The following is a 111018-nucleotide window of genomic DNA, read 5'->3' as shown; positions in this document are numbered from 1 at the left end:
CCGACGGCCCGCCGCTGGTCCTGCTGCACGGCGGCGGCACCACGGCGGCGATGTGGTTCGCCAACGTCGCCGCGTTCGCCCGCCGTCATCGCGTGTACGCCGTCGACCGCATCGGCGAGCCGGGACGGAGCATCCGCGGCGAACGCCCCCCGCGCGGCGCCGGCGACCTGCTCGGCTGGCTGGACGGCGTGCTCGACGGGCTCGGGATCGACAGCGCCGCGGTGTGCGGACACTCCTACGGCGGGTGGATCGCCCTGACGTACGCACTCCACGCATCCCGGCGGGTCGAGCGGCTCGTCCTGCTCGACCCGACGCAGTGCTTCGGCGGGTTCCGGGCCGGATACCTGGCCCGCGCGCTGCCCACCCTGCTGCGGCCGACGGCCTCGCGCGCGCGGGCCTTCCTGGAGTGGGAGACCGGCGGCGCGCCCGCCGACCCCGCCTGGCTGCGGCTCTACGGCCTGGCCGCGGAGTTCCCGGACACGAAGGTCGTCACCGGGAAACGGCCCGAGCCCGGATCGCTGCGCGCGCTCACCACGCCCGCCCTCGTGCTCGTCGCCGGCCGCGGCAAGGCGCACTCCCCGCACCGCGTCGCGTCGGCCGCCGCCCGCCTGCTGCCGGGCGCGCGGACCGCGGTGCTGCCGCGCCTGTCCCATCACGCGATGCCGTGGCACGAGCCCGCCGACCTCAACGCCCGCGTCGTCGACTTCCTCGACGGACGAGCCACCTGACCCGACGCCCCTCGAAGGCGCGCCAGGACGCCCGTCTCGCCGCCCCGGAACCTAGACTCCTGGGCATTCCGCGACGCAGCAGGCCGTGAGGAGACTCCCATGCCATCCGCGCCCGAACAGGAATCACTCGCCGCCCTCGCGACCCGGCACGGGCTGCGGCGGTCCATGGCCCGCCCGGACATGCACGTCTACCTGCGCCGATTATGGGAACGCCGGCACTTCATCCTGGTGTACGCGACCTCGCGCACCGCCTCGAAGTACTCCGCCTCCGCGCTCGGTCAACTGTGGCAAGTGGTGACGCCGCTGCTGAACGCCGGCATCTACTGGGTCATGTTCGGCCTCGTCCTGGGCGGACACGAGCACATCGAGAACTATGCGGCCTTCCTCGTCACGGGGATGTTCGTCTTCACCTACAGCCAGCGGTCGGCCTCGGCGGGGGCCAAGTCCGTCTCGGGGAACCTCTCGCTCATCCGCGCCCTGCACTTCCCCCGCGCCGCGCTGCCCCTGGCCTACACCCTTCAGGAGCTGCGGCAGGCGGCCGTCTCCATGGGTGTGCTGCTCGTCCTCGTGGTCGTCATGGGGGAGTTCCCCACCTGGTTCTGGCTGCTGGTCCCGGTCGCCCTGCTCCTGCAGACGATGTTCAACATCGGGCTGAGCCTGGTCCTGGCGCGGCTGGGGGCCTCGCTGCGCGACGTGAACCAGCTCCTGCCGTTCGTCCTGCGGACCTGGCTGTACGCCTCCGGGGTCTTCTTCTCGATCCAGTACAAGATCGTGGGATATCCGGACCCGGTCACCGGCGAGCCGGTCGGCGGGGTCGGGCTGCCGCAGTGGGTGGCCGACGTCATGTATCTCAACCCCGCCGCCTCCACCATCGAGTTCATGCGCGACATCCTGATCCACGCCTCCAGCCCTCGCCCGCTCGTCTGGCTGAGCTGCGCGTTCTGGGCGGTCGCCGGACTGACCCTCGGGCTCTGGTACTTCTGGCGGGCCGAGGACACGTACGGGCGCGGGTGAGGACACGTACGGGCGCGGGTGAGGGCCGGAAAAGGGTTCGCGCGCGGGGGGCGTGCTCTGGTTTGCTCCCCATCATGACGTCTGCGTGGGTCGGCGAGCGCGTGCGCCTGAGGGCCATCGAACCGGAGGACTGGGCGGCGCTCTTCGCCTTCGAGGAGGACACCGACGCGGCCAGGAACGGCTGGCGGCTGCCGCCGCCCCGCTCGGCCGCCCAGGCCCAGAAGTGGGCCAGGGAGCTGGCCGAGCAGGAGTCCGACATGGACGAGCTGCGCCTGGTGATCGCCGACGCGGCCGACGGCCGCCCGGTCGGCATGCTCAACACGCACGAGGTCGAGCGCATGCACGGCACGTTCTGCTACGGCATCTCCATCGGCACGCCCCACCATCGCAAGGGCTACGCCAGCGAGGCGATCGTCCTGCTGCTGCGCTACATGTTCGCCGAGCGCCGCTTCCAGAAGGCCGAGGCGTGGGTCTACAGCTCCAACGAACCGTCGCAGGCCCTGCACCGGCGGCTCGGCTTCGTCGAGGAGGGCCGCCGGCGCAGGAGCCGCTTCGCCGCCGGGCGTTACGACGACGGGATCCTGTTCGGGATGACGGTCGAGGAGTTCACCGAGCGCTACGGCTGAAGCTCGGCCCGCAGCCGCCCGGTGGCCTCGACGACGTGCGCCAGCGAGGCTTCCACCTGCTCGTACGTGCGCGTCTTCAGCCCGCAGTCGGGGTTGACCCAGACCCGCTCGGCCGGCAGCGCCGCCAGCGTCCTGCGCAGCAGGTCCTCGACCTCGTCCGCGCCGGGCACGCGCGGGGAGTGGATGTCGTACACGCCGGGGCCGAGGCCGCGGCCGAACGCGCGCACCGCGCCCAGGATGCGCGCCCCCGAGCGGGCCGACTCGATCGTGGTGACGTCGGCGTCCAGGCCGTCGATGGCGGCCAGGATCTGGTCGGCGTCCGAATAGCACAGGTGGGTGTGGATCTGGGTGCGGTCGGCCGCGCCCGAGGTGGCCCGCCGGTACGCCGCCACCGCCCACTCCAGGTAGTCGGCCTGCGCGGCCCGCCGCAGCGGCAGCAGCTCGCGCAGGGCGGGCTCGTCCACCTGGATGATCGACACCCCGGCCGCCTCCAGGTCGCGCACCTCCTCGCGCACCGCGTCGGCCACCTGGAAGACCACGTCCCGCAGCGGCAGGTCGTCGCGGACGAACGACCAGGCCACGATCGTCACCGGCCCGGTGAGCATGCCCTTGACCGGCTTGGCGGTGAGCGACTGCGCATAAGAGGCCCAGCGCACGGTGATGGGCCCGGGACGGCCGACGTCGCCGTGCAGGATCGGCGGCCGGGTGCAGCGCGACCCGTACGACTGGACCCAGCCGTTGCTGGTGACCGCGAACCCGTCCAGGTGCTTGGCGAAGTACTGCACCATGTCGTTGCGCTCGGGCTCGCCGTGCACGAGCACGTCCAGGCCGAGGCGTTCCTGCAGCCTGACGACGTGCTCGATCTCGGCCTCGACGCGCCGCTCGTAGTCCTCCTCCGGCAGCGTCCCGGCTGCCACGGCCGCCCGCGCCGCGCGCAGCTCGCCGGTCTGCGGGAACGAGCCGATGGTGGTGATCGGCAGCACGGGCAGGCCCAGGTGGGCGGCCTGGGCGGCGGCCCGCACCGGGTACGGCGCCCGCTCCTGCGGCGCGGCCGGCGCGGTCAGCGGCACCGAGGGCGCGGCCGGGACCGGCCCCCGGAAGTCCGGCCCCTCGGCGACGGTGAGGGCCAGCGCCACCACCTCGGCCACCTTCTGCTCGGCGAAGGCCAGCCGTTCCCGCAGCGCCGGATCGAGGTCGGGCTCGGCGTCCACGTCGTAGGGCACGTGCAGCAGCGAGCAGGACGTGCTCACCGTCACCCGGTCCGCGCGCACGCCGCCGAGGGCGGCCAGGGCGCGTGCCGGCGAGGTGCGCCACACGTCGCGGCCCGACACCACGCCCGCGACCACGGTCTTGCCCGGCAGGTCGGGCACGGCGCCGCCGCGCACCAGGTCCACGCCGATCGCCTCGACAGGCGTGCCGGCCAGCACCGGCAGCGCGGGCCCGAGGTCGCCGAAGTAGGAGGCCACGAACAGCCCCGGCCGGACGGCCGCCGACCCCAGCCGGTCGTAGGCCAGCCGCACGGCCGCCAGCTCCTCGGGCGTGCGGTCGCCGACCAGCGCCGGCTCGTCGAGCTGCACCCACTCGACGCCCTCGGCGGCCAGCGCCGCGAGCAGCTCCTCGTAGCAGCCGAGCACGTCCTCCAGCCGCTCGGGCGCCCCGGCCAGCAGCAGGAACGTCACCGGCCCGACCACGACGGGCCGCGTCTCGTAGCCGAGCGCGCGGGCCTCGCGCACCTCGGCGAGCGGCTTGGCGGCGTCCAGCTTGAAGACGGTCTCCGGGCCGATCTCCGGCACGATGTAGTGGTAGTTGGTGTCGAACCACTTCGTCATCCGCAGCGGCGCCAGCCCCTCGGTGCCCCTGGCCATCGCGAAGTAGGGGTCCTCGGCCGCGCGGTAACGCTCGGGCACCGCGCCCAGCAGCACCGCCGTGTCCAGCACGTGGTCGTACAGGGAGAAGGTGTTGGACGGCAGCCCGTCCAGGCCCAGCTCGGCCAGCCGCCGCCAGGTCCGCTCCCTGATCTCCGCGCCCGTCCGCTCCAGCTCCGCGCGGCCGGACCGCCCGTCCCAGTAGGACTCCAGGGCCCGCTTCAGCTCCCGTCGCGGCCCGATCCTCGGGTACCCGAGCACCGTGGACGTGGGGAATGGCGACATCTCAGCTCCTCGATCACGTCGGTCAGATGCGGGAATCGTGTCCGGCGGGACCGAGGTGGTGCATCATTGATAAGTGCTGCTTATGCTCAAGGAGATCCACTGCTTCCTCCTGGTCGCCGAGCGGCTCGGCTTCTCGGCTGCCGCCGCCGACCTGGGCATGTCGCAGCCCGCCGTGAGCCAGGCCATCACCCGGCTCGAACGCGCCGCCGGGGTCAGGCTCTTCGAGCGCAACGCCCGCGAGGTGCGGTTGACCGCCGAGGGAAAGGGGCTGCTGCCGTACGCCCGGCAGGTGCTCGACTCGGCCCAGGCGTTCACCGCGGAAGCCGCCAGACTGGCCCGGCCGACCATTCACCTGGCTTATCCACCGCTGGCGGGCACGCTCGCCGCGCGCATCGCCAGACGGCTGGCCGGCCGCGCCCCGGCGATCGGCGTGGAACTCGTCGTGGCCGGACGGGGCGCCGCGGCCCGGGCGCTGGGCGGCGGGGAGGTCTCGGCCGCGATCCTGGCCACGCCGGCGCCCGCGCAGTTCGTCACGGCGGCCCGCTTCCACGTGTCCGTGGACCATCTGGCCGTCCCGCTCGGGCACCGGCTGGCCGGGCACGGCAGGGTCACGCCGGACGACCTGGGCGGCCAGGTGCTGCTGACGCCGGGGAACCGGCCGTGGGCGGGGCTGCCGGGGCGTGCGCGGATGGTGGCCGACGACGACTTCGCCGCCGCGCTCGACCTGGTGGCCGCCGGGGCGGGGGTGCTGCCGATCCCGCAGCTCCTGGTCAGGTCCGTCAGACGGGACGACGTGCGGTTCGTGCCGCTGGAGGCGGGGGAGCTGCGCATCACCTACGCGCTGGCCTGGGCGCGGGAGCGGGTGACGCCGGAGCTGATGGCGCTGGTGCAGGCGGTGCAGGACGCGCTCTGGACCAGATGAGGACGGCTAACTCACAGGCAGGTTCTTCAGGGCCTCACGGCGGCTCAGGCCGGAGATGCCCTTGGCGCGGACGTACCGGATGACTTCGTCGGGGTTGGTCTTGGCGTACTCGCGTAAGGACCAGCCGATGGCCTTGCGGGCGAAGAAGTCGGTGTCGGACAGGCTGGGCTCGATGCAGGCGTATAAAAGGGCCGTGTCGGTGCGGGACTTGAAGCGGTTCTGGCACAGGATCGCCGTGCGGCGCTTCCACAGGTCGGCGTCGGCCGCCCATTCCAGCATGAGCGGGCGCATGGTGTCGGGAAAGGCCGCCAGCAGGTCGCCGACGCGATGGGTGGCCAGCTCGTCGACCAGGTCCCACCAGGCGCCGGTGACGATCATCTCCTCGTACATCGGCACGGTGTAGAGGGTCTGGAAGTCGCGGTAGTAGCGGTGGCCGGTCAGCTCGACGGCGGCGTAACGCTCCTCGCGGTATTCGGCCTCCCGCCACAGCGAGAGCACCGCGCGCCGCCACTCGGGCGCGGAGTCGATGCGGTGGCGGGCGAACACCCGCCGCAGCGCCGCCCGCCTCGGCGTGGCCTGCACGCCGAGGAAGGGCATCTCCGACTTCATGTACGCGCGCATCGGCTCGGCCTTGTCCGGCTCGGCGACCTCCTCAAGGGCCAGCCGCACCGCCTTGCCGAGGCTCATCCCTGACGCTGGGTCGTGCGCTCGCCGGTGGCGAGCCCGTCGAACAGCACCGTGATGTAGTGCTCGGCCAGCGCGGTGGTGTTGAGCCTGCCGCCGGGACGGAACCAGCGCACGGCCACCCAGATGGTGTCGCGGATCATCCGGTAGGTCAGCTTGGGGTCGACGTCGGCCCTGAACAGCCCGGCCGCCTGACCCGCCTTGATCTGGGTCACCCAGATCTGCTCGACCTCGTCCTCGGCCTTGACCAGGTAGTTGAAGCGCTCGAACTGGCGCAGGTAGTTCCAGTCGTTCTGCATGACGGTGATCGCGGCGCGGTGGGGCTCCAGCGTGCCGAAGCCGATGCGGACCATCTCCGACAGGACCGTGCGGGCGTCGGAGCTGGTGTCGACGGCGGCGCGGTAGCGGGCGATGAGGTCGTCGAGGAAGGTGGACAGCACCTCGTCGACGATCGTCTCCTTGGAGTCGAAGTGGTGGTAGAGGCTGCCGGACAGGATGCCCGCCTCGTCGGCGATCTCGCGTACGGTCGTGGCCTGGAAGCCCTTGCGCGCGAAGAGCTCCGCGGCGAGTTTGACGAGGTGGTCGCGCCGCTCTGAGGCCGCCCCAGTGGAGGAGGCGCGCTGGCGCTTCGCCGGTGACGTGGTGGTGCCGGAGTTCTTTCGCGTGGTCACGTTTCCCATTATGAGCCCTCAGACAATCGCTTGTTCACACGTCAGGCCCAGCTCGTAGGGCATTATCTTGCTTACCAAGCGCTTGTTAGGATGCGGGGATGAACGAGGCTTACATCGTCGCCGCCGTCCGTACCCCCGTCGGGCGCAGGAACGGCGGGCTGGCCGCGGCCCACCCCGCCGACCTCGGCGCGCACGTGCTCCGCGAGCTGATGGACCGCGCGGACGCCGACCCCGCCGCCGTCGAGGACGTGATCTTCGGCTGCGTGGACACGATCGGGCCGCAGGCCGGGGACGTCGCGCGTACCTGCTGGCTGGCCGCCGGGCTGCCCGAGGAGGTCCCGGGCGTCACCGTCGACCGCCAGTGCGGCTCCTCGCAGCAGGCCCTGCACTTCGCCGCCCAGGCCGTGCTGTCGGGCACCAGCGACCTGGTGGTGGCGGGCGGCGTGCAGAACATGAGCATGATCCCGATCTCCTCGGCCATGCTGGCGGGCCGGCCGCTCGGGCACGAGACCCCGTACGCCGGGTCCAAGGGCTGGTCCGCCCGCTACGGCGCGGCGGAGGTCTCCCAGTTCGCCGGAGCCGAGCAGATGGCGGTGGCCTGGGACCTGTCGCGCGAGGACATGGAGCTCTACGCCTACGAGTCCCACCGCCGCGCGCTGCGGGCCGTGGACGAGGGGCGCTTCCGGCGCGAGATCGTCCCTTATGAGGACGTCGCCGACGACGAGGCCCCCCGCAGGGACACCACGCCGGAGAAGATGGCCGCGCTCCGGCCGCTGACCGAAGGGGGGCGGCTCACGGCGGCGCTGGCGTCCCAGATCTCCGACGGCGCGGCGGCGCTGCTGGTCGCCTCGCCCCGGGCCGTCCGCGACCACGGGCTGACCCCGCGCGCCCGCGTGCACCACCTCTCGGCGCGCGGCGCGGACCCGATCATGATGCTCTCCGCGCCCATCCCCGCCACGGCCCACGCCCTGGGCCGGACCGGCCTGGCCATCGACGACTTCGACGCGATCGAGATCAACGAGGCGTTCGCCTCCGTCGTGCTGGCCTGGATCAAGGAGACCGGCGCCGACCCGGCCCGGGTGAACCCCAACGGCGGCGCCATCGCGCTCGGCCATCCGCTCGGCGCGACCGGCGCGGTCCTGACCGTGAAGCTGCTGCACGAACTCGAACGCACCGGCGGCCGGTACGGCCTGCAGACGATGTGCGAAGGCGGGGGACAGGCGAACGTCACCGTCATCGAACGCCTCGGCTGAAAGGCCGCGCCGCGCAACTGAAGTGAGCATTTGCGGCAATGGTTGAATAAGACACGGAAGGAACCGGGCTGACATCAGAAAATGCCTCTAGCAAATAGGAAACTTTCCTATTAGATTTCGGGTCATGCCCCTCAGCGGTGACCTTCTTCGCCTCGCCGACGCCGTCCTCCTCCCTGGTTTCGCGGGACAGACGCCTCCGGACTGGATCCGCCGCCGACTCGGCGAGGGACTGGCCGGCGTGGTGCTGTTCTCCCGCAACATCGCCGACCCCGCGCAGGTCGCCCGGCTCACCGCCGCGCTGCGCGCGGAGAACCCCGCGGTGCTCGTCGGCACCGACGAGGAGTCCGGCGAGGTCACCCGGCTGGAGGTGAGCACCGGCAGCAGCCGTCCCGGCGGGTACGCGCTCGGCGTCGTGGACGACGTCGGCCTCACCGAGGCGCTGGCCAGGGACATGGGCGGCGAACTGGCGGCCGCGGGCATCACGATCGACTTCGCCCCGTCCGCCGACGTCAACTCCAACCCCGACAACCCGGTCATCGGCCTGCGGTCCTTCGGGGCCGACCCCGCGCTCGTCGCCCGGCACACCAGGGCGTTCGTCCGCGGCATGCAGTCGGCCGGGGTGGCCGCCTGTGCCAAGCACTTCCCCGGCCACGGGGACACCACCGTCGACTCCCACCACGGCGTGCCCGTGGTGGCCGACGCCGGCATCGAGGAGGCGCTCTTCCCGTTCCGGGAGGCGATCAAGGAGGGGGTCAGGTCGATCATGACCGGCCACCTGCTCGTGCCCTCCTACGACGCCGAACTGCCCGCCACGCTCAGCCCCAAGGTCCTCACGGGCCTGCTGCGCGAGGAGCTGGGCTTCCAGGGAATGATCATCACGGACGGCATAGAGATGGCCGCGGTGTCGGGGGCGTACGGGATCGGGGGCGCCTCCGCCCGCGCCATAGCCGCGGGGGCCGACGCGATCTGCGTGGGCGGCGAGCGGGCCGACGAGGCCACCGCCGTCGAGGTCCGCGACGCCATCGCCGCCGCCGTGACCGAAGGACTGCTGCCCGAGGAGCGACTGGCCGACGCCGCACGCAGGGTCCGCGAGCTGGCCGCCTGGACCACCTCCTCGGGCAGCCCCGTACCGGAGGACGGCTACCTCGGGCTCTCCGCGGCCCGCCGGGCCGTCCGCGTCACCCGCAGGTCCACGGCCCCCGTGCTGCCGCTCACCGGGGCGGCGCACGTGGTCGAGCTGACGCCCGAGATGAACCTGGCCATCGACAAGGGCACCCCGTGGGGCGTCGGCGAGCCGCTCGGACGGCTGCTGCCCGGCACCGCCGTCACCCGGCTGGCGGCCGGGGACACCACCGGGGCCAGGCTGGAGCGGCTGATCGGCGAGGCGGCGCAGCGCCCCCTGGTGATCGTGGTCCGCGACGCCCACCGCTACGCCTGGCAGGGCGAGGCGCTGCGGCACCTGCTCAGCGCCCGGCCGGACGCCGTCGTCGTGGAGATGGGCCTGCCCGCCCGCTCCGACCTCGGCGCCGTGCACATCGCCACGTACGGGTCGGCGCGGGTCTGCGGCCAGGCGGCGGCGGAGGTGCTCACCGGTACGCTGTGACACCGTGATCCTCGACGGCGAAGACCTCTCCCACAGCCGCCCCGCCCTCCCCGACGACGGCCCGCACGTCTTCCGCGGCTGCGACCTCACCGAGGCCGACCTGTCCGGAGCCGCGCTGGCCGGCGCCCGCTTCGAGTCCTGCGTGCTCGACGGCGCCGACCTGCGCAAGGCCGACCTCGACGGCGCGGTCTTCGCGGGCGGCGGCGGCATGCGCCCGAGGTTCAACGACGCCGACCTGATCGACGCCACGTTCACCGACGTCGACCTGTCCTCGGCCCAGTTCGGCGGCGCCCTGCTCACCGACGCCTCCTTCCAGGGCTGCCGCATGATCGGCGCCGCGCTCACGGCCTCGCGCGGCACCGGCTTCAAGGTCGCGCGGTGCAACCTGACGCTGGCCAACCTCGGCGGCTGCTCGCTGCGCGGCGAGTTCATCGAGGGCGTGCGCTTCGACGACGCCGACCTGTCGGGCTGCGACTTCACCGAGGCCACCTTCAGCGACTGCCGGCTCATCGGCACGCGGCTGCTCAACACCACGTTCGCCAAGGCCGACCTGCGCGGCGCCGACCTCGGGCAGCCCGACGACGCCAAGCTGCGCGCCTTCGCCGGCGCGATCATCAACCAGACCCAGGCGAACGCCATCCTGCTGGCCCGCGGCATCACCGTCCTGTGAGCCAGGCTCTGCGTGGGGTCAGGCGTCGTGCGGGTCAGGCGTCGTGCGGGTCAGGCGTCGTGCGGGTCAGGCTCCGCGTGGGATTAGGCCAGGCGTTTGCGTGCCTCCTCGGCCTCGGCCATCACCCGCCCGATCAGCTCGGCGCACGACGGCAGGTCCTCGATCACGCCCACCACCTGACCCGAGGCCATCACCCCGAGATCGGCCCGGCCGTCCACCATCGCCGCGCGCAGCAGCACCGGCGTGTTGGCCGCCTGGAGCACCTGCGCCCAGGTCAGCTCCCGGCCGCGGCGCATCCGGCGTCCCTCGCGGACCAGCGAGCCCCACGACAGGCCGGACAGCCGCCGGAACCGGGCCCCGTTCAGCACCGCGCGCAGCAGCCGCGACCGTTCCAGCGAGGCCACGAACGGGGTGCTGAGCACGCGGTGCGGCACGCCGTCCACCCTGGTCGTCACGACGGTCTCGCGGGCGGCCAGGTAGACGTCCTTGACCGCGCCGGGCACCGGGGACTCGCGGGTGAGCAGGAACCGGGTGCCCATGGCGATCCCGCACGCGCCGTAGGCCAGCGCGGCGACCAGGCCCCGGCCGTCGAAGAAGCCGCCCGCCGCGATCACCGGGATGTCCACCGCGTCCACGACCTGCGGCAGCAGCAGCGTGGTGGCCAGCGGGCCGGTGTGCCCGCCGCCCTCGCCGCCCTGCACGATCACCGCGTCCACCCCCCACGCGGCCACCTTCTCGGCGTGCCGGCGCGCCCCCACCGACGGGATCGTGACGACCCCCGCGTCCTTGAGCCGGGCGATCAGCTCGCGCCGGGGCGCCTGGGCGAACGACGCCACCCGCACGCCCTCCCTGATCATCACCGCCACCCGCTCGGCCGCGTCGTCGGCGTCGGAGCGGATGTTCACCCCGAAGGGGGCGTCGGTCCGCTCCTTGACCCGCCTGACCGCCGCCGTCATCTCGGGCACCGACATGGTGGCGGCGCCGATCACGCCCAGCCCGCCCGCCGCCGAGACGGCCGCGGCCAGCCGGGCGCCCGCGACGTACCCCATGCCGGTCTGGACGACGGGATGGCGGCAGCCGGTGAGCTCGGTCAGCGCCGTCCTCACCGGGCCACCTCGCGGTCGCGCGCCCGGCCGGGATCCAGCCGGTCCAGGACGGCCAGCTCGGCCGCGTCCGGCTCCCGCGTCGTGGGCACCTCCGGGGGGACGACCAGGTCGAAGCCGGTGGCGGCCAGCACGTCGGCCACGCTCACCCCCGGATGCGTGGACACCAGGCGCATCGAGCCGTCGGGCGTGCCGAAGTCGAGCACCGCCAGGTCCGTCACCACCCGCCGCAGCTCGTACGCCCCCCGGTCGGTGCCCAGCCCGCTCACCATGTCCACCTCGGGCACGAACACCCGCCGCGAGTGCCGCGGGATCCAGTAGCTCGTCGGGTCGCACCGCGTGTTCCCCGGCGCCCCGCGCACCCCGAGGAGCTGCGCCTTGGGACGGGCCCAGTCGCCGATGCAGGAGATGTTGCTGTTCCCGTGCCGGTCGATCTGGCTCGCGCCGAGCATCACGTGCCGGCGGCCGTTCAGCACCAGCCACAGGTGCTCCCGGAACGGCAGCCAGCCCTCCACCACCCCGGGCGCCGCCCCCAGCGCGGGCACGTCGCCGGTGAGCAGGCAGACGCCGTCGGAGGTGAGCAGATCGGGCTCGAACGTCAGCCGGGCGAGCCGCGCGGCCAGCACCGTGATGGCCCCGCCGATCCCGGCCGCCAGGATCTCCCCGTCGCCCCTGAACGCCTCCGCGCAGGCCAGCACGCACACGTCAGCCCTGCTCACCTCAGTCCTGCTCACCTCAGTCCTGCTCACCTCAGTCCTGCTCGCCTCAGTCCTGGTCATCGACGCCGCCCTCCACGTACCGCCGCTGCCGCTCCTCGTCGCGCCCGTAGTCCGGCTCGCACGAGGTGAACCCGGCCCCGCCCGGCGCCTCGACCACGCCGGTCACCATCGACCGGCTGATCAGCAACGACTGCACCGGCCCCTCCTTCAGCAGGTCGGCGGTGTCCACCAGCCGCTCGCAGGACACGTAGCAGCGCCCGGCCGCCTTGGCGTACAGGTCGTCGAAGTACGGGTCGGGGCCCAGGTACTGGGCGTTCCCGCGGGCGTCGGCCCGGTTCAGGTGCACCAGCGCCACGTCCATGGTCAGGGCGGGCACCGCGACCAGCTCCTCCCCGTCCCCGTACGGCGAGCGCACCGTCCGCAGCTCCGGGTTGACCCGCAGCACGCCGGACCCAAGGCCCGCCCGCGTCGGCAGGAACGGCAGCCGGTGCGCCGCCGCCAGCAGCCCGAACATGAACATGCCCTCGTCGTACTCGGTGAACTCGACCGTGCCGGCCTGCCTGGCCGCCCGGAAGTGCGGTTCGAGGGGGATGGAGTCGAGCGTGACGAACGGCGCCACCACCCGGCGCACCTTGCCCGCCGCGCACAACATGCCGACGTCCGGGCCGCCGTAGGAGACGACCGTCAGATCCCGGACGGACGTCCGCAGCAGGCCGCCCACCAGGGCCATGGGCTTGCGCCGCGAGCCCCAGCCGCCGATCCCGACCGTCATCCCGCTCTCCACCGAGGCCGCGACCTCCTCGACGGACATCACCTTGCTCATCGGAACCGCTCCCTGTGCTCGTCGCCCATGCCCATGAGGTTCAGCTCGAAGGTGAAGCCCTGCTCGAAGCGGTAACTGCGCCGCACGTCCACCGGGTCGATGCCGTTCAGCGACTCCTTGGCGCGGCGGATGACGTACGGGTCCTTGGCCGCGATCAGCCCGGCCACCTCCATCGCCGCCGCGCGCAGCTTGTCGCGCGGCACCACCTCCAGCACCGACCCGAACGCGTGCAGCTCGGCCGCCGTGACGTTCCGGCACGTGTAGACCATGGCCCGCATGAGGTGCTGGGGCACCAGCCGGGCCAGGTGCGTGGCCGCCCCGAGCGCGCCGCGGTCCACCTCGGGCAGCCCGAAGTAGGCGTCCTCGCTGGCCACCACCACGTCCGCGTTGCCGGCCAGGCCGACGCCGCCGCCCAGGCAGTGCCCGTGCACGGCGGCGACCACCGGCACCTCGCACTCGTAGACGGCCGCGAACGCCTCGAAACACTGCCGGTTCGCGCCGACGAGCGCCGTGTGCCCGGGATCGGCTTGCATCTCCTTGATGTCCACGCCGGCGTTGAAGCCGCGGCCCTCGGCCCGCAGCACCACCACCCTGGTCGCCGGGTCACGCCCGGCCGCGCGCACCGCCGCCGCCAGGTCGGCCCAGCCCTGGACGGTCAACGCGTTCACCGGCGGCACGTCCACCACGACCTCGGCGACCGGCCCGTCCCGCAGTGTGATCCCCATCGCGCTCCCTGGTCGCACCTAACGCTTGCTTGGTACGGTAGCACCCGTGACGGTCACTTACGACTACACGGGCAGGTCCGTGCTGGTGACGGGCGGCACCCAGGGCATCGGCGCGGGCATCGCCAGGGCCTTCCGCGCGGCCGGCGCCGACGTGACGGTCTGCGCCAGGAAGGACCCCGGCCCCCTGGACGGCCTGCGCTTCGTCCAGGCCGACGTGCGCGTCCCGGCGGACGTCGAACGGCTGGTCGCCGGGTTCGACCGGCTGGACGTGCTGGTCAACAACGCCGGCGGCTCGCCGCCCGCCCCCGTGTCGGGCACCTCGCCGCGCCTGCACGCCCGCGTCATCGAGCTCAACCTGACCGCCCCCCTGCTGGTCTCCCAGCGGGCCCACCCGCTGCTGGCCGCCGCCCGCGGGGCGATCGTGATGATCGGCAGCGTCAGCGGCGCCCGTCCCTCGCCCGGCACCGCCGCGTACGGCGCCGCCAAGGCGGGCCTGCACCACCTGGCCCGCTGCCTGGCCGCCGAATGGGCCCCCGAGGTCAGGGTCAACTCGGTCGTGGTCGGCCTGGCCGACACCACGGCGGCCGAGCGGTACACCGGCCAGGGCCGGGCGGACGCCGCCATCCCCGCGGGCCGCCCCGCCACGCCCGCCGACGTGGCCGCGGCCTGCCTGTGGCTGGCCGCCCCCGGCTACGTGACCGGCGCCGAGGTACGGGTGGACGGCGGCGGCGAGATCCCCGCCTGGCAACACCTAGCTTCTGACGATATTTCTTGATATCTGTGCATGATCCCCTTGGGAGGTCTTGTGGGCATTTGCGCTGGCCGCGTGGTGATCGTGACAGGCGCCGGACGCGGCATCGGCAGGCAGCACGCCCTGGAGTTCGCCCGGCAGGGCGCCCGCGTCGTGGTGAACGACCTCGGCACCGCCCGCGACGGCGGCGGCGCATCGTCCGGCCCGGCCCACGAGGTCGTCGCCGAGATCGAGGCCCTCGGCGGCCGGGCGGTGGCCAACTGCGACGACGTGTCCGACTGGGCCGGCGCCGCCCGCCTGGTGAAGACCGCCGTCAGCGCGTACGGCCGGCTGGACGTCCTGGTCAACAACGCCGGCTTCCTGCGCGACCGCATGCTGGTCTCGATGACCGAGCAGGACTGGGACGACGTCGTCCGCGTGCACCTCAAAGGCCACTTCCTGCCGCTGCGGCACGCGGCCGCGTACTGGCGGGAGCGGTCGAAGGCGGGCGAGGAGGTGTCCGGCAGGGTGGTCAACACCTCCTCGGGCGCGGGCCTGATGGGCAGCGTCGGCCAGGCCGGCTATTCGGCGGCCAAGGCCGGGATCGCCGCGCTCACCCAGGTCGCCGCCGCCGAGCTGGCCCGCTACGGCGTCACCGTCAACGCCATCGCGCCGGCCGCCCGCACCCGGATGACCGAGGAGGTGTTCGCGGCGACCATGGCCAGGCCGCGGGCCGGGTTCGACCCCATGGACCCGGCGAACGTCGCCCCGCTCGTGGTCTGGCTCGGCTCGGCGGCCTCCGCGCACGTGACGGGCCGGGTCTTCGAGGTCGAGGGCGGCACGATCGCGCTGGCCACCGGCTGGCGCCACGGCCCCGCCGCGGACCGGGGCGCCCGCTGGTCGCCGGAGGAGGTGGGCGAGGCCGTCGCCACGCTCCTGGAGGCCGCGCCCGCCCCCGAGCCCGTCTACGGCGCGGCCCCCTGATCCCCGCCGGCTAGCGGACCAGCCCGGGCACGGACGTCTGGCCGTCCCCCCGCAGCGCGAACAGCTCGGTGGCGCGCCCCGAGTCCACGTCCACCGCGTAGACCACGGCGACGGCGCGGGGGTCGTCGTCCGGATAGGCCAGCAACGTCACCTCGCGGGGGGACGTCCAGCCGCCCAGCTTGGCCGGCCGCAGCCCCTCGGCGAGCCCGGACGGCCTGACCCGGCGCTCCGCGCCTCCCTTGACGTCGAAGACGACGATCGTGCCGTCACGCCGCACCATGGGCTCGCGGTTCCGGTCGAGGGTCGTGCCGACGCGGGCGATCGTGCGACCGTCCGGGGCCAGGGCGCTGAAGTCGTAGGTGTGCTCCGGGACCGTCACCGGGTCGCGGCCGAGCACCCACAGCGCCGTGGTGTCCCCCTTGGCCCTGGCCAGCACCACCGGGCCCGTCCCGTCGGCCACGCTCACCGGCCACGAGCCCTTCGGCAGGGAGGCCGACGTGCCGCCCAGCACGTCCACGAGCCGGGGCGCGCCCGTCGCCGACACCACGAACCGCAGGCCGCCGGGGGAGAGCCGCAGCGCGTACTCGGCGGCGAAGTCCTGGTCGTCCTGCTGCAGCGGCGACGTCCACAGCTGGCCGCCGGCCAGGTCCCGGACGACGATCGCGCGCCTGCCGGGGCTGTAGTAGGCGATCCGGCGCCCGTCGGCCGTCGCCTCGACCGGCCCGTTCCGCGGCCCGTCGGTCAGCTCGTACGTGGCGCCGTCCCGGGTCACCAGCCGCCACGGGCACGCCGGGCCGCCGGTGCGGCACATCGGCCGGTAGAACTGCTCGACCGGCGCGACCCCCTTGGCGGGCAGCGGAAGGGCGGTGGCCGCCGGCGGGGTGAGCACGATCGGCGGCGCCGGACGCGCCTGCTGCAGGAGCACGGCGCCGCCGCCCCCGATCACGCAGACCGCCGCCGCGACGCTCACGGCCAGGCGGGTCGCGCGCCTGCGCCGGGCGCGCAGGACGGCCCGCGCCCCCAGGTCGACGACCGGCGCCTGCTCGGCCAGCGCGTGCAGGTCCTCGCGCAGCGTCTTCATCGGTACACCTCCGCGGGGGTGAGGGCGCGCAGCTTGGACAGCGCGTAGTGCGTCTGGCTCTTGACCGTGCCGAGCGAGACGCCCATGAGCCGGGCGGTCTCGTGCTCGGTGCGGTCCTCGTAGAAGCGCAGCACGATCACCGCGCGCTGTTTCGGGGTGAGCCGGGCCAGCGCCTTGAGCAGGGTCAGGCGGCGCACGGTCGCCTCGTCGTGCGCGTGCCCGCCGGTCTCCGGCAGCTCGGCGGCGGGCACCTCGGGGCGCCTGCGCCGGCGCCAGGAGATGGTCTGGTTCACCAGGGCCCGGCGCGCGTACGCCTCGGGGTTGCCGTCCTCGGCGAGCTTGCCCCAATGCGAGGCGACACGGGTGAGGACCGTCTGCAACAGGTCCTCGGCGAGATGGGGGTCTCCGGTGAGCAGGTACGCGGTCCGCATCAGCGACTGCTGACGGGCGCGTACGAACTCGTGGAACCCCTCGTAGCGGTCCATGTAGGACATCAACTCCGCCGAGGGCCCGAAAGTTGGAAGAAGTCGTCAGCGCATCGACGACCGGGCGGTGGGACGCAGGCGCAGCCGCACCGGCGGCGCGGTCAGGCGGGGGTCCAGCATGGACAGGTCCGCCGGGCGCTCGTCCTCGGGCCGGGCGAACCGGGTGAACCACACGAACACGTTCTCCCCGGTCCGGACCGGCAGGCGGGGGAAGGTGTTCTCGGCGTGCTCGCTCTCCAGGCAGCCGACCGGCGGCGTCCCGGCCTCGGCCAGCGCGGGCGCGACCTGACCTGCGAAGAACTCGGCGAAGCCCTCCCCGACGTGGCAGATCGTCGCGACGTACAGGGCGGCGGGCGGCTCGGCGGCGCCCGCGGGCGGCCGTTCCCAGGAGGGCAGCTCCGGACCGGACGGACGGAGCAGCAGCACGTCGTCGGAGTCGATCATCGTGGCGTTGGCGGCGTCGCGGTGCGCCCGCCAGACGGGGCCGTCGTAGAAGCCCTCCAGCGCCGTCCGGCGCGCTTCCATGTCGGGGAAGGCGCGCAGCCAGGTGAAGGTGTCGGGCGCGTCGGGATCGCGGAAGGTGCCCGCGACGCGCATGCCGAGCGCCTCCTGCGGCTCGACGAACTCGCGCTCGAACAGCGTGATCAGGGTGTCGCGCCGTCCGGGGTGAAGGGTGTACCGCCGTAGTTCGTAGATCATGGCCGGACGTTAGGTCTGGATCACTGCCACCTCATGTCAGCGTCGGCGGCGAACAATGTTCTGATAACTCTGTGCTACCGAATGGCAACGCAGAGTTATATAGTCGCATTGACCTTGATCCCAATGGGTCACAGAAGGTCAAAAAGGGGGCGGCGGCTGCCCAGGGCCCTGGCGTCCGCCGCCTCGCAGGGGTCCACACCGGTGAAGGAGCAGAAGTGATCAAAAGGCTGTGCGCCGCAGGTGCCGTGCTGGCCGCGGCCGCCGGCGTCGCCATGGCGGCGGTTCCCGCCCACGCTGACACCTGGTCCGACAACTGGAGCAGCAACAGCGACTCGTCGCAGTCGGGCAACAACTTCGGCGACGTCTCCGCGGCCAACCGTGGTGGCTGGGACTCGACCAACGTCAACAACATCAACGGCGTCGCGACCACCGCCACCGACGGCGGCATCGCGGTGACCTACATCTTCTACTGACCTCCGTACAGCTCCGAGGAAGGGACATCGACATGATGAAGAAGCTCTGCGTGACCACCGGCGCCGTCGCCGCGGCCGCCGCCCTGACGCTCCTGTCCGCCCCGGCCCACGCCGACGTCACCGCGGGCAACTCCAGCTCCAACCACGACACCTCCCAGTCGGGCAACAACTTCGGCAACGTCGTGAACGTCAACGTGAGCGGCACCGACGCCACCAGCGTCAACAACGTCAACGGCAACGCCACGACCGCCACCGACGACAGCCACGCCGGCACCAGCGTCGACTCCTAGCCAGGCCCGGGGGCGCCCTCCGGCGCGGAGAGGGCGTCCCCGTGCGGGCCGGGTCGAGGCGGCCCGGCCCGCCCCCACTACCATCCCTGGATGACGAACTGTGCATATGTCACCTTTGATGACCCAACCGGCCAGGACGACGAGCGTGACCTCGCGCTCTCCCACTGGCACGCCAACGGCATCGAGGGCCGCGCCGAACGCTGGGACGACCCCGCGGCCGACTGGAGCGCCTACGACGCCGTCGTGGTGCGATCGGCCTGGGACTACATCGACCGGCGCGCGGAGTTCCTGGCCTGGGCCCGCCGCGTCGAGTCCGTCACCAAGCTGCTCAACCCGGCCGTCGTCCTGGAGGGCAACACCGACAAGACGTACCTGAGAGACCTGGGCGTGCCGACCGTGCCGACCCATTGGTCCGCCCACGACCTGCCCGACTGGCCCGAGTACGTCGTCAAGCCCGCGATCTCCGCCGGAGCCCGCGACACGACCAGGACCACCGACCGCGACAAGGCGGCGGAACTGGCCGCCGCGCTCCAGGCCGCGGGACGGCAGCCGATGGTCCAGCCCTACCTCGACATGGTGGAGTCGGAGGGCGAGACCTCCCTGCTGTACTTCAACGGCCGCCTCAGCCACGCCGTCCGCCGTCATCCGATGCTGGCGGCGGGGGCCACCCTCGACTACAACGCGCGGGCCGAGCTCCGCACCCCGGCCCCGGACCAGGTCGACCTGGCCGAGAAGGTGCTAGCAGCCATTCCCCACGCCCTTCTCTACGCCAGGATCGACCTGGTCCGGCTGTCCGACGGCACGCCGGTGGTCATCGAGCTGGAGCTGACCGAGCCGTACCTGTTCCTGCGGTACGCGCCGGACGCCCCGGCGAACTTCGCCAGGGCTCTGGGGGAGCTGGTCTGATCAGCAGGAGATCCCGCCGTCCACCGGGATGACCGTGCCCGTCAGGTACGACCCCGCCCGCGAGGACAGGAAGACGGCCGCGCCCGCCATGTCGTCGGGCCGGCCGATCCGTCCCAGGGGCACGGTCGAGGCGATGGCGGCGCGGGTGGAGGGGTCGTCCAGGGCGAAGGCCATCATCTTGGAGTCGAACGGGCCGGGGGCGATGGCGTTGACCGTGATGTGCTCCTTGGCCAGCTGCCTGGCCAGATGGCGGGTCAGCATGTGCACGGCCGCCTTGGTGGAGGAGTAGGCGTAGCTCTCCAGGGCGGGCACCCGGATGCCGTCGATCGAGCCCACGTTGATCACCCGGGCCGGGTCGTCCGGGCCGGCCGCCTGGCGCAGGTTCGGCAGGAACTTCTGGGTCAGGTAGAAGACGCCCTTGACGTTGATGTCCCAGAGCTTGTCGAAGGCGTGCTCCGGATACTCCTCCAGAGGCGCGCCCCAGGTGGCGCCGGCGTTGTTGACCAGCACGTGCAGCGGGCCGCCCACCGCCGTGACCAGCGTGTCCACCCCCTCGGGCGTGGACAGGTCGGCCTGGACGGCCGTGCAGCCCAGCTCGGCGGCGGTCTTGTCGACCTCCGCCGCCTTGCGTGCCGATATGACGACGGTCGCGCCGGCCGCCACGAACCCGGCGGCGATCATGCGGCCGATGCCGCGCGAACCGCCGGTGACGACGACCGTCTTGCCTTCCACCGAGAACAGACTCATGTTCCGGAAGCATGCCATACCGACTGGTCGGTTACTAGCTGCCCTCGTCCTTCACCCAGAGTCGCAGCAGGCCCCGGAAGTGCTCGGTGAACCGCTCGCGCTCGGCCGCCGGGTACGTGGCCGCCACCGTGTCGACCAGTAACCGGTCGAACTCCGGCCCGGCCACCCAGTCCAGCACGATCTCGTCGATGTGCCCCAGATGCGTACGGCAGAACTCCTCGTACCGGTCCACCTCGAAGTACCGGTCGGCCAGCTTCCGGTACTGGGCCAGCCGTTCCCCGTAGTCGCCGGTGACCTCGAAGTAGTCGTGCGTCTCCAGGTCGATGCGCGGCCGGCGGCGGGTGGCCACGCAGAACACGCTCCACTTCACCAGCGCCTTGATCGCCCAGGGGAAGTAGTAGTGCAGGCTGGTCAGGGCCACGTCGGGGCAGGCGTTGGCGTAGTCGATGGGGTGCACGTCGGCGCCCTTGACCAGCGTCTCGCAGGAGTTGAACTCCCAGCGGAAGAACGCGTTCACCAGCCGCCCGACGGTGACGACCTCCTCGCCCACGGACGGCGAGAGGAACTCGTGGTCCACGGCGTACCGGGCGTGCATCGGCTCGTCGGGGCGGAAGCGCATGACCATGGTCTCCGCGCCGATCGACAACGACCTGGCGAAGGCGTCGTACCCCTCGACGGACTGCTGGAGGTGCATGAGCATCTCGCCGCTCTGGTCGTAGGCGCGGTGCAGCTCGTCGCGGTCGCGGACGCGGGAGACGCCCCGCCAGGCGCCGCCGTCGTACGGCTTCATGAACAGCGGATAGCCGATGCGCTCGGCGACCGCGTCGAGGTCGAAGGCCCGGTTGTAGCGCTCGGCGGTGTAGGCGTAGCGGGAGTTGTCCAGCGGGTTCTTGTACGGCACCAGCACCGTCTCCGGCACCTTGAGCCCGAGCCGCATCATCGCGCAGTAGGCCGCGTGCTTCTCCATCGACTGGAACGTGAACGGGCTGTTCAGCAGATAGACGTCGTCCATCATGGCGATCTTCTTCAGCCACTCGCGGGGGTGGTAGTACCAGTACGCCAGCCGGTCGATCACCAGCTCGTGACGTGGCTTGGCGCGCAGGTCGAACGGCTCGATCGTGATGCGCTCGACGTCGAACTCGCCCACCCCCTTGATCGGCCCCAACCGGCGTAACACGGTCTCGAACGCCGCCGGCCAGTCCTCCTCGGTCCCCAGCAGCAGCCCAATGAGATGACGCACGATGCTCCTCCGCGGCCGCCGCGAGGGCTCACAGGCCGGGCAGGCGACCGTTCCTGAACAGGTCGACGAACCGTTGATGGTCTTCACGAGCCTGTGCCCCATATCGGTGGGCGAAATCCACCAACATGCCGATGAATCCGGATTGATCGCCGTTGATGACCGCGACGATCGCCTCCTCCGTCGAGAAGTCCACCAGGTCGTGGCTGGACTCGTCGTCGGCCACCGAGTGCATGCGCGCCACCGCCCGTCCCAGGTCGCGCATGATGGAACGCAGCTCGTCGGGCTCGTTGACGTCGTCCCAGTCGAGGTCGGCCGAGTACGGCGACACCTCGGCCACGAGCTGGCCCACCCCGTCGAGCGAGGCGTACCCGAGCCAGGGGTCGGCGTAGGCCTGCAGCGCCCGCTGCGACTCGGCCGTGCGGTGGCCCTGGTGCAGGAAGTAGGAGGCCGCCTTCTCGTTGTCGACGTACCGGGCCACGGCCGGCGCCTGGGCCTGCTTCATGTAGAGGATGACGTCGTTCTCCAGCGCCTGCGAACGCCCCTCCAGCAGCAGGTTGTACGACGGCAGCCCCGCCGACCCGATGCCCACGCCCTTGCGCAGCGCCACGTCCTTGACGACGTGCTCGACCGGGCTGGACGGCGTGGGCAGCGTCCCCAGGTAGCCCTCGAACGCCGCCAGCACCCGCTCCCGGGTCGCCGCGTCGACCTCCTCCCGGCCGTCCATGAGGGCGAAGCGCCGGTCGTAGTCCTCGATCACGGTCTCCACGTCGAGCATCGCCACCCGCGTGCTGAGCCGCGCCGTCTGCAGCACCCGGTGCAGCACGCCGCCGGTGGTCTCCAGGGTGAGCGAGCCGATGGCGTCGTCGCCGCCGGTCGCGATGCCGTGCAGCTCGGCCAGGTACGCCCGCGCGAACTCGGTCACCAGCGCGCTGATCGTCTCGTCCGACAGCGCCTTGGCGTAGCCGATCAGCGCCACGCTGGCGGCGAAGCGCTTGAGGTCCCAGACGTACGGGCCGACGTAGGCCTCGTCGAAGTCGTTGACGTTGAAGACCAGCACCCCTGAGGCGTTCATGTACGTGCCGAAGTTCTCGGCGTGCAGGTCGCCGTGGATCCACACCCGGCTTGTGGGCTCGTCGAGGTAGGAGCCGTCGGCGAAGTCGCCGGTCAGGTCGGCGTAGAACAGGCCGGCGCTGCCCCGGTAGAAGGCGAAGGGGGAGGCCGCCATCTTGCGGAACTTGCGCCGGAAGGCGGCCGGGTCCCGTTTGATCGACTCGCCGAACTCGCTGATCAGGACGTCGAGCAGGAAGGAGGAGCGTGTGCCCATGCAACGGACGGTAGCCCGCCCGATGCCCGCCGCCTACCCCGAATTCTCCCTGACAGGGCCAGGTCAGGGATGTTGCGAGGACACCGAGACGGTCTCGCCCGTCATGTACGACGAGTAGTCGCTGGCCAGGAAGACGATCACGTTGGCCACCTCCCACGGCTCGGCCGACCGCCCGAACGCCTCCTTGGCGGCCAGCTCCGCCAGCAGCTCCTCGCTCGTCACCTTCGCCAGGAAGGGATGCACGGCCAGTGACGGCGCCACCGCGTTCACCCGGACGCCGTGCTCGGCGACCTCCAGCGCGACGCACCTCGTCAGCGCCATCACCCCGGCCTTGGCCGCCGCGTAGTGCGCCTGCCCGCGCTGCGCCCGCCAGCCGGCCACCGAGGCGTTGTTCACGATCACGCCGGAGCCCTGGCCGATCATGTGCCGGACCGCCGCCCTGGTACAGCGCATGGTGCCGTTGAGGGTGACGTCGAGCACCGCGTGCCACTGCTCGTCGGTCATCTCGGCCAGCGGGGCCGTACCGCCGAGGCCGGCGTTGTTGATCACCACGTCGAGCCGGCCGTGCGCCTCCACCACCGCGTCGAACAGCGCCAGCACCTGCGGCTCCGACGTCACGTCGCAGGGGACCGCCAGCGGCTTGACGCCGGTCAGCTCGGTCAGCGCCTCGGCGGCGGCGGCCAGGCGGCGCTCGTGCCGGTCGGACAGGACGATCGTCGCCCCCTCCTCCGCGCAGCGCCTGGCGGTGGCGTAGCCGATGCCCGCGCCCGCGGCGGCGGTCACCAGCGTGACCTTGCCGTCGAGCAGACCGTGCGACTTCGGATAGGGCGGTGCCATCCGTGCTCCAATCAGCGGGGGAGACCAAGAGTGCGCTCGGCGATGATGTTCCGCTGGATCTCACTCGACCCGGCATAGATCGTGTCCGCCCGGCTGAACAAATACAAGCGCTGCAGGTCGTTCAGGCCGTCCGCCGCCACGAGCCCGGCCTTGCCCTGCACCTCCTGCGCCAGCTCGCCCAGCCGGCGATGCCACTCCGACCAGTAGAGCTTGGCGATCGACACCTCCGGGCCCGGGTCCGGGCCCAGCATCCGCAGGGCGTTCAGTCGCATGATCTCCAGCTCCAGCCACGACCGGACGAGCCGGTCGCGCAGCACCGGGTCCTCGGCCGCCCCGGTCCGCCGGGCGGTCGCGATCACCTCGGCCAGCTCCCGCCGGAACCCGATCTGCTGCCCCAGCGTGGACGCGCCGCGCTCGTGGCCCAGCGTGGCCATGGCCACCCGCCAGCCCTCGCCCGGCGCCCCGAGCAGGTTCCCCGCCGCCGTGCGCGCGCCGTCGAAGAACACCTCGTTGAACTCGGAGGTGCCGGTGAGCTGCCTGATCGGGCGTACGGTGACGCCCGGCCCGCCCATCGGCACCAGCAGGTACGACAGCCCGCGATGCCGCTGCGAGCCCTCCTCGGTACGGCACAGGACGAAACACCAGTCGGCGACGTGGGCCAGCGACGTCCACACCTTCTGCCCGGTGATCACCCACTCGTCGCCTTCGAGTCGCGCCCTGGTCTGGACGTTCGCCAGGTCGGACCCGGCCTCGGGCTCGGAGTAGCCCTGGCACCACAGCTCCTCGCCGCGCTGGATCGGCGGGAGGAACCGGTCCTTCTGCTCGTCGGTGCCGAACTCCAGGATGGTCGGGCCGATCAGCCCCTCGCCGATCAGGCCGACCCGGGCGGGGGCGTCGGCCCTGGCGTACTCCTCGTAGAAGGCGACCTGGTCGTCGAGGGAGGCGGCCCGGCCGCCGTACCGCTCGGGCCAGCTCAGGCAGGTCCAGCCCGCCTGGCCGAGCCGGCGTTCCCAGGCCAGGCGCAGGTCGTGCCCCTCGTGCTCCCTGCCGGGGCCGCCGAGACCGCGGACGTGCGCGAACTCGCCGGACAGGCTCTCCTCCAGCCAGGCGCGGGCCTGCTCACGAAGGCTCAACAAATCCCCCGTAGCCGCCCTGGAAGAAGACCAGGGGGCCGCCGTCGGCGTGCGTGTCGAGCTGCAGCACCCGGGCCACCACGATCATGTGGTCGCCGGCCGGGTGCTCGGCCTCGATCACGCAGTCGAGCCAGGCCAGCGCGCCTTCGAGCACCGGGTTGCCGCCGGGGGAGCCGGTCCAGGCCAGGCCGGCGAACTTGTCGCCGCCCTTGGCCGCCATCTGCGCGCAGACCGGCTGCTGGTGCTCGGCCAGCACGTTCACGGTGACGACCTTCGCGCCGCGCACCCGGGGCCAGCTCGTGCTGGTGTGGGCCACGCAGAAGGCCACCAGCGGCGGGTCGAGCGAGACGGAGGTGAAGGAGTTGGCCGCCAGGCCGCACGGCTGGTCGTTCGCCGGGTCGAGGGCGGTGATCGCCACCACGCCGGTCGCGAACCTGCCGAGGACCTGACGGAACCGGCGGCCGTCGATGCGGCCGTTGCCGTTGTGCTGTGTAGGGCCGGGCGGCATGGCGGCTCCGTTACGAGTCCTGCTGCGCTGGTAGGGCGTCGGAAGGCCGCGACAGCCGTCCGGCGCGATGAGCCGGGCAGCGTGTGTGCTCATGGGGTCCGCCTCCTCGTCACCGACTGCGCCCATCATACATACCAAGCGCTTGCTTGGACACTAGGCTCGTTCCGGAGACCCTGTCAACCCGCCCGGAGCCCGCCCCGGTTGCCGCTCGCGGTCCGGTGGCCGGGTCGCCGGTTGACATGGCGAAAAAGGTCGGCATAGCGTGCTCTGTGTGCCCAAGCGCTTGCTTGATTTCCGGGATGTGACCGCCATAGCGGGGATCGGCTACACCCCCTTCACCAAGAACTCGGGCGTCAGCACCCTCACCCTGGCCTGCCGCGCCGTCCTGGCCGCCCTCGACGACGCCGGCCTCCCCCCGGACGCCGTGGACGGCCTGGCCACCCACCGCGTCGGCGACTCGGCCGCGCCCTCCCTGGTGGCCCCCGCCCTCGGCCTGCCCGACCTCGCCTGGCACCTCGACCAGTTCGGCGGCGGCAGCGTCTCGCACGCCGTCGTCGGCCAGGCCGCCCTGGCCGTGGCGACGGGGATGGCCGAGACCGTCGTCTGCTACCGCGCGATCAACGCCCGTTCCGAGTTCCGCATGGGCGGCACCGGGCGCGGCGTGCCGGTCAGCCCCGAGGTCCAGTACCAGGCCCCGTACGGCTACTTCGCCCCGCCGCAGCAGTACGCCATGTACGCCCGCGCCCACATGCTCCGGTACGGCACCAGGCCCGAGCACTTCGGCCGCGTCGCCGTCACCCAGCGCGCCAACGCGGTCAAGAACCCGCGGGCCCTCATGCGCACCCCGATCACGCTGGAGGACTACCTGGCCGGCAGGTGGATCGCCGAGCCGTTCCGCCTGCTGGACTGCTGCCTGGAGACCGACGGCGCCTGCGCCCTCGTCGTCACCACCGCGGAACGAGCCCGCGACCTGCGCCGCCACCCCGTCCTGATCTCGGCGGCGGCCTGGGGCGGCGGCACGTCCCACCTGTCGGGCACGGGTCCGGCCGATCCCACGGTGACCGCGGCCGCCGCCCTGGCCCCGCGCCTGTACACGCAGGCCGGCCTCGGCCCCGGCGACGTGGACGTGGCCGAGATCTACGACTGCTTCACGTACTCGGTGATCGTGCAGCTGGAGGACTACGGCTTCTGCGCCAAGGGCGAGGGCGGCCCGTACGTGGAGTCGGGCGCCACGGCTCCGGACGGCGCGCTGCCCGTGAACACCCACGGCGGTTTCCTGTCGGAGGGGTACGTGCACGGCCTCAACCACGTCGCCGAGGCGGTCGCCCAGCTCCGGGGCGAGGCCGGCGACCGCCAGATCCCCGGCGCCGAGGTGGCGCTCTCGACGGCCCAGCCCGGCTACATCCTGCCCGCCACCTCCGCGCTGATCCTCAGGAGGTCGTGACCCATGACCCACGGTCCCCGTCCCGAGCCCGACCGCGACTCCGCCGAGTGGTGGGAGCGCCTGGCGCGGGAGGGGTTCGCGGTGCAGCGCTGCGACGGCTGCGGCACCGCGCGCTTCCCTGCGCGGGCCTTCTGCCCGTCCTGCCGGGGCGAGGCGTGGCGGTGGCTCCCGGTGCCGGCCGAGGGCGTGGTCGAGAGCTGGATCGTCAACCGCCGGCCCTTCCTGCCGGGCTCGGAGGAGCCGTACGTCGTGGTGATGGTCCGGCTGGACGCCGTCCCCGGCTGCCTGGTGCACGGGAACTGGCGCGGCGCCGCTCCCGAGCCGCTGCCCGGCCAGCGCGTACGAGGGGTGCGCACGCGCATCGACGACCGGCTGACCCTGCTCGACTGGGAGCCCCTGGACGGGGACGCGGATGCCCATTCGCCCGAGCGCACATCCTCCCGCTGATCGGTCCAGAACCGGACATTCGATTCGTACCGGAAATTCCCACCAGTCCCACCATTGCGAAGGTGCCTACAGGTTGGCCCGTGAGGGTTGATGATGAAGCTGAGGCGTCAACCATGGAGGCGACCCGGACGTGGCGGCGTACGTGTGCGGTAGCGACTCGGCGACAGACGTGACACCGAGGTCACGACCGCTGACTCCTGCCGCCGGCCCGGGCCTGGCTCGGACGGCGCGCAGCCCTCCGGGCACGGGGGCGGTACGGCGGCGCAAGAGGGTCCCTCGGAGGAAGGCGCGTCCTGGCGGGCGTGGGGGACCCGCCAGGACGCGCTTCCTGCCCCGTGCGCGGCGACGCCAGGACTCCGGCGAGGGATGGAGTCCTAGGCCGCGAGTTCGCGCACGGAGTCGGTGGGGGTGTGCGAAGGCACGTGCCGCCGGTGACGAACGGTGCTGCGTCGAGCCGCGCCGACAGGGTCATCGATGGGGTGCGTGACGGGGGCGCCACCCTCCTCGTTCCAGACAAAGGATCCGTCTATGCACCACACGGTCGGTTCGGTCGACACCGAGAGCACGGACATCGCCTTTTCCTTGCTCTGGTGCTTGTGGGAGAACCCGTCGCGCCGCAACGCGTAACGCAGTAAACGAGTTGCTTCGCGGGGGTCCTGCCAGGGCAGGAACGGCGTGTCCGAGAGAACCGGCAACACTTGGCCTCCACCCCCTCACCGGCCTTTAGATGGATTTGTACCAACGAATGGATGATGGGCCGGTCGAGGGGCTTCGGTCAAGGGGTTGTGGCCTGCTAGAACCAGATCGTCTAAATTGTTGGAACAAAAGGGGTGAAAGTGGCAAGGTCGGTGCTGTATCAGCAGGTGGCGGCGGAATTGCGTCGAGCCATCTACTCGGGTGTCCTCGGCCCCGGGGCGCAGCTGCCGACCGAGGCACAGCTCATGGAAGACCACGGGGTGAGCAGGAACACCGTCAGGCTGGCTCTCGGGGAGCTCGTCAACGAGGGGCTGGTCACGCGCACGCCGAGGCGCGGCACGGTGGTCCGCGACCGCAGGCCGCTGCTCATCTACCCGCAGCGCGAGCTGGAGCCGCAGCCCACCGGAGAACTGAAGGAGGCCTTCGCCTACGCCGTTGCGCAGGAAGGCCGGGCCCCGAGCCAGTACATTGAAGTGCTGACGGTTTCTCCCGTCGAGGAGATCGCCAGCAGGCTGGAACTGGCCGACGGAGAGCTGGCGGTCGTGCGTCGCCGCCTGCGGTTCGTCGACGGCCAGCCGTACAACACCAACGACTCCTACTTCCCCCGTGATCTGGTCGCCGACTCCGAGATCGCCAGGCCCGGAGACATCGCGCGCGGGGCGAACAGGGTTCTGGAAGAACTCGGGCACGCGCAGATACGCGTCGTCGACGACATCTGGGCCCGTATGCCCAACCAGGAGGAGGCCGAGCGCCTCCAACTCGAACTCGGCACGCCAGTCATGGTCTACGTCCGAGTCGGATACGACGGGGCCGACATGCCAGTGCGTGTCGCTGTGTCGGTGCTGCCCGCCGACAAACATCTGATCAGATACGAGCTCGATCGTCGCCGCTGACGGGCTCGGTTGAAGGGGTGATCCCGCCGGCCGGGCGCAGCGAGAAAGCCGCCTCGCTGGCCTAGGGGAGTCGTGCATACTCCCCTAAATCGCCATTTATCCATATATATCGGGTTGAGGACCCATATCGCCCCTGCGCGACATTGCGTCATCACGCTGTGTGTCGGCATGGGCACCCAACGCATCGAAGGGCTGTATTATGCACACAAACACCCTCCTTCACCCGCTCGCACTCCGGCGCGCGGAGCCCGCGGACCTTCCCGGCGTGCTCAGGCTTCTCGCGGACACCGCCGAGTGGCTGCACACCCAGGGAGTGCGGCAGTGGCCGCGGCAGGGATTCGGCCCCGAGCGGATCGAGCCGCTCATCGAGGAGCGGGTCCTGTACCTGCTCGACGACGAGCTGCGCTATCTCGACCCCGACGTCCAGGCCCCGCCCGTGGCGACCATCGCCCTCGACGGCAACGCCGACCCGGAGTTCTGGACCCCGGCCGACGACCCGGGGGCCGCGCTGTACGTCCACAAGCTGGCCGTGGCCAGGCCGTGGTCCGGCAGCGGGCTCGGCGACGCGCTCCTCGACTGGGCCTGCTCCGCGGCCCGCTCCGCCGGGCTGCCCTGGCTCCGGCTCGACTGCGCCAAGGCCAACCCGCGGCTGCAGGAGTACTACCGCATGCGCGGCTTCCGGCACGTCCGTACCGTGGACCTGCCGCACCGCTCGTCCGGGGCGCTGTTCCAGCGGCCGTCGCGCGACCTGTCCACGACGGCCTTCCGTGACCTGACGGTCGCGGAGCTGATCAGCGCCTAGCGAACCCCTCTGGCCGGACCCGGTCCGGAAGGGGGCCGGGCCCGGCCGGTGGTCGCGCGCCACCTCACGTCAGGCGGCAGGTCACCTCGTCGGCATGTACCGCAGCGGCCCCGATGGGCACGTGCGTTTCCGGCGCAAGTGGACAGAGCGCCATATAACCTCTTTGCCATGACCGGATCCCTCCTTGAGGTGATCGCGCTCAATGTGCGCGACGCCGTGGCCGCCGAGCAGGGCGGCGCCGACCGCCTGGAGGTCGTCGCCGACATGGCGGCCGACGGGCTCACCCCTGCACCGGAGACGGTCGCCGCGATCGCCGCGGAGTGCCCCCTTCCCCAGATGGTGATGCTGCGCTGCGAGGCCAACTTCACCGCCGACCCCGACGTCCTGGACCGGCTGCGCCGCGACGCCAAGGCGCTCGCGCAGGCCGGCGCGGCCGGGTTCGTGTTCGGCTTCCTCGACGACGCGGGCGCGGTCGACCTGGCGGCCACCGAGGCCCTCATCCACGCCGTCTCGCCGCTCCCGTGGACCTTCCACCGCGCGGTCGACCACGCCGCCGACGTGCAGGCGTCCTGGCGGGCCGTGCGGCTGCTGCCCAACCTGGCCACCGTGCTCACCTCCGGCTCCCCCCAGGGCGTCGGCGCGGGGCTGTCCACGCTCAGGTCCAGGGCCGAGGCCGGCGACGGGTCGATCATCCTGGCCGGTGGCGGGCTCAAGCCCGCTCACGTGCCCGACCTGCTGGACTACGGCATCCGCGCCTTCCACGTGGGCTCGGCCGTACGGGCGAGCTGGACGGACCCCGTCGAGTGGCGGCTGGTCCGGCAGTGGCGCTCCCTGGTCGAACGCGACTGAGCCCCCAGGCCCCCGTGGCGCGGCTCAGGGGAAGAGGACCGCGTCGGCGCGGCGGAGGGCGGCGGCCAGCGTCCTGACGGTGGCCGGCTCGTCCATGACGCCGCCCCCGGCCGCCCGCCGCTCCTCCCAGGCCCGTACGCGCTCCCGGTAGGAGTCGTAGTGGGCGAGGTGGAAGGCGTAGACGGTGGCGAACCTGCTGACGAGCTGCGCCGGATGCATGTCCCAGCCCTGGTGGAAGCCGTGGGCCAGGGAATGGCCCACCAGCTGTGCATGCCTGCCCCACAGGGCGTGGACGTCGTCCGCCCGGTCGGAGGCGGGCCCGGCGGCCAGCGAGCCGTCGGACAGCTCGACGCCCGTGCCCGCGAACGCCGTCTGCATCACGTGCCTGGCGTGGTCGCAGGCCGGATGGTCGAGCCGCTGCTCGTGCGGCGGCAGGCCGATGGCGGCGGTGTAGTCGAACACGCCGAAGTGCGCCGCGGCCAGCCGCCCGCCGAGCGTCAAGGGCAGCTCGGCCCGCAGGAAGGGCAGCGTCTGGGGAGCCTCCACCTGCATCTCGAAGCGCAGCCCGGACAGGCCGAGCCGCGCCTCCAGCCGTTCCAGCACGCCCGCGAACTGCCCGAGGTACGCCTCCATCAGCACCTTCGGGAACGTCACCGTGAACCCCGCCGGCAGCTCGCCCGCCCGCTCCAGCACCCCGGTCAGGAAGGCGCCGAGCGTGCGCACCGACCTCGCCGGGTCGCCGTCGGCGAACGACTTCACCCGCAGGCCCCACCGCCGCGGCAGGGTCCCGGCGGCGTGCAGGCCGGCCACGGCCCGCGCGGCCTGTTCGGCGTGCCCGTCCTCCTCCTCGTGCGGGCGCACGCCGTAGCCGTCCTCGAAGTCGATCCGCAGGTCCTCGACCGGCTCGCGGGCCAGCTTGCCGAGCACCCGGTCACGCACGCCGGGCGCGAACGCCTCCAGATGCGCCTCGGCCAGCGACAGCGCCCGCCCTCCCCACTCGGCGACGGTCGAGGCGGAGAAACGGTCGGCCGGCACGTAGACGGTGTGGACCGGCTGCCGGCCCGGCTCGGCCATGGGGTAGCGGGCCTGCTGCGCCGCGTGGACCTCGGCGAAGCCGGGCACGGGCTCGTCGTGCACGTACGGGCTCATTCCGGGTGGGCGCAGGCGCGGAGCATGGTGTCGACGCCGACCAGCTTGACGCGTTCGCCCCGGCCGAGCGACCTGGCCAGCTCGCCCTCGGCCCGTTCGATGGCCAGCCAGTCGTCGTAGGTCACCGGCCGCACGCCCCGCTCGGCCAGCAGCGACTCGACCGTCGGCCGCGACGCCCGCGCGCCGCCCTCCAGGGACTCGCCCTCCAGATCGGCCAGCAGCGTGCGGACCGTCTCGGCGGCGTCGGACTTGTTGGTGCCGATGACGCCGGTCGGCCCGCGTTTGAGCCAGCCCGCCACGTACTCGCGCGGACGCACCCGGCCCGCCTCGTTGGGCACGGTCATGGTCCGCTCGGAGAACGGCACGCCGGGCAGCGGGACGCTCTGGTAGCCGACCGAGCGCAGCACCATGCCGACGGGCAGCGTCTCGTACTCGCCGGTGCCGACGACGCGGCCCTCCTCCGACAGGCGGGTGCGTTCGAGCCGGAGGCCCTCGACCCGGTCGGCGCCCAGGATCTCCACCGGCCGCAGCCAGAAGCGCACGTCGAGGCGGCGCGGCCGGCCCACGGGCTCGCGGCCGGCCCACGACTGCAGGACCTTGATGTTGCCCTGGACCTGGCGCGGGAAGTCGGCGCCGAGGACGGCCGCCTCGTCGGGGCGCACGCAGACGTCGGCGTTGGCCAGCTCGCCGAGCTCGCGCAGCTCCTTCAGGGTGAACTTGGCGTGCTCGGGCCCCCGCCTGCCGACCATGTGGATCGCCTTGACCTGGCTCTGGCTCAGCCGGTCGAGGACGTCGTGGGGCACGTCGGTGTGCCGCAGCTCCTCGGCGGTCTTGGCCAGCACGCGGACGACGTCGACGGCCACGTTGCCGACCCCGATCACCGCGACCTCGGAGCTGTCCAGCGTGAAGCGGCCGGGATCGACGTCGGGGTGGCCGCAGTACCAGTTGACGAAGTCGGTGGCCGCCACGCTGCCCGGCAGGTCCTCGCCGGGGATGCCGAGCCGCCGGTCGACCATCGCGCCCGTGCAGTAGACGACCGCGTCGTAGACGCGAAGCAGGTCCGCGACCGAGACATGGGCGCCCAGCGTGACGCCGCCGAGGAAGCGCACCTGGGGCAGTTCGAGGACCCTGCGCAGGTAGTTCGCGATCGACTTGATCGAGGTGTGGTCGGGCGCCACGCCGTACCTGACCAGCCCGTACGGCGTGGGCAGCCGTTCCAGGACGTCGACCAGCACAGGCTCGGCCGACTGCTTGACCAGCGCCTCGGCCGTGTAGATCCCGGCCGGGCCGGACCCGATGACCGCCACGTGCAACGCCACGCTGCCTCCTCATGCCGGTGAAGGTGCGACGCGGAGGACGCGTCCCAAGAGGTGCAACCGGCCCGTGTGCTCGATGTATCCCCGGTCGCCCGCAGGTGAACCCGTCTCCGGTGAATAACCCGTCCAACCGGATTCTCGCTCACGGGCCCCCTCATGGCAGCCCCTGAAACGCCGCTATCCGGGGACGGCCCGCGAGCGCAGGGCGAGCTTGTCGACCTTGCCGTTGACGTTGACGGGCAGCGCGTCCACCACCTCGACGCGCTTGGGCACCTTGTAGTTGGACATGTTGGCCTTCGCCCAGGCCAGCAGCGCGTCGGCGGTGACGCGGGCGTCCGGCCGGGGCACCACGTACGCCACGCCGGCCTCGCCGGAGACCGGGTCGGGCACGCCGACCACGGCGGCCTGGGCCAGCGAGCCCTCGCGCAGCAGAAGCGACTCGACCTCGGCGGGGGAGACATTGAACCCGTTGACGATGTAGAGCTCCTTCTTCCTGTCCACGATGGCGAGGTTGCCCGCCTCGTCCAGCACGCCGACGTCGCCGGTGTGCAGCCAGCCGTCGGCGTCGATCACCTCGGCCGTCCTGGCGGGCTCGTCCCAGTAGCCGCGCATGACGCCGTAGCCGCGTTGCAGGATCTCGCCGCGCCGGCCGGGCGCGACCTCCTTGCCGTCGTCGTCCACGATCTTGATTTCGATGCCCGGGACGGCCCTGCCGGTGGTGTTCGCGATCACGTCGATGGGGTCGCCGGCCCGGGTCATGGACACGACCGTGCCCTCCATCAGCCCGTACGCGTTGATCATCCGTTCCAGGCCGACCCGCTCGGCCAGCCGGGTGATCAGCGTGGCGGGCACGGAGGCGGCCCCGCAGATGGCCACCCGCAGCGAGGAGACGTCCCAGTCGGCGCGGTCCAGCTCGTCCAGGATCCGGGCGAACAGAGTGGGCGGCCCGGCCAGGATCGTCACCTTCTCGGAGGAGATCAGCGACATCAGGGCGTCCGGCGAGAACACCGGGATCGGCAACATCGTGGCCCGCCGCAGCACGCACGCGACGAGCCCGGCGTTCAGCCCGAACCCGTGGTTGAACGGCGCGATCACCGGATAGCGGTCGTGCTCGTCCAGCGTGACGATCTCCGCCCAGTCCCAGTAGCCGCGCAGGACCTGGGCGTGGTCGAGCATCACGCCCTTCGGCGTGCCCGTGGTGCCGGACGTGGCCATGATCTCGCACAGGTCGCCGGGCCCGACCGCCAGCGCCCGTTCCTCGACCGCCCGTGCGCTCACCCCGCCCGCCTCCAGGTCGCCGGCCGCGCGCACGGCCACCCGGGCGTCCATGGGCGGCAGCAGGCCGGCGAGCGGCGGATCTCCGACGATGACGACCTTCACCCCGGTCCGGCCGATCAGCCCGGCCGCCTCGATGCCCTTGTACCGCGACGACAACGGCACGAGGACGGCCCCCGCGTCCCAGACGCCGAACGCGTGCCGCACCCACGACGCCGAGTTCGGGCCCCAGATCGCCACCCGGTCGCCGGGCTCCACGCCGAGGGCGATCAGCCCGCGGGCCACCTCGGCGGCTCCCGTCCTGAGCTCCGACAGCGTGACGCGCGCGCCGCCCTCGACGACCGCGACGGTGTCCGGATGGCGTGCGGCCTGGTCGCGCAGCATGCGGGGGAGCGTCCCCCAGTCGGGCATCGATGCCATCGGCTACTCCGTCGCGCTAGCTGACGAGGGCCCTGTCCCGGCCGAGATGGTGGCCGCGCCGGTCGTCCACCGTGCCGGGCACGGGGGTCTCCAGGACGTCCTGGGCGATGCGGACGTCGATCGAGATCGGGGTCAGGGCGCGCACGGCCTGCTCGATCCTCGACCGCCACATCGGGTTCCTGACCAGGCTCTCCCGGCCGAAGGAGACGGTCAGGGCGGCGGCGTCCAGGGTGCCCTGGCGTTCGACCGACAGCTCCCAGCCGGTCACGCCGTCGATCTTGGACAGCGCCTTCTCGACCCGCGGCAACGCCAGCCACACGCCCCTGACCAGCACGTGGTCGCCGACGGTGTGCGCGGGCGCGGGCAGCCCGGCGCCGCCGGAGCCGTCGGCCCTGGCCACCAGGCCGGTCCTGAGCACGGCGTCGCCCAGCGTGGAGTGCCCGGACGGCGTGAGGACCAGCTCGGCGAGCGCGTCCTGCGGGCCGGCCAGGTCGTCCTTGGTCAGCGAGGCGAGGCCCAGCACGCCGTCCGCGAGCGGGGTGAGCGGCGCGTCCTCGGCGGCCCTGAACGCGAGCGCGGCCCCGCCGAACGGGCTGGCCAGCACGTCGGTGACCGCGCAGCCGAACTCGCCGGCCAGATGTCCCATCGTCCGCCTGGAGGCGATCTCGCCGGTCAGGACGATGTGTTCGAGCCCGAGGTCGAGCGGGTCGAGCAGGAACTCCAGGTGCAGGCGGGCCAGCAGGTCCATCGCGCCCGTCGGGGTGCTGACCAGCGTGGTCGCGCCGAGCGCGGTCAGCGCGTGGTGCAGGCGCAGGCGGCCGCGCGGCCCGACGGCGGCGGCGGCCCGCGCGACCTGCGCGGCGGCGGCGGTCCACAGCGCGCCCGCGGGCTCGGCGAGCGCCACCACGACCCGGTCGCGCCCGCCGACGCCGGCCGCGCGCAGCGCCGCCGCGGTGAGCCCGGTCGCGGCGGCGGCGTCCTCGGGGCCGAGCGGGAACACGCTGGACAGGTCGGGCGCCACGAGCAGCAGCCCTTCGGCGGTGCGTCCGGACGAGGCGAGGTCGTCGCGGGTCAGCCAGCGGGCGGCGGTCAACGGGCCACCTCGTTCATGAACAGCGTCATCGACTCGCACACCTTCTCGTGGGCCAGCCCGCCGACCTGCGCCTGGATGATCAGGTCCGTGGCCCCGGCCTCGGCGATCCTGGCCAGGGCCTTGCGCGAGCCCTCGACGTCGTCCACCACGACCATGAGGTGCTCGCGCAGGGTGGCCATCGCCTCCTCCGGCGGCATCCCGGCGGCGAGCTGGCCCAGCACGCGGTGGGTGGCGTGCCGGGCGTCGTAGTAGTCGGGCGGGGTGACCAGGTTGACCTGGCGGCGGATGTACCACAGGACGGCGTCGGCGGCGGTGGCGGTGGCCTCGTCCCGGGTGGGGGCGGCGAACCAGGGGATCATCAGCGCCACGCGCCGGGAGGCGGGGTCGAAACCGCTCTCGGCCAGGCACTCCCGGTATTTTGCGATGTCGGCGGCGACGTCGTCGATGCCCTTGAGCATCGTCATGCCCAGCAGGTTGTAGCCGTGCCGGGCGGCGGCCAGGTAGCCCTCCAGCGAGGTGGAGGCCACCCACACGGGCGGGTGCGGCTCCTGCACCGGACGGGGGTAGACGGCCACGTCGGGGATCTCGAAGAACTCGTTCGACCTGCTGATCGGCTCGCCGTCGGCGCGCCAGATGGCGAGGGTGGCCTCCAGCGAGTCCTCCCAGATCTGCCGCGACTTCTCGAACGGCCGCTGGAAGGCCTGGTACTCCAGGGGGGAGGCGCCGCGTCCGGTGCCGAACTCGACCCGGCCGCCGCTGAGCACGTCGAGGGTGGCGACCCGCTCGGCGGTGCGGATGGGCGACTGGAACGGCAGCAGGACCACGCCGAGCCCGAGGTGGATGCGCTCGGTGCGCTGCGAGATGGCCGCGAGGACCAGGTCGGGGGCGGAGGAGTGGGAGAAGCCCCTGGTGAAGTGGTGCTCGACGAACCAGGCCGTGTCGAACCCCAGCCGATCGCCGAGGACGACCTGCTCGATCACGTTCTGGAACGCCTGTCGTTCGACCCCGCGGGTGCGGCCGCGGACCTCCAGTTCGTACCCCAGGCTGATCCGTAGGGACGTCATCGCGCCTCCGGCGAAAGTAGTGAACCAAGCGCTCGCTTGGTAGAGCGTATCAGGGCCGAACACTTGCGGGAAGGGCGCGCCGCCGATCAGAGTGGTTGCTCGTGAGGCGAAAGCACGCGCTGCGGCGGTCGAAGGACGGCACGTTCCACGACCATGGCGACGACGATCCCTCGCTCCCCGACGCGCGCGGTTACGAGGCTTTCGGCCGGGTCATGGCCGCCCTCGCGACCGAGGCCGACGTCATCGAGTCGTGCCGCGACCTGACGTGGTGGCGCGGCGCCGACCGGAGCTGGCACATCGAGTGGCGCGACGGGCCGTACGCCTCGGAGGTGGCCGCGCTGCTCGCCGGCCAGGTCGGCGACGCCGGCGGCGCGCCGCTCACGGCCGCCGGCCCCGCGGGCGCGGGCTCGGCGGTGCTGGAGGTGCTGGGGGTGCGCTTCGAGCTGCGCGCGATCGACCCCATGGGCCGGGCACGGGTGCGCGCGCGGCCGGGGTTGTGGCGTCTGGCCGAGGCGCTCGACACCACCCGCCGCACCAACACCCGCCATCCGTGGGAGGAGCTGCTCGGCGGCTGAGCCGCCTCACGCCTCGCCGAAGACGTGCGCGGCCAGGCGGGCGCGGTGCGTCCGCGGCGGGCACAGGAGCTGGGCGTCGGACGTGGCCCGCTTGAGATACCGGTGCGCCGGATGCTCCCAGGTCACCCCGATCCCGCCGTGCACCTGGATGTTCTCGCCCGCCGCCGTCAGGTAGGCCTCGGCGCAGTACGACCCCGCGACGGCCGCGAAGACCTCCGCCTCTGCTTCCGCCGCCGCCTCCGCCGCCGCCCGTGCCGCCGAGCGGGCGGACTCCACGAGCAGCAGGACGTCGGCCAGCTTGTGCTTGATCGCCTGGAAGGAGCCGATCGGCCGGCCGAACTGCCGGCGCGAGCGCGCGTACTCGGTGGCCATCTCCAGGCAGCGCGCCGCGCCGCCGGTCTGCTCGGCCGCCAGGGCCGCGATCCCGAGGTCGCGTACGCGGGCCCACGACGTCCCCGGGCCCAGCCTTCGTACGGGTGCGCGGTCGAAGGTCAGGGAGACCAGGGGGCGGGTCTCGTCCATGGTCGGGTACGCCGTCCGCCGCGTCGGCTCGGCCTCGACCAGGTGCCCGCCGGTGTAGACGAGCACGATCTCGCCGTCCAGCGCGTACGGCGCCGAGCCGGAGAGCCGGTCGTCCGCCAGCGCCAGGTCCCCGTCGCCCGGCAGCACGACGGTCGCCGTCGCCGCCCCCGAGGCCAGCTCCGGCAGCAGCCGGGCCCGCGCGTCCTCGTCCCCGTCGGCCATGAGCGCGCCGACGGCCAGCACGGCCGACTGGAGGAACGGGTGGGGTGACAGCGCGCGTCCCAGCTCCTCGGCCACGGCCGCCGCCTCGGCCGGGCCGCAGCCCGCGCCGCCGTACCGCTCGGGCACGAGCAGCCCCGCCGCGCCCACGTCCCGCGCGAACGCCTGCCACGTCGCGTCCGGCCGGTCGGCGAGGTAGGCACGGACGACGGCGCCGAGCTCATCGGAGAGGGTCACCCGAGCATGGTAAACCAAGCGATTGCTTGCCTTAATACGGATGACCGAAATTTGCCTTTTTTGGATGGATACATAATCTGGATGCGGTCATCCCTAGACATTTCCGGGGGAGGGATTGACCAGGGAATGAAGATGAACCACACCGCAATCGAGTACGCCGACTTCGCCGAATGCGACCGGCGGCTGCGCCGCATGGAACGCCATGTGCTGGCGGCCTTCCTGGCAGGACTGGCCGTCGGCCTCATCGGCATGCTCACCGCAGGCAAGGGCCCGGAATGGTTCGGCCAGCTCTACGACCCGTACGCCTACCTGGCCCTCGCGATGGTCGTGGGCGCCACCGCGTCGGGGTTCGGCTGGGCGCTGCTGACCACGTTCCTCGCGGCCGTGTCCACCGTGGTCGCGGCCATGGGCGCGGGCGCGCTGCGCGGTGTGGACGGCTTCGACGTCATCGGCGGCGGCGTCGCCGGGCTGAACTGGACGGTCGGCCTGCTGGTCGGCCTCGGCCTGCTCGCCTACGTCACCCGCAGGCGGGACCGCTGGGGCGACCTGGCCGCGGGCGCGATCGGCGCGCTGCTGATCGCCGACGTCGTCGACCGGGCGACCCCCGGCTTCATCGACAGCGAGCAGTCGTTCTGGCCCGGACCCGCCACGGTGGTCGCGCTGCTGGCCGTGGCCCTGGTCGTGGTGCTGCGCAGGAACCGGCGGGCCCGCGTGCGCGCCCTGGCGGTCTCGGCCGTCTTCGCCGGACTGCTCACCGTCTGCCTGGGCGTCTTCGTGGGCGGCTGGCTGCCCCTCTCGGCCTGAGCGGGCGTACCGGCCCCTCTCGCCTGAGCGGCGTACCGACCCCTCTTGGCCTGAGCGGCGTACCGGCCGCGAATCCGGCGATCCGGGCCGATCCGGGCCCGCGCCCGATTAACGCCGCGCGGCGCGGCTCCCCGAGTCGATAGCCTGTAATCCTTCAGATCCAGGCCCGAGCAAGGAGTAGCCGTGTTGCTGCGCATGTCGTCGTTGTTTCTTCGCACCCTGCGGGACGACCCGGCAGACGCGGAAGTGCCGAGCCACAAGCTCCTCGTCCGCGCCGGCTACGTCCGCCGCGTGGCCCCCGGCATCTACTCGTGGCTGCCCCTCGGCAAGCTGGTGCTGGAGAACGTCACCAGGATCGTCCGCGAGGAGATGAACCGGATGGGCGGCCAGGAGGTGCTCTTCCCCGCCCTGCTGCCCCGCGAGTACTACGAGGCCACCGGCCGCTGGACCGAATACGGCGACAACATCTTCCGCCTCCAGGACCGCAAGGGCGCCGACTACCTCCTCGGCCCCACGCACGAGGAGCTCTTCACCGACATGGTCAAGGGCGAATACTCCTCGTACAAGGACTACCCGGTCACGCTCTACCAGATCCAGACCAAGTACCGCGACGAAGCCAGGCCCAGGGCCGGCATCCTGCGCGGCCGCGAGTTCCTCATGAAGGACTCCTACTCCTTCGACCTCGACGACGACGGTCTCAAGCGCTCCTACGAGCAGCACCGCGAGACCTACATCCGCACGTTCGAGCGGCTCGGCATCGAGTACAAGATCGTGTTCGCCACCTCGGGCGCGATGGGCGGCTCGGCCTCCGAGGAGTTCCTGGCCTCCACCCCCACCGGCGAGGACACGTTCGTCGCCTGCCACTCCTGCGGCTACGCGGCCAACGCCGAGGCCGTCACCACCACCGCGCCGCCCGCCCGCGACCTCGACGGCGCCGCGCCGATGCGGGTCCTCGACACGCCCGACACCCCGACCATCGAGTCCCTGGTGTCCTACGTCAACGAGCGCCACGGCCTGTCCGTCACCGCCGCCGACACGCTGAAGAACGTCGTCGTCAAGGTCACCACCCCCGGCTCCGACAAGGTCGAGACGCTGATCATCGGCGTGCCCGGCGACCGCGAGGTCGACTTCAAGCGCCTGGAGGCCGCACTCGCGCCCGGCGAGCCCGCCATCTTCGAGGCCGCCGACTTCGCCGCCCACCCCGGCCTCGTCCGCGGCTACATCGGCCCGCAGATCCTGCGCGAGCTCGGGATCCGCTACCTCGTCGACCCCCGCGTCGTCACCGGCAGCTCCTGGGTCACCGGCGCCAACGAGCCCGGCAAGCACGCCGCCGACGTGGTCGCCGGGCGCGACTTCGTCCCCGACGGCACGATCGAGGCCGCCGAGGTGCGCGCCGGCGACCCCTGCCCCCGCTGCGGCTCCCCGCTGTCCATCGACCGCGGCATCGAGATCGGCCACATCTTCCAGCTCGGCCGCAAGTACGCCGACGCCGCCGGCCTCGACGCCCTCGGCCCCGACGGCAAGCCCGTCCGCATCACCATGGGCTCCTACGGCATCGGCGTCTCGCGGGCCGTGGCCGTCATCGCCGAGCAGGCCCACGACCAGCTCGGCCTGGTGTGGCCGCGCGAGGTCGCGCCCGCCGACGTGCACATCGTCGGCACCGGCAAGGAGAACCAGGTCGAGGCCGCCCTTGAGCTGGCCGGCGAGCTGGAGGCGCAGGGGCTGCGGGTGCTCGTCGACGACCGTGCCCAGGTCTCGCCGGGCGTCAAGTTCAAGGACGCCGAGCTGCTGGGCGTGCCCACGATCGTGGTGATCGGGCGCGGGCTGTCGCAGGGCGTCATCGAGCTGCGCGACCGGGTGACCGGCGTCAAGGAGGAGATCCCCCTCGCCGAGGCCGCCACCCGCATCCTGGCCGCCTGCCGCTGACCCACCCCCCCCGCGGGCCGGGTAGCTGTCCCGTCTCCGGTGATGGGACTGGTCCGTTGTCCCGGCTCCCGTGATGGGGCCGGGACCGCTGTCCGGTCCCGTCACGGCGGGCCGCTGTCCGGTCCCGTCACGATGGGGGCAGGCCGCTGTCCGGTCCCGTCATGGTGGGGACGGGCCGCTGTCCTGGCTCTGCGAGGGGGCGAGCCGTTGGGCCGGCCTTCCGTTTTCGGGGTGGGCTGCTGTCCTGGCTGCACGTTGGGGCGGGCCGTGGTGCCGGGCCGGGCGTGGTGTCGTCAGCTGCCGGAGCGGGACGGTGCCGGCGTGGGAGGCGGCGTCGCGGGCGGGGTGCTGCCCGGCATGCCGGGGAAGGCCGCGGGCGGTGCCGGCTGGAAGGCGTAGGCGCGGGTCGCCGACTCCTGCATGGCCAGGGCGGCGTACTTGCGCAGCGCCGGGTCCGCGGCGGCGGCCAGCTCCAGGTAGGCGGCCGTGACGCCGTTCTCCAGCTGCACGGCCAGCCGGGCGGCCTGCGCGGCGCCGGTGGGCACGTACGGCAGCGCGTAGGAGGGCTCCGACTCGTTCGGGCGGCCCCCGCGGCCGATGATCAGATTGCGGAGCTGGTCGCGGCGGGCCCGGTGGGCCTCGTACGCGGCGCCGGTCAGGTCCCGCAGGGAGCCGGTCGTACGCGCCCCCAGGAGCCCGTAGGCGAACACGGCGGCGTGCTCGGCGGCCAGAGCCTTGCGCAGCTTCTCGACGTCGTCCCCGGCCATCACGACGCTGCCACCACGATCCTGTTCATCACGATCCCGTTCACGACGACTTGGGCAGCGACACGGCGTGGACCGCCTCGCACGCCCCGATGCTGGCGAGGAGCTGGGCCACGCCGGGAGACAGGCCGGCGAGCTGACGGGGCCGCTGCGCCGCGGCCCGGCGCTCCACGTCCCGCAGCCGTGACAGCGTGGGCTTGGGCGACTTCGACGGCGTGGCACTGGGCGACGCGCCCGGCGAGGCGGCCGCGGACACGGCGGGCGAGGAGACGGACGGGGAGGCGGGCGGCGGGCCCGCGGGCAGGTATTTGCGCAGCTCCGCCAGGTGCGCCTGGTGCCGGGCGCGGAAGGGCTCCAGGGAGTCGGCGCCGCCCGCGATCAGCGCCGAGTAGAGGGCGACCGTGCGCTCCTTGTCGGCGACCACCTGCCGCAGCAGGACGGTCTCGGGCGAGTCGGGCGCCGGGGTCGCGGGCCCGGCGGGACCCGAGGCGCTGCAGGCCGTCAGGGCGGCCGCTCCGCCCGCCAGCACGGCTCGCCTGGAGAGGTGACGCGGGCGCACGGGCTTGGACCTCCGGTGACTACGGACCCGGTGACGAGGGACCTCAGTGACCGGGGCGCCGACGGCGACGGCTCCAGGTGACTGCGGACGCAGATAGCATCGTACGGGCTGGTGCCCGGGAACGCCGTCAGGCGACGCTCCGCCACTCGACCACGACGAGTGGCGCTCTCTCCGTGCCTCCGTACAGATAGGGTGTCAACTGTCGTCGCTGGCTGCGCAGCCAGACGGCGGAGAGCCAGTGGCGAGGTCCGCCCGGCTGAGACATGACAATAGGGGAGGTCGATATGGGCAGCGCATCATCCCGCGACCACCTGATGAAGCTCCTGGAGCCCGTGGTCGGCGCGGAGGGCCTCGATCTGGAGGACGTCACCGTCACCCAGGCGGGCAAGAGGCGGTTGCTGCGCGTGATCGTCGATCGCGACGGCGGCGTGAGCCTCGACGACATCGCCGACGTGAGCCAGGCCGTCTCCACGGCGCTCGACGAGGACGACGTGATGGGGCAGGCCGCGTACACCCTTGAGGTCTCCTCTCCGGGCGTCGACCGCCCGCTCACCGAGCCGCGCCACTGGCGCCGTGCCGCCAAGCGGCTGGTGAAGGCCGAGATGAGAGACGGCACCGTGGTGGAGGGCCGCGTTCTGGCGGCGGACGAGAGCGGCGTCGACCTCGACGTCGCCGGCTCCGCCCGCCGGCTCGATTACCAGGACCTGACCCGAGGCCGGGTGCAGGTGGAGTTCCGCCGGATCGACGACACCGACGACGTCGACGGCGACGAAGGCTAAGGGGGAAGCCTCGTGGACATCGACATGAGCGTCCTGCGCAGCCTGGAGCGGGAGAAGGACATCTCCTTCGACCTGGTCGTCAAGGCGATCGAGGACGCGCTGCTGATCGCCTACTTCCGCACCGAGGGCGCGGCGCCCAAGGCGCGCGCCCAGCTCGACCGCGGCAGCGGCCACGTCACGATCTGGGCGGCCGAGCTCGACGACGAGGGCGACGTCGTCAGGGAGTTCGACGACACTCCGGGCAACTTCAGCCGGATCGCCGCGACCACCGCCAAGCAGGTCATCCTGCAGCAGCTCCGCGACGCCGAGGACGAGATCAACTTCGGCGAGTTCGCCAGCCGCGAGGGCGAGCTGGTCTCGGGCGTGATCCAGCAGGGCAAGGACCCGCGCGTGGTGCTGGTCGACCTCGGCAAGATCGAGGCCGTGCTGCCGCACGCCGAGCAGGTCCCGGGCGAGGACTACGTGCACGGCGAGCGCATCCGCGCCTACGTGGTGCAGGTGAAGAAGGGCCACAAGGGGCCGTCGGTGACGCTGTCGCGCACCCACCCCGGCCTGGTCAAGAAGCTCTTCGCGCTGGAGGTGCCCGAGATCGCCGACGGCACCGTGGAGATCACCGCGGTGGCCCGCGAGGCCGGCCACCGCACGAAGATCGCGGTCCGGTCGCGCAAGCCGGGCGTCAACGCCAAGGGCGCCTGCATCGGCCCGATGGGCTCGCGCGTCCGCAGCGTGATGACCGAGCTGCACGGCGAGAAGATCGACATCATCGACTGGTCCGAGGATCCCGGGCAGTTCGTCGGGAATGCGCTGTCGCCGGCCCGTGTTTCCCATGTCGAGGTTCTCGATCTCGAAGGACGGGTCGCACGGGTGACGGTCCCCGACTACCAGCTTTCGCTGGCCATCGGCAAGGAAGGGCAGAACGCCCGGCTTGCCGCCAGGCTCACCGGATGGCGCATTGACATCCGGCCTGACACACAAGCCGAGGATGCCGCCGGTTCCGTAGATGCGTCAACACGGTAAGCTGGAATATGGTGGCCACGCGGCCCCACAGCGCACCTGTGTGGGCTGCAGGGTTCGCACGGCTAAGTCCGAGCTGCTCCGCCTGGTGCGGATCGAGGACCATCTGGTCCCTGATCTGCGAGGACGGCTTTCTGGCCGCGGTGCATCGCTGCATCCGTCCTTGAGCTGTCTGGAGCTCGCCGAGCGTCGCCGAGCGTTCCCGCGCGCGTTCCGCGTGCCGGGGCCGCTTGACGTCTCGCGAGTGCGGGCACACCTGGAGGAGGAATCACGAAATGTCATGTAGGACGCCGAGTTGATGGGCGGAGTCAGATTGCTATGAGCGCCTGATGAGCACGCGGCGATGAAGACGTCAAGTTAACGACGGTCCGGACGGCACAGCCAGCCTCCCGGGCCGAGTAAGGGAGTGCAGTGGCGAAGGTCCGGGTATACGAGCTCGCTAAGGAGTTCGGCGTAGAGAGCAAGGTCGTCATGGCCAAGCTCCAAGAGATGGGGGAGTTCGTCCGTTCGGCGTCCTCCACCATCGAGGCGCCGGTGGTCCGCAGGCTCACCGAAGCTCTGGGCGCATCGAAGGGTGGGCCCTCCAGGGGCGGCGGTTCGTCGTCCAACAGGCCGCAGCCGCCCAAGGCTGCGCCCCGTCCGGCAGAACACCAGGCCGGCAACGGCGCCGCGGAGGCGCCGACCCCTACTCCTCCGCGTCCGGGTCCGGCTCCGCGGCCAGGTCCGCGTCCCGGCCCCGCGGGTCCCGCGGGCGGCGCGCAGCCGCGTCCGCCGGTGCCGATGCCCCACCAGCCGCAGCAGCAGCCCGAGGCTGCGCGCGGCGAGACCTCCGGGGCTCCGCAGGCCCGCTTCGAGAGCGCGGCCGGTTCCGGCGCGCCCGCCCGTCCGACTCCGGGGCCGCGTCCGGGTCCCGCCGCCCGTCCGGGTCCCAAGCCCGGTCCGGCGCCTCGTCCCGGGCAGCCTTCCGGTGGTGGCGGCGGCGGTCAGCAGCAGGCCCCGCGTCCGGGTGCGCCCGCAGGCGGCGGCCCGCGTCCTGGTCCCGGTCCCAAGCCGGGTCCGCGTGGCCCGCGTCCGGGTAACAACCCGTTCTCGTCCAACGCCAGCGGCATGGGCCAGTCGCGTCCGCCGCGTCCCGGCGGCAACCGCGACGGCGGTGGCCCCGGCCAGCGCGAGCGTCGTGAGGGTCCGCCGCGTGACGGCGCGATGCCGCGTCCGCCGCGTCCCGGTGGCGGCGGCGAGGCCGGTCCGCGTCCCGCGGGTCCGCGTCCCGGTCCGCCCGGTGCGGCCGGTCCGCGTCCGGGTCCCGGCGCCGGTGGTCCGCGTCCGGGTGGGCCGCGTCCCAACCCGATGATGATGCCGCAGGGTCGTCCTGCCGGTCCGGGCGGTGGCCCGCGTCCCGGTGGCGGCGGCGGTGGCGGTCGTCCCGGCGGCGGTGGCGGCGGTGGCCGTCCCGGCGGTGGCGGCGGTCGTCCCGGTGGCGGCGGCGGCTTCGCCGGTCGTCCCGGTGGCGGCGGCGCAGGTCCCCGTACCGGCACCGGTGGTCCCGGTGGCGGCGGCGGTGGCTTCGGCGGTCGTCCGGGTGGCGGCGGCCGTGGTCGCGGCGGTGGCACGGCGGGCGCGTTCGGGCGTCCCGGCGGCCGTCCCGCGCGTGGTCGTAAGAGCAAGCGTCAGAGGCGCCAGGAGTTCGACAACATGTCGGCGCCGGCGATCGGCGGTGTGCAGGTCGCTCGCGGCAACGGCGCGACGATCCGCCTGCCGCGCGGCGCGTCGCTGTCCGACTTCGCCGACCGCATCGGCGCGAACCCCGCCTCGCTCGTGCAGATCATGCTGCACCTCGGCGAGATGGTGACCGCGACCCAGTCGGTCAACGAGGAGACGTTGCAGCTCCTCGGCGCGGAGCTCGACTACAACATCCAGGTCGTCAGCCCGGAGGAGGAGGACCGCGAGCTTCTCGAGGCCTTCGACATCGAGTTCGGCGAGGACGAGGGCGACGAGGGCGACCTCGCCGCGCGTCCGCCGGTCGTGACCGTCATGGGTCACGTCGACCACGGTAAGACCAAGCTGCTCGACGCCATCCGCAAGACCAACGTGGTGGCGCGCGAGGCCGGTGGCATCACCCAGCACATCGGTGCCTACCAGGTCGCCACGACGCACGAGGGCGAAGACCGCAAGGTCACCTTCATCGACACCCCGGGTCACGAGGCGTTCACCGCCATGCGTGCCCGAGGCGCCAAGTCCACCGACATCGCGGTGCTGGTGGTCGCGGCCGACGACGGTGTGAAGCCGCAGACGATCGAGGCGCTCAACCACGCCCAGGCGGCCGACGTGCCGGTCGTGGTCGCGGTGAACAAGGTCGACAAGGAGGGTGCCGACCCCAACAAGGTCCGCGCCCAGCTCACCGAGTACGGCCTGGTCGCCGAGGAGTACGGCGGCTCGACCCTGTTCGTCGACATCTCGGCGAAGAACGGCACGGGCATCGACAACCTCCTCGAGGCGATCCTGCTCACCGCCGACGCCGAGCTCGACCTGCGGGCCAACCCGACGATGGACGCCCAGGGCATCGCGATCGAGGCGCACCTCGACAAGGGCCGCGGCCCCGTCGCGACCGTCCTGGTCCAGCGCGGCACGCTGCGCGTGGGCGACTCGATCGTGTGTGGCGAGGCCTTCGGCCGCGTCCGCGCGATGCTCGACGACAACGGCGACCCGGTCGAGGAGGCCACGCCGTCCCGTCCGGTCCTGGTCATGGGTCTGACGGCCGTGCCGAGCGCCGGTGACAACTTCATCGTCGTCACCGACGACCGGATGGCCCGCCAGATCGCCCAGCAGCGCGCGGCGCGCAAGCGCAGCGCCGACATGGCGAAGTCGAGCCGTCGCCGCACCCTCGAAGAGCTGTTCAGCGACCTTGAGAAGGGTCGCGTCGACGAGCTCAAGCTCATCATCAAGGGTGACGTGTCCGGTTCGGTGGAGGCCCTGGAAGACGCCCTGCTCAAGATCGACGTCGGCGACGAGGTCAGGCTCCGTGTCCTGCACCGCGCGGTCGGCGCCATCACCGAGTACGACGTCAACCTGGCCGTCGCCGACGACAACGCGGTCATCATCGGCTTCAACGTCCGCCCCGAGCCTCGGGCGCGCGACCTGGCCGAGCGCGAGGGCGTCGACATCCGCTACTACTCGGTCATCTACCAGGCGATCGAGGAGATCGAAGCGGCGCTCAAGGGCATGCTCAAGCCCGAGTTCGAAGAGGTCCAGATGGGCACCGCAGAAGTCCGCGAGGTCTTCAAGGTGCCGAAGATCGGCAACGTCGCCGGTTCGCTGGTCCGCTCCGGCACGATCGTCCGCAACAGCAAGGCCAGGGTGATCCGCGATGGCGTCGTCATCGCCGACAACCTGACCGTCTCGTCCCTGCGTCGCTTCAAGGATGACGCCACCGAGGTCCGCGAGGGCTTCGAGTGCGGCATCGGTGTCGGTTACAACGACATCCGGATCGACGACACGATCGAGACGTTCGAGATGCGGGAGAAGCCGCGGGCCTGACCCGCGGCCGGGCGCCCGGCGGAACCTCCGCCGGGCGCCTCTCGCACGCCCGGGCCCCCTTCCCACCGCAGCGGGCCGGTCGTGCTTCCACCCCACCAGGCCAAGCGGTGGTTTCACACGATGTATGTGGGTGCTCTGACCCTGGACATCCTGCTCGGCGACGTGCGTTCGCTGAAGCAGAAGCGCTCTGTCGTCCGGCCTCTGATCGCCGAGCTGCAGCGACGTTACCCGTCCATCGCGGTGGCCGAGACCGGCCATCTTGACCTGCATCGCAGGTGCGAGGTGGGCGTCGCGGTGATCTCCGCCTCCGCGGGTAACTGCAAAGAGGTGATGGACGCCTGCGAGCGGATGGTGGCCTTCCGCCCTGAGATCGAGTTGCTGTCAGCCAGACAGCGCCTCTACAACGACGAAGATTGAACGACAGCACGGCCAGGTCGTGCGTGAGGGGGAGCGAACATGGTGGATGCCGCACGAGCGAGCAAGCTCGCCGACCGCATCCAGCAGATCGTCGCCGAGATGCTGGAGCGCCGGATCAAGGACCCGCGCCTGGGCTTCGTCACCGTGACCGACACGCGGATCACGGCTGACCTGCGTGACGCGACGGTGTTCTACACAGTGTTCGGCTCCGACGCGGAGCGGTCCGACACCGCGGCCGCCCTGGAGAGTGCCAAGGGCATCATCCGCGCCGAGGTGGGCCGCCAGACCGGCGTGCGCTTCACCCCGACGCTGACGTTCCGGCACGACCCGCTGCCCGACAGCGCCCGCCAGCTCGACGACCTGATCAACGCCGCCAGGGCGCGGGACGCCGAGGTGGCGCGCCGGGCCGAGGGCGCGGCCTACGCCGGCGAGGCCGACCCCTACAAGAAGCCCGATGAGGGTGAGGACGACCAGGCGTGACGTCGCACGTGCGCGCCCGAGCCGAGCAGCCCTCCCAGGAGGCCACGGACATCCCCGAGGCCGCCTGGGAGCGCGCGGTCCAGCTCATCGGCCAGGTCGACGAGGTCGCCCTGGCCTGTCACGTGTCGCCCGACGGCGACGCGCTCGGCTCGATGCTGGCCGTCGGTTACGTGCTGCGCTCGATCGGCAAGCGGGTCGTGGCCTCCTTCGGTGACCAGTACTTCGCGGTGCCGCGGATCCTGCGGTTCCTGCCGGGGCAGGAGATGTTGTGCCCGCCGGCCGACTATCCCGAGGCCCCGGCGTTGATGATCACCTTCGACTCCTCCACGTTCGAGCGGCTGGGCCTGCTCAGCCCCAACGCGGCCAGGGCGGAGGAGGTCATCGTGATCGACCATCACCCGTCCAACGCCGGGTTCGGCACGCACAGCCTCATCGACCCGCGAGCGGCGGCCACGGCCATGCTGGCCGAGCAGCTCATCTACCGGCTCGGCGGCAGCCTCGACCGGGACATCGCCACCTGCCTGTACACCGGCCTGGTGACCGACACGGGCTCCTTCCGCTACGCCTCGACCACGCCGGCCGTGCACCGGATGGCGTCCCGGCTGGTGGCCACGGGCCTGCACACCGACGAGATCGCCCGCGAGCTGTGGGACCGCTCGCCGTTCGGCTACCTCAAGGTGCTGGCCAGGGCGCTCGACCGGGTGCAGCTGGAGGGCTCGATGGTCTGGACGTACGTGCCGCGGGTCGACCGGGCCGCGTACGGGCTGCCGTACTCGGAGATCGAGGGCATGATCGACATCGTCCGCCGTACCGACGAGGCCGAGATTGCGGTCGTGCTCAAGGAGGACGACCACGGCGACTGGCAGGTGTCGACCAGGTCCAAGGGCGGGGTCGACGTGGCGGCCGTGTGCGCCGCGCTGGGCGGCGGCGGGCATCACAACGCGGCCGGGTTCACCTCCTACGACAGCGTGGAGGAGACCATGGCCAAGTTCAGACGAGAGCTGGGGAAGGCTGGATGGCCGAGAGCGGTCTGATCATCGTCGACAAGCCGGGCGAGTGGACCTCGCACGACGTGGTGGCCAAGATGCGGCGCATCGCGGGCACCCGCCGCGTCGGGCACGCCGGCACGCTCGACCCGATGGCCACGGGCGTGCTGGTGATCGGGGTGGAGAAGGCGACCCGGCTGCTCGGGCACCTGGCGCTGACCGAGAAGGTCTACGAGGCCACGATCCGGCTGGGCGTGTCCACCAACACCGACGACGCCGAGGGCGAGACCGTCGCCACGGCGTCGGCGGCGGAGGTGGACGCGGCCGAGGTGCACAAGGGCGTCGAGGCGCTCACCGGCGCCATCATGCAGGTGCCGCCGCAGGTCAGCGCCATCAAGGTCAACGGGCAGCGGGCGTACAAGATGGCCCGCGCGGGCGAGGAGGTCGCGCTCGCGGCCCGGCCCGTCACCGTGTACGGCTTCGACGTGCACGACATCAGGGCCGCCGGCGACGTCGTGGACGTCGACGCGGTCGTCACCTGCTCCAGCGGCACCTACATCCGGGCCCTGGCCCGCGACCTGGGGGCCGCGCTCGGCGTCGGCGGTCACCTGACGAGCCTGCGCCGGACCCGGGTCGGCCCCTACGACCTGTCGCTGGCCCGCGGCATCGACCAGCTCGCCGAGGAGTGCGTGGTGCTGCCCATCGGCGAGGCGGTGTCGGCGGCGTTCCCGCGCCGGGACGTGACCGCCGAGGAGGCGCGCGTGATCGGCCACGGCGGCCGGCTGCCCGCGGCCGGGCTCGGAGCCGGGCCGATCGGCGTGTTCGGGCCGGAGGGCGAGCTGCTGGCGCTGGTGGAGGAGCAGGGCCGGATCGCCAAGCCCCTGGCCGTGTTCGCGGGGTGAGCCGCGGCCTTCGCTCGTCAGGCGGGTTCGCGGGCTGAGCCGCGGCCCTCGTCCGTCGGGCGGGTTGACGGGGTGAGCCGCGGCCTTCGCTTGTCAGGCGGGTTTGCGGGCGACCAGGATGTCGCGGACGATCGCCTGGTCGACCCAGTGCTCGAAGTCGGGGTAGTCCATGACCTCCAGGCCCGCGCCGGTGAGGATCGCGGCCAGCTCGGCGCTCTTGCCGCCGTAGGTGTTCCAGGAGATGCCCATCGCGCCGCCGGGGCGCAGCAGCTCGGCCCAGACCGGCACGGCCTGCCGCAGCAGCTCCAGCGGGCTGCGGGACAGGCCGCCGCCGCCCTTGCTGCCGTGCTGGACGCCGTAGGGGGCGTCGGTCACGACGACGTCGAACGTGCGGGGCTTGAAGAACTCGCGGCTCTTGAGCGTGTCGGCGTTGACCACGGCGAGCTGCTGCACGTCGCCCGCCTTGACGGCCTCCTTCGACAGCCCGAACGTGACGTTGAGCCGCCGCCCCACCAGCGCCCGCGCCCGCCGCACCGGCACGGTCTCGGCGGTGTGCTTGAGCCGCTTGTTGCGCAGCCAGGTCTTGATGAACGTCGTGTACGCCTCGAAGTCCTTGCCGTCGACGTCGAGGCCGTAGGCGTCGTAGCCGTACATGAGGGCCTGGTTGAGGGTGGTGCCGCGGCCGCACATCGGGTCGAACACCGACAACTTCCCGGACATGGGCCGGTCGGAGGCGAGCACGGTGACGTTGAGCAGCAGCTTGGTGAAGTGCTCGTTGGTCTTGCCGGCGTATTTCTGGATGGTCAGCAGGTCGCTGCTCAGCCGGTCGAGGGGGCGCATGGCCAGCGGGCGCAGCAGGTCGCCCTCGACGCCGAAGACCGCGTAGACGGAGGACAGGTTGGACAGCAGCGCGACGTCGGACTCGGAGAGCGGTTCTGCGGTCTCGAACGTGATGTACGGGACGCCGCCGATGGTGGTCTCCGCGCTGTCCAGCACGGTGTTCTCGATGGCGTGGTCGCTGAAGACGGCCAGCTCGCCCCTGGTCAGACGTGGGGAGCTCTCGCCGTAGACCCGGTTGAAGGCGGGCAGGATCAGGAGCGCGTATCGAGGCATGATGGCTCATCCTACTTGCGGGAATACCGCGCTCCGCCCCTCGATTGGAGGTGAGCGGGAGGTGCATGGCAGGCTTGTGTCGGATTGATCTGCCACGAACGAATGGGGCCTAGCGTGCGGGGTTCGAGAAGGTCTGTGGTGACCATCGGCGTGTACGACGGGGTCCATCGCGGGCATCGCAAGGTGATCGAGCGGACGGTCGAGCTGGCCCGCGAGCGGGGGGCGCGCAGCGTGGCGGTCACGTTCGAGCCGCATCCCGACGAGGTGGTGCGGCCGGGCACCCGGCGGGCGCGGCTGACCACGCTCAAGCGGCGCGCCGAGCTGCTGGCCGAGCTGGGCATCGACGACGTCGAGGTGGTGGAGTTCACCCTCGACCTGTCCAGGACGAGCCCCGACGACTTCGCCCAGGGCGTGCTGAGCGAGCGCCTCGGGGCGGCGGTGGTCGTGGTGGGTGCGGACTTCACGTTCGGGCACCACGCCGCCGGCGACGTCGAGACGCTGCGCACGCTGGGCGACAAGTACGACTTCGAGGTCGAGGTGGTGCCCCTGCTCGACGGCGTCTCCTCGACCTCCGCGCGCGAGCTGATCGTCGCCGGTGACGTCGAGGGGGCCGCGGCCGAGCTGGGCCGTCCCCATCGGGTGGAGGGCGTGGTGGTGCGCGGCTACCAGCGCGGGCGGCAGCTCGGCTTCCCGACCGCCAACGTCGAGACGCCGCAGCAGACGGCCATCCCGGCCGACGGGGTCTACGCGGGGTGGCTGGAGTGCGTCCCGGTGGCCAACCTGCCCGCGCCGTACGAGGGCGAGCGGTGGCCGGCGGCGATCTCGGTGGGCACGAACCCGACGTTCGAGGGCGTGCCGCGTACCGTGGAGGCGTACGCGCTCGACCGCGACGACCTGGAGCTCTACGGGGTGCACGTGGCGGTGGAGTTCGCCGCCCGGCTCAGGGGCAACACCCGTTTCGAGTCGATCGAGGCGCTGATCGACCAGATCCACGCCGACGTCGACGCCGCCCGCCGCATCACGTCGTGACACCGGCCGCGGCGGGCGCGGAAGGTTCGCGGGCGCGAAACGCTTGACTCCGATGGTAACCTTGCATGTCGGCTCTGTAACGGTGGCGCTGCTGCGCTGCCCATGACGGCCTTCACGCGGCGACTGTAGGCACGCACGGTCGTTCGCACTCTCATCTCATTCGCGCGTGTCCGTAGATCGAAGGAGAGCCGTGTCCCTCGACACCGCTGCCAAGAAGACCATCATCAGTGAGTACGCGACGGCCGAAGGCGACACCGGTTCGCCCGAGGTGCAGATCGCGCTGCTCAGCAAGCGCATCAGCGAGCTCACCGAGCACCTGAAGACGCACAAGCACGACCACCACAGCCGTCGTGGCCTGCTTCTGCTCGTCGGTCGCCGGCGTCGTCTGCTGAAGTACCTGCAGAAGGTCGACATCCAGCGTTACCGTTCGCTCATCGAGCGACTCGGTCTGCGCCGATAGCATGAAAGGGAGCGGCGCCCGGCGCCGCTCCCTTCTCATATGGCTCCGCCCATGTGGGTAGGAGCACACACGACCGGCGCGTCGTGGCGGCGAGCCGCCGCGCCGTCGGCGTACAACTGAATATCCGAGACACACAGCCCCCGCGTCCGATTCAGCACCATGCGACCCGCGACGCCTGCGGGCCGGTCCTCGGTAGTGGCTTCCGGTAAGAACGACCGGGCGCTTCGATCGAAGACCGGCGCTGCACCTTCTATGGGGGACACGCTGACGGATCGCCGCCACCGTGCCACCGGGCACGACGGATGGGCGGCCGTCTGACGAGCGGGTCCCTCCATAGGCACGAGGGTGCCGGTGAGAAAAGAGGGCGCGGGTGACCGACCACAAGGAGGTCCCCCGTGGAGGGTGTCCACACCGCTGAAGCCGTCATTGACAACGGCTCTTTCGGCACGCGCACGGTCCGGTTCGAGACCGGTCGTCTCGCGCGCCAGGCGGCGGGTTCCGCCGTCGCCTATCTCGACAACGACACGATGGTGCTCTCGGCCACCACCGCGTCCAAGGCTCCCAAGGAGAACTTCGACTTCTTCCCGCTCACGGTCGACGTCGAGGAGCGCATGTACGCCGCGGGCCGCATCCCCGGCTCGTTCTTCCGCCGTGAGGGCCGTCCGTCCGAGGACGCGATCCTGACCTGCCGCCTGATCGACCGGCCGCTGCGCCCGTCGTTCGTCAAGGGCCTGCGCAACGAGATCCAGGTCGTCGCCACGGTCATGGCGCTCAACCCCGACCACCTCTACGACGTGGTCGCCATCAACGCCGCCTCGCTGTCCACGCAGCTCGCCGGGCTGCCGTTCTCCGGCCCGATCGGCGGCGTGCGGGTCGCGCTGATCGAGGGCCAGTGGGTGGCCTTCCCGACGCACCCCGAGCTGGAGCGGGCCACGTTCGACATGGTCGTGGCGGGCCGCCTGCTCGACGACGGCGACGTCGCGATCATGATGGTCGAGGCCGAGTCCACCAAGGACACGCTCAAGCTGGTCGCCGACGGCGCGGTCGCGCCGACCGAGGAGACCGTCGCGCAGGGCCTTGAGGCCGCCAAGCCGTTCATCAAGGTGCTGTGCGAGGCGCAGTCCCGCATCGCGCAGGTCGCAGCCAAGGAGACCGCCGAGTACCCGGTCTTCCTCGACTACCAGGACGACGTCTACAACGCGGTCGAGGCCGCGATCAAGACCGAGCTGGGCGCCGCGCTGACCATCGCCGGCAAGCAGGAGCGCGAGACCGAGCTCGACAAGGTCAAGGCGCTGGCCGCCGAGCGGCTGCTGCCCGAGTTCGAGGGGCGTGAGAAGGAGATCTCCGCCGCGTTCCGCTCGGTGATGAAGAAGCTCATGCGCGAGCGGGTCGTCAAGGAGGGCGTCCGCATCGACGGCCGCGGCACCAAGGACATCCGAGCCCTGTCGGCCGAGGTCCACGTGGTGCCCCGGGTGCACGGCTCGGCCCTGTTCGAGCGCGGCGAGACCCAGATCCTGGGCATCACCACGCTGAACATGCTGCGCATGGAGCAGAACATCGACACGCTCAACCCCGAGCGGACCAAGCGCTACATGCACAACTACAACTTCCCGCCGTACTCCACCGGTGAGACGGGCCGCGTGGGCTCGCCCAAGCGCCGCGAGATCGGTCACGGCGCGCTGGCCGAGCGGGCGCTCATCCCGGTGCTGCCCTCGCGCGAGGAGTTCCCGTACGCCATCCGCCAGGTCTCCGAGGCCCTCGGCTCCAACGGCTCCACCTCGATGGGCTCGGTCTGCGCGTCCACGATGGCGCTGCTGGACGCCGGTGTGCCGCTCAGGGAGATGGTCGCCGGCATCGCGATGGGCCTGATCAGCGAGGGCGGCAGCTACGTCACGCTGACCGACATCCTCGGCGCCGAGGACGCCATGGGCGACATGGACTTCAAGGTCGCCGGCACCAAGGACGTCATCACCGCCCTGCAGCTCGACACCAAGCTCGACGGCATCCCCGCCTCCGTGCTGGCCGCCGCGCTGAAGCAGGCCAAGGGCGCCCGCCTGGCGATCCTCGACGTGATGCAGGAGGCGATCGACTCCCCGGCGGAGATGAACCCGACCGCGCCGCGCATCATCACGATCAAGGTCCCGGTCGACAAGATCGGCGAGGTCATCGGCCCGAAGGGCAAGATGATCAACCAGATCCAGGACGACACGGGCGCCGAGATCACCATCGAGGACGACGGCACGATCTACATCGGCGCCACCGACGGGCCCTCCGCCGAGGCGGCCCGTTCGGCGATCAACGGCATCGCGAACCCGCACATGCCCGAGGTCGGCGAGCGTTACCTGGGCACGGTCGTCAAGATCGCGGCCTTCGGCGCGTTCGTCTCGCTCATGCCCGGCAAGGACGGCCTGCTGCACGTCTCCCAGATCCGCAAGCTGCACGGCGGCAAGCGCATCGAGAACGTCGAGGACGTCATGGGCGTCGGCGAGAAGATCCAGGTCGAGATCGCCGAGATCGACGGCCGGGGCAAGCTCTCCCTCGTGCCCGTCGAGGTCATCGAGAAGGAGGCCGCCGAGAAGGAGGCCAAGGCCGCGACCGGCGCCGAGGACGGCGAGGCTCCCGCGCCCGAGGCCGACTCCGCCGCCGCCGAGGACAAGCCGGAGCGGCCGCGCCGCACCCGGACCCGCGTGCGCACCAGCCGCCCCAACGAGGGCGACGACCGCAACTCGTGACCGGGCAACCACAGTTCTCGGCACCCCCGAAGCAGGAGGCCTCGTGATGACCACCACGCTGCACCCCGGCAAGGACGGAGCCGGGGTCGTCAGGCGCACCGTCCTGCCGGGCGGGCTCCGTGTGGTGACCGAGACCATGCCGACCGTGCGTAGCGTCGCGGTCGGCATGTGGGTCGGCATCGGCTCGCGTGACGAGGCCCCCGAGCACATGGGGGCCACCCACTTCCTCGAACACCTGCTGTTCAAGGGCACGCCCACGCGGGACGCGATGGAGATCTCGGCCTCCATCGAGGGCATCGGCGGCGAGATCAACGCCTTCACCGCCAAGGAGTACACCTGCTACTACGCGCGGGTCCTCGACGAGGACCTGCCCGTGGCGGTCGACGTGCTCGCCGACGTGGTGACCAGCTCGCTGATCACCGAGGAGGACGTCGAGTCCGAGCGCGGGGTGATCCTGGAAGAGATCGCCATGCACGACGACGACCCGTCCGACGTGGTGCACGAGCAGTTCGCCGCCGCGCTCTACGGCGACTCGCCGATCGGCCGGCCCATCCTGGGCACGGTCGACTCGATCAACGCCCTGGGCCAGGAGCGCATCGCCGAGTACTACCACCGGTACTACCGGCCGCGTACGACGGTGGTGTCGGTGGCGGGGAACGTGCGGCACGAGGAGGTCGTCGAGCTGGTCGCCCGCGCGTACGAGCGGGCGGGCGCGCTGGAGGGCCCCTACGAGTTCGCCCCGCCGCGCACCAGCGGTCCGGGCGCCGAGACCCGTTCCGGGGTCAGGGTGCTGGACCGGCCGACCGAGCAGGCCAACCTGGTGCTCGGCACGACCGGCATGTCCCGCACCGACGACCGCAGGTTCGCGCTCGGCGTGCTCAACGCCGCGCTGGGCGGCGGCATGTCCTCCCGGCTCTTCCAGGAGATCAGGGAGAAGCGCGGGCTGGCCTACTCGGCCTACAGCTACACCTCGGCCTACGCCGACACCGGGCAGTTCGGGATCTACGTGGGCTGCCTGCCCTCGAAGATCGACGACGTGCTCAAGATCTGCCGCGACGAGGTGTCCCGGGTGGTGGCCGAAGGCATCACCGCCGACGAGATCATGCGCGGCAAGGGGCAGATGCGCGGCGGGCTCGTGCTCGGGCTGGAGGACACCGGGTCGCGCATGTCGCGGATCGGGAAGAACGAGCTGGTCTACGACGAGCTGATGTCGGTCGACGAGGTGCTGGCCCGGATCGAGGCGGTCACCCCCGACGAGATCGGGGAGGTCGCCCGTGACGTCCTGAACCGGCCGCTCACGCTGGCCGTCATCGGGCCGTACGGGGACAAGGACTTCTCGGAGGCCATCGCCTGACCGGGTTCGCCCCGGCCGGGGTTGGTGTGAAGGGGGAGAGCGGGATTCCGCTCTCCCCCTTCTCGGTTCGGGGGGTGCTTGGGAGGGGGTGGCGGGCGTAATAGGGTTGGGGCGTGATCAGGGTTGGTGTGCTGGGCGCGCGTGGTCGCGTGGGCGTCGAGGTGTGCAAGGCGGTAGAGGCGGCGGACGACCTGGAGCTGGTGGCCGCGCTCGACAAGGACGATCCCGTCGAGGGGCTCGAAGGCGCCGAGGTGGTGGTCGACTTCACCCATCCTGACGTGGTCATGGGCAACCTGGAATGGGCCATCGCCCACGGCGTGCACCCGGTGGTGGGCACCACGGGGTTCGACGCCGGCCGGCTGGAGACCGTGCGCGGGTGGCTGGAGCGTTCGCCGGGCGTCAACTGCCTGATCGCCCCCAACTTCGGCATCGCGGCGGTGCTCATGATGCACTTCGCGCAGCAGGCGGCCCGCCACTTCGAGTCCGTCGAGATCATCGAACTGCACCACCCGAACAAGGCCGACGCCCCTTCGGGCACCGCCCGGCGTACCGCTGAGCTGGTGGCCGAGGCGCGCGGCAAGGCCGGGCTCAGCGGGATGCCCGACGCCACCAGCACCGCCCTCGACGGCGCCCGCGGCGCCGACGTCGGCGGGGTGCACGTGCACGCGGTGCGCCTGTCCGGGCTGATCGCCCACCAGGAGGTGCTGCTCGGCGGCGACGGCGAGATCCTCACCATCCGGCACGACACGATGAGCAGGTCGGCGTTCACGCCGGGCGTGCTGCTGGGCGTGCGCCGGGTGCGCGAGCTGCCCGGCCTCACCGTGGGCCTGGAGCCCCTGCTCGACCTGTGACCGCTGCACGACGTGCCCATGACCGCATGTGACAGGGGTCATGGGCACGTCGTGAGGAGAGGGTCCCGGCTCCGCACAGCCGGGCCTACGATCATCAACACTAATACCAGCGGCGTGGTCCACCCGAAACATGAGACCGTGTCGTCATGGTGCGATGGGCCGACCCGGACGAGCTGGCCGGGCTGATCTCTGTGGAACTGGCCGCCGACAAGCTGTTCGGGCAGGCCGGCATAGTCTTCCCGGCGGGCACGACGATGGTCGAGGACGTCACGGACGCGACCTCGGTGCTCGTCGAGGGCGACCCGCCGGCCGGGTTCGCGCTGATCGGCCGGGTCGACGGCAACCTGCATCTCGACCAGCTCGCGGTGCACCCCGACCACATGCGGCAGGGCATCGGCGGGCGGCTGGTGGAGGCGGTGGCCGATCACGCGCGGGCGGTCGGGGCGCCGGCGGTCACGCTGACGACGTTCCGCGACGTGCCCTGGAACGCCCCCTGGTACGAGCGGCACGGCTTCGCGGTGCTGCCCGAGGCCGAGTGGGGGCCGGAGCTGCGGGCGCTGGTGGAACACGAGCGCGAGCTGGGCATCGAGGTGGCGCCGCGGGTCGTGATGCGCCGATAGCCTGGGCGGGTGAGCCGGTTTCGTGATGAGTTGTGGCAGGTCGTCGGCGGTGTGTACGACCAGATCCTGGCCCACCCGTTCCTGTCGGGGCTGACCGACGGATCCCTGCCGCGGGAGGCGTTCCGCCACTACGTGGTGCAGGAGGCGCACTTCCTGCCCGACTACGCCAGGGCGCTGGCGGCGTGCGCGGCGCGTTCGCCGGAGCCGTCCGGGGTGCAGCGCTTCGCCCGCGACGCCGCCATGACCGTCGAGGTGGAGCACAGCCTCGTGGTGGAGCTGCTGGCCGCGTTCGGGCTGGACGAGGCCGACGCGCGCAAGACGCCCGCCGGGCCCACGACGGTCGGGTACACCTCGTACCTGGTGCGCACGTGCTCGCTGGGCACGTTCCCGGAGGCGCTGGGCGCGATCGTGCCCTGTTACTGGATCTACGCCCGGGTCGGCGAGACCCTGCTCGGCCGGTCCTCTCCCGACCCGCTCTACGCCTGGTGGATCGACACCTACGGCGGCGAGGGCTACCAGGAGACCGTGGCGGGAGTGCTCGACCTGCTGGACGGGCTGGCGCCGGCCGGCGAGGAGCGGCTGCGGCTGCTCGACCGCGCGCTCACCACGGCCCGCTACGAGTGGATGTTCTGGGACGCGGCCTGGCGCCGGGAGGGCTGGCCATGCGGCTGAGGGACCTCCTCCAGGCCGGCCAGCTCGCCCTGAAGGTGCTGACCGGGCATGATCTGCTCGACCGGCGCGTACGCGGCGTCGCCACGACCGACCTGCCCGACCCGGCCATGTTCGTCAAGGCGGGCGAGCTGGTGCTCACCGAGCTGACCTGGCACACCGGCCCGGCCTCCTCGCGCGACTTCGTCGCCAAGCTCGGGGACGTGGCGGCGCTGGTCGCCGGCACCGCGCTCAAGGTGCCGCCGGCCGACCTGATCGACGCCTGCGCCGAGGCCGGGCTGCCGCTGCTCACCCTGCCGGTGGACGTGCCGTTCAGCCAGGTCACCGAGCACGTCCTGCGGGCCCTGATCGCCGAGCTGGGCACGCCGCCGCGGCCCGCATACGCCGCCCGCAGGCGGCTGGCCAGCACCCTGGTCGACGGCGGCAGCCTCACCAAGCTCGTCACGGCGGTGGCGGGCGAGCTGGACGTGCCCTGCTGGGTGCTCTCGCCCACGGGCCGGGTGGTTGTCGGCTCCCAGCCGCTGGACGCCGCGGCCCGGCTGCGGCTGGCGCACACGTTCCTGACCGCGCGGTTCCTGCCCGGGATGGTGACGCAGGAGGACGGCACGGCGCTGTCGGTGTTCCCGGTCAGCAAGGGGGCGCCGCACCGCATCGCCAACTGGTTCCTGGCGTACGCGGGGGAGCAGGTGCAGGGCGAGAACGAGGACCTGGTCGTCGAGCTGGCCGCGCTGGTGGCGCTGGAGCGCTCGCGGCTGGAGGCGGCGCAGCGCATCGAGCGGCGGGTGCTCGACCAGCTCCTGACGCTGCTGGAGTCGGGCGACGCGGCGCTGCCCGGCGTGGTGTCGCGGCTGCACACGCTGCACGTGGAGACCGAGCACGGCCTGCTGGCCGTCGCCCTGTCGGCGCGGCTCGACGCCGGTGGCGGCGGCGAGGTCGCCGTGCCCGTGCTGGACGAGCTGCTGCGGCCGCTGGCGCCCGGCATCGTCACGGCCACCGGCCCCGCCGAGGCGGTCGCGCTCGTCCCGCTGGCGGGCAACACGGCCGACGAGCTGACGGCCCACGTGCTCCAGGGCGCGCGCACCCTGGAGGCGGGGCTCGGTCAGGGCCGCATCACGCTCGGGGTGAGCAGCGTGACGACCGGTCCGGCGGCGCTGAGCAGCCTGATCGAGGAGGCCAGGCACGCGCTCACGCTGGCCGGGCTGAGCGGCGACCGGGTCAGCGTGATCACCGGCGACGACGTCAGCTCCCACCGCACGCTGCTGGCCGCCATCCCGGGGGAGCTGCGCCGGGCGTTCCGGTCGCGGCTGCTGGGGCGGCTGGAGTCGTACGACGCGGCCAACCAGACGGACCTGCTGGAGACGTTGCAGGCGTACCTGGAGGAGTCGGGCTCGTGGGCGGCCACGGCCGAGCGCCTGCACGTGCACGTCAACACGCTGCGCTACCGGCTGCGCCGGATCGAGGAGCTGACCGGCAGGTCGCTCAACTCCTGGGACGAGCGGGTCGACTTCATGCTGGCCCTCAGGATGCGCTGAGCCGCGCCCGCACCTCCTCCACGCCCGGGTTGACCAGGGCGGAGCCGTCCGGGAAGACGACCGTGGGGATGAGCCAGGAGCCGCCGTTGAGCTCGGCGATGAGGTCGACGGCGCCGGGGGTCTCGTCCACGTCGATCTCGGTGTACGGGATGCCGGCGCGGGAGAGCTGCGCCTTGAGCCGGTGGCAGTGACCGCACCAGGGAGCGCTGTACACGGTGATCATGTATTTCCGATTCGTTAGGTGGGTTTGACTGGTGGCGCAGACGCCGAATACTCTCATGTGCCAACTGGAGTTTACCGGTAGACACTGCAGCTAGGCGGGTTGACCGGTCGTGTGAAAGTAGGGTCCCCCGGTGACCGATCTGCCTGTCTCCCGGCGTTCCGTCCTGCGGTCCGCCGCCTTCGCGGGGGCGCTCGCCGTGCTGCCCGGCCTGCTGTCGGCGTGCGGGCCGGCCGAGCAGGAGGCGGGGACGGCCGCCAAGAAGAGCCTCGACGTCCTGCGCGTCGCGCTGCCCTCCTCCATCGGGTCGCTGGACGCGGCCAAGGAGGCGGGCATCATGAACTACGTCGTGGCCCTCCTCGTGCAGGAGTCCCTGGTCGGCGTCGGCCCGGACGGCAGCCTCCAGCCGTCCCTGGCCGAGTCCTGGGCCAGGAAGGACGCCACCACCTACGTCTACAAGCTGCGCCCCGGCGTGACGTTCTCCGACGGCAGCCCGCTCACCGCCGCCGACGTGGTCGCCAGCCTGAACCTGCACGCCAAGAAGGGCTCGACCACCGCCTTCGCCTACGCCTACGCCAACGTGGACACGATCGAGGCCACCGGCGACGCCGAGGTGACGATCAAGCTCAAGAGCCCCGACGCGGCGTTCGCCTGGGTGCCCACGCCCGGCACGCTGCTGGTGACCAGCGCGAAGTTCATCGAGGCCACCGGCGAGCGCATCGGCACGCCGGAGGGCAAGCTGCTGGGGACGGGGCCGTACAAGGTGGCCGAGTTCGCCCCCGACTCGCACGTCACGCTGGAGCGCAACGACGCCTACCGGGGCGGCAAGCCGGCCTTCCGGCAGATCAGGATCGACTTCATCCCCGAGGAGTCCACGCGGCTGCTGGCCATGCGCGGCGACAACGTGGACGTCGCGCTCAACGTGCCGGCCGAGCAGATCGACCAGTGGAAGGCGGTGCCCGGCGCGCAGGTGCTGACCGCCGGCGACCGCTCGCTGGTCACGCTGGCCTTCAACACGGCCAAGAAGCCCTGGGACGACGTGCACGTGCGCCGGGCCGTCGCCCACGCCGTGGACCGCGAGGGCATCGTCAGGAGCGTGCTGCGCGGCCACGGCAAGGTCGCCACCGCCATCCCGGACCCGGCCCAGTGGGGCGGCGTGCTGGACGAGGCCGAGGTCACCGCCCTGTACGCGGCCATCCCCCAGTACGGCTTCGACCTGGCCCAGGCCAAGGCAGAGCTGGCGAAGTCGGCCACGCCGCAGGGGTTCGCCGACACGCTCACGTACCCGAGCAGCGGCCCGCAGCTCGGGCGGGCGGCGCTCACCCTGGCCGAGAACCTCAAGACCATCGGCATCACGCTGGAGGTCAAGGAGGTGCCGCTCGAACAGTGGATCGCCGACCTCGGCAAGCACGGCTCCGGCGTCTACCTCGGCTGGTACTTCGCCACCACCGGCGACCCCGCCGAGTACGTCCAGCAGCTCCTGCACGGCGGCGCCACCGGCGAGAACGGCACCAACATCGCCGAGTACGACAACGCCGAGGTGACCGGCCTGCTGGACCAGGCCAAGGCGGGCACCGACGACGCCGCCCGGGGCAAGCTGCTCGGCCAGGCGCTGGTCAGGGCGGCGGCGGACGTGCCGTACCAGCCGCTGTGGTGGGGCGAGGCGGCCACCGCGTTCGGCAGGGCGGTCGCCGCCGAGGGCTTCGGCCCCTACTTCTTCGTCGGCCCGTGGGCGACGAAGGTGGCCGCACGCTGATGACCGACGCCATCCACGCGAGCCGGGCGGCCGGCCCGCGCGACCCCATCGACGTGCATCAGGCGCTGGCCGGGATGCGTTATCCCGAGTCGGTGTCGCTGCACCCCGGCGGCGACCGCGTCGCCTGCGTGATCGACGGCGTCGCGTACGTCGTCGGGCTCGACGGCGCCATGGAGGCCGCGGGCGACTGCCACGGCCCGGTCCGCTGGCTGCCCGACGGGCGGCTGCTGCGCACGCCGTCGCCGTCCGAGCTGGCCGTCGACGGCTGGCGGGCCCGCGTGGACGGCGAGATCGAGGACCTGATCCCCGGCGACGACGGCACCGTCCTGGTCCGGCTGGCCGACCCCGGCAGCGAGCGCGACGGCAGCCACCTGGGCCTGCGCGTGCACGACCCGTCCGACCCCTTCGTCCTGACGCCGGGCGGCCGGCTGCGCCGCCTGGCCTGGTTCGAGATCGGCGACGACCGCCCGCGCCAGCTCGCGCTGCCCGGCCTGACCGTGTGGGACGCCGACTGGCGCGGACGCCGCGCCCTGGCCGTGACCTCGGAAGACGAGACGCCCGCCGGGTACTACCGGCCCCGGCTCGACCTGGTCGAGGACGGCGAGGTGCGCACGTTGCACCGCACGTCCTGGCAGCTCGCCCGGCCCCGGCTGGCCCCGGGCGGACGGGCCGCCGTGGTGGTCGAGGGGCTGTCGATCGTCTCGGGCCGCGTCCTGCGGGCCGACCTGGTCACGGGGGAGGTCGCCTACCTGGGCGACCTGGACGACGTCACCGACCTCGGCTGGCTGGACGACGACACCCTGTGGTTCACCGGCTGGTCGGGCACCGGCGTGCACGGCGGGGTGCTCAGCGCCGCCGACGGCCGCGTCCTGAGCCGCTGGACGGCCCGGGGAACGCTGGGCGGCCGCGACGGCCAGCCCTCGCTGTCCGTGGACCGCACCGGCACGGTGGCCGCGGCCTGCTGGGAGAGCCCCGAGCAGCCGCCCGAGGTCGCCGTGGCCGTCCTGCGGGAAGGCGACTGGCGTGCGGTCACAGCGCTCAACGCCGGGCTGGCCGGACTGGCGGCGCACCAGGAGGAGATCACCTGGACGGGCCGCGACGGCCTGCCGGTCAGCGGCCTGCTGCTCACCACCCCCGGCGCCGGAGAGGGACCCAGGCCGCTGGTCGTCATGGTGCACGGCGGGCCCACCTGGTTGTGGTCCAGCTCGTTCGCGCCCGCCGAGTCCAACCAGCTCGCCGTGCCGCTGGCGCACGCCGGCGCCGCCGTCCTGCTGCCGAACCCCAGAGGCAGCAGCGGCCGCGGCCAGGACTACGCCCGCGCGGTCATCGGCCAGGTCGGCGCGGCGGACCTGGACGACGTGCTGGCCGGCGTGGACCACCTGGTCGCCGCGGGTGTCGCCGATCCCGGGCGGACCGCGGTCATGGGCCTGAGCTACGGCGGATACCTGACCGCCTGGGCCGTCACCCGCACGAGCCGCTTCCGCGCCGCCGTCGTCATGTCCGGCGTGAGCGACTGGCTGAGCTTCTCCACCGCCAGCAACCTCGCGGGCGGCTTCGACCCGCTCTACCACGCCGGGGCCGACCCGGCCACCAGCGAGGGACGCGAACGCCTGGCCGCCCGCTCACCCGTGCACCACGCCGCCAAGGCCGCCACCCCGACCCTGATCCTGCACGGCGAGCGCGACCGCACCACCCCTCCCGGCCAGGCGGAACAGCTCTATCGTGCCTGGTCGGCGGCGGGCGTGAGCACTCAGCTGGTCCTCTACCCTCGGGAGGGTCACGAGCTGGTCGAGCCCGCCCACCGCAGGGACGCGGCGGAGCGCGTGATCGGCTGGCTGACCGGGGGCGGGGTGTTGTGATGGGCTGGGCCGGGTTCCTGCTGCGCAGGTCCGCGGGCACCGCGGCCGTCGTGCTGCTGCTGTCGGCCGGCGTGTTCGGCCTGCTCTACCTGGCCCCGGGCGACATCCAGCAGACCCTGCTCGGCACCCGTCCGGCCACCGCCGACACGATCGCCGCCCTGCGGGGCCGCTACCACCTCGACGACCCCGTCGCCGTCCAGTACCTGCGCTGGCTCGGCGGCGTGCTCGGCGGCGACCTCGGCACCTCCATCAGGACCGGCCAGCCGGTCGCCGGGATGCTCGGCGAACGCCTGCCGCGCACGCTCGTCCTGACCGGCTACGGCACGCTCCTGGCCGCGCTGGCGGGCCTGCCGCTCGGCGTGCTGGGCGCGCTGCGCAAGGGCCGGGCGAGCGACCGCCTGGTGGTGACCGCCGGGGTGGTGGGGCTGAGCGCGCCGCCGTTCGCGGTCGGCCTGCTGCTGCTCGTGGTGTTCGCGCTGGGGCTCGGCTGGTTCCCCGTCTACGGCACGGGGGAGGGGTTCGCGAGCGAGTTGTGGCACCTGACGCTGCCCGCCGTCGCGCTGGCGGCCGGGGCGGCCGGGATGCTGCTTCGCTTCAGCAGGGCCGCGCTCGTCCGCGAGCTCGACCAGGACTACGTGGTCTTCGCCCGCGCCCGCGGCCTGAGCGCGCCCGTCGTGCTCGGCTACGCCGTGCGCAACTCGCTGGTGCCCGTGCTGACCGCGGCCGGGCTCGTCGTCACCGGCATGCTCGCCGGGACCGTGCTGGTGGAGGTCACGTTCGCGCTGCCGGGGCTCGGGTCGCTGCTGGTCGACTCGGTCACCTTCAAGGACGTGCCGGTGGTGCAGGCGCTCGCGCTGCTGCTCACCCTCCTGATCGCCGCCGTCAACCTGCTGGTGGACGTCGCCTACTCGGTGGCCGACCCGCGCGTGCGGCTCGGCGGGGGCAAGTCGTGACCGCGCCTGCCCGTACGCGCGGGCGTGCCGTGATCCGCCGGTTCCCGATCGCCGTGCCGCTGGCGCTGGCCGTGCTCGTGGTCGTCGTGGCCGCCGCCGCGTTCGCGCCCTGGCTGGTCCCCGGCGCCACCGCCCAGGACCTGATGACCGGCATCTCCATGCCCGGCCCCGGCCACCCGCTCGGCACCGACGACCTGGGCCGCGACGTGCTGAGCCTGCTCGTCGCGGGGGCCCGCACCGCCGTGCCGGGGGCGTTCGCCGTGGCCGCCGGGTCCATGCTGATCGGCAACCTGCTCGGCCTGGCCGCCGGCTACTTCGGCGGCTGGCCGGACACCCTGGTCATGCGCTGGGCCGACCTGATGTTCTCGCTGCCCGCGCTGCTGGTCGCGATCGTCGTGGCGGGCGTGCTCGGCGGCGGCTACGGGCTGGCCGTCGCCGTGCTGGTGGTGCTGTTCGCGCCCACCGACACGCGCGTGGTGCGCGGCGCGGTCCTGGAGCAGCGGCACCGGCCCTACGTCGAGGCGGCGCTGCTGAAGAACCTGTCGTCCTGGCGGATCATGACCCGGCACATCTGGCCGAACATCGTCCCGGTCAGCCTGGCCTCGGCCTTCCTGAACTTCGCCTTCGCCCTGGTCTCGCTGTCGTCGTTGTCCTTCCTCGGCCTGGGCGTCCCGGCCGGATCGCCCGACTGGGGGCGCACGCTGGCCGACAACCGCACCCAGCTGCTGGCCAACCCGTGGGCGGTCATCGCGCCCGGCCTGGCCGTGATCGTCACCGCCGCCGCGCTCAACCTGGTGGGCGACTGGCTGCACGAACGCTTCGAGCGGAGGGCCCGGTGACCATGCTGCGGGTGGCCGACCTGACCGTACGGCAGCCGGACACCGGCCGTACGCTGCTGTCGCAGGTGTCCTTCGAGGTTGCCGCCGGCGAGTCGGTGGCGATCGTGGGCGAGTCCGGCTCGGGCAAGTCGCTGACCGTCCGCGCGCTGCTCGGGCTGCTGCCCGCCGGGCTGGAGTCCACCGGCCTGGTCGAGATCGACGGGCGGCGGGTCGACGACGACCCCAAGGCCAGGCGGCGGCAGCGCGGCGGCACGGTCTCGCTGCTCATGCAGGACCCGTTCACGCTGCTCAACCCCCTGCGCAGGGCCGGCAAGCAGATCGCCGACGGCCTGCCGGACGGCGCCGACCCCAAGACCGAGGTGCCGCGGCTGCTGGCCGAGGTGGGCCTGCCGGGCGAGGTGGCGGGCCGCTACCCGTTCCAGCTCTCCGGCGGCATGCGGCAGCGGGTGGGCCTGGCCTGCGCGCTGGCCGCCGCGCCGCGGATCCTGCTGGCCGACGAGCCGACCACCGCCCTCGACGCCACCACGCAGCGCGAGGTGCTCGCCCTCATCCGCCGCATCCAGCGCGAACGGGACATGACGTTCCTGCTCATCACGCACGACCTGCGGCTGGCGTTCTCGATGTGCGACCGGGTCGTGGTCATGTACGCGGGCCGGGTCATGGAGGTCGGGCGCGCCGCCGAGCTGCGCAAGGAGCAGCGGCATCCGTACACGCGGGCGCTGCTGGCCGCCGAGCCGCCCGCCGACCGGCGGCTGCCGGTCATCCCGTCCGTGCCGGGCTCGGTGCCGGCCCACGACGCGGTGGCCGGGCGCTGCGGGTTCGCCGACCGGTGCGCGCACGCGGGGGAGGAGTGCCGCGCGGGCGTCCCGGCCCTGGTTCCGGTGCCGGGCGCGGAGGTCCGCCTGTCGGCCTGCGTACGGGCCGCCGCGCTGCCCGAGGCGCCGCCGCCCCCGCCGGGCGTGCCGTCGCCGCCGCGCACCGCCGCCGCGCCGCTGCTGGCGGTGACGGGCCTGCGGAAGACGTACGCGGGCGCGTCGCGGCCGGCCCTGGCCGGTGTGGACCTGACCGTGGCGCCGGGCGAGGTCGTGGCCGTCGTCGGCGAGTCGGGGTCGGGCAAGACCACGCTGGCCCGCTGCGTCACCGGCCTGGAACGCCCCGACGCGGGCGTCGTCACCCTCGACGGGCTCGACTGCTCCGACCCCGCCCGCATGTCCCGCCAGGCGGTGCGCCAGGCCCGCCGGACGGCACAGATGATCTTCCAGGACCCGTACTCGACGCTCAACCCGGCGCGTACCGTCGGTGCGACGCTCAAGGAGGCGCTCGCCGCCGACGGACGCCCCACGGACGTCGGCGCGCTGCTGCGCCTGGTGGGCCTCGACCCCGCACTCGCCCGCAAGCGCCCGGCCGGCCTGTCGGGCGGCGAGCGGCAGCGCGTGGCCATCGCGCGGGCCGTGGCCGGCGAGCCCCGCCTGCTGGTCTGCGACGAGCCCGTCTCCGCCCTCGACGTCTCCGTGCAGGCGCAGGTGCTCACCCTGCTCGCCGGGCTCAAGGAACGCCTGGGCATGGGGCTGCTGTTCATCACCCACGACCTGGCCGTCGTCCGCCAGCTCGCCGACCGCCTGTACGTGCTGCGGGCCGGCGAATGCGTCGAGACCGGCGACGTGGACCGGGTGCTGGACGCCCCCGCCCACCCCTACACCCGCGAGCTGCTGGCCAGCGTGCCCGACGGAAGCAGCCGCTGGCCCGGCTAGTCGTAGGAGATCAGCGTGAGCATCCGGCAGCCGCGCTCGCCGGTGGAGTAGACGTGGTCGACCTCGGCCCCGAACCGCACCGCGTCGCCCTCGCCCAGCCGCACCGACCACGTGTCGCTCTCGACCGTCACCTCGCCGGACACCACGTAGGCGTGCTCCACTGACCCGTGCCCGTGGGCGCTCCTGGCGCTGCGCGTCAGCGGCGGCAGCTCGCCCTCGGCCAGCTCGAAGCGCCGGCGGTCGGCCGCCGCGAACAGGCCGCGCACGGTCGTGTCGCCCACCGCCACCGGCAGGCCCTCGCTCCTGCGCAGCACCTCGGGCTCGGCGAGCCGGGTACGGGTCAGCTCGGCGAAGGTGAGCTCCAGCGCTCCCGCCAGCCGGGTCAGCACCTCGATCGTCGGGTTGGCCACGCCGCGCTCGATCTGTGAGATCAGCGCCTTGCTCACCCCGGTCAGCTCGGCCAGCTCGCGGACGCTGAACCCCCGGGCCAGCCGCGTGCGCCGCAGGTTGCCCGCCAGCGCGCCGCGCACCCCGGCGGCCTGCCCGTTGGTGACCGCGAGTTCCTGCCGCACGTGGTGAGTCCTTCCTGTCCCGGCGTCCACCCCCATCATGCCCTGCGCGTCAGGCCGTCTCGTCCGGCGAGCTCGTCCAGGAAGCCGGACACCGCGGAGACGAACGCGCCCGGGTCGTCCACCCACGGGAAGTGCCCGGCGCCGGGCAGCGTCACCAGCGTGGCGTGGCGGAACAGGGCGGCGAAGGGCCGCGCGTGAAGGCGACACGGGTGGACGTCCAGGTCGCCGGTCAGCAGCAGCGCCGGCGCGTCCAGCGCGGCCAGCCCGGCCCTGACCTCCTCGGGCGTCACCGGGGACGGCGCGTAGAAGCCGTCCGCCGCGGCCTCGCCGCACTCCTCCTCGGCCCTGGCGGAATGGGCCGCGGCGCGCTCGGTCCAGGGGCCGTAGAAGAACCGGTGGCGCTCCACGCCCTCGTCCGCCAGGAACTCCGCCCGGGCGGCGGCGTACCAAGGCTCGTGCGCGCGCAGCTCCAGGCCGGCCTGCCAGTCCTCCTCCGTCGGGGTGAGACCCACGGCGACCGGCGAGGGCGCGACCAGGCACAACGACCTCAGGCGGGCCGGACGCAGCCCGGCGTACCGGACGGCCACGTTCGCGCCCGCCGAGTGCGCCAGCAGGTCCATGCGGTCCAGCCCCAGGTGCTCCCGCAGCGCCTCGACGTCCTCGGCCAGCCGGTCCCACCGGTACGTCCCGGGGTCGGCCGGGATCGCCGAGTCGCCGGTGCCCCGGCCGTCCAGCCGGATCAGCCGCCGGGGCAGGCCGCCGAGGTCGCCCAGGTAGACCGAGGCGCGGCCCGGGCCGCCGGGCACGCACACCAGCGGCTCGCCCGTCCCGGACACGTGGTAGGCCAGCTCGGTCCCGTCATGGGCGAGAAAGGAGGGCATGGGGCGATTATGCCGGGTGCCCGTGGTCGTCGGGCGGCGGATCCTCGAACCGCGGCCGCTGCGGCGGGCCGCCGCTCACCGACCGGACGATCGTCGCCGCGACGTGGTGCACCTTGAGGTTGCGGTCCTGGGAGACGTTGCGCAGGATCTCGAACGCCTGGTGCGCGGTGCACCGGCGCTGCGCCATGACGATCCCGATCGCCTGGTCGATGACCGGGCGGGTGCCGAGCGCCTCCTTCAGCTGCGCCGCCACCTCCCGCGTACGGGCCGCGCCGATCGCCACGTCGAACAGCACGCCGATCGTCGCGGCGCTCACCTGCGCCGCGACGTGCGTCCGCGCGGCGAAGCCGCCCGCGCCCGCCGAGTAGAGGTTGAGCGTGCCCAGCAGCCGCCCCTGGGAGGTCAGCGGCTCGGCGTGCAGGCTGAGGATCCCGTGCGGCTGCGGGCAGAAGGACCCCCAGCGGGCGTCGCCGGCCGCCAGGCCGGCCGCCGTGACCGCGCGCCCGGCCTCGATCGCGTCGAAGCTCGGCCCCCGCCCGGCCGCCGACTGCATGCCGTCGAGCATCCCGGCGCGGGCGTGCGCGCACGCCGCCGAACGGATGCCGCGTTCGGTGCACAACGTCACGCTGACCAGCGGAGAGTCGGGCATCGCCCGGGCGGCGATGACGACACTCCGCGCCAGTGCCCGTTCGAACTCGTCGATTCCGGCCGGAACAGCGGTCCTGTTCAACAAATCCCTCGCGCTCGGCTGCGGCTCACGCCTGCGACCAGACAGCCTGCCCCTCCAGCGGGGTTCTAAGCGGGCCCCGCCGGAGGTTTTCCCGGGACTTCTCAGGCGAGGTAGGCGTCGACCTCGGCCAGGTAGGCGTCCTTCAGGTGCCGCGGCAGCCAGGTGATCTCGAACGCGTTGCGCTCCAGCCGGGCCAGCTCCTCGCGGGTGAGCTGCAGCTCCTCCTGCAGCGCCACCAGGTTCTCGCCCACGTACCCGTTGAAGTACGCCGGGTCGTCGGAGTTGATCGTCACCCGCACGCCGAGCTCCATGAGCTTGCGGATGCCCTCGGCCTTCATGGAGTCGGTGACGTACCCGTTGGAGATCGGGCAGCAGGTCAGGCCGATGCCGCGGGCCAGCACCAGGTCCACCAGCCGCTGGTCCTCCAGGATGTTGACGCCGTGGTCGATCCGGTCGACGCCGATGTCCTCGATCGCCTGCCGGATGTGCTCGATCGAGTTGTCCTGGTCGACGTCGCAGTGCATGGTCAGCAGGTAGCCCTCCTGGCGGGCCCGCTCGTACACGGCGGCGAACTTGGCCGGCGGGTTGCCCTTCTCGTCGGAGTCGAGCCCGATGCCGACGATCCACTCCTTGTACGGCAGCGACTCCAGCAGCGTCGCCATCGCGTACTCGGCCTGGAAGTCGCGCAGGAAGCACATGATGAGCTGGGCCCGCACGCCGAGCTGCCGGTCGGCGTCGATCAGCGCCCGCCGCAGCCCGCGGATCACCACGTCGAACGGCACCCCGCGCGAGGTGTGCGCCTGCGGGTCGAAGAAGATCTCGGCGTAGCGCACGTTCTGCTCGGCGGCCTTGCGCAGGTAGGCCATGGCCAGGTCGTAGAAGTCGGGCTCGGTGCGCAGCACCTGCATGCCCTCGTAGTAGACCGTGAGGAAGGAGGGGAGGTCGTCGAAGGAGTAGGCGGCCCGCATCTCCTCGACCGACGTGTAGGGCAGCGCGATGCCGTTGCGCCGGGCCAGGTCGAACTTGAGCTCCGGCTCCAGCGTGCCCTCGATGTGCAGGTGCAGCTCGCACTTGGGGAGACCGGCGATGAAGTCCTTCATGATCAAACCTCCGTGAGGATGGGGTCGACGACCTCGAGCCGTACGCAGTCGACCAGCCCGAGGTCGGTGACGGCGTAGTCGGGGATCGCGGTGATCGACAGGAAGAACAGGTACATCAGCGGCGCCGGCAGCGTGCAGCCCAGCTGGCGGGCCAGGTCGTCGAGCCGCTCCTCCAGCACCGCCATCTCCGCGGCCGGCAGGTCGGAGACGATGCCGCCGACCGGCAGCGGCAGCAGCGCCCGCACCTCGCCGTCCACCACCACGGCCTGGCCGCCGCCGTGCTCGGCGACGGTGTTGACGGCCAGCGCCATGTCCTCGCGGGAGGCGCCCACGCAGATGATGTTGTTGTCGTCGGGCGCCGCGCTGGTGGCGATCGCGCCGGCCCGCAGGCCCATGCCGCTGACCATGGCGACCGGCTTGTTGCCCGTCTTGCCGTAGCGCTCGACGACCGTGACGAGCAGCGCGTCCTGCTCCACGGACGGCTCCACGACGCCGTCGGTCACCGGCAGGGTCACGTCGCGCCTCCGGCGGACGAAGACCTGCTCGGTGAAGCCGAGGGTCAGCACGGTCGCCTGCTCGCCCTCAGCGCGCAGCACCAGGTCGCCGGCGGTGACCGGGGCGATCGGGAACGGCCGGACCGGGCCGCGCTCGGGGGCGGGCGTCGGCGTGACCATCCGGCCGTCGCGGGCGGCGGGCACGCCGCCCGCGATCACCTCGCGGACCCGGAAGTCCTCCAGCGAGTCGACGATCAGCACGTCCGCGAACCGGCCGGGGGACAGGCTGCCCACCAGGTGGTCGATGCGGTACATCTCCGCGCAGTTCACCGTGGCCATCTGGATCGCCGTCATCGGATCGCCCCCCGCCGCGACCGCCATCCGGACGAGCTTGTCCATGTGGCCGCCCGCCAGCACGTCGGCGGCGTGCACGTCGTCGGTGCAGAACGCCAGCCTGCGGGCGCCGGCCAGGGCCACGGCCTTGATGTTCTCGTCGAGGAAGTGGGCGACGGAGGACTCGCGGATGATGCCGTACATGCCGCGGCGCAGCTTCTCCAGCATCTCCTCGTGCGAGTACGACTCGTGGTCGAGCCGCACGCCGGCCGCCGCCAGCCCGCTGATCCGGCGCGGGTCGGACAGCGGCGCGCAGCCGAACACCGGCAGCCGCCGCTCCCGGGCCAGGTCGAGGGCCTCCATGACGGCAGGATCGGAGTGTTCCACCATCTCCTGGACGGTCTCCCAGATCCCCACACATTCCGGCCATTCGTGGGCGATCCTGTGCTCAGCCGGACCGAACGGATGCCCGACGGTCGACTCCGGCACGGTGTAGGGCGCCTTGGCGGGTGCACCCCACCAGATTCGCATGCCGGTCGCCGCCGACTCGTCCAGGAAACGCCGGACGCCCGGCAGCCCCTCGGCCACGAGGATCTGGTCCAGCCCCGACACCACGCTCGTCGTGCCGAACGGCACCACCAGGTCGGCGAAGCTGGTGACCGACAACTTGCTGCACTCGATGTGCAGGTGCCCGTCGATCAGGCCGGGCACCAGGTAGCCGCCGCGGGCGTCGATCACCTCGGTGTCCGGGCCGCGCTCCAGCACCGGCTCGACGGCGGCGATCCGGCCGCCCACGATGCCGATCTCGGCCGGGTAGAGCTCGCCGGTCAGCACGTTGACGAGCGTGCCGTTCGTGATGATCGTGTCCGCGGGCCGCCGCCCGTACGCCACGTCCAGCAGGTCGCGGTCCATCATGCCTCCACAGTCCGTACGGCGGGCCGCGGCACGAGCAGCGCGTACGCCGCACCGGCCACCAGGAAGCCCGCGAAGATGCTGAAGTCGCTGCCGCCCGTCGCCTCCGACAGCGGCCCGACGAAGACGGCCGAGTTGATCCACAGGGCCGCCGCCACCATGCCCAGGACCTGCGCGATGATCGCCGGCCACCGGACCTGGCCGGGCGCCTGCTCGTCGAACAGCGCCTCGGCGTCGTAGCGTCCCCTCCTGCGCAGCCAGTCGGTGATGTAGACCCCGGCCCAGGGCGCCAGCCAGATGATCAGCAGCGCGAGGAAGTTGTTGAGCATGGTGTTGAAGCTGTTCGACGTCACCGCCACGAACGTGATGAGCACGCAGAGCACGAGGTCGCCGACGACCGCCACCCAGCGCTTGACCTTGATCCCGGCCGCCTGCAGGTTCAGCCCCGAGGAGTACAGGTCGGTGGTGTTGACCGCGAACAGCGACACGATCGCCAGCAGCAGGTACGGCACCACGAACCACTGCGGCAGCGCGCCCGGCAGCCCCGAGATCGGGTCGGTGTTGTCCTTGACCACGGTCGCCACGGCCGCCCCGAGCGTCATCAGCAGCACGTACGGGACGAACCCGCCCAGGGCCGCGTACCCGAAGACCGCCTTCCTGGAGGAGTTCGCCGGCAGGTAGCGGGAGTAGTCGCCGCCCAGCGGCCCCCACGACAGCCCGCCCGCCGACATGATCATCGCGATCGCCATCGTGAACGTGGCGAAGTCCGCCGACCCGCCGCCGCCCCCGAGCTCCACCTTGGGCGCGATCAGGATCGCCATCAGGCCGAACAGCACGACGAACACCCAGGTGAAGTACTTCTGCGCCTTCATCACCGCGGCGTGCCCGATCAGCGGCAGCACGAGCTGGATCGCCGCCGCCACCAGGATCACCACGACCTTGAGCCCGAGCCCCTGGTCGCTCACCCCCGCCTGCTCCAGCAGCGACAGCGCCGCGAACGTGATGAGCACCATGCCGCCGGCCTCGAAGCCCACCATGTTGAGCCAGCCGAAGAAGCTGAGCACGCGGGCGCCCTTGGGGCCGTAGGCCGCCCTGGAGACCGCCATGGTGGAGGTGCCGGTGGCCGGGCCCTGCAGGCTGGTCAGGCCGACCAGCGGGAACGACAGCAGGTTGCCGATGACGATCGCGATGACCGCCTGCGTGAAGCTGAGCTGGAACGCCGCCACGATCGTGATGCCGTAGACGAGGGTGAAGATGCCCATCGTCGTCCCGGACCAGAGGAAAAGCAGGTCACGCGGGCGGCCGTACCTTTCGCCGGCCGAGACCAGTTCGATCCCGCGTTGTTCCATGGCCCCTCCTGAGGGTCGCTGGGTGTGTGCGCACACAGTGAACCGTAGGGGGGTGACCTGGGGAGTTATCGGGACATACGAGCGTGCTGGGAGCCAGTTGTGCCCCGGCTACAAAGTGATCGCCAAGCCGACTGCCGTACCTGGCCACAGAGTGATCGCCAGGCCGACCGCTGTGACTGGCTACAGGGTGATCGCCAGGCCGACCGCGAACAGCAGGCCGTACGCCATCTGCAGTTTGCCCGTCTGCTGCAGGACCGCGATCAGCGCCGGCCCGACGGCCTTGCCCAGCACGGTCCTGATCGGCGTGACCGCGAGCGGCGCGGCCAGCGCCGCGAGCGCCGCCCACGGCGTGACCGCGATCATCGCCAGCGCCACCACGAACGGCACCACCTGGCACAACACGTACAAGGCCCGGGTGCGCTCGGCGCCGAGCACCACCGCCAGCGTGCGCTTGCCCGACGTGCCGTCCGTCTGGACGTCGCGCAGGTTGTTGACCACCAGCATCGAGCAGGACAACAACCCCACCGGCACCGAGGCCAGGAAGGCCGTCCAGCTCAGCTGCTCGGTCTGCACGTACACGGTGCCCATCACCGGGACCACGCCGAAGAACACGAAGACCGCCAGCTCGCCCAGGCCGCGATAGCCGTAGGGCCGCTTGCCGCCGGTGTAGAACCAGGCCGCCGCGATGCACGCCACCCCCACCAGCAGGATCCACCACGCCCGCGTCACGACCACCAGCACCAGCCCGAGCACCGCCGCGACCGCGAAGCAGCCCAGCGCCGCCGTCAGGACCTGCCGGGGCGTGGCCGCCCGCGAGCCCACGAGCCGCATCGGGCCGACGCGCTGGTTGTCGGTGCCGCGGATGCCGTCGCTGTAGTCGTTGGCGTAGTTGACGCCGATCTGCAGGGACAGCGCCACGAGCAGCGCCAGGACCGCGCGCCACCAGACGAATCCGCCGTCGCCGATCGCCACGCCCGTACCGACCATGACGGGGACTACGGCGTTGGGAAGCGTGCGCGGGCGCGCGCCTGCGATCCACTGACCGGGGGTTGCCATGCTGTCGAACCTCTAGCTGATATCCGTGGTGAGCCTGACCATGCGGATCGGACGGCCCATGTCGAGGACGCGTTCGGCCATGTCCTCGCCCCAGCCGGCCGACTCCAGGAAACCGAGCACAGCGTAGTTGTCGGCGAACACCCAGGTGACGATCTGGCGGAAGCCGTCCTCACGCAGGTAGTCGACGGTGGCGTTGAGCAGGCGGCTGCCGTGGCCGCGGCGGACGAAGTCGGGATCGACCAGCAGCGTCAGCATCTCGGCGACCCTGCCCGGATCCAGGTCGGGGTCCTCGGCGGGGGCGTGCGAGGCCAGCCCCACCACCCGCTCGCCGCCGCGCGGGGTCGTCAGCGCCGCGCTGCCGCCCGCACCCAGCGCGGGGAAACCCTCGGTGTCGAGGATGGTCTCCACCGCGACCAGCACCCGGTGCGAGGGGCCGGGCGGGGCGACGATCGCCTCGTCCCACTGACGCAGCCACATCTTCTCGGCCGCCGGCCCCGTCATCTGCTCGAGTGGGCCTTCCGGGAGGAACTCCCGATATCCGTAGCGCCAGGCGCGGATCTGAGTATTCGCAACCTGGAGAACATCCTCGCGCCGGGCCGCCCGGACGCCTACGTCTGCCATCTCGGCCCGCTCCTTCGCCTGCCGTTCGTGCCACAAGGCACGAGTTACACCGTATCGGTGTTTGAGCCTTGGAGATGACGCGAACCCCGCTTCCACGCCCGGTATGCGCGTGTCTTGGTGTTGTCACCGCATACCTGGATCGAACACCATGAGCGCGAACGATTCCCGGGCACATCGCCGAACACCCGCCGACACATTCCCCCACCGGTACGACGACCCGCTCCAAGGGCCTCCGCCCAGCCGCCGCCGTCCGCCCAGCCGCGCCACCCTCCGCCCGCCCACCCTCCGCCCGGCGCCTGGCCAGCCGGACCAGGCTCGGCCCCATCTTGCCGCCCGCGCCGCGGCGGGTCGTCGCCGCGCTGGCCCGCGCCGCGGTCATGCTCGACGGCCGCGCCGTCGCCGCCCTGGTCGAGGAGACGCTGGCCGCGCAGGGCGTGGTGTGGACGTGGGAGCAGCTCTTCCTGCCCGCGCTCGACGCCGTCTGCCGGGGCCAGGACGCGACCGGGTCCGGCATCGACGCCGAGCACCTGCTGTCCGGCCACCTCCAGGCGGCGCTGCACCGCCTCGCCGGCGACGTGCCGCCGCGGTCGGACCGGCCGGTGCTCCTGGCCTGCGCCGAGGAGGAGCAGCACAGCCTTCCGGTGCACGCCCTGGCCGCCGCGCTCGCCGAACGCGGCGTGCAGACCCGCGTGCTCGGCGCCCGCACCCCCTACCCGGCGCTGGCGCACGCGATGCGGCGGCTCGGTCCCGCGGCCGTGTTCGTCTGGTCGCAGCGGGCGGAGACCGGCGACACCGCGCCTCTCGCCGCCCTGCCCCAGGTGCGTCCGGCCTGCCGGATCGTCATCGGCGGGCGCGGCTGGCAGGGCCCGGCCCCCGAGGGCGTCGTCCGGGTGTCGACGCTGCCCGACGCCGTCGCATGCGTCATGTCGACCCTGATTTGAGCCGCCCTTTCCCCCGATGAGCTTGTGACCGGCTGCCGCGCCTCGGTATGAATAAGTTTTGAATAGGTTTTTGCGGTGAGGGGCAGGCGCATGGACACCAGTGACGAGGAAGCGCTCGGCGAGTGCTACCGCACGCACGCCCCCTCCGTGCGCTCCTACCTGCGCCGGTTCGTACCCGCCGAGGAGGTGGAGGACCTGCTGCAGGTCGTCTTCGCCGACGTCTGGCGCTCGCGCGGGCGGTACGACCCCGGGCGCAGCCAGGCCGCGTGGGTCTTCGCGATCGCCCACCGCCGCGCCGTCGACCATCTGCGGGTGCGGCGGTTGCTGACCGTCCCGCTGCAGGAGGCCGGGGATCTGCCGGGACGCGCCCGGCCGGCTCCCGACGCGCTCGGCGACCGCGACCAGATCGACCGCGCGCTCGCCGAACTGTCGGACGCCCAGAGGCAGGCCATCGAGCTGGCCTACTTCGCCGACCTGACCCAGCGGGAGATCGCCGAGCACCTGCGGGTGCCCATCGGCACCGTCAAGGCCCGCATCTCGCGCGGGCTGCACCGGCTCTCGGACCTCCTGGCCGGAACGGCCTGAGCCGACGATGTATACGCCGTAAACGTTCATAGTTTACTCTGTATACATGCGAGCACTGAAGAAGAGGCGGCTGTGGATCGCGGGGCTGGCGGTCGTCGTCGTCCTGGCCGGGGCGGCGGGGGCCGGGGCCTGGTTCGGCAGCGAGCAGTCGGTCGGCGTCGTCCGGCACGGCGCGGCCAACACCGAGGTCCTGGCCGTGCGGGGCGACCTGGTGACGCTCACGCGCACGCCGGAGACCGGCAAGCCGGGCACGTACTGGCTGGAGTGGACCGGCTCGTACGCCATGCTCGGCGACGTCGTCCCCGGCGCCGCCGACCGGGTGACGCGCAAGGTGCTGCGCGGCCACGTCCCCTCGGTCGGCACGCCCGGCTGGTTCGGCAACGTGCCGCCCGGCGATCCCGAGGTGGCCTGGGGGATCGGCTACACCGAGATCATGGTGCCCACCGAGCTGGGACCCGCGCCGGCCTGGTACGTGCCCGGCGAGGGCGACACCTGGGTCGTCGCCGTCCACGGCCAGAACGGGCGGCGCAAGGCGGAGCTGAAGGTCCTGCCCGTCGTGCACGGGCTGCGGCTGCCCTTCCTGGACATCAGCTACCGCAACGACCAGGGCGCGCCCGCCTCGCCCGACGGGCTGCTGCACCTGGGCGACTCGGAGTGGCGCGACCTGGAGTCCGCCCTGCGCCACGCGCGGACCATGGGGGCGCGGCGGTTCGTCCTGTACGGCACCTCGATGGGCGGCCAGGTCGTCGGGCAGTTCCTGGACCGGTCGCCGCTGGCGGCCCTGGTCGACCGGGTCGTCATGGACGCCCCCATGATCGACGTCGGCATGACCGCCGAACAGGGCGTCAGGAACCACCACCTGCCCGGCTTCCTGGCCGGGCTGTCGAACCAGGTCGTCCGATGGCGTACCGGGGTCGATCCGGACCGGCTCAGCCTGATCCGGCGTCCGCCGCGGGTCCGGCCGCCGCTGCTGCTGATCCACACCGTGCCCGACGCCGAGCACCCGATCCAGGAGGCGTACGGTCTCGTGGCCGCGGGCAGGCGGCTGGGGTGGGAGATCCGGTTCGAGCCGTTCGAGCGGGGCGAGCACACGGAGGCGTGGAACGTCGACCGCGCCCGTTACGACCGCCTCGTCCGCGACTTCCTCTCCGTGGACCCCTCCCGGACCTGAGCCCCGGACCGGTGACCGGAGGAACGGGCGTGATCATCTGCCCGGTGTCAGCGTGACCTTGCCGCGGACGAGACCGCGCTCGGCCTCCCGGTGCACGTCGGCCAGCGCCTCCAGCGGGCGGACGGCCACCTCGACGTCCACCACGCCCGCGTCGATCAACGCCACGAGCTCGGCGAGCTGCCCCGGGTCGTTGCGGGCCACGAAGTGGACGGCGCGCGGATGCTCGATCGGCCGGGTGATCGAGACGAACTCCGCGGCCAGCTCCGTCACCGAGCCGGGCACGTCGGCCACCAGGTTGATCAGCACGTCGTTGCCGCCCGGCAGGGGGCCGGCGGTGTAGTCCACGACCTCGTCCGCGCCCAGCGCCCGTACGGCGGCGGCGCTGCGCGGCCCGGCGGTGGCCACCACGTACGCGCCCGCGTGCTTGGCCAGTTGCACCGCGAACAGCCCGACGCCGCCGCCCGCGCCGTTGATCAGCACCCGGCTGCCGGGGCCGATGCGGGCGTGCTCGAAGACCGCCTGCCAGGCGGTGAGCCCGGCCACCGGCACGGCCGCCGCGGCCGTCAGCGGGATCCGCCGCGGCGCCCTGGCCAGCACGTCCGCCTTGGCGACCGCGTACTCGGCCGCCGCGCCGTCGATGAGCCCGATCACCCGGTCCCCTGGGACGAGGTCGCCCGCCCCGGTGAGCACGGTGCCCGCGACGTCCCAGCCGAGCGTGTGCGGCAGGGTGCCGCCGAACACCTCCCGCAGCAGGCCCGCGCGCAGCCCCACCTCCGAGGGGTTGAACGACGTGGCGGTCACCTCGATGAGCACCTCGCCGGGGCCGGGCCGCGGCACCGGCGCCTCCTCCACCCTGATCACCGAGGCGTCGCCGTACTCGTGCAGGCGGGCGGCCCGCATGGTGCCGAGGAAGTCCGCGGCGTGCTCGATCGCCCACGCCCCGAAGTCGCTCGCGGGCACCCCGGTGACCTCCTCCACCGTCCGGGTGGACGGGCCCGGCTCGGTGAGCGCGCGCAGCATGCCGTCCACGGCGGACGCGGGCCAGCCCAGGCCGAGCAGCCGCCGCCCGGCCTCCTCGGCAGGCTCCTCCGACCACCGCACCGGCCGGCCGATCGCCTCGCCGATCAGCCGCGCCTGCTCCCGCTGGGTCAGCGGCCGCGGCCCGGTCAGCGTGTACACCGCGCCGTGGTGCCCTTCGCCGAGCAGCGCGCGCACCGCGACGGCCGCGACGTCCCGCTCGTGCACGGGGGAGAAGACCGCCTCGCCGGACGGCTGCCGAACGACGCCCGTCCTGACCTGCCCGGCCCACCGCAGGGCGTTGGCCGCGAAGGCGTGCGGACGCAGCACCGTCCACTCCCGGGCGGTCCCGGCGATCAGGCGCTCGATCTCGACCTCGTGCGGACGCGCGGCGGCCGAGGACAGGTAGACCACCCGCCGGGCGCCGATCAGCTCCAGCACCTCGCGGGCCCCCTCCGCCGAGGCGAACGGCCACAGCAGGAACACCGCGTCCACCCCGTCGAGGGCCGCCGCCAGCGCGACCGGGTCGGTCAGCTCCCTCGTCACCGCGCGGACGCCGGCGCCCGCCTCCTTCAACTGCTCCACCAGCGGACGGCCGATCGTGCCGGTCGCCCCGCTGACCAGGACTCTTGTCATGCCGTCAACCCTAGGAGCCAGGCGCGAGGCGTCCAATGAGTCCGCGTGCTTGATTCATACGCGATCGTCTTCCGCACTAGACTCCGCCCATGGACGTACTGAGCGACGTGGTCGCCTCCATGCGCATCGGCGTGCCGCGCTCGGCGCGGGTCGAGTGGCCGGCGCCGTGGGGGCAGCGCTTCCCGTCGGTTCCCGGGTCGGCGGGGTTCCAGGTCGTGCTGCGCGGCTCGTGCTGGGCCATCCCGCCGGAGGGCGAGCCGTTCCCGGTCGGCACGGGCGACGTGCTGTTCTTCCCCCACGGCCACGGCTACGGGCTGGCCGACTCGCCCGACCGGCCCCTCCCGGAGCCCGACTGCGACCCCTACGCCCCGGCCGAGCTGTTCTCCTCGGCCTCGTTGGAGGGCGCCGGGCCCGTCACCGTGACGCTCTGCGGCGGCTACCGGCTCGACGCCGGCCGGGCGCATCCGCTGCTCGGCGGGCTGCCCGAGATGATCCACCTGCCCACCGGGCTCGGGCGCAACACCGACCTGCGCGCCGCCGTCGAGCTGCTCGGCAAGGAGATCGACGACCCGCGGCCGGGCGCCGACCTGGTGGTCCCGGCGCTGCTGGACATGCTGCTGCTGTACATCCTGCGGGCCTGGTTCGACGCCTCGGCCGACCACTGCGAGGCGGGCAACTGGGCCGCCGCGCTGGCCGACCCGGCCGTCGGCGCCGCGCTCGACGGCATCCACCGCGATCCCGCCCACCCCTGGACGGTCGAGTCGCTCGGCCGCCGCGCCCGGCTGTCGCGCGCGGCGTTCTCCCGCCGGTTCACCCAGTTCGTCGGCCGGCCGCCGCTGACCTACCTGACCTGGTGGCGGCTGAGCACGGCCGCGCGCATGCTGCGCGACTCCGACGCCGCGCTGAGCACGGTCGCCGCCGCGGTCGGCTACGGCTCGGAGTTCGCCTTCGCCAACGCCTTCAAACGCCAGTACGGCATGCCCCCCGGCAAGTACCGCCGCGTCGGCTGCCCGCCCCCGGGAGCGGGTGAGCCCGTCCGTGCCGGGTCAGCCGTTGGCCTCCAGCAGGCGGGCGCCGAGTGAGGTCAGGTGGTGGTGGACGGCCTGGCCGTTGCGGCGGGTGGCGATCAGCCCGGCGTTGCGCAGCACGGTGATGTGCTCGGAGGCGGTGGAGGCGCTGACCCTGAGCCGCCCGGCCAGTTCGTCCGTACGGCAGCCGTGTCCGCCGACGGCCCGCATCACCCGCGCCCGCGCCCGCCCGACCAGCGCGGCGAGCGTGTCGAAGGCCGGTGAGGGCAGCACCTGGCGGCCGCCGTCGGGCATCGGCACCGTGAGCACCGAGCTGCGCCGGTCCCGGGTGGTCGCGATGCCCAGGTAGCGGGGCGAGGCGCCGGAGATCGGATGCAGCAGCAGGCCGCGGCCGCCGAGATCGACGGTGATCGGCGGCCCGCCCGCGACGACCATGCCGCCGCCGTCCCAGGACAGCCGCGGGCTGAGGGTGCTGAGCGCGGAGCCGAGCCCGATCCGCGCCACCGTCTCCTGGTAGGCGGCCAGGCGCGTTTCCAGCCTCCGGCGCATGCCGGGCCATTCCGGGGCGAGGAAACGGTGGAAGAGCACGTACATGCTGTCTGCCAGGGCCCGGCGGAACCGCGCCGGGTCCATGTCGAGGTCGGGCCGTCCCGGCACCCCGCTGAAGCGCCACAGGTCGCCGCCGAACTCGCGCTCCTCGGGCGGGGTGTCCAGGGCGGCGAGCGCGTCGAGCTCGTCGGAGAGCGCGGCGGTCTCGATCGGCGGGGCCACCTCGGAGGTGACCAGCCCCTCATGCAGGGTGACGCGGGAGGCGCCGCGGTTGAGGATGTCGAGCAGCGGCAGCGTCCGGCGCGGCACGGCTTTGGCGATGTCCCGCCAGATCGAGCCCTTCTCGGTCAGGTCGGGATGGTGGACGCTGAAGGCCGCGAAGATCGCGTGGGTCAGGGGCGAGACCACGAACCGGGTGGCCGCGAGGTCGCCCACCTGGAAGTTCAGACGCATGCGCCAATCGTCGCCTGATGATCGATTTCAAGCAATCGTCCGGTTGACGGGGCAGCTCTTCGGCGCCCGGCCGAAGAGATTGTGCGCACCCCGGCCCACGCCGCCGACAGCGGGTCCCACCACGAGGACTGGGTCTACCGTTCGGACTCCCTGTGCCTCCTGGTCTACGCCGAGATGCTCGACCTCTCCGACAGAAACGCCGGCTCCTACCAGACGTCCGCGGCGAACGTCTACGGGCCGAACGGCGGCATCCCGTGCGGCCGTGGATGGGCCGTGCCCGCCGGCCATCTCGCGATACGTCAGGTCGTGCTCGTCTACGACCTGGCCCGCCAGGTCTGGGGCGCCTGCGCGGGCCTGGACTCCGGCTTGCATCACACCCCCGACACCACCTCTCACGCCGACTGGTACATGTGGAGCGGCGAGGGGTCCAACCCCGCCCCCTGCGGCACCGCCTGGTACGCGACGCCGGCCTTCGGATACGTCTGGGACGACGGCTGGAACGGCGGCTCCCTGCCGTCGGGCAACGTGTGGATCACCGCCAGGTACGGCCTCCAGGAGAAGACGCCACCGGCGCGGCCGCCGCGCCCGTCCTGGATCACCGGCACGGGCGCGGTCGACCCGAGCAGGCTCCCGGACCGCCTGCCGCTCATCGGAGCCGACGGCGAACCCAGGCGCACGGGCTCGGGCGGCGTCGCCACCGTCGACACCGCCACCTTGTTCGGGCCGCCGTCCCAGCCGCCGCCCGGCTAGACCTGCTCCTCCGGGTCGCCGTCCGCCGCCGGGGCCGGGGCGATCCGCAGCGGTGCCGTGGCCCCGCCGGTGAGCTCGCGCCCCTGGTCGAGGACATGGCCGAGCTGCCTGGCCAGCAGCGGGACGGTCGCCGGCGGCAGGTACGCGTCCGCGCCGGCGTCGAGCAGCCGCCGGACCGGGCCGTGGTACCGGACCCCGAGCTCCGGGTCCTCGATCTCGGTGACGACCACGCGGGCCTTGGGGAACATCGACCGGAGCCCGGCGATCAGCTGCGGGCTGCCGGCGGGCACCAGCAGCACGTCGGCCGTCGCCGGGGCGGCGTGCATGTCGAGCACCACGTAGTCGGCCCCGAGCCGGTCGGACAGCGCGACCCGGGCGGCGTTCGACAGCTCCATCGCGGTGGCCACGACCGTCACACTGTCGTGGTCGACCGGCGGCGGATCGCCGGGCTCGTCCGGCGCCCCGCGGCCGACGACGGCGCCCTGGACCACGTCGACGGTGCTGGAGATCGTCGCGATCGACGCGCCGTCCCGCGTGAGGACCAGGCTCTCGCCGGGTTCGAGGGCGTCGACGAGCGCGACGACGTCCTCGGGCAGGCGGGCCACGTCGATCCGCGGCGCCGGACGGGCTGCGCGCCGGCGCGTCACCATGCCCGCGCCCCCGAGGCGCCGCCCGAGCGGATCAACATCCGCCACCCCCTTCCGATGCCGTGATCTTGTTGGACGCCCCCGCCCGGCCCTTGGTTCGGGCCGCGCCGAAGTTTCCCCGGATCTAGAGGCCGAAGGCCCCGCCCTCGACGAGGATGAGCAGGCCCAGGCCGATCAGGACCACGGGCAGCAGGACGTGCCCCCACCGGCTCAGGGCGCGGGCGACCAGGGGACGGGTGGCGAAGAGCCGTCCGGCCGCGCACCACACGCCGACCAGGACGAGGAACACGGCGACGTACCCGCCGGTGCCGCCCGGTCCGGCGGTGGCGAAGACCGGCACGTACACGCCGATGTTGTCGCCGCCGTTGGCGAAGGTGACCGCGGCGACCTCCAGCGTCCTCGGGCCGCCGGGCGGCTCGCCGCCGGGGTCGCCGTCGTCGCCGTCGCGGCGGTTCCGCCACGCCTGCCAGGCGGCCTTGACGCCCAGGACGAGGGGGAGCAGCCCCAGGTACGGGATCAGCGACCCGGGAAGGAAGGTCGCCCCGAAGCCCGCCGCCACGGCCACCGCCACCAGGGCCAGGAAGCCCAGGTACTGTCCCGCCACGATCCGGACGGCGACGCCCCGCCTGCCCGCGCCCTGGGCGAAGAACAACGCCAGGATCAGGATGTCGTCGATGTTGGTGGCGGCGAACAGCCCCGCGGCCTGCCCGATGATGCCCAGATTCACCAGAGGGGATCCTTCTGTCCAGAGATGCCCGGATGACCCTATCGGGGCGCAGGCGGGCCTGGGAGCCGCCGATGCGGCGTCCCACACCGGACGGGTCCGGCCGAGTCCGGCCGAGGTGCTGTTGGACACCGCGCCGGGGCGGCTTCGCTGTCGTCCACCGGACGCGGCCGGGCGGGCACGCCCGGCGCGCCCCGGAGCGCGTCGGCCGCTTCCGCCGATTCCGACCGAAGGAGACCATCATGCGCGCACGCAGCGCACTCACAGCCGCCGTCCTCGCCGCCGGCGCCCTGACGATGCCCGGCGGGCCGGCGCACGCCGGGCCGGACCTCCGGGCGGCCGACGGGCCGTGCCGGGCCGAGCAGACCCACCGCGTCGGCGGCAGCGTCATCAAGTACGAGCAGTTCGGGGCGCGGTCAGTCTGCCCGGCCGGCACCTACCAGCACTGGCACCAGGTCCACATCCGCTGCGGGATCGAGCCGGAGCGCCCCGGGCCCATGGTGGGCGGCACGTCCGTCTCGGAGGAGTGGTGCCCCAAGAACACCCTGCTCCAGGACTACTGGGTCACCCAAGGCCCTCAGGAGGGCTGACCGGCGAAGGGGCTGTCAGCCCGCCCGGCGGCCGTTCCCCGCCCGTGCCCAGGCCGGGGCCCACGTCCCGGCCTGGCGCTCGGCCGCCGTGGCGGCGAGGTGGGCGCGCAGGGTGGCCAGCGCCGGGTGCGGGTTGTCGCGGCGCCACAGGAGGGAGTGCGGGTAGACGGGCGTGGGGCCGGTGACCGGGATGCGGCGCAGCCCGTGACCGGCGGGCCAGACGAGCCGGGTCCGGTCGCCCATGAACGTGGCCAGGGCCGGGGTGTCGGCGATGGTGTCGAGGAGCACGTCGGAGCCGAAATTGGGGCCGGTCGCCTCGATGCTGAGGCCGAACTCGGCGACCAGGTCGTCGTAGAAGGCGGTCCACTCCGTGCCGGGGGCGAGGCCGGGCATCCAGATCCGGTGTCCGGCGAGCTGGTCGAGGGTCACCGAGCGGGCGTCGGCCAGCGCGTGGGCGGGGCCGGTGAGGAGCTGGAGGGCCTCGTCGACGACCCAGGCGGACTCGACGTCGTCGGGAAGGGGCCGGCCGGGCATGGCGACGGCGCGGAAGGAGGCGTCGATCGTGCCGGACCGGATGGCGGAGACGGCCGCGTCGATGTCGGACAACATCACCACGTCGAGGTCGATGCCGGGGTAGGCGTGATGGAAGCCGCGCATCAGGCCCGACCCCGCGCCGCGCGAGGCCAGCACGTCGACCCGCAGCGGACGGCTGCCCGCCCGTACGGACGCGACCGCGCGCTCGGCGACCCGCAGCAGCTCGCGGGCGTGCGGCAGGAACGCCTGCCCGTCGATGGTGAGCGTGGTGCCGCGCGGGGTGCGGGTGAACAGCCGCACCCCGAGGTCGCGTTCCAGGGCGGCGATGCGCTTGGAGACGGCCTGCTGGGTGACCGCCAGGTCGGCGGCGGCCTCCTGGAACTGCCCCGCCTCGGCGGCGGCGACGAAGGTCCGGACGATGTCGAGGTCCATGCGCACACCTTACGGACACAACCATCCGTTGTGCGGATCGGGCCGTCCGGTTGTTTGATCTCCTGCTCACCGGCCCGATTGGATGCTCCCGATCGCGTATCGGTTGTACGGGTGAGTGACGAGGAGCGTCGGGGACATGAGGGACGGGCACCGGCTGGGCCGCCGGTTCGGATGGTTGTGGGCGGCGTACGGCACCAGCGCGCTCGGCACGTGGCTCGCCTTCGGCGCGTTCCCGCTGATCGCCGTCCAGGTGCTGCACGCCGGGCCGGCGGAGGTCGCGGCGCTGTCGGCGGTGGGCGCGGCGGTGGGCGCGGCCGTGGCGGTGCCGCTCGGCCCGTGGGTGGAGTTCCGCCGCAAGCGGCCCGTGCTGATCGCGGCGGACCTGGTGCGGTTCGCGGCGCTGCTGACGATCCCCGCCGCGTTCGCGCTCGGCGTGCTCACCTTCGTCCAGCTGCTGCTGGTCTCGGTCGTGGTGGCGGCGGCCGACATCACCTTCCGCGCCGCCTCCGGGGCGTACCTCAAGACGCTGCTGCCGGGCGAGCACCTGCTCGTCGCGAACGCCCGCCTGGAGTCCACGACCTGGACGACCACGATCGTCGGGCCGCCGCTGGGCGGCGCCGCCATCGCGCTCCTCGGCCCGGTCGCGACGGTGGTGGCCGACGCGGTCAGCTACCTGCTGTCGGCCCTGGGCGTGCGCGCGGCGGGCGGCGGCGAGCCGCGCCCCGCACGCCGGGAGCCCGCGCGCATGCGCGCCGGCGACCTGCTCGACGGCTGGCGGCACATCCTCGCCGACACCGCGCTGCGCCCGCTGTTCCTCAACACCGCCCTGTTCAACGGGCTGCTGATGGCCGCCGACGCGCTGCTGGCCGTCCTGATGCTCGGCCGGCTGGGGTTCACCTCGTGGCAGTACGGTCTCGCCTTCGCCGTGCCCGCGATCGGCGGGCTGCTCGGGGCGCGGCTGGCCCGTCCGCTGGTCACCCGGTTCGGGCAGCACCGCGTCCTGGTCGTCACCGGGACGTTGCGCGCGGTGTGGCCGCTCGGGCTGGCCTTCGTGGGGCCCGGCACCGGAGGGCTGCTGCTGGTGATGGGCGTCGAACTCGGGCTCATCTTCTGCTGCGGCGTCTTCAACCCCGTCTCGGCCACCTACCGCCTCGAACGCACCCCGAACGACCGGATCACCCGCACGCTGTCGGCCTGGTCGGTGACGACCAAGGCGTCGACGGCGCTGCTGACGGCCGCCTGGGGGGCGCTGGGCGCCCTGCTCGGCCCCCGTACGGCCATCGGCCTGGCCGGCGTGCTCGTGCTGGCGACCCCGCTGCTGCTTCCGCGGGGCGCCGCCGCAGCCCGTCCCGAGCCGGTGCCGGCGACCCACGCCTGAATCCCCTCATCACCAAGGAGACAACGATGACCGTCACGTCCCCCGAGCTCGACCCCCGGGCGTCCGCGCTGCTCGTCCTGGACCTCCAGCAGGGCGTGCTCGCCTCGCTCCCCGGCCTGGAGGGCCAGGAGGCGCTGCTGTCCCGGGTGGCCGACGCCGCCGCCGCCATGCGCGCGCACGGCGCCGCCGTCGTCCACGTGCGGCTCGGCTTCACCGAGGCCGACTGGGCGGCGATCCCGGCCGCCAACCCGACGTTCTCGCTCATGGGGCGCGGACGCCTGCTGCACCACGAGGACCCCGGCACGGACTTCCACCGGCGGGTCGCGCCCGAGCCCGGGGACCTCGTCGTCCGCAAGACCCGGGTGGGCGCGCTGTCCACGACGGACCTCGACCGGCGGTTGCGGGAACGCGGGATCACCACCCTGGTCGTCGCCGGGCTCACCACCAGCGGCGCCGTCCTGTCCACCGTCGCCGACGCCGCCGACCGCGACTACCGGCTGCACGTCCTGTCGGACGGTGTCGCCGACCCGGACCCGCACCTCCACCGGACGCTGATGACCGGCGTGTTCCCGAGAACGGCCCACGTCGTCGACACCGCCGGGCTGCATTCGCTCCTGCGCGAGAGCCGATAGTCGCGAACCGTTCGATTTCACTTTCGTATCGCGGGCGGGCCGAATTGCCCGTGCCCCCAATACTGGGTGCATGGCTCCCCTGAACGGCGATTTCGACGCGTTCGCCTTGATGATCGACGAAAGAGTCACGGCACGCAGGGCCGCTCCGGCGCTCGTCGTGAAGATCTATGAGGGCACCCGGGCGGCCGCCCCCGGCGTCGTCGTCAAGGCGCTCGCCCGCCGGCTGCGCACGGCGGACGACCGGCCGCTCGTCCCGCACGCCGAGCTCGACGAGGCCACCAGCCTGGACGGGGTCGTCGTCCAGCTGGGCAACACGACGCCACGCGGCTGGGGCACAGTACGTTTTCCCCGTTATCGGGCCTTGAGCGCGATAAAGGATGGCGAACGGGCAACCGGCGCACTAGAGCTGGCATTTCACGACCTTCACCCAAATCTCGCCTATTTCGTACGGAGTGCCAACCAAGTAGGCGGATTGTCGTTGTTTTTCCAGGTTCTCCTGTTCATCCTGGCGGGCTGGGCGATCCGCGGAGTTTTCCGCTGGTCGTGGCGCCGCCGGACCCGCGGCTGGTTCCCCGGCTACATCGGGCATGACAGGGCCGACTTCTTCCCGGAAGCCGGCCGGCTCATGTGGGGCCCCGACCGGGAGCGACAGGAGGGGGCCCTGCTCCGGGCGCTCCTGTGCGACCTGGAGGCCGCCTTCACCCCCAGGCTGTCACCGTGGCGGCGGCGTCGCCGCAGCAGGTTCGTGCTCTTCGTCACCGGCGACGCCGCGCTCACCGACCGCGTCGCCGCTGCCGTCCGGGACACCCGCGTACGTCGCACGGTCGTGATCGCCGCGCCCGAGTCCGGCGCCGAGGCCCCGGGCCCGGACCTCAGGTGGGCGGCGAGCGTTCTCGACGGCGAGGCGGCCCTCGACCCGGCCGAGGGCGTCATCCAGGGGACCGGCGGCCTCGACGCCGCCGCCCTGGCGGGCCGGAGCAGGATCCCCGTGCGGCTCGGCAGCCCCGCGCTCGCCGCGACGGAGGCCGTGGCGCAGGGCCTGGCCGCCGTCGGGCTGGCGGCCGTGCTCGCGATCCCCTGGCTGCCCCCGATCCGGCCGCCGGACACCTCCTGCCTCGCGCGGCCCGCGCCCGGCCCGGCGAGCCCGCCCGCGCCGGTCCCGGACGCCGCCGGGGCGCAGAGCCTCTACGCCGCGGACAAGCAGCGGATCGAGGCCGAGAACGCCAGGGTCGATGCCAAGGAGAAACAGGGATACACCGTCAAGACCGTGGTGTACCTCGGCTCCGGCGTCGCGGCCTTCGAGCATCCCGAGTACAACGGCGTGCTCCCCGAGCTGCGCGGGATCCGGCTGGCCCAGCAGAAGATGAACGACATGGCGGAGGCCACCCCGCACAGCCGGCGCAACTACGACGGCAACGTCTTCGTGCGGGTGAACGTCGAGGAGGCCGGCGCCGGGTACGCGAAGGCGCCCGAGATGGCGCGCCGGATCGCGGCCCAGCCGGACCGGAAGGTGCTCGGCGTGATCGGGCTGGGCGAGAGCCGGAAGGAGACGATCGAGGCCCAGCGGATCCTCGGCGACGGCGGCCTGCCCATGCTGGGCATCGGCGCCACCTCGGAGACCTTCCAGTCGCACCCGCTCTATCACCAGGTCTCCTACGACAATCCGGAACAGGCCCGGCTCATCGCGGCCTTCGTCAGGAACGCCGGCGTCATCCCCGCCGGTGACGGCACCTGCGCCCCCGCCGCCTCGGCCGTCATCCTCGGCGATCCCGACGACGACTACAGCAAGACCCTCAGCGACGACTTCGCCGCCGAGTTCCGGCCGAGCACCCAGCTGTGGTTCTCGCCGTCGAACAAGAGCCCCCAGCCCGGCGGCAGGACGGTGTACAGCCTGTCGGCGCTGGCCGACGAGACCTGCGCGATCGTCGCCAAGGACCCGCGGCGCACCCTGGTCCTCTGGCCGGGACGGGCCCAGCGGCTGCGCGACTTCCTGCAGACCGTCAAGGGCAAGAACGCGTGCCCGAGCGCCCTCACCGTGCTGGCCGGTGCCGACGTCACCACCACGGTGACGCGCGCGCAGCAACTGTCGTTCGACGGCGTCACCCTGTACTACTCGGCGCACGCGCTCCCCAGCCGGCCGCCGAACGAGATGGGCAGGGAGTACCTCGCCCGCTACTCCGCCGCCTACGGCCACGACGCCTGGTACGACCACTGGCGCGGGCCGCTCGCCTACGACGCCCTCATGACCATGGCCACGGCCGTCAACACCGTCTGCCAGCTCAACAAGGCGGCGGGGTGCGGGCGGGGTTCGGTGCAGGTCCTGTCCTCCTTCGGCGTCGGCGGCGACGCCGGCCTGCGCGGCGCGACGGGGACGATCGTCTACCCGAGCGATCCCCGCAACGCGTCGGGCGCGGTGACCGTCGTGCCGTCCGACAAGAGGTTCCTCATCCTCCGGGACACGCCCCAAGGGCCGGTGGTGGCCATGGAGTGCGGCCGCCGCGACGGCGGCGACGTGAAGACCACCTGGGGCCCGCACGACGAGTTCGCCTGCCCCCGCCGCTGAGCCCGTGCGCTGACCTCGGGCGCGGGCCGGTCACTCCGGGATCAGGCACTGATCCTGGTGTGCAGGACGAGGCCGCCGTCGTCCGCGGGGCCGAACCCGAGCTCCCGCAGCTCGGGGACGTCGATCGCGGTGACGACGCCCAGGGCGCCCGCCTCGGCCACCTCTTGGACCGCGAGGCGGGCCAGCGCCCGGCGCACCCCGGCCGGGACGCCGGGCTGCACGTACGCCACGTCGAGGCGGGCCATGGTGTGCCGCTCGTCCTCCCAGGACGCGGCGGCGTGGCCGACGAAGGGCTCCCCGCGGTCGTTGTCGACGTAGGCCTGGAGCCAGCAGGCCAGCTTCGCCTCGGCGATCAGCCGCCGCGGGACGCCGACGTCCAGCCCCGCCCCGGCCAGCCAGATCCCGGCATCGGTGGCGGGCGCGTCGTCGTCGAGGGGGACCTCGCCGACGTGGTATCCGGCCGGCCAGACGTCCGGAGCGTGGCGGGTGTCCAGCAGGACCCGGCCGTCGCGGACCGTCCGGCGGCTCCGGCGGACCAGCCCGGTGTCGAGCTCCTCCATGAGGAGGAACTCGACCTTGCGGGCCCACGCGCCGGCCGGGGACACCGGAAGGCCGGTCCACGCGCTCTCCGACGCCGCCGGGAACCCGATCCGCAGGGCGTACGTGTTCGGGTCCCGCCGCCAGCGGAAGACCACCAGCAGGCCGTCGCCCTCCGCCACGACCTCGACCCCGGCGAACCCCGCCGTCACGGCGCCAGGACGCAGCAGCCGCGCCCTGACGGCTGCGAGCGCATTGGCTCGCGACCACTCGACAGTCACGCCTCCAGATTGGCACACCCGCGGGCGGGCGTGACCGTCGCTCACCTGTCCCCGGGCTCCGCGGGGCAGGGGTCGCCGACGTGGACGTGCGGGACCGGGTAGAGCACCTTGCGACGCTGCTCGGTCAGGCCGCCGAGCCAGGACTCGTCGTAGACGTAGCCGTACCTGCTGCCCGCCCATACCGGGCCGTAGCGGTAGATGACCACGCGGCGCTCGCCGGGGTTGGTCCGGGTGGAGCCGCCGTGCATGAGCCCGTCCACGAAGAGCAGCGCGTCGCCCTTCTCCAGGTGGACGGGGATCGCGCCCGGCAGGGTGTCCATGCGGTCGCCCCTGGCGTAGTCGCCGCCCAGCGGGTGCCGGAAGTTCGACTTGTGCGAGCCCGGCACCACCATCGTGGCGCCGTCGCCCTCGCCGATGTCGGTCAGCGCGAGGATGATGTTGACCTGGCCGCAGCGGAAGACGCCGTGGTCGTAGCGGTAGCCGCAGCGCAGCGCGGTGCGGTAGCCGCCGGAGTGCACGGGGTGGTGCCCGCCCGACTCGCGGATCGAGGCGATCGTCTCGTCGACGAAGACGCCGGGGATGTAGCTGTCCTCCTCGCCCGCGTAGTGCCTGACCAGGTCGAACCAGCTCGGGTGGTCGACCAGCTCCTCGAACGGCCGGCCCGCCGCCACCGCCTGGTGCAGCTCGAAGCCGGTCTCGGGGGTGTAGTCGCGGCGCTGGGCGCCCCGGTACCACTCGCCCCTGGCCAGGTGGCGGGGGAAGGCGTCGAACTCCTCGTTGAGCCGCCGCAGCAGATCCGCGTCCACGGCGTTCCTGAGGATCAGGTAGCCGTTGAGGTCGAACATGAAGTCGTCCAGCTCGGACATGGTGGAACCTCCGGGGTGTGGTGAGATGCCGCCACTCTGCCGCGACGACCGCATTCCGGTCATCCACCCGGAAGATCCGAGATGTCGCATATCCTCAAGGTGTGCAGTCTCTCGCCCAGGTCATCGGCCTGCAGGCGTTCCACGTGACGTCGGGCCCCATGCCCCGCTCCCACATCCACCCCGAGGTCGAGTTCAACCTCGTCCTGTCGGGCACCGCCAGGTACGCGACCGTCGGCGGCGAGGTGGACCTGCCGCCCGGCCGGCTCGCCGTCTTCTGGGGCGGCTACCCGCACCGGCTGCTCACGGCCGAGGGCGTGGACTTTCTCTGGGCCACCGTCCCGCTGAGCGCCGTCATCGGCCACGACCCGCTGCGCGGCGCGGTCGAGCGGGCGCTGTCGGGAGATTTCCTGTACGGCACCGCCGCAGAGGGCGAGCACGACCGTTTCCTCATGAGCCGCTGGGACCGGGAGCTGCGCCACGAGCCGGCCCCCGCCGTGGCCGAGGTCTGCCTGCTGGAGATGCACGCCCGGCTGGCCCGCCTGACCGGCGGGCCGCGCGAGACGGCGCCCGCCGAAGCCGCGGCGGCCGGATCGGCCGAGCGCATGCTGGCCGTCGTCGCCCGCCGCTACACCGAGCGGCTGACGGTCGAGGAGATCGCCGAAGCCGCCGGGGTGCACCCCACCTACGCGGCCCTGGCCTTCAGGCGGGCCCTCGGCATGCCCGTCTGGCAGTACGTCACCCGGCTGCGGGTCGCCCACGCCTGCCGGTTGCTGCTGGTCACCGGCTGGGGCGTCGACCGGGTCGCGCACGCCAGCGGCTTCCAGACGAGGTCGAGCTTCTACCGGGCCTTCGGCGAGTCGACCGGCCTGACGCCCACGGAGTTCAGGCGGCGGGCGATCGCCGACGGTGGGTGCCCTCCGTGACGTCCGCCGGGAGGCGCACGGTGACGCGGAGGCCCCCGGACGGGCGGGGGACGAGGTCGAGCGTCCCGTCGTGCGCCCGCACGATGCTGCCGACGATCGCCAGGCCCAGCCCGACCCCCGCGTGGTCGGCGCGGACGCGGTCGGTGCCCCGCCGGAACGGCTCCACCAGCGTGGGGACCACGTCAGGGGGCAGCTCGTCGCCGGTGTTCTCGACGGTGAGGGTCACCGTCCCGGCGTGCACGGCGGTCGTGACCCACACCGTGCCCTGTCCGGCGAGGTTGTGCACGATCGCGTTGTGCACGAGGTTCGTCGTCATCTGGAGCAGCAGCGCGGGTGAGCCGGTGGCGGGGGCCAGGTCTCCGGCGGTCTCGACGGCGAGGCCGCGCCGCTCGGCCAGGGGCAGCAGCGTCTCGACGGCCTCCTCCGCGATCAGCGACAGGTCGACGCGCTCGCGCGGGAAGGACCGCTGGTCGGCCCGGCTGAGCAGGAGCAACGCCTCGGTGAGGTCGATCGCCCGGGTGTTGACCAGGTGGAGGCGGTCGATCAGCTCGGCGGGGTCGCGGGTGGGGTCGGTGCGGGCGACGTCGAGCAGCGTCCGGGCGACGGCGAGCGGGGTGCGCAGCTCGTGGGAGGCGTTGGCGGCGAATCTCCGCTGCTCGGCGACGTGCGCTTCGAGCCGTACGAGCATGGTGTCGAAGGCGTCGGCGAGCTCGCGCAGCTCGTCCGCGCGGCCCGGCAGGCGGATGCGGTGGGAGAGCGAGCCGCCGGTGGCCCTGCGGGCGGCGTCGGTGATGCGGGTCAGGGGCGCGAGCATCCGGCCGGCCAGCAGCCACCCGCCCACGAGCCCGAACACCAGCAGGAACGCCAGCACGAGAGCCGCGACCGGGGCGAACGACCGCAGGATGGCCGAGCGGTTGACCATGAAGTCGCCGGTGGAGTAGATGGCGTCGTCGGGCAGACCGCGCATGTAGTACACCCCCACGGCGCCGAGCGGCACGAGGCCCGCGACCACGAGGAATCCGGCGTAGCTCAGGGTGAGCTTGAGCCGCACGCTCAGCCCGGGGGCCCTACCCACGATCCTCCCCCTCGCGCCCGGCGGCGGGCGCCGTGTCGATGCGGTAGCCGACCCCCGCCACGGTGGCGATCACCCAGGGCTCGCCGAGGCGCTTGCGCAGGGACGAGACCGTGATGCGGACGGCGTTGGTGAAGGGGTCGGCGTTCTCGTCCCACGCCCGCTCCAGGAGCTCCTCGGCGCTGACGACCCCGCCCTCGGCGGCGACGAGGACTTCGAGCACGGCGAACTGCTTGCGGGTGAGCGCGACGTAGCGGCCGTCGCGGAAGACCTCGCGGCGGAACGGGTCGAGGCGCAGGCCCGCGATCTCGCGCACCGGCGGCCTGCTGTGGCCCCGCCTGCGGTCGAGCGCTCTGAGGCGGAGCACGAGTTCGCGCAGCTCGAAGGGCTTGGTGAGGTAGTCGTCGGCGCCGAGTTCGAACCCGCTGGCCTTGTCGTCGAGCCGGTCGGCGGCGGTGAGCATGAGGATGGGCATGCCGCTGCCGGAGGCGACGATGTGCCCGGCGATCTCGTCGCCCGAGGGGCCCGGGATGTCGCGGTCGAGGACGGCGATGTCGTAGGCGTTGACGCTCAGCAGCTCCAGGGCGGTGTTCCCGTCGCCGGCGATGTCGGCGGCGATGGCTTCCAGGCGCAGGCCGTCGCGGACGGCTTCGGCCAGATAGGGCTCGTCCTCGACGATCAGTACCCGCATACCCCTGACCGTACGGCCCGGGGCCTATCGCCGGCATATGAAAAATCCCATACGGGCCGGCAACGGCCCGCTGCCTTGACTGGCGGCATGACACCCAGCGGACCAGCACGAACGGCAGCCCGCCGGACCCGGTCGGCCCTGGTGGCCGCGCTCGTCGTCCTCGGCGGGACGCTCGCGGCCGGCGTCGTCGTCCACCGGGCGGTGACGTCCCTGACCGTCTCGGCGTACGACGAGGCCGAGGGGGCCGTGCCCGAGGGCGTGACGGTCTTCGACGACGGGGTCCCGGCCGTCGCCGGCCTCGACGCCGACCTGCTCCGGGCCCTGCGCCGGGCGGCGGCCGAGGCCGCGGGCGACGGCGTCGAGTTCGTCGTCAACAGCGGCCGGCGTTCCCCGGCCTACCAGGAACGGCTGCGCCGGGAGGCGGTCGCCCGGTACGGCTCGGAGCGGGAGGCCGCCCGATGGGTCGCCTCCCCGGACACGTCGCTGCACGTGTCGGGGGAGGCGGTGGACCTGGGGGCGGCCGCCGCCGGATGGTTGTCGGCGCACGGCGCCGCGTACGGGCTGTGCCAGATCTACCGGAACGAGCCCTGGCACTACGAACTGCGTCCGGCAGCCGCCGGCCGCGGCTGCCCGCGCACGTACGCCGACCCCGCCCGCGACCCGAGGCTGCGGCGCTGACCGGCGTCCTTCTCAGGACAGGGGCACGCCGCGGTAGGCGCGCCAGAGCGCCAGGTCGTAGCCCAGGCCCAGGGCCGCGCCGAGCAGCAGGGGAGCGCCCAGCGCGGCCAGCGTGCCGGTCAGCATGGTGGTGGCGGCGATCGGGGCGACCGAGACGGCGACGCTGCGGGCCAGGCTGGTCATGCTGGCGGCGGCCGTACGCTGCCCCGCCGGGACGACCGCGGCCGTGAACGCCTGCCGCGCCGGTACGTCGATCTTGGACACCGTCTGGCGGAGCAGCAGCAGGACGACGGCGGCGGCCAGGTCCGGGGCGAACGGGATGCAGGCCAGCAGCAGGTTGGCCACGGTGTGGGGGAGGAGCATCGTGGCCAGCAGGCCGCGCCGGGCGGCCAGCAGCGGCGCGGTGAGCTGGGCCAGGGCCGGCAGCAGGTTGGCGGCGAAGAACACCAGGCCCAGCTGGGTGGTCGTCGCGCCGAAGCGATGGGCGAACCACCAGGCCAGCACCGCCTGGACGGCCAGCCCGCCGGCCAGGGCGTCCAGCGCGGACAGCCCGGCCAGCAGCCGGATCTGGCCGGGCACCCGCCCGCGACGCCGTTCCGGGCCGGCGGGCGCGGTCCGGGGCGGCTCGGCCTGCGGCGTCAGGTTCCAGAACAGCGTCACGGTCCCGGCCGCCAGGAGCGCGTAGAGGGCGAAGGCGGCGTCGGGGGCCGACGTCCAGGTCTGGAGCCCGAGCGCGGCGGCGGCCAGCGCCCCCAGCGCGCCGGAGGCCAGGGCGGTGACGTTGTAGCAGGTGAAGACGGACGTGTGCCGGGCCGGGGCGCAGGTCTGGGCGAGGATGGCCTGCTCCACCCCGGAGAAGGGCGTGTTGTCGTTGGTGGAGGGCGAGATCGTCCCGATGAAGGCGGCGGCGATCAGGACGGGGTAGGACTCGCTGAGCGCGAACACGGCCCCGGTCACCGCCATCAGGCAGCCGCAGGCGACCAGCGTCCGGCGCCGCCCCCACACGTCGGCGAACAGGCCCAGCAGCAGGCTCGCGAACACCGATCCGGCGGCGGCCACGGCCAGCAGCAGGCCGGTCTGCCAGGGGGCGTCGCCGTCCTGGGTGAGCAGCTCGGCGAGGAGCACGCTGGTGCATCCGTAGCCGAAGGTCCGCAGCGCCCGTGCCGCGACGACCAGCAGCCCGTTACGTCCCAGTTCGGTCGGAAACAGGCTCCTGGCCTGCGTGTTCGGCATGGGGCATGATGCCCCGGGCGGCGCGGCGGACGTGCCGCGAACGCGCGAAGACGCACGACGACTTACGACGACATTGCGCGGGCCCGCCGCCGCGTCAGGCGGCGGGTTCGAGGTGGACGTGCAGGTCGGTGGCGTGGGCGGGGGCGGGGTGGCCGTCCGGGTCGGTGACGGCGGTCACGGCCAGGCCGGCGGCCGCGGCCAGCTCCGCGAACACCTCGCGGGGGTACCAGTGCAGGACCCACGGGCGTTCGGCGACGGTGACGTCCGGGCCGTGGTGGCGTTCGTAGCGCAGCAGGGTCGTCTGCGTCCGGGCGGTCTCGTCGCGTCGCTGGGAGACGACGGACACCCGCAGGTCGGCGCCGTCGGGGGCGACGGCCGTGCGCGCCCGGCCGATCTGGTCGGCCGGGGCCGGGTCGGGGGTGAACAGCGGCACCAGCGCGACGCCGCCCTCGTCCAGGTGGGCGCGGATGCCGCGCAGGGCGGCCAGGGCCGTGGCGTCGTCGGGGAGCAGGGTGAAGGTCGGCCCGGCGAGGAAGATCGCCCGGTACCGGCGGGGCAGGCTCAGGCTCTCCATGCGCTGGTGGAACAGCGTCACGGACACGTCCAGCTCGCCGGCCCGGCGCCGGAGCCGGGCCAGCATGTCCGCCGAGGAGTCGACGCCGTCGACCTCCAGGCCGCGCCGGCGCAGCTCCAGCAGGGGATCGCCGTCCCCGCAGCCCAGCTCCAGCGCGGGGACGCCGGTACGCTCGACGAAGGCGGCATAGGGCTCCGGGTCCTGGGAGACGGATTTCAGCGGTCCGTAGAGCTCCGCGACGAGGCCGGTGTAGAAGTCAGCTGGATCCACCTTCGTCACAGTACGCACATGATCCAGAAGGTTCACTCCATTATCGAGTCCGGGACGGCCGTCGAGACGTGCCAGAATCCGGCGTACCGGCCGCCGCGGCGCAGCAGCTCGTCGTGGCCGCCCGCCTCCACGATCCGGCCGCCGTCGAGGAAGACGACGCGGTCGGCGCGCCGGACGGTCCGCATGCGGTGGGCGACCATGACCACCGTGCGCCCCGCCATCAGGCGCTCGACGCCCTCGTGGACGGCCGCCTCGTTCACCGGGTCCAGCGCGGAGGTCACCTCGTCCAGCAGCACGACGGGGGCGTCCTTCAGCAGCGCCCGCGCGATCGAGACGCGCTGACGCTCACCGCCGGACAGCAGCGCCCCGCCCTCGCCGACGTTCGCCGCCCAGCCGCCGGGCAGCCGCTCGACCACCTCGTCCAGCCGGGCCGCGGTGGCCGCCGCCCGCACCTCGGCCTCGTCGGCGTCCGGACGGCCGAGCCGCACGTTGTCCTCGATCGTGCCGTCGAAGAGGTAGACGTCCTGGAAGACGACGGCGATCCGGCTCATCAGCGTCTCGGTGCTCATGTCGCGCACGTCCACGCCGCCCACGCGGACCGCGCCCGCGTCCACGTCGTGGAAGCGGGCCAGCAGTTGCAGCAAAGTGCTCTTGCCCGCCCCCGACGGCCCGACCACGGCGAGCCGCTGCCCCTCGGGCACGGAGAACGACACGTCGCCGAGCACCGCGCGGTCGCCGTGCCGGAAGGCGACCGATTCGAACGCCAGGTCGTGGCGTGCCGGCTCGACCGGTTCGCGCGGCTCCGGCAGCGGCTCGGTGCGCAGCACCGCGTCCAGCCTGGCCAGCACGGACCGCGCGGCACGCAGCTTGCCACCGACCTCCGACAGCGACAGCAGCGGGTCCGCGCAGCGGGCGGTCAGCACGAGCACCGCCAGGACCTCCGCCACGCCGAGCTCCCCGCCCAGCGCCAGGTAGGCGCCCAGCGCCAGGATCGAGCTGAACGCGGCCTGCACCACCAGCGCCAGCCCCACCACGCCGGGCAACGTCGAGACCACCGTACGGCGGGAGGCGCGCCGCACCTCGCGCAGCGAGTCGTCGAGCAGCGCGAACCGTTCGCCGGTGCGGCCCGCGGCCCGCAGCACCGGCTGGGTCTGGAGGAACTCGACGACCCGCCCCGCGGCCTCCTTGTCGCGCTCGTGGCGCTCGGCGTCGGCCGCCGCCGTCGAGCGTGCCGTCCAGCTCTGGACCGCCGCCACCACGGGCGCGGCGGCCAGCGCGGCCAGCCCCGCCCGCCAGTCGACGGTGAACAGCACGGCGACGATGGTCAACGGCGTGACCAGCGCGGAGACGAACGGCGCCAGCAGGTGGGCGATGATGCCCATGGCCTGCAACAGGCCGCGGCTGGCCATCACGGACACCTCGCCCACCCGGCCGGCGTCGTACCAGCCGAGGGGGAGCCGGGCCAGGTGCTCGCCGAGCCGGTGGTACATGCCGCGCAACATCGACGTCCCCACCCGCATGCCGGCCAGGTCGCTGGTGTAGCGCAGCCCGGCATAGACCGCGACCGCGGCCCCGAACGCGGCCAGCCAGGGCCAGACGTCCGCGGGCGCGCCGCCGAACAGCGCCCGCAGCACGGGCACCAGCAGCGCGTAGGACAGCCCTTCGGCCACGGCGGTCGTCGTCATCAGGGCCACGGTGCGGCGCGCGGGCCCGGCGTAGCGGTGTCCCAGCACGCGCAGCAACATGCGGATCATCGGGATCGTTCTCCTTGCGGCACGGCGTCATGGGCTTCGGTCTCGTCGGTGAGCGCGGATCGGTGGGACCGCCAGAACGCGGCGAACCGCCCGTCCCGCGCCAGCAGGTCGGCGGGCCTGCCGCGCTCGACGATCGTCCCGTTCTCCAGGACGGCGACGATGTCGGCGTCGATGACGGTCTCCAGGCGGTGGGCGATGACCAGGATCGTCCGCTCGCCCTCCAGGGTCGCCAGGGCGCGGCGCACCGCCTGCTCGGTCTGCGGGTCGGCGAAGGCGGTGGCCTCGTCGAGCACCAGCACGGGCGTGGCGGCGAGCAGCGCGCGGGCGATCGAGATGCGCTGCGCCTCGCCGCCGGACAGGCCGGTGTCCTCGCCGATCACCGTGTCGTACCCGCGGGGCAGTTCCAGGACGCGGTCGTGGATGTGCGCGAGCCGGGCGGCGCGCACGATCTCCTCGCGGCCGGCGTCCGGCACGCCCAGCGCGATGTTGTCCGCGACGGACGCGCGCAGCAGGCGGACGTCCTGGAAGACGAAGGAGACCCGCCGGTAGAGCTCCCGGCTGCCGATCTCGCGCAGATCGACCCCGCCCAGGACGACCGAGCCGTGCGTCGGGTCGAAGAACCGCGGCAACAGCCGCACCAGCGTGGACTTCCCGCCGCCCGACGGACCGACGACCGCGGTGACCGTGCCGGGCTCCAGCTCCAGGTCGATCCCGCGCAGCACCTCGCGGCCGTCGTCGTAGGCGAACCGCACGTCCCGCAGCTCGATCCGGTGCCCCCGGGGCACGACCGGACGGACGGGCTCCGGCAGCGGCGGCACCGCGAGCACGTCCTTGATCCGGCCCACCGCGCGCCGGGCCGCCTGCAGGTCGTCGAAGCCGTGGCCGAGCGCCGCGACCGGGGCCGTCAGGCCCAGCCCGAGCAGCAGGAAGGGCAGCAGGTCGGCCGGGGCCAGGCCGCCGTCCGTGATCAGGGCCGCGCCGCCGGCCAGCACGACCAGCAGCACGAACGGCGGCGACAACGCGACCTGCATCCCCGCCGCGATCAGCGACATGCCGCGCGCCCACCGGCCGAAGGTGCCGGCGAAGTCGTCGGCGGCGCGCAGAAAAGCCTGGTGGGCGCGCCCGGCGCCGCCGAACGCCTTGACCACCGCGATGCCCTGCACCAACTCCACGACGGAACTGGCGATGCGCCCCATGGCGGCGTCGAACTCCTCCTGCTCGCGCAGCCGCGCGGGCCGCATCATCAGCGGCACCAGCGCCAGGGCCAGCGCCACCGGGATCAGCGTGATCAGGGTGAGCCGCCAGTCGACGGTCAGCAGGTAGACCAGCGACACCGCCGGCACCACGAACGCCGCGGCCAGGTCGCCGGGGGCGTGGGCGATGAACGGATGCACCGCGCTCACGTCCTCGCCCACCACCTTGGCCAGCTCGCCCGTGCGGCGGGTGGACAGCCAGCCGAGCGGCACGCGCCCGAGCCGGTCCGCCAGCCGCCGCCGTAACGACAGCTGCACCCGGCCGTCGAGCAGGTGTCCGAGCCCCGACGACGCGCCCGTCAGCAGCAGCCGCACGAACAGCCCGGCCACGCCCGCGAGCACCGCGACCCGGACGCGCCCGGCGTCCACCGGGCCCGGCGACAGCAGGACGCGGCCCACCTCGACGACCGCCAGCAGCGGCGCCAGGCCCGCGACCGCGCCGATCACCTGCGACACGACGACGGCGACGAACGCCGGGACGTGCGGACGCAGCAGCCCGCCCGCACCCGGTTCCGGCGGCGGGACAGCCTCGGGCGGTTCAGGGACGGCCTCGGGCGGTTCGGGGGCCGGCCGGTGTCCCCGGCTCGTTTCGCGGCTGCCGGTCATGGGTCCTCCAATTCCGCTACCTGAAGTATCGATACTTAAGGTAGCGCAATCGGATATCGTTCAGGCATGTCCCGAGCGAGCACTTCCGCCAGACCGCCCGGTCGCCCGCGCACCGGCGTCAACGCCGAGGTGTTCGCCGCCACGTTGCGCACCGTCCACGAGCTCGGCTACGCGCGGGCCACCGTCGAGCGCATCGCCGCCGCGGCCGGTGTGGCGAAGACGACGGTCTACCGGCGCTGGCCGACGAAGGGCGAGCTGATCGTCGACTGCCTGCTCGACGCGTTCGGTCCGGCGCCGCTGGAGGGCGCCGACCGGGCCGAGATCATGTCCTCGATCGTCCGCTGGATCGCGGGGAAGATCAGCGAGCCGGGCACGGGCGACGCGTTCGCGGGCGTGTTCAGCGACGCCGTCAGCGATCCGGCCCTGCGCGAGGTCCTGTCCACCCGGTTCCAGGACCCGTACCGGCTGGCGCTCCAGGAGGCGCTCGGCGAGCCGGAGCAGCGCGTCCTGCTCTACATCGACGTCGTCGTCGGCACCTTGCTCCACCGGATGGGCATGACCGGCGAGCCGATGGTCGAGTCCGACGTCGACGCGCTGATCGAAATGGTGCTGCGGCACTTCGCCGACGGGCCCGGGGGAGCGCCCGGCGCCTGATCCCCGTGCCGCGTCGGCCCTACGGATGATCAGGCGGAGGGGTCCCGGCGGAGTGGACGGGCCGGGCGTCGCCGTGCGCCGACGCCCGGCGCCTGCGCCGGTGCGGGGGTCACGACACCCCGGAGGCGATCTTGTTCAGCGGGCCATGACCGCCGGGGGCGGCCTGGGCGGGGTTGCGGACGTGGGCCGTGCCCGCCGGGGCCGGCCAGGCGGGGCCGAAACCGGGGTAGGGGTGGGGCAGCGGGACGGGGGCGGCCGCGCGGGCCGGCCCGGCCGGCACTGTGGAGGCCAGCATGCCGGCCACGGCGGCGGCGATCGCGAGGCCGGCTGATCCGCGTCTTCTCTTGAACATTTCGAGGTCCCCTCGACGTGGTCTGGAAGGACCGCCGAGAGTAGCAGATTGTCATAGCTCAAGTACAGAGAGTCACAAGGCGCGGGGTGAGGCAGTAGCGTCATCGCACGTGAGCGATTACGCACTGTCACCCTCGGTCGAGCCCCGGTCCCTGCGGCGGTGGGTCGTGCTGCTGCTCTGCTGGGCCTCGCTCACCATGACCTCCGTCGACCGTTCCACCTGGGGGCCCGCGTCGCTGCAGGCGGGCGAGGCGCTGGGGGTGTCGCTGGCGGGGCTGGGGGCGTTCGCGACGGCGTACTACGTCGGTTACGTGCTGTCCAACATCGGCGGCGGGCTGCTCGGCGACCGGATCGGCAGCCGGGTCGTGTTGTCGGGGTCGCTGTTCACGGCGGGCGGCTTCATGATCGTCTTCGGGTCCGTGCCGTCCGCCGGGGCCGGGATCGCGGTGCAGGCGCTGATCGGGCTCTGCGCGGGGGCCGACTTCGCGGCGGGCGTCAAGCTCATCGCGTCCTGGTTCGGCGAGCGGGAGCGCGGGCTGGCGATGGGCGTGTTCACCATGGCCTCGTCGCTCGGCACGATGATCGCCAACGTGCTCGTGCCCCGGCTGATCCAGTGGTACGACTGGCGGGCCTCGTACCACCTGTTCGGGATCGTGTCGATGGGGCTCGCGCTGGTGTGCCTGACACTGCTGCGCGACCGGCGCGAGCCGCCGGCCGCGCGCCCGTCGCTGCGCGGCCTGGCCCGCGACCGCGACCTGCTGCTGATCGGCCTGGCCGGCTTCGGCGGGCTGTGGGGCACGTACGGCTTCGTGACCTGGTCCAACACCCTCATGGTGAAGGGGCACGGGCTCGACCCGGTGGCGGCCGGGACGGTCGTCGTGGTGTTCGCGGCGGCGGGCGCGGTGGGCAAACCGGTCATCGGCCTGGCCACCGACCTGGCCGGACGGGGGCGCAAACGCCCGGCGGTCGCCGTGCTGGTGGCCTTCGCCGGCTGCCTGCTGCTGTTCGGGCACATGGAGACGGAGACGGCGTTCCTGGTGACGGCCGGGTTCGCGGGGCTGGGCGCGTACCTGTACTCGCCGTTGCTGATCGCCATGGTGCCCGGCCTGTCGGGGACGGCGCTGGCCGGCTCGGCGGCGGGCGCGACGAACGCGGTGGCGCAACTGGGCAGCGTGACCGTGCCGGTCGTCGTGGGGGCGGTCTACCAGGCCGGCGGCTCCTTCTCCGCCGCGTTCGCCACCCTGGCCGCCGGGCCCGTGGCGGGCGCGGTGGCGCTGTGCTTCGTCCGCGAGGCGCGCGGCCGGTCGCCGACTACCAGGGCGCCGAGATCACCGTCGACTCCGCCGAGGTCTCCGACGAAGACGTCGACGCCCAGCTCGACTCGCTGCGCCAGCGCTTCGCGACGCTGACCGGCGTCGAGCGCGCGGCCGCCAACGGCGACTTCGTGGTGATGGACCTGCGCGCCGAGATCAACGGCGAGAACATCGAGGAGCAGCAGGCCAGCGAGGTCTCCTACGAGGTCGGCGCCGGCTCGGTGCTCCAGGGCCTCGACGACGCCCTCGTGGGCATGTCCGCGGGCGAGGAGAAGAGCTTCAAGACCGAGCTCGTCGGCGGCGAGAACGCCGGCGAGGAGGCCGACGTGATCATCAACGTCAAGTCGGTCAAGGAGAAGGTCCTGCCCGAGCTCGACGACGAGTTCGCCCAGCTCGCCAGCGAGTTCGACACGCTCGACGAGCTCAAGGCCAGCATCCGCGAGCAGGCCCGCCGCAACAAGCTCATCGACCAGGTCGTCCAGGCCCGCGAGAAGGCCCTCGACGCGCTGCTCGAGAAGATCGACATCCCGCTGCCCGAGAGCGCGCTCAAGGCCGAGGTCGACGCCCGCAAGCACAACCTCGACCACCAGATCGCCGAGAGCGGCCTCAGCCGCGACGCCTTCTTCCGTCTGTACCAGACGACAGAGGAGGAGCGTTTCGCCGAGTTCGACAGCAACTCCGCCAAGGCGCTCAAGGTCGGCTTCGTGCTCGACAAGATCGTCAAGGCCGAGGAGCTGGGCGTCAACGAGCAGGAGCTGACCAACTTCGTGGTGCGCCGCGCCATGGAGATGGGCGTCCAGCCCAACGAGCTGGCCAAGCACCTGGCCGACAACGACCAGCTCACGCTGGCCATGGTCGAGATCGTCCGCGACAAGGCCAAGTCCGTGCTGGGCGACGCCGCCAAGGTCGTCGACAGCGAGGGCAACGAGGTCGACCTCAAGGCCATCTACGCCGAGATCAACGGCGCCCCGGTCGAGGAGGAGGCCGACGAGGCCGCCGAGTCCGAGGAGAAGGCCGAAGCCTGACCTTCCCCGAAGCCCCCGAACCCCATGGGTTCGGGGGCTTCGTGCTGTCCGGCCGCGGCGGCGCGCCTTCCGCGTCCGCGAGCACGGCCGAGCGCGTGTACGCGCCCACAAGGCACCTGACGATCCCGCGGAGCGCGAACGGCCCCTCAGGCGCGCGGGCCGCCCTTCGACGGCTCGACAGCCCCTCACCGCCACCGCCCGCGCGACCGCCCCCCGGCGCCGGACGGCATCCACCGGCACGCAACCCCACAAGCTCCATGAGCCCCACCAGCACGGCACCATTCCTGCCGAAACGCCCACAGAGCCGGACCATGAGCTGGACGTGGAGGAACGGCGTAGGCTGACAGAAGACCGGCCGCCCAGACCTGCGCCGTCAGCGAACAGTACGGGGGACCGGGCATGACCTGTGGGCGTCGCGCGTTAAGGTCACAAGCAAAGCCAATCACTTACGACGCATCGGAAGGTGACGCTGTGACCAGCCCGCCGACCTTCTATCAGCCTGAGTCGCGAGGCCGTGAGAACGGCTCGTCCTTCCGGCTTGAGGACCAGCTTTACCAGCGCCTGCTGCGTGAGCGCATCATCGTGCTCGGTCAGGAGGTCAACGACGAGATCGCCAACCGGATCTGCGCCGAGCTGCTGCTGCTCGCGGCCGACGACCCCGAGCGCGACATCACGCTGTACATCAACTCGCCGGGGGGCTCGGTGAGTGCCGGTATGGCGATTTACGACATGATGGAATATGTGCCTAACGACGTGTCCACGGTGGTGATGGGCATGGCCGCCTCCATGGGGCAGTTCCTGCTCACCGCCGGCGCCCGCGGCAAGCGCTACGGCCTGCCGCACGCCCGCGTCATGATGCACCAGCCGTCCGGCGGCATCGGCGGCACCGCGGCCGACATCGCCATCCAGGCGGAGCAGATGCTCTACGTGAAGAAGACGCTCGCCGAGCGGATCGCCTTCCACACCGGGCAGCCGCTGGACCAGATCGAGTCCGACTCCGACCGTGACCGCTGGTTCACGGCCGAGGAGGCGAAGGACTACGGCTTCATCGATCACGTGGTGCGCAGCGCGCGGCAGGTGCCCTCCGTGGGCCCGGTCTCCTAGGGGGAGCTGACATGAACATCCAGAGCCGTTACGTTCTCCCCTCCTTCGTCGAGCGCACGTCCTACGGCGTGAAGGAGATGAACCCGTACAACAAGCTCTTCGAGGACCGCATCATCTTCCTCGGAGTGCAGATCGACGACGCGTCGGCCAACGACGTGATGGCCCAGCTGCTGACGCTGGAGTCGCTCGACCCCGACCGTGACATCAGCATCTACATCAACTCGCCCGGCGGCTCGTTCACGGCCATGACGGCGATCTACGACACGATGCAGTTCGTCCGGCCGGAGATCCAGACCGTCTGCCTCGGCCAGGCCGCGTCCGCCGCGGCCGTGCTGCTGGCCGGCGGCACCCCGGGCAAGCGCTTCGCGCTGCCCAACGCCCGGGTGCTGATCCACCAGCCCTCCACCGAGGGCGGTGGCCAGGGAAGCGACATCGAGATCCAGGCCCGCGAGATCCTCCGCATGCGATCCCTCCTTGAGGACATCGTGGCGAAGCACACGGGCAAGGCCTCCGCCGACATCCGCAAGGACATCGAACGCGACAAAATTCTCAACGCGGACGAGGCAAAGGCGTATGGTCTGATCGACGACATCATCCCGACCAGGAAGAAACGAGCTCAGGCCGTCGCTTCCTAGTTGAGATGTGACGCACCGGAGCGCTGCCCAATAGGGCACGTTCCGGTGCGACTCGCCGCTAGGGGGCTCACTGAGGGCCCAGAAGACGGTAACGTCGAAACCTGAGCGGTTCGGCCTAGTCCGGAGGATGTCCGGAGACACTGCTCGCGTGAGCAGGGCGGTCCCACGCAAAGGAGTATCTGGGGTGGCACGCATCGGCGACGGGGGAGACCTGCTGAAGTGCTCTTTCTGCGGGAAGAGTCAGAAGCAAGTCAAGAAGCTCATTGCCGGTCCAGGCGTCTACATCTGCGATGAGTGCATCGATCTCTGCAACGAGATCATCGAGGAGGAGCTCTCCGAGTCCTCCGAGCTCAAGTGGGACAACCTGCCCAAGCCGAGGGAAATCTACGAGTTCCTCGACGCCTACGTCATCGGACAGGACAAGGCGAAGAAGGCGCTCTCGGTGGCGGTCTACAACCACTACAAGCGGGTGCAGTCCGGTGACCGGGGTAGAGACGACGGCCTTGAGCTGGCCAAGAGCAACATCTTGCTGCTCGGGCCGACCGGGTCGGGAAAGACTCTCCTCGCACAGACTCTGGCGAAGATGCTCAACGTGCCCTTCGCCATCGCCGACGCGACGGCCCTCACCGAGGCCGGCTACGTCGGCGAGGATGTCGAGAACATCCTGCTCAAGCTCATCCAGGCCGCCGACTACGACGTCAAGAAGGCCGAGACGGGCATCATCTACATCGACGAGGTCGACAAGATCGCCCGCAAGAGCGAGAACCCGTCGATCACCCGCGACGTCTCCGGCGAGGGCGTGCAGCAGGCGCTGCTGAAGATCCTCGAAGGCACGACGGCCTCGGTGCCGCCGCAGGGCGGGCGCAAGCACCCGCACCAGGAGTTCATCCAGATCGACACCACCAACGTGCTGTTCATCTGCGGTGGCGCCTTCGCCGGCCTCGAAAAGATCATCGAGTCGCGCATCGGCAAGAAGGGCATCGGCTTCAACGCCATCATCCGCTCGAAGGAAGAGGTCGACACGGCCGACATCTTCGGCGACGTGATGCCCGAAGACCTGCTGAAGTTCGGCATGATCCCCGAGTTCGTCGGCCGCCTGCCGGTCATCACCTCGGTGCACAACCTCGACCGCGAGGCCCTCATTCAGATCCTCACCGAGCCCCGCAACGCGCTGGTCAAGCAGTACCGCAAGCTGCTGGAGCTCGACGGCGTGGAGCTGGAGTTCACCGACGGCGCCCTGGAGGCCATCGCCGACCAGGCCATCCTGCGCGGCACCGGCGCCCGCGGGTTGCGCGCGATCCTGGAGGAGGTGCTCCAGTCCGTCATGTACGAGGTGCCCTCCCGCCAGGACGTCGCCCGCGTGGTCATCACCCGCGAGTCGGTGCTGGAACACGCGATCCCGACGCTCGTCCCGCGCGACCAGCTCGCCGCCAAGCAGCAGCGCACGCCGCGCGAGAAGTCGGCCTGACCGTCCGCTAAAAACGCCCCCGGGTTCGTCCCGGGGGCGTTTCGCTTGTCCGGCTCCCTAGAATTGGTGCTTGTGACAACGCAAGAGCTGCCCACCCAATACACGCCGGCCGACGTCGAGACCCGTAGCTACGAGCGCTGGGTGTCCGAAGGCTACTTCCACGCCGACCCGGGCAGCTCGCGCGTGCCGTACAGCATCGTCCTCCCGCCGCCCAACGTGACGGGCGTCCTGCACATCGGTCACGCGCTCGACCACTCCATCCAGGACGCGCTGACCCGCCGCGCCCGCATGCAGGGCCGCGAGACGTTGTGGCTGCCCGGCATGGACCACGCCGGCATCGCCACCCAGAACGTCGTGGAGCGCGAGCTGGCCAAGCAGGGCCTGTCCCGCCACGACCTGGGCCGCGAGGCGTTCGTCGAGCGCGTCTGGGAGTGGAAGGAGGAGTCCGGCGGCCGGATCCTCGGCCAGATGCGCAAGCTCGGCGACGGCGTCGACTGGGAGCGCGAGCGCTTCACCATGGACCCGGGGCTGTCACGGGCCGTCCAGACGATCTTCAAGAAGCTCTTCGACGACGGGCTCATCTACCGCGCCGAGCGCATCATCAACTGGTGCCCGCGCTGCCTGACCGCGTTGTCCGACATCGAGGTCGAGCACAGCGAGGACGAGGGCGAGCTCGTCTCGATCCGCTACTCCGACGAGATCGTCGTGGCCACCACCCGCGCCGAGACCATGCTGGGCGACACCGCCGTGGCCGTCCACCCCTCGGACGAGCGCTACGCCCACCTGGTCGGCACGATGGTCGAGGTGCCGCTGACCGGCCGCATGATCCCCGTGGTCGCCGACGAGCACGTCGATCCCGCCTTCGGCACCGGCGCGGTCAAGGTCACCCCGGCCCACGACCCCAACGACTTCGAGATCGGCCGCCGCCATTCGCTGCCGTCCCTCACCGTCATGGACGAACGCGGCGTCATCACCGCCCACGGCCCCTTCCAGGGGCTCGACCGCTTCGAGGCGCGCCCGGCCGTGGTCGCCGCGCTGCGCGCCGAGGGCCGCATCGTCGCCGAGAAGCGTCCCTACCTGCACTCGGTCGGCCACTGCTCGCGCTGCAAGACCGTGGTGGAGCCGCGGCTGTCGCTGCAGTGGTTCGTCAACGTCTCGCCGCTGGCCAAGGCCGCCGGCGACGCCGTGCGCGACGGCCGCACCCGCATCCACCCGCCGGAGCTGGCCAAGCGCTACTTCGACTGGGTCGACGACATGCACGACTGGTGCATCTCCCGTCAGCTGTGGTGGGGCCACCGCATCCCGGTCTGGTACGGCCCGGGCGGCGAGGTCGTCTGCGTCGGCCCCGACGAGGAGCCGCCGGCCGGCTACACCCAGGACTCCGACGTCCTCGACACCTGGTTCTCCTCCGGACTGTGGCCGTTCTCCACGCTCGGCTGGCCCGACTCCACCCCGGAGCTGGAGAAGTTCTATCCGACGTCCGTGCTCGTCACCGGCTACGACATCCTGTTCTTCTGGGTGGCCAGGATGATGATGTTCGGCCTCTACGCCATGGACGGTCGTCCGCCGTTCCAGACCGTGGCCCTGCACGGCATGGTCCGCGACCAGTACGGCAAGAAGATGTCGAAGTCGTTCGGCAACGTGGTCGACCCGCTCGACTGGGTCGAGCGCTTCGGCGCCGACGCCACCCGCTTCACGCTGCTGCGCGGCGCCAACCCCGGCGCCGACGTGGCGGTGAGCGAGGAATGGGCGGCCGGCTCGCGCAACTTCTGCAACAAGATCTGGAACGCCACCAGGTTCGCGCTGATGAACGGCGCGGCGGTGGGCTCGCTCGACGGGCTCGACCTCACCGCGGCCGACCGCTGGATCCTGTCCCGCCTGCAGACCGTGGTGAGCGCCGCCGACGCGGCCTTCGACGAGTACGAGTTCGCCAAGGCCTCCGACCTGCTCTACCACTTCGCCTGGGACGAGGTCTGCGACTGGTACCTGGAGCTGGCCAAGATCCAGCTCGGGGAGGGGCTCGAACACACCCGGCTCGTGCTCGGGCACGTGCTCGACGCGTTGCTGCGGTTGATGCACCCGCTGGTGCCGTTCGTCACCGAGGAGTTGTGGCGGGCGGTGACGGGTGGCGAGTCGATCGTCGTGGCTCCCTGGCCGCAGACGGACGCCCGCTACGCCGACCCGGCGGCCGAGGCCGAGATCGACGCGCTGCAGGAGCTCGTCACCGAGGTCCGCAGGTTCCGTTCCGACCAGGGGCTCAAGCCCGGCCAGAAGGTGGCCGCCCGTCTGGGGTTGTCCGGCACGCCGCTGGAGGCCCAGGAGAGGGCGATCCGCGCGTTGCTGCGGCTGACCGAGCCGGCGGAGACGTTCGACGCCACAGCGCGCCTCAGCGTGGGCGCGGTGACCGTGGAGATCGACACCGCGGGCGCCATCGATGTCGTGGCCGAGCGCAAGCGCCTGGAGAAGGATCTGGCCGCAGCCCGGAAGGAAGCCGCGCAGGCGGCCGGCAAGCTGGGCAACGAGCAGTTCATGTCCAAGGCGCCCGACGACGTGGTCGCCAAGGTCCGGGGCCGGGCCGAGCAGGCCGCCGCGGACATCGCGCGCCTTGAGGCGCAGCTGTCCGGGCTCGGGGTTTAGAGCATACGAACGCGGGGAAGGTCCATTCGTTACCGAAGATGGACCTTCGACGTCCTCAGGGCTGCTAGAGTTTTCAACGCGGGGCCGATCGGCCCCGACACCCCTTCTGATCAACCCCGACTTTCGGGTTGTCTGACCTGGCGGTTGGACAAAGGCCGGAAGTTAGAGTAAGTTAGCAGGGTTGCTCCGAAACGGAGCAGGTCCGGAAGCTCCCGGATCGGGCGGTTTGACAAGAATCGTCCGGATCTGGTAGACTGAAGGACATGAAATGTGAGCGCCTCTGAGCGAGGATCCGGGAACGGGTTCTGGTGAGGAAGTACGCGTCCGTTTCTTGAGAACTCAACAGTGTGTTAAAAGCCAGTGCATGAAACACATGCATAACC

109 protein-coding genes (1 of these 109 only partly in view) are annotated in these 111018 nt (G+C 72.5%); 59 read left to right on the top strand and 50 right to left on the bottom strand.

Features of this window, described 5'->3' with window-relative positions; all coding sequences use genetic code 11:
- From ACWEJ6_RS18645 to ACWEJ6_RS18635, 3 genes are all read left to right on the top strand, one after another.
- Positions 1-728: the 3' portion of an alpha/beta fold hydrolase gene (locus ACWEJ6_RS18645; protein WP_452424901.1), read on the top strand. Its footprint begins 115 nt before the window's first position; only the last 728 of its 843 coding nucleotides appear in the window; its start codon lies off the left edge, out of view; its stop codon occupies positions 726-728.
- A gap of 99 nt (positions 729-827) precedes the next feature.
- Complete coding sequence (locus ACWEJ6_RS18640) at positions 828-1742, top strand: ABC transporter permease (RefSeq protein WP_452424899.1); 915 nt, start codon at positions 828-830, stop codon at positions 1740-1742.
- 74 nt (positions 1743-1816) lie between these two features.
- Positions 1817-2368 (top strand): GNAT family N-acetyltransferase, encoded by a 552-nt coding sequence (locus ACWEJ6_RS18635; protein WP_452424897.1) that lies wholly within the window; start codon positions 1817-1819, stop codon positions 2366-2368.
- Here the strand turns inward: ACWEJ6_RS18635 and metE are convergent.
- Positions 2359-4518 carry a 5-methyltetrahydropteroyltriglutamate--homocysteine S-methyltransferase gene (gene metE, locus ACWEJ6_RS18630; protein WP_452424895.1) on the bottom strand — a complete coding sequence of 720 codons (2160 nt, stop codon included), beginning with the start codon at positions 4516-4518 and terminating at the stop codon, positions 2359-2361. The two genes, ACWEJ6_RS18635 and metE, sit on opposite strands and share 10 nt — an antisense overlap.
- An 82-nt stretch (positions 4519-4600) precedes the next feature.
- Between metE and ACWEJ6_RS18625 the strand changes: the two genes are divergently transcribed.
- A complete protein-coding gene (locus tag ACWEJ6_RS18625; protein ID WP_452425031.1) occupies positions 4601-5440 on the top strand; it encodes a LysR family transcriptional regulator in 840 nt (279 codons plus the stop codon).
- Between the two features lie 6 nt (positions 5441-5446).
- Here ACWEJ6_RS18625 and ACWEJ6_RS18620 read toward each other — a convergent pair whose 3' ends face one another.
- Entirely contained in the window at positions 5447-6127 is a 681-nt protein-coding gene (locus ACWEJ6_RS18620; RefSeq protein ID WP_387681957.1) for a DNA alkylation repair protein, read from the bottom strand.
- Positions 6124-6795: a TetR/AcrR family transcriptional regulator gene (locus tag ACWEJ6_RS18615; protein WP_352363105.1), complete on the bottom strand. Its 672-nt coding sequence runs from the start codon at positions 6793-6795 to the stop codon at positions 6124-6126. Before ACWEJ6_RS18615 ends, ACWEJ6_RS18620 begins: the two co-directional genes overlap by 4 nt.
- 98 nt (positions 6796-6893) lie before the next feature.
- Between ACWEJ6_RS18615 and ACWEJ6_RS18610 the strand changes: the two genes are divergently transcribed.
- The 3 genes from ACWEJ6_RS18610 to ACWEJ6_RS18600 all read left to right on the top strand — a co-directional run bounded on the left by ACWEJ6_RS18610 (position 6894) and on the right by ACWEJ6_RS18600 (position 10321).
- Positions 6894-8048, top strand: a complete 1155-nt coding sequence (locus ACWEJ6_RS18610; protein WP_452424892.1) for an acetyl-CoA C-acetyltransferase — start codon at positions 6894-6896, stop codon at positions 8046-8048.
- Between the two features lie 124 nt (positions 8049-8172).
- Positions 8173-9651, top strand: coding sequence for a glycoside hydrolase family 3 protein (locus tag ACWEJ6_RS18605; protein WP_364340350.1), 1479 nt, complete (start codon positions 8173-8175; stop codon positions 9649-9651).
- 4 nt (positions 9652-9655) lie between these two features.
- The gene (locus ACWEJ6_RS18600; RefSeq protein ID WP_452424890.1) at positions 9656-10321 is read left to right on the top strand and encodes a pentapeptide repeat-containing protein; all 666 of its coding nucleotides are present in this window, start codon (positions 9656-9658) and stop codon (positions 10319-10321) included.
- 83 nt (positions 10322-10404) lie between these two features.
- On the opposite strand, the gene ACWEJ6_RS18595 is transcribed toward ACWEJ6_RS18600, so the two are convergent.
- From ACWEJ6_RS18595 to ACWEJ6_RS18580, 4 genes are read right to left on the bottom strand one after another with little or no spacing between them, the layout of a single operon-like run.
- A complete protein-coding gene (locus tag ACWEJ6_RS18595; RefSeq protein ID WP_452424888.1) occupies positions 10405-11427 on the bottom strand; it encodes an NAD(P)H-dependent flavin oxidoreductase in 1023 nt (340 codons plus the stop codon).
- Positions 11424-12143 carry a CoA-transferase subunit beta gene (locus ACWEJ6_RS18590; RefSeq protein ID WP_452424886.1) on the bottom strand — a complete coding sequence of 240 codons (720 nt, stop codon included), beginning with the start codon at positions 12141-12143 and terminating at the stop codon, positions 11424-11426. The genes ACWEJ6_RS18595 and ACWEJ6_RS18590 overlap by 4 nt, the downstream gene beginning before the upstream one ends.
- 46 nt (positions 12144-12189) lie before the next feature.
- Positions 12190-12966 (bottom strand): CoA transferase subunit A, encoded by a 777-nt coding sequence (locus ACWEJ6_RS18585; protein ID WP_452424884.1) that lies wholly within the window; start codon positions 12964-12966, stop codon positions 12190-12192.
- Positions 12963-13691, bottom strand: coding sequence for an enoyl-CoA hydratase family protein (locus tag ACWEJ6_RS18580; protein ID WP_387681977.1), 729 nt, complete (start codon positions 13689-13691; stop codon positions 12963-12965). Before ACWEJ6_RS18580 ends, ACWEJ6_RS18585 begins: the two co-directional genes overlap by 4 nt.
- A gap of 46 nt (positions 13692-13737) precedes the next feature.
- Between ACWEJ6_RS18580 and ACWEJ6_RS18575 the strand changes: the two genes are divergently transcribed.
- Together ACWEJ6_RS18575 and ACWEJ6_RS18570 are read left to right on the top strand one after the other, a co-directional pair.
- Complete coding sequence (locus ACWEJ6_RS18575; protein ID WP_358298487.1) at positions 13738-14466, top strand: SDR family oxidoreductase; 729 nt, start codon at positions 13738-13740, stop codon at positions 14464-14466.
- Positions 14467-14475: 9 nt separating this feature from the next.
- On the top strand, positions 14476-15405 hold the full coding sequence (locus ACWEJ6_RS18570; protein WP_452424881.1) for an SDR family oxidoreductase: 930 nt from the start codon (positions 14476-14478) through the stop codon (positions 15403-15405).
- Positions 15406-15415: 10 nt separating this feature from the next.
- Here the strand turns inward: ACWEJ6_RS18570 and ACWEJ6_RS18565 are convergent, their stop codons facing one another.
- From ACWEJ6_RS18565 to ACWEJ6_RS18555, 3 genes are read right to left on the bottom strand one after another with little or no spacing between them, the layout of a single operon-like run.
- Positions 15416-16486 (bottom strand): hypothetical protein, encoded by a 1071-nt coding sequence (locus ACWEJ6_RS18565; protein ID WP_452424879.1) that lies wholly within the window; start codon positions 16484-16486, stop codon positions 15416-15418.
- Complete coding sequence (locus ACWEJ6_RS18560; RefSeq protein WP_452424877.1) at positions 16483-16971, bottom strand: SigE family RNA polymerase sigma factor; 489 nt, start codon at positions 16969-16971, stop codon at positions 16483-16485. The genes ACWEJ6_RS18565 and ACWEJ6_RS18560 overlap by 4 nt, the downstream gene beginning before the upstream one ends.
- A gap of 45 nt (positions 16972-17016) precedes the next feature.
- Complete coding sequence (locus tag ACWEJ6_RS18555; RefSeq protein WP_452424875.1) at positions 17017-17670, bottom strand: NIPSNAP family protein; 654 nt, start codon at positions 17668-17670, stop codon at positions 17017-17019.
- 215 nt (positions 17671-17885) lie between these two features.
- On the opposite strand from ACWEJ6_RS18555, the gene ACWEJ6_RS18550 reads away from it, so the two are divergent.
- From ACWEJ6_RS18550 to ACWEJ6_RS18540, 3 genes are all read left to right on the top strand, one after another.
- Positions 17886-18143, top strand: a complete 258-nt coding sequence (locus tag ACWEJ6_RS18550; RefSeq protein ID WP_352319902.1) for a hypothetical protein — start codon at positions 17886-17888, stop codon at positions 18141-18143.
- 32 nt (positions 18144-18175) lie between these two features.
- Positions 18176-18433: a hypothetical protein gene (locus ACWEJ6_RS18545; protein WP_352363132.1), complete on the top strand. Its 258-nt coding sequence runs from the start codon at positions 18176-18178 to the stop codon at positions 18431-18433.
- A 90-nt stretch (positions 18434-18523) separates the two neighbouring features.
- A complete protein-coding gene (locus ACWEJ6_RS18540) occupies positions 18524-19339 on the top strand; it encodes an ATP-grasp domain-containing protein (RefSeq protein WP_452424872.1) in 816 nt (271 codons plus the stop codon).
- Here ACWEJ6_RS18540 and ACWEJ6_RS18535 read toward each other — a convergent pair whose 3' ends face one another.
- The 6 genes from ACWEJ6_RS18535 to ACWEJ6_RS18510 all read right to left on the bottom strand — a co-directional run bounded on the left by ACWEJ6_RS18535 (position 19340) and on the right by ACWEJ6_RS18510 (position 25221).
- Entirely contained in the window at positions 19340-20086 is a 747-nt protein-coding gene (locus tag ACWEJ6_RS18535; protein WP_358298473.1) for an SDR family oxidoreductase, read from the bottom strand.
- Positions 20087-20120: 34 nt separating this feature from the next.
- Complete coding sequence (locus ACWEJ6_RS18530; protein ID WP_397160914.1) at positions 20121-21326, bottom strand: hypothetical protein; 1206 nt, start codon at positions 21324-21326, stop codon at positions 20121-20123.
- Between the two features lie 28 nt (positions 21327-21354).
- Entirely contained in the window at positions 21355-22650 is a 1296-nt protein-coding gene (locus ACWEJ6_RS18525; RefSeq protein ID WP_387682001.1) for a DUF2252 domain-containing protein, read from the bottom strand.
- 63 nt (positions 22651-22713) lie between these two features.
- Positions 22714-23487 (bottom strand): SDR family oxidoreductase, encoded by a 774-nt coding sequence (locus ACWEJ6_RS18520; protein ID WP_352363141.1) that lies wholly within the window; start codon positions 23485-23487, stop codon positions 22714-22716.
- A gap of 11 nt (positions 23488-23498) precedes the next feature.
- Positions 23499-24620 carry an acyl-CoA dehydrogenase family protein gene (locus ACWEJ6_RS18515; RefSeq protein WP_452424869.1) on the bottom strand — a complete coding sequence of 374 codons (1122 nt, stop codon included), beginning with the start codon at positions 24618-24620 and terminating at the stop codon, positions 23499-23501.
- Complete coding sequence (locus tag ACWEJ6_RS18510; RefSeq protein WP_449919421.1) at positions 24607-25221, bottom strand: flavin reductase family protein; 615 nt, start codon at positions 25219-25221, stop codon at positions 24607-24609. The genes ACWEJ6_RS18515 and ACWEJ6_RS18510 overlap by 14 nt, the downstream gene beginning before the upstream one ends.
- A gap of 190 nt (positions 25222-25411) precedes the next feature.
- Between ACWEJ6_RS18510 and ACWEJ6_RS18505 the strand changes: the two genes are divergently transcribed.
- Together ACWEJ6_RS18505 and ACWEJ6_RS18500 are read left to right on the top strand one after the other, a co-directional pair.
- Positions 25412-26572 carry a thiolase C-terminal domain-containing protein gene (locus ACWEJ6_RS18505; protein WP_452425029.1) on the top strand — a complete coding sequence of 387 codons (1161 nt, stop codon included), beginning with the start codon at positions 25412-25414 and terminating at the stop codon, positions 26570-26572.
- A 3-nt stretch (positions 26573-26575) separates the two neighbouring features.
- On the top strand, positions 26576-27019 hold the full coding sequence (locus ACWEJ6_RS18500; protein ID WP_452424867.1) for a Zn-ribbon domain-containing OB-fold protein: 444 nt from the start codon (positions 26576-26578) through the stop codon (positions 27017-27019).
- A 374-nt stretch (positions 27020-27393) separates the two neighbouring features.
- Here ACWEJ6_RS18500 and ACWEJ6_RS18495 read toward each other — a convergent pair whose 3' ends face one another.
- Complete coding sequence (locus ACWEJ6_RS18495) at positions 27394-27717, bottom strand: hypothetical protein (protein ID WP_452424865.1); 324 nt, start codon at positions 27715-27717, stop codon at positions 27394-27396.
- A gap of 138 nt (positions 27718-27855) precedes the next feature.
- On the opposite strand from ACWEJ6_RS18495, the gene ACWEJ6_RS18490 reads away from it, so the two are divergent.
- The 3 genes from ACWEJ6_RS18490 to ACWEJ6_RS18480 all read left to right on the top strand — a co-directional run bounded on the left by ACWEJ6_RS18490 (position 27856) and on the right by ACWEJ6_RS18480 (position 30259).
- A complete protein-coding gene (locus ACWEJ6_RS18490; protein WP_352319883.1) occupies positions 27856-28608 on the top strand; it encodes a GntR family transcriptional regulator in 753 nt (250 codons plus the stop codon).
- A gap of 265 nt (positions 28609-28873) precedes the next feature.
- Positions 28874-29410 (top strand): GNAT family N-acetyltransferase, encoded by a 537-nt coding sequence (locus tag ACWEJ6_RS18485; RefSeq protein ID WP_358298461.1) that lies wholly within the window; start codon positions 28874-28876, stop codon positions 29408-29410.
- A 168-nt stretch (positions 29411-29578) separates the two neighbouring features.
- A complete protein-coding gene (locus ACWEJ6_RS18480; RefSeq protein WP_387682012.1) occupies positions 29579-30259 on the top strand; it encodes a copper homeostasis protein CutC in 681 nt (226 codons plus the stop codon).
- A 24-nt stretch (positions 30260-30283) separates the two neighbouring features.
- On the opposite strand, the gene ACWEJ6_RS18475 is transcribed toward ACWEJ6_RS18480, so the two are convergent.
- The 5 genes from ACWEJ6_RS18475 to ACWEJ6_RS18455 all read right to left on the bottom strand — a co-directional run bounded on the left by ACWEJ6_RS18475 (position 30284) and on the right by ACWEJ6_RS18455 (position 36576).
- On the bottom strand, positions 30284-31396 hold the full coding sequence (locus ACWEJ6_RS18475; protein WP_452424862.1) for a DUF6986 family protein: 1113 nt from the start codon (positions 31394-31396) through the stop codon (positions 30284-30286).
- A gap of 8 nt (positions 31397-31404) precedes the next feature.
- A complete protein-coding gene (locus ACWEJ6_RS18470; RefSeq protein WP_452424860.1) occupies positions 31405-32727 on the bottom strand; it encodes an FAD-dependent oxidoreductase in 1323 nt (440 codons plus the stop codon).
- Positions 32728-32901: 174 nt separating this feature from the next.
- A complete protein-coding gene (locus ACWEJ6_RS18465; RefSeq protein WP_452424858.1) occupies positions 32902-34419 on the bottom strand; it encodes an AMP-binding protein in 1518 nt (505 codons plus the stop codon).
- A gap of 16 nt (positions 34420-34435) precedes the next feature.
- Positions 34436-35512: a hypothetical protein gene (locus tag ACWEJ6_RS18460; RefSeq protein WP_452424856.1), complete on the bottom strand. Its 1077-nt coding sequence runs from the start codon at positions 35510-35512 to the stop codon at positions 34436-34438.
- On the bottom strand, positions 35509-36576 hold the full coding sequence (locus ACWEJ6_RS18455) for an LLM class flavin-dependent oxidoreductase (RefSeq protein ID WP_397160897.1): 1068 nt from the start codon (positions 36574-36576) through the stop codon (positions 35509-35511). The genes ACWEJ6_RS18460 and ACWEJ6_RS18455 overlap by 4 nt, the downstream gene beginning before the upstream one ends.
- Before the next feature lie 101 nt (positions 36577-36677).
- On the opposite strand from ACWEJ6_RS18455, the gene ACWEJ6_RS18450 reads away from it, so the two are divergent.
- Positions 36678-37151 (top strand): hypothetical protein, encoded by a 474-nt coding sequence (locus ACWEJ6_RS18450; RefSeq protein WP_352365354.1) that lies wholly within the window; start codon positions 36678-36680, stop codon positions 37149-37151.
- A 6-nt stretch (positions 37152-37157) separates the two neighbouring features.
- Here the strand turns inward: ACWEJ6_RS18450 and ACWEJ6_RS18445 are convergent, their stop codons facing one another.
- Positions 37158-38129, bottom strand: a complete 972-nt coding sequence (locus ACWEJ6_RS18445; RefSeq protein ID WP_452424853.1) for an acyl-CoA dehydrogenase family protein — start codon at positions 38127-38129, stop codon at positions 37158-37160.
- Between the two features lie 132 nt (positions 38130-38261).
- Between ACWEJ6_RS18445 and ACWEJ6_RS18440 the strand changes: the two genes are divergently transcribed.
- Together ACWEJ6_RS18440 and ACWEJ6_RS18435 are read left to right on the top strand one after the other, a co-directional pair.
- On the top strand, positions 38262-38933 hold the full coding sequence (locus ACWEJ6_RS18440) for a hypothetical protein (RefSeq protein WP_452424851.1): 672 nt from the start codon (positions 38262-38264) through the stop codon (positions 38931-38933).
- A 183-nt stretch (positions 38934-39116) separates the two neighbouring features.
- Positions 39117-40859, top strand: a complete 1743-nt coding sequence (locus ACWEJ6_RS18435) for a proline--tRNA ligase (protein WP_452424849.1) — start codon at positions 39117-39119, stop codon at positions 40857-40859.
- Between the two features lie 293 nt (positions 40860-41152).
- On the opposite strand, the gene ACWEJ6_RS18430 is transcribed toward ACWEJ6_RS18435, so the two are convergent.
- Complete coding sequence (locus tag ACWEJ6_RS18430) at positions 41153-41626, bottom strand: ferritin-like domain-containing protein (protein ID WP_452425027.1); 474 nt, start codon at positions 41624-41626, stop codon at positions 41153-41155.
- Between the two features lie 40 nt (positions 41627-41666).
- A complete protein-coding gene (locus ACWEJ6_RS18425; protein WP_452424847.1) occupies positions 41667-42182 on the bottom strand; it encodes a hypothetical protein in 516 nt (171 codons plus the stop codon).
- A 284-nt stretch (positions 42183-42466) separates the two neighbouring features.
- Between ACWEJ6_RS18425 and rimP the strand changes: the two genes are divergently transcribed.
- The 8 genes from rimP to truB all read left to right on the top strand — a co-directional run bounded on the left by rimP (position 42467) and on the right by truB (position 50294).
- Entirely contained in the window at positions 42467-42961 is a 495-nt protein-coding gene (rimP, locus tag ACWEJ6_RS18420) for a ribosome maturation factor RimP (protein ID WP_358298436.1), read from the top strand.
- Between the two features lie 12 nt (positions 42962-42973).
- Positions 42974-43978: a transcription termination factor NusA gene (nusA, locus tag ACWEJ6_RS18415; RefSeq protein ID WP_452424845.1), complete on the top strand. Its 1005-nt coding sequence runs from the start codon at positions 42974-42976 to the stop codon at positions 43976-43978.
- Positions 43962-44261, top strand: coding sequence for a YlxR family protein (locus ACWEJ6_RS18410; RefSeq protein ID WP_352365338.1), 300 nt, complete (start codon positions 43962-43964; stop codon positions 44259-44261). The genes nusA and ACWEJ6_RS18410 overlap by 17 nt, the downstream gene beginning before the upstream one ends.
- Positions 44262-44386: 125 nt before the next feature.
- The gene (gene infB / locus ACWEJ6_RS18405) at positions 44387-47509 is read left to right on the top strand and encodes a translation initiation factor IF-2 (protein WP_387682047.1); all 3123 of its coding nucleotides are present in this window, start codon (positions 44387-44389) and stop codon (positions 47507-47509) included.
- Between the two features lie 120 nt (positions 47510-47629).
- The gene (locus ACWEJ6_RS18400) at positions 47630-47926 is read left to right on the top strand and encodes a DUF503 domain-containing protein (RefSeq protein WP_352320823.1); all 297 of its coding nucleotides are present in this window, start codon (positions 47630-47632) and stop codon (positions 47924-47926) included.
- A gap of 39 nt (positions 47927-47965) precedes the next feature.
- Positions 47966-48406, top strand: a complete 441-nt coding sequence (rbfA, locus tag ACWEJ6_RS18395) for a 30S ribosome-binding factor RbfA (protein ID WP_358298430.1) — start codon at positions 47966-47968, stop codon at positions 48404-48406.
- Positions 48403-49440, top strand: a complete 1038-nt coding sequence (locus tag ACWEJ6_RS18390; RefSeq protein ID WP_364340294.1) for a DHH family phosphoesterase — start codon at positions 48403-48405, stop codon at positions 49438-49440. Before rbfA ends, ACWEJ6_RS18390 begins: the two co-directional genes overlap by 4 nt.
- Positions 49422-50294, top strand: coding sequence for a tRNA pseudouridine(55) synthase TruB (gene truB, locus ACWEJ6_RS18385; protein WP_452424841.1), 873 nt, complete (start codon positions 49422-49424; stop codon positions 50292-50294). Before ACWEJ6_RS18390 ends, truB begins: the two co-directional genes overlap by 19 nt.
- 93 nt (positions 50295-50387) lie before the next feature.
- On the opposite strand, the gene ACWEJ6_RS18380 is transcribed toward truB, so the two are convergent.
- Positions 50388-51407, bottom strand: coding sequence for a TRM11 family SAM-dependent methyltransferase (locus ACWEJ6_RS18380; protein ID WP_387682055.1), 1020 nt, complete (start codon positions 51405-51407; stop codon positions 50388-50390).
- A 102-nt stretch (positions 51408-51509) separates the two neighbouring features.
- On the opposite strand from ACWEJ6_RS18380, the gene ACWEJ6_RS18375 reads away from it, so the two are divergent.
- From ACWEJ6_RS18375 to ACWEJ6_RS18340, 8 genes are all read left to right on the top strand, one after another.
- A complete protein-coding gene (locus ACWEJ6_RS18375; protein ID WP_358298422.1) occupies positions 51510-52436 on the top strand; it encodes a bifunctional riboflavin kinase/FAD synthetase in 927 nt (308 codons plus the stop codon).
- A 190-nt stretch (positions 52437-52626) separates the two neighbouring features.
- Positions 52627-52896 (top strand): 30S ribosomal protein S15, encoded by a 270-nt coding sequence (gene rpsO / locus ACWEJ6_RS18370; RefSeq protein ID WP_090945762.1) that lies wholly within the window; start codon positions 52627-52629, stop codon positions 52894-52896.
- A 395-nt stretch (positions 52897-53291) separates the two neighbouring features.
- A complete protein-coding gene (locus ACWEJ6_RS18365; protein ID WP_452424838.1) occupies positions 53292-55628 on the top strand; it encodes a polyribonucleotide nucleotidyltransferase in 2337 nt (778 codons plus the stop codon).
- Between the two features lie 46 nt (positions 55629-55674).
- Positions 55675-56982, top strand: a complete 1308-nt coding sequence (locus tag ACWEJ6_RS18360; protein ID WP_358298418.1) for a M16 family metallopeptidase — start codon at positions 55675-55677, stop codon at positions 56980-56982.
- A gap of 113 nt (positions 56983-57095) precedes the next feature.
- The gene (gene dapB, locus ACWEJ6_RS18355) at positions 57096-57833 is read left to right on the top strand and encodes a 4-hydroxy-tetrahydrodipicolinate reductase (protein WP_452424836.1); all 738 of its coding nucleotides are present in this window, start codon (positions 57096-57098) and stop codon (positions 57831-57833) included.
- A gap of 146 nt (positions 57834-57979) precedes the next feature.
- Entirely contained in the window at positions 57980-58453 is a 474-nt protein-coding gene (locus ACWEJ6_RS18350; RefSeq protein ID WP_452424834.1) for a GNAT family N-acetyltransferase, read from the top strand.
- A gap of 9 nt (positions 58454-58462) precedes the next feature.
- Positions 58463-59125 carry a TenA family protein gene (locus ACWEJ6_RS18345; RefSeq protein ID WP_352320742.1) on the top strand — a complete coding sequence of 221 codons (663 nt, stop codon included), beginning with the start codon at positions 58463-58465 and terminating at the stop codon, positions 59123-59125.
- Positions 59116-60654, top strand: a complete 1539-nt coding sequence (locus ACWEJ6_RS18340; RefSeq protein ID WP_452424831.1) for a PucR family transcriptional regulator — start codon at positions 59116-59118, stop codon at positions 60652-60654. Before ACWEJ6_RS18345 ends, ACWEJ6_RS18340 begins: the two co-directional genes overlap by 10 nt.
- On the opposite strand, the gene ACWEJ6_RS18335 is transcribed toward ACWEJ6_RS18340, so the two are convergent.
- Positions 60641-60877 (bottom strand): glutaredoxin domain-containing protein, encoded by a 237-nt coding sequence (locus tag ACWEJ6_RS18335; RefSeq protein WP_352365313.1) that lies wholly within the window; start codon positions 60875-60877, stop codon positions 60641-60643. The two genes, ACWEJ6_RS18340 and ACWEJ6_RS18335, sit on opposite strands and share 14 nt — an antisense overlap.
- Before the next feature lie 130 nt (positions 60878-61007).
- Between ACWEJ6_RS18335 and ACWEJ6_RS18330 the strand changes: the two genes are divergently transcribed.
- Genes ACWEJ6_RS18330 through ACWEJ6_RS18310 form a run of 5 tightly spaced genes read left to right on the top strand, consistent with a single transcriptional unit; the run spans position 61008 to position 68032 of the window.
- A complete protein-coding gene (locus ACWEJ6_RS18330) occupies positions 61008-62630 on the top strand; it encodes an ABC transporter substrate-binding protein (RefSeq protein ID WP_452424829.1) in 1623 nt (540 codons plus the stop codon).
- Positions 62630-64489: a prolyl oligopeptidase family serine peptidase gene (locus ACWEJ6_RS18325; RefSeq protein WP_452424827.1), complete on the top strand. Its 1860-nt coding sequence runs from the start codon at positions 62630-62632 to the stop codon at positions 64487-64489. The genes ACWEJ6_RS18330 and ACWEJ6_RS18325 overlap by 1 nt, the downstream gene beginning before the upstream one ends.
- Positions 64489-65442, top strand: coding sequence for an ABC transporter permease (locus ACWEJ6_RS18320; protein ID WP_452424825.1), 954 nt, complete (start codon positions 64489-64491; stop codon positions 65440-65442). Before ACWEJ6_RS18325 ends, ACWEJ6_RS18320 begins: the two co-directional genes overlap by 1 nt.
- Positions 65439-66281 carry an ABC transporter permease gene (locus ACWEJ6_RS18315; RefSeq protein ID WP_387682081.1) on the top strand — a complete coding sequence of 281 codons (843 nt, stop codon included), beginning with the start codon at positions 65439-65441 and terminating at the stop codon, positions 66279-66281. The genes ACWEJ6_RS18320 and ACWEJ6_RS18315 overlap by 4 nt, the downstream gene beginning before the upstream one ends.
- Before the next feature lie 2 nt (positions 66282-66283).
- Positions 66284-68032, top strand: coding sequence for an ABC transporter ATP-binding protein (locus ACWEJ6_RS18310; protein ID WP_452425025.1), 1749 nt, complete (start codon positions 66284-66286; stop codon positions 68030-68032).
- Here the strand turns inward: ACWEJ6_RS18310 and ACWEJ6_RS18305 are convergent.
- The 9 genes from ACWEJ6_RS18305 to ACWEJ6_RS18265 all read right to left on the bottom strand — a co-directional run bounded on the left by ACWEJ6_RS18305 (position 68029) and on the right by ACWEJ6_RS18265 (position 76277).
- Complete coding sequence (locus tag ACWEJ6_RS18305) at positions 68029-68604, bottom strand: helix-turn-helix domain-containing protein (protein WP_357988051.1); 576 nt, start codon at positions 68602-68604, stop codon at positions 68029-68031. The genes ACWEJ6_RS18310 and ACWEJ6_RS18305 overlap by 4 nt on opposite strands.
- 35 nt (positions 68605-68639) lie before the next feature.
- On the bottom strand, positions 68640-69485 hold the full coding sequence (locus tag ACWEJ6_RS18300) for an alpha/beta fold hydrolase (RefSeq protein ID WP_452424823.1): 846 nt from the start codon (positions 69483-69485) through the stop codon (positions 68640-68642).
- A 7-nt stretch (positions 69486-69492) separates the two neighbouring features.
- Positions 69493-70215 carry a GAF and ANTAR domain-containing protein gene (locus tag ACWEJ6_RS18295; RefSeq protein WP_452424821.1) on the bottom strand — a complete coding sequence of 241 codons (723 nt, stop codon included), beginning with the start codon at positions 70213-70215 and terminating at the stop codon, positions 69493-69495.
- A gap of 101 nt (positions 70216-70316) precedes the next feature.
- The gene (locus tag ACWEJ6_RS18290) at positions 70317-71315 is read right to left on the bottom strand and encodes an adenosine deaminase (protein ID WP_387682093.1); all 999 of its coding nucleotides are present in this window, start codon (positions 71313-71315) and stop codon (positions 70317-70319) included.
- 2 nt (positions 71316-71317) lie between these two features.
- Positions 71318-73057, bottom strand: a complete 1740-nt coding sequence (locus ACWEJ6_RS18285) for an adenine deaminase (protein WP_452424819.1) — start codon at positions 73055-73057, stop codon at positions 71318-71320.
- Positions 73054-74403: a purine-cytosine permease family protein gene (locus ACWEJ6_RS18280; RefSeq protein WP_364340261.1), complete on the bottom strand. Its 1350-nt coding sequence runs from the start codon at positions 74401-74403 to the stop codon at positions 73054-73056. The genes ACWEJ6_RS18285 and ACWEJ6_RS18280 overlap by 4 nt, the downstream gene beginning before the upstream one ends.
- Positions 74404-74583: 180 nt before the next feature.
- A complete protein-coding gene (locus tag ACWEJ6_RS18275) occupies positions 74584-75459 on the bottom strand; it encodes a 1,4-dihydroxy-2-naphthoate polyprenyltransferase (RefSeq protein WP_452424816.1) in 876 nt (291 codons plus the stop codon).
- Positions 75460-75471: 12 nt separating this feature from the next.
- Complete coding sequence (locus ACWEJ6_RS18270; protein ID WP_352320766.1) at positions 75472-75960, bottom strand: GNAT family N-acetyltransferase; 489 nt, start codon at positions 75958-75960, stop codon at positions 75472-75474.
- A 164-nt stretch (positions 75961-76124) separates the two neighbouring features.
- Positions 76125-76277, bottom strand: a complete 153-nt coding sequence (locus ACWEJ6_RS18265) for a CGNR zinc finger domain-containing protein (RefSeq protein ID WP_452424814.1) — start codon at positions 76275-76277, stop codon at positions 76125-76127.
- Between the two features lie 129 nt (positions 76278-76406).
- On the opposite strand from ACWEJ6_RS18265, the gene ACWEJ6_RS18260 reads away from it, so the two are divergent.
- The 3 genes from ACWEJ6_RS18260 to ACWEJ6_RS18250 all read left to right on the top strand — a co-directional run bounded on the left by ACWEJ6_RS18260 (position 76407) and on the right by ACWEJ6_RS18250 (position 78777).
- Positions 76407-77021: a hypothetical protein gene (locus ACWEJ6_RS18260; protein WP_452424812.1), complete on the top strand. Its 615-nt coding sequence runs from the start codon at positions 76407-76409 to the stop codon at positions 77019-77021.
- Between the two features lie 90 nt (positions 77022-77111).
- Complete coding sequence (locus ACWEJ6_RS18255) at positions 77112-77606, top strand: RNA polymerase sigma factor (RefSeq protein ID WP_358301597.1); 495 nt, start codon at positions 77112-77114, stop codon at positions 77604-77606.
- Between the two features lie 46 nt (positions 77607-77652).
- Positions 77653-78777, top strand: a complete 1125-nt coding sequence (locus tag ACWEJ6_RS18250) for an alpha/beta hydrolase family protein (protein WP_452424810.1) — start codon at positions 77653-77655, stop codon at positions 78775-78777.
- A gap of 33 nt (positions 78778-78810) precedes the next feature.
- Here the strand turns inward: ACWEJ6_RS18250 and ACWEJ6_RS18245 are convergent, their stop codons facing one another.
- A complete protein-coding gene (locus ACWEJ6_RS18245; protein WP_452424808.1) occupies positions 78811-80430 on the bottom strand; it encodes an alcohol dehydrogenase catalytic domain-containing protein in 1620 nt (539 codons plus the stop codon).
- An 89-nt stretch (positions 80431-80519) separates the two neighbouring features.
- Between ACWEJ6_RS18245 and ACWEJ6_RS18240 the strand changes: the two genes are divergently transcribed.
- Positions 80520-81512, top strand: a complete 993-nt coding sequence (locus ACWEJ6_RS18240; RefSeq protein WP_452424806.1) for an AraC family transcriptional regulator — start codon at positions 80520-80522, stop codon at positions 81510-81512.
- Here ACWEJ6_RS18240 and ACWEJ6_RS18235 read toward each other — a convergent pair.
- Entirely contained in the window at positions 81477-82460 is a 984-nt protein-coding gene (locus ACWEJ6_RS18235; RefSeq protein WP_387676555.1) for an ArsR/SmtB family transcription factor, read from the bottom strand. The two genes, ACWEJ6_RS18240 and ACWEJ6_RS18235, sit on opposite strands and share 36 nt — an antisense overlap.
- An 81-nt stretch (positions 82461-82541) precedes the next feature.
- Here ACWEJ6_RS18235 and ACWEJ6_RS18230 point away from each other — a divergent pair, with 81 nt between their 5' ends.
- The gene (locus ACWEJ6_RS18230) at positions 82542-83210 is read left to right on the top strand and encodes a hypothetical protein (RefSeq protein WP_452424803.1); all 669 of its coding nucleotides are present in this window, start codon (positions 82542-82544) and stop codon (positions 83208-83210) included.
- On the opposite strand, the gene ACWEJ6_RS18225 is transcribed toward ACWEJ6_RS18230, so the two are convergent.
- Complete coding sequence (locus ACWEJ6_RS18225; RefSeq protein WP_452424801.1) at positions 83207-83860, bottom strand: hypothetical protein; 654 nt, start codon at positions 83858-83860, stop codon at positions 83207-83209. The two genes, ACWEJ6_RS18230 and ACWEJ6_RS18225, sit on opposite strands and share 4 nt — an antisense overlap.
- Before the next feature lie 121 nt (positions 83861-83981).
- A complete protein-coding gene (locus tag ACWEJ6_RS18220) occupies positions 83982-84584 on the bottom strand; it encodes a cadmium resistance transporter (protein ID WP_452424799.1) in 603 nt (200 codons plus the stop codon).
- Between the two features lie 239 nt (positions 84585-84823).
- Between ACWEJ6_RS18220 and ACWEJ6_RS18215 the strand changes: the two genes are divergently transcribed.
- Positions 84824-85171 carry a hypothetical protein gene (locus ACWEJ6_RS18215; protein ID WP_452424797.1) on the top strand — a complete coding sequence of 116 codons (348 nt, stop codon included), beginning with the start codon at positions 84824-84826 and terminating at the stop codon, positions 85169-85171.
- 15 nt (positions 85172-85186) lie between these two features.
- Here the strand turns inward: ACWEJ6_RS18215 and ACWEJ6_RS18210 are convergent, their stop codons facing one another.
- On the bottom strand, positions 85187-86137 hold the full coding sequence (locus tag ACWEJ6_RS18210) for a LysR family transcriptional regulator (RefSeq protein ID WP_387676570.1): 951 nt from the start codon (positions 86135-86137) through the stop codon (positions 85187-85189).
- Between the two features lie 136 nt (positions 86138-86273).
- On the opposite strand from ACWEJ6_RS18210, the gene ACWEJ6_RS18205 reads away from it, so the two are divergent.
- From ACWEJ6_RS18205 to ACWEJ6_RS18195, 3 genes are all read left to right on the top strand, one after another.
- Positions 86274-87515: an MFS transporter gene (locus ACWEJ6_RS18205; protein WP_452424795.1), complete on the top strand. Its 1242-nt coding sequence runs from the start codon at positions 86274-86276 to the stop codon at positions 87513-87515.
- A 26-nt stretch (positions 87516-87541) separates the two neighbouring features.
- Positions 87542-88147, top strand: coding sequence for a cysteine hydrolase (locus ACWEJ6_RS18200; protein ID WP_452424793.1), 606 nt, complete (start codon positions 87542-87544; stop codon positions 88145-88147).
- Between the two features lie 70 nt (positions 88148-88217).
- Entirely contained in the window at positions 88218-90710 is a 2493-nt protein-coding gene (locus ACWEJ6_RS18195) for a hypothetical protein (RefSeq protein ID WP_452424791.1), read from the top strand.
- 41 nt (positions 90711-90751) lie between these two features.
- Here the strand turns inward: ACWEJ6_RS18195 and ACWEJ6_RS18190 are convergent, their stop codons facing one another.
- Positions 90752-91528, bottom strand: coding sequence for a hypothetical protein (locus ACWEJ6_RS18190; protein WP_452424789.1), 777 nt, complete (start codon positions 91526-91528; stop codon positions 90752-90754).
- Positions 91529-91569: 41 nt separating this feature from the next.
- On the bottom strand, positions 91570-92394 hold the full coding sequence (locus ACWEJ6_RS18185) for a phytanoyl-CoA dioxygenase family protein (RefSeq protein WP_358301562.1): 825 nt from the start codon (positions 92392-92394) through the stop codon (positions 91570-91572).
- A 101-nt stretch (positions 92395-92495) separates the two neighbouring features.
- On the opposite strand from ACWEJ6_RS18185, the gene ACWEJ6_RS18180 reads away from it, so the two are divergent.
- The gene (locus ACWEJ6_RS18180; protein ID WP_452424786.1) at positions 92496-93317 is read left to right on the top strand and encodes a helix-turn-helix domain-containing protein; all 822 of its coding nucleotides are present in this window, start codon (positions 92496-92498) and stop codon (positions 93315-93317) included.
- Here the strand turns inward: ACWEJ6_RS18180 and ACWEJ6_RS18175 are convergent.
- Both ACWEJ6_RS18175 and ACWEJ6_RS18170 read right to left on the bottom strand, forming a co-directional pair.
- Positions 93277-94392, bottom strand: coding sequence for a sensor histidine kinase (locus tag ACWEJ6_RS18175; RefSeq protein ID WP_452424784.1), 1116 nt, complete (start codon positions 94390-94392; stop codon positions 93277-93279). The two genes, ACWEJ6_RS18180 and ACWEJ6_RS18175, sit on opposite strands and share 41 nt — an antisense overlap.
- Complete coding sequence (locus ACWEJ6_RS18170; RefSeq protein WP_387676592.1) at positions 94385-95080, bottom strand: response regulator transcription factor; 696 nt, start codon at positions 95078-95080, stop codon at positions 94385-94387. The genes ACWEJ6_RS18175 and ACWEJ6_RS18170 overlap by 8 nt, the downstream gene beginning before the upstream one ends.
- A gap of 87 nt (positions 95081-95167) precedes the next feature.
- On the opposite strand from ACWEJ6_RS18170, the gene ACWEJ6_RS18165 reads away from it, so the two are divergent.
- Positions 95168-95758: a D-alanyl-D-alanine carboxypeptidase family protein gene (locus tag ACWEJ6_RS18165; RefSeq protein ID WP_452424782.1), complete on the top strand. Its 591-nt coding sequence runs from the start codon at positions 95168-95170 to the stop codon at positions 95756-95758.
- A gap of 12 nt (positions 95759-95770) precedes the next feature.
- Here the strand turns inward: ACWEJ6_RS18165 and ACWEJ6_RS18160 are convergent, their stop codons facing one another.
- From ACWEJ6_RS18160 to ACWEJ6_RS18145, 4 genes are all read right to left on the bottom strand, one after another.
- The gene (locus ACWEJ6_RS18160) at positions 95771-96991 is read right to left on the bottom strand and encodes an MFS transporter (protein ID WP_452424780.1); all 1221 of its coding nucleotides are present in this window, start codon (positions 96989-96991) and stop codon (positions 95771-95773) included.
- Between the two features lie 94 nt (positions 96992-97085).
- A complete protein-coding gene (locus ACWEJ6_RS18155) occupies positions 97086-97835 on the bottom strand; it encodes a class I SAM-dependent methyltransferase (RefSeq protein ID WP_452424778.1) in 750 nt (249 codons plus the stop codon).
- 32 nt (positions 97836-97867) lie between these two features.
- Positions 97868-99589, bottom strand: coding sequence for an ABC transporter ATP-binding protein (locus ACWEJ6_RS18150; protein WP_452424776.1), 1722 nt, complete (start codon positions 99587-99589; stop codon positions 97868-97870).
- Positions 99586-101448: an ABC transporter ATP-binding protein gene (locus ACWEJ6_RS18145; RefSeq protein ID WP_452424774.1), complete on the bottom strand. Its 1863-nt coding sequence runs from the start codon at positions 101446-101448 to the stop codon at positions 99586-99588. The genes ACWEJ6_RS18150 and ACWEJ6_RS18145 overlap by 4 nt, the downstream gene beginning before the upstream one ends.
- 66 nt (positions 101449-101514) lie before the next feature.
- On the opposite strand from ACWEJ6_RS18145, the gene ACWEJ6_RS18140 reads away from it, so the two are divergent.
- Positions 101515-102102 (top strand): TetR/AcrR family transcriptional regulator, encoded by a 588-nt coding sequence (locus ACWEJ6_RS18140; protein ID WP_452424772.1) that lies wholly within the window; start codon positions 101515-101517, stop codon positions 102100-102102.
- A gap of 109 nt (positions 102103-102211) precedes the next feature.
- Here ACWEJ6_RS18140 and ACWEJ6_RS18135 read toward each other — a convergent pair whose 3' ends face one another.
- On the bottom strand, positions 102212-102454 hold the full coding sequence (locus ACWEJ6_RS18135; RefSeq protein WP_452424770.1) for a hypothetical protein: 243 nt from the start codon (positions 102452-102454) through the stop codon (positions 102212-102214).
- A 109-nt stretch (positions 102455-102563) separates the two neighbouring features.
- Between ACWEJ6_RS18135 and ACWEJ6_RS18130 the strand changes: the two genes are divergently transcribed.
- The 6 genes from ACWEJ6_RS18130 to ACWEJ6_RS18105 all read left to right on the top strand — a co-directional run bounded on the left by ACWEJ6_RS18130 (position 102564) and on the right by ACWEJ6_RS18105 (position 110635).
- Positions 102564-103862: an MFS transporter gene (locus tag ACWEJ6_RS18130; protein ID WP_452424768.1), complete on the top strand. Its 1299-nt coding sequence runs from the start codon at positions 102564-102566 to the stop codon at positions 103860-103862.
- The gene (tig, locus tag ACWEJ6_RS18125; RefSeq protein WP_452425023.1) at positions 103781-104791 is read left to right on the top strand and encodes a trigger factor; all 1011 of its coding nucleotides are present in this window, start codon (positions 103781-103783) and stop codon (positions 104789-104791) included. Before ACWEJ6_RS18130 ends, tig begins: the two co-directional genes overlap by 82 nt.
- A 471-nt stretch (positions 104792-105262) precedes the next feature.
- On the top strand, positions 105263-105895 hold the full coding sequence (locus tag ACWEJ6_RS18120) for a ClpP family protease (RefSeq protein ID WP_352323605.1): 633 nt from the start codon (positions 105263-105265) through the stop codon (positions 105893-105895).
- Positions 105896-105906: 11 nt separating this feature from the next.
- A complete protein-coding gene (locus ACWEJ6_RS18115; protein ID WP_352323604.1) occupies positions 105907-106530 on the top strand; it encodes an ATP-dependent Clp protease proteolytic subunit in 624 nt (207 codons plus the stop codon).
- A 184-nt stretch (positions 106531-106714) separates the two neighbouring features.
- Complete coding sequence (clpX, locus tag ACWEJ6_RS18110; RefSeq protein WP_185067261.1) at positions 106715-107998, top strand: ATP-dependent Clp protease ATP-binding subunit ClpX; 1284 nt, start codon at positions 106715-106717, stop codon at positions 107996-107998.
- A gap of 63 nt (positions 107999-108061) precedes the next feature.
- Entirely contained in the window at positions 108062-110635 is a 2574-nt protein-coding gene (locus ACWEJ6_RS18105; RefSeq protein ID WP_452424765.1) for a valine--tRNA ligase, read from the top strand.
- Positions 110636-111018: the final 383 nt, after the last annotated feature.

This window comes from Nonomuraea sp. NPDC004702 (genome assembly GCF_053601695.1).
This window is presented reverse-complemented; position numbering and strand designations above follow the sequence as displayed.

Excerpts from the sequence above, each read along its gene's own strand:
- ACWEJ6_RS18640 (WP_452424899.1), top strand. The coding sequence starts at position 828 with ATGCCATCCGCGCCCGAACAGGAATCACTCGCCGCCCTCGCGACCCGG.
- ACWEJ6_RS18635 (WP_452424897.1), top strand. The coding sequence starts at position 1,817 with ATGACGTCTGCGTGGGTCGGCGAGCGCGTGCGCCTGAGGGCCATCGAA.
- metE (WP_452424895.1), bottom strand. The coding sequence starts at position 4,518 with ATGTCGCCATTCCCCACGTCCACGGTGCTCGGGTACCCGAGGATCGGG.
- ACWEJ6_RS18625 (WP_452425031.1), top strand. The coding sequence starts at position 4,601 with ATGCTCAAGGAGATCCACTGCTTCCTCCTGGTCGCCGAGCGGCTCGGC.
- ACWEJ6_RS18620 (WP_387681957.1), bottom strand. The coding sequence starts at position 6,127 with ATGAGCCTCGGCAAGGCGGTGCGGCTGGCCCTTGAGGAGGTCGCCGAG.
- ACWEJ6_RS18610 (WP_452424892.1), top strand. The coding sequence starts at position 6,894 with ATGAACGAGGCTTACATCGTCGCCGCCGTCCGTACCCCCGTCGGGCGC.
- ACWEJ6_RS18605 (WP_364340350.1), top strand. The coding sequence starts at position 8,173 with ATGCCCCTCAGCGGTGACCTTCTTCGCCTCGCCGACGCCGTCCTCCTC.
- ACWEJ6_RS18585 (WP_452424884.1), bottom strand. The coding sequence starts at position 12,966 with ATGAGCAAGGTGATGTCCGTCGAGGAGGTCGCGGCCTCGGTGGAGAGC.
- ACWEJ6_RS18580 (WP_387681977.1), bottom strand. The coding sequence starts at position 13,691 with ATGGGGATCACACTGCGGGACGGGCCGGTCGCCGAGGTCGTGGTGGAC.
- ACWEJ6_RS18570 (WP_452424881.1), top strand. The coding sequence starts at position 14,476 with ATGATCCCCTTGGGAGGTCTTGTGGGCATTTGCGCTGGCCGCGTGGTG.
- ACWEJ6_RS18565 (WP_452424879.1), bottom strand. The coding sequence starts at position 16,486 with ATGAAGACGCTGCGCGAGGACCTGCACGCGCTGGCCGAGCAGGCGCCG.
- ACWEJ6_RS18560 (WP_452424877.1), bottom strand. The coding sequence starts at position 16,971 with ATGGACCGCTACGAGGGGTTCCACGAGTTCGTACGCGCCCGTCAGCAG.
- ACWEJ6_RS18555 (WP_452424875.1), bottom strand. The coding sequence starts at position 17,670 with ATGATCTACGAACTACGGCGGTACACCCTTCACCCCGGACGGCGCGAC.
- ACWEJ6_RS18545 (WP_352363132.1), top strand. The coding sequence starts at position 18,176 with ATGATGAAGAAGCTCTGCGTGACCACCGGCGCCGTCGCCGCGGCCGCC.
- ACWEJ6_RS18540 (WP_452424872.1), top strand. The coding sequence starts at position 18,524 with ATGACGAACTGTGCATATGTCACCTTTGATGACCCAACCGGCCAGGAC.
- ACWEJ6_RS18535 (WP_358298473.1), bottom strand. The coding sequence starts at position 20,086 with ATGAGTCTGTTCTCGGTGGAAGGCAAGACGGTCGTCGTCACCGGCGGT.
- ACWEJ6_RS18525 (WP_387682001.1), bottom strand. The coding sequence starts at position 22,650 with ATGGGCACACGCTCCTCCTTCCTGCTCGACGTCCTGATCAGCGAGTTC.
- ACWEJ6_RS18520 (WP_352363141.1), bottom strand. The coding sequence starts at position 23,487 with ATGGCACCGCCCTATCCGAAGTCGCACGGTCTGCTCGACGGCAAGGTC.
- ACWEJ6_RS18510 (WP_449919421.1), bottom strand. The coding sequence starts at position 25,221 with ATGAGCACACACGCTGCCCGGCTCATCGCGCCGGACGGCTGTCGCGGC.
- ACWEJ6_RS18500 (WP_452424867.1), top strand. The coding sequence starts at position 26,576 with ATGACCCACGGTCCCCGTCCCGAGCCCGACCGCGACTCCGCCGAGTGG.
- ACWEJ6_RS18480 (WP_387682012.1), top strand. The coding sequence starts at position 29,579 with ATGACCGGATCCCTCCTTGAGGTGATCGCGCTCAATGTGCGCGACGCC.
- ACWEJ6_RS18465 (WP_452424858.1), bottom strand. The coding sequence starts at position 34,419 with ATGGCATCGATGCCCGACTGGGGGACGCTCCCCCGCATGCTGCGCGAC.
- ACWEJ6_RS18455 (WP_397160897.1), bottom strand. The coding sequence starts at position 36,576 with ATGACGTCCCTACGGATCAGCCTGGGGTACGAACTGGAGGTCCGCGGC.
- ACWEJ6_RS18440 (WP_452424851.1), top strand. The coding sequence starts at position 38,262 with ATGAACCACACCGCAATCGAGTACGCCGACTTCGCCGAATGCGACCGG.
- ACWEJ6_RS18430 (WP_452425027.1), bottom strand. The coding sequence starts at position 41,626 with ATGGCCGGGGACGACGTCGAGAAGCTGCGCAAGGCTCTGGCCGCCGAG.
- rimP (WP_358298436.1), top strand. The coding sequence starts at position 42,467 with ATGGGCAGCGCATCATCCCGCGACCACCTGATGAAGCTCCTGGAGCCC.
- ACWEJ6_RS18410 (WP_352365338.1), top strand. The coding sequence starts at position 43,962 with ATGCGTCAACACGGTAAGCTGGAATATGGTGGCCACGCGGCCCCACAG.
- ACWEJ6_RS18400 (WP_352320823.1), top strand. The coding sequence starts at position 47,630 with ATGTATGTGGGTGCTCTGACCCTGGACATCCTGCTCGGCGACGTGCGT.
- rbfA (WP_358298430.1), top strand. The coding sequence starts at position 47,966 with ATGGTGGATGCCGCACGAGCGAGCAAGCTCGCCGACCGCATCCAGCAG.
- truB (WP_452424841.1), top strand. The coding sequence starts at position 49,422 with ATGGCCGAGAGCGGTCTGATCATCGTCGACAAGCCGGGCGAGTGGACC.
- ACWEJ6_RS18380 (WP_387682055.1), bottom strand. The coding sequence starts at position 51,407 with ATGCCTCGATACGCGCTCCTGATCCTGCCCGCCTTCAACCGGGTCTAC.
- ACWEJ6_RS18375 (WP_358298422.1), top strand. The coding sequence starts at position 51,510 with ATGGGGCCTAGCGTGCGGGGTTCGAGAAGGTCTGTGGTGACCATCGGC.
- ACWEJ6_RS18360 (WP_358298418.1), top strand. The coding sequence starts at position 55,675 with ATGACCACCACGCTGCACCCCGGCAAGGACGGAGCCGGGGTCGTCAGG.
- ACWEJ6_RS18350 (WP_452424834.1), top strand. The coding sequence starts at position 57,980 with ATGGTGCGATGGGCCGACCCGGACGAGCTGGCCGGGCTGATCTCTGTG.
- ACWEJ6_RS18340 (WP_452424831.1), top strand. The coding sequence starts at position 59,116 with ATGCGGCTGAGGGACCTCCTCCAGGCCGGCCAGCTCGCCCTGAAGGTG.
- ACWEJ6_RS18335 (WP_352365313.1), bottom strand. The coding sequence starts at position 60,877 with ATGATCACCGTGTACAGCGCTCCCTGGTGCGGTCACTGCCACCGGCTC.
- ACWEJ6_RS18325 (WP_452424827.1), top strand. The coding sequence starts at position 62,630 with ATGACCGACGCCATCCACGCGAGCCGGGCGGCCGGCCCGCGCGACCCC.
- ACWEJ6_RS18320 (WP_452424825.1), top strand. The coding sequence starts at position 64,489 with ATGGGCTGGGCCGGGTTCCTGCTGCGCAGGTCCGCGGGCACCGCGGCC.
- ACWEJ6_RS18310 (WP_452425025.1), top strand. The coding sequence starts at position 66,284 with ATGCTGCGGGTGGCCGACCTGACCGTACGGCAGCCGGACACCGGCCGT.
- ACWEJ6_RS18300 (WP_452424823.1), bottom strand. The coding sequence starts at position 69,485 with ATGCCCTCCTTTCTCGCCCATGACGGGACCGAGCTGGCCTACCACGTG.
- ACWEJ6_RS18290 (WP_387682093.1), bottom strand. The coding sequence starts at position 71,315 with ATGAAGGACTTCATCGCCGGTCTCCCCAAGTGCGAGCTGCACCTGCAC.
- ACWEJ6_RS18285 (WP_452424819.1), bottom strand. The coding sequence starts at position 73,057 with ATGATGGACCGCGACCTGCTGGACGTGGCGTACGGGCGGCGGCCCGCG.
- ACWEJ6_RS18280 (WP_364340261.1), bottom strand. The coding sequence starts at position 74,403 with ATGGAACAACGCGGGATCGAACTGGTCTCGGCCGGCGAAAGGTACGGC.
- ACWEJ6_RS18275 (WP_452424816.1), bottom strand. The coding sequence starts at position 75,459 with ATGGCAACCCCCGGTCAGTGGATCGCAGGCGCGCGCCCGCGCACGCTT.
- ACWEJ6_RS18270 (WP_352320766.1), bottom strand. The coding sequence starts at position 75,960 with ATGACGGGGCCGGCGGCCGAGAAGATGTGGCTGCGTCAGTGGGACGAG.
- ACWEJ6_RS18265 (WP_452424814.1), bottom strand. The coding sequence starts at position 76,277 with ATGTGTCGGCGGGTGTTCGGCGATGTGCCCGGGAATCGTTCGCGCTCA.
- ACWEJ6_RS18255 (WP_358301597.1), top strand. The coding sequence starts at position 77,112 with ATGGACACCAGTGACGAGGAAGCGCTCGGCGAGTGCTACCGCACGCAC.
- ACWEJ6_RS18250 (WP_452424810.1), top strand. The coding sequence starts at position 77,653 with ATGCGAGCACTGAAGAAGAGGCGGCTGTGGATCGCGGGGCTGGCGGTC.
- ACWEJ6_RS18245 (WP_452424808.1), bottom strand. The coding sequence starts at position 80,430 with ATGACAAGAGTCCTGGTCAGCGGGGCGACCGGCACGATCGGCCGTCCG.
- ACWEJ6_RS18240 (WP_452424806.1), top strand. The coding sequence starts at position 80,520 with ATGGACGTACTGAGCGACGTGGTCGCCTCCATGCGCATCGGCGTGCCG.
- ACWEJ6_RS18235 (WP_387676555.1), bottom strand. The coding sequence starts at position 82,460 with ATGCGTCTGAACTTCCAGGTGGGCGACCTCGCGGCCACCCGGTTCGTG.
- ACWEJ6_RS18225 (WP_452424801.1), bottom strand. The coding sequence starts at position 83,860 with ATGGTGACGCGCCGGCGCGCAGCCCGTCCGGCGCCGCGGATCGACGTG.
- ACWEJ6_RS18215 (WP_452424797.1), top strand. The coding sequence starts at position 84,824 with ATGCGCGCACGCAGCGCACTCACAGCCGCCGTCCTCGCCGCCGGCGCC.
- ACWEJ6_RS18210 (WP_387676570.1), bottom strand. The coding sequence starts at position 86,137 with ATGGACCTCGACATCGTCCGGACCTTCGTCGCCGCCGCCGAGGCGGGG.
- ACWEJ6_RS18205 (WP_452424795.1), top strand. The coding sequence starts at position 86,274 with ATGAGGGACGGGCACCGGCTGGGCCGCCGGTTCGGATGGTTGTGGGCG.
- ACWEJ6_RS18200 (WP_452424793.1), top strand. The coding sequence starts at position 87,542 with ATGACCGTCACGTCCCCCGAGCTCGACCCCCGGGCGTCCGCGCTGCTC.
- ACWEJ6_RS18195 (WP_452424791.1), top strand. The coding sequence starts at position 88,218 with ATGGCTCCCCTGAACGGCGATTTCGACGCGTTCGCCTTGATGATCGAC.
- ACWEJ6_RS18185 (WP_358301562.1), bottom strand. The coding sequence starts at position 92,394 with ATGTCCGAGCTGGACGACTTCATGTTCGACCTCAACGGCTACCTGATC.
- ACWEJ6_RS18170 (WP_387676592.1), bottom strand. The coding sequence starts at position 95,080 with ATGCGGGTACTGATCGTCGAGGACGAGCCCTATCTGGCCGAAGCCGTC.
- ACWEJ6_RS18165 (WP_452424782.1), top strand. The coding sequence starts at position 95,168 with ATGACACCCAGCGGACCAGCACGAACGGCAGCCCGCCGGACCCGGTCG.
- ACWEJ6_RS18160 (WP_452424780.1), bottom strand. The coding sequence starts at position 96,991 with ATGCCGAACACGCAGGCCAGGAGCCTGTTTCCGACCGAACTGGGACGT.
- ACWEJ6_RS18150 (WP_452424776.1), bottom strand. The coding sequence starts at position 99,589 with ATGATCCGCATGTTGCTGCGCGTGCTGGGACACCGCTACGCCGGGCCC.
- ACWEJ6_RS18145 (WP_452424774.1), bottom strand. The coding sequence starts at position 101,448 with ATGACCGGCAGCCGCGAAACGAGCCGGGGACACCGGCCGGCCCCCGAA.
- ACWEJ6_RS18140 (WP_452424772.1), top strand. The coding sequence starts at position 101,515 with ATGTCCCGAGCGAGCACTTCCGCCAGACCGCCCGGTCGCCCGCGCACC.
- ACWEJ6_RS18135 (WP_452424770.1), bottom strand. The coding sequence starts at position 102,454 with ATGTTCAAGAGAAGACGCGGATCAGCCGGCCTCGCGATCGCCGCCGCC.
- ACWEJ6_RS18115 (WP_352323604.1), top strand. The coding sequence starts at position 105,907 with ATGAACATCCAGAGCCGTTACGTTCTCCCCTCCTTCGTCGAGCGCACG.